Annotated in this window: 105 protein-coding genes, 2 tRNA genes and 3 pseudogenes (1 of these 110 only partly in view); 64 read left to right on the forward strand and 46 right to left on the reverse strand. The window is 61.2% G+C overall.

The window, feature by feature from the left end; translation table 11 throughout:
- Positions 1–313 precede the first annotated feature (313 nt).
- Positions 314–592: pseudogene (locus M5C56_RS21380) on the forward strand (recombinase family protein); the annotation flags it as partial.
- Positions 593–675: 83 nt separating this feature from the next.
- Here the strand turns inward: M5C56_RS21380 and M5C56_RS21385 are convergent.
- Entirely contained in the window at positions 676–1,590 is a 915-nt protein-coding gene (locus tag M5C56_RS21385; protein ID WP_103498451.1) for a hypothetical protein, read from the reverse strand.
- The gene (locus M5C56_RS21390; protein WP_247263310.1) at positions 1,562–3,670 is read right to left on the reverse strand and encodes a pentapeptide repeat-containing protein; all 2,109 of its coding nucleotides are present in this window, start codon (positions 3,668–3,670) and stop codon (positions 1,562–1,564) included. Before M5C56_RS21390 ends, M5C56_RS21385 begins: the two co-directional genes overlap by 29 nt.
- A 993-nt stretch (positions 3,671–4,663) precedes the next feature.
- Here M5C56_RS21390 and M5C56_RS21395 point away from each other — a divergent pair.
- Positions 4,664–4,888 (forward strand): annotated as a pseudogene (locus M5C56_RS21395) (EI24 domain-containing protein); the annotation flags it as partial.
- Between the two features lie 80 nt (positions 4,889–4,968).
- Complete coding sequence (locus tag M5C56_RS21400) at positions 4,969–6,192, forward strand: glycosyltransferase family 1 protein (RefSeq protein WP_103498236.1); 1,224 nt, start codon at positions 4,969–4,971, stop codon at positions 6,190–6,192.
- Between the two features lie 6 nt (positions 6,193–6,198).
- On the opposite strand, the gene M5C56_RS21405 is transcribed toward M5C56_RS21400, so the two are convergent.
- From M5C56_RS21405 to M5C56_RS21415, 3 genes are all read right to left on the reverse strand, one after another.
- Positions 6,199–7,302: an NADH:flavin oxidoreductase gene (locus tag M5C56_RS21405; protein WP_103498237.1), complete on the reverse strand. Its 1,104-nt coding sequence runs from the start codon at positions 7,300–7,302 to the stop codon at positions 6,199–6,201.
- 157 nt (positions 7,303–7,459) lie between these two features.
- Positions 7,460–7,942: a glutathione peroxidase gene (locus M5C56_RS21410; protein ID WP_103498238.1), complete on the reverse strand. Its 483-nt coding sequence runs from the start codon at positions 7,940–7,942 to the stop codon at positions 7,460–7,462.
- 137 nt (positions 7,943–8,079) lie between these two features.
- On the reverse strand, positions 8,080–8,565 hold the full coding sequence (locus M5C56_RS21415; protein WP_103498239.1) for a peptidylprolyl isomerase: 486 nt from the start codon (positions 8,563–8,565) through the stop codon (positions 8,080–8,082).
- Between the two features lie 5 nt (positions 8,566–8,570).
- Here M5C56_RS21415 and M5C56_RS21420 point away from each other — a divergent pair.
- The 3 genes and pseudogenes from M5C56_RS21420 to M5C56_RS21430 form a co-directional block, all read left to right on the forward strand.
- A pseudogene (locus M5C56_RS21420) lies at positions 8,571–8,873 on the forward strand (DUF3565 domain-containing protein); the annotation flags it as partial.
- 57 nt (positions 8,874–8,930) lie between these two features.
- Positions 8,931–11,030: a phosphate acetyltransferase gene (gene pta, locus M5C56_RS21425; protein WP_103498240.1), complete on the forward strand. Its 2,100-nt coding sequence runs from the start codon at positions 8,931–8,933 to the stop codon at positions 11,028–11,030.
- A complete protein-coding gene (locus M5C56_RS21430) occupies positions 11,031–11,936 on the forward strand; it encodes an acyltransferase (RefSeq protein ID WP_103498241.1) in 906 nt (301 codons plus the stop codon).
- A 177-nt stretch (positions 11,937–12,113) separates the two neighbouring features.
- Here M5C56_RS21430 and cysN read toward each other — a convergent pair whose 3' ends face one another.
- From cysN to M5C56_RS21445, 3 genes are all read right to left on the reverse strand, one after another.
- The gene (gene cysN / locus M5C56_RS21435; protein ID WP_103498058.1) at positions 12,114–14,012 is read right to left on the reverse strand and encodes a sulfate adenylyltransferase subunit CysN; all 1,899 of its coding nucleotides are present in this window, start codon (positions 14,010–14,012) and stop codon (positions 12,114–12,116) included.
- A gap of 13 nt (positions 14,013–14,025) precedes the next feature.
- On the reverse strand, positions 14,026–14,943 hold the full coding sequence (gene cysD / locus M5C56_RS21440) for a sulfate adenylyltransferase subunit CysD (RefSeq protein ID WP_100942227.1): 918 nt from the start codon (positions 14,941–14,943) through the stop codon (positions 14,026–14,028).
- 136 nt (positions 14,944–15,079) lie between these two features.
- On the reverse strand, positions 15,080–15,838 hold the full coding sequence (locus M5C56_RS21445; RefSeq protein ID WP_103498060.1) for a Nif3-like dinuclear metal center hexameric protein: 759 nt from the start codon (positions 15,836–15,838) through the stop codon (positions 15,080–15,082).
- A 102-nt stretch (positions 15,839–15,940) separates the two neighbouring features.
- Here M5C56_RS21445 and algW point away from each other — a divergent pair, with 102 nt between their 5' ends.
- On the forward strand, positions 15,941–17,098 hold the full coding sequence (algW, locus tag M5C56_RS21450) for a Do family serine endopeptidase AlgW (protein WP_103498061.1): 1,158 nt from the start codon (positions 15,941–15,943) through the stop codon (positions 17,096–17,098).
- A 110-nt stretch (positions 17,099–17,208) separates the two neighbouring features.
- Here the strand turns inward: algW and M5C56_RS21455 are convergent, their stop codons facing one another.
- The 11 genes from M5C56_RS21455 to M5C56_RS21505 form a co-directional block, all read right to left on the reverse strand.
- Positions 17,209–17,934: a hypothetical protein gene (locus M5C56_RS21455; protein ID WP_247263309.1), complete on the reverse strand. Its 726-nt coding sequence runs from the start codon at positions 17,932–17,934 to the stop codon at positions 17,209–17,211.
- A 395-nt stretch (positions 17,935–18,329) separates the two neighbouring features.
- Positions 18,330–19,382, reverse strand: coding sequence for a histidinol-phosphate transaminase (gene hisC, locus M5C56_RS21460; protein WP_103498062.1), 1,053 nt, complete (start codon positions 19,380–19,382; stop codon positions 18,330–18,332).
- Complete coding sequence (hisD, locus tag M5C56_RS21465; RefSeq protein WP_103498063.1) at positions 19,379–20,713, reverse strand: histidinol dehydrogenase; 1,335 nt, start codon at positions 20,711–20,713, stop codon at positions 19,379–19,381. The genes hisC and hisD overlap by 4 nt, the downstream gene beginning before the upstream one ends.
- 141 nt (positions 20,714–20,854) lie before the next feature.
- Positions 20,855–21,490 (reverse strand): ATP phosphoribosyltransferase, encoded by a 636-nt coding sequence (gene hisG, locus M5C56_RS21470; RefSeq protein ID WP_103498064.1) that lies wholly within the window; start codon positions 21,488–21,490, stop codon positions 20,855–20,857.
- A gap of 88 nt (positions 21,491–21,578) precedes the next feature.
- Positions 21,579–22,844, reverse strand: coding sequence for a UDP-N-acetylglucosamine 1-carboxyvinyltransferase (gene murA / locus M5C56_RS21475; RefSeq protein ID WP_100942234.1), 1,266 nt, complete (start codon positions 22,842–22,844; stop codon positions 21,579–21,581).
- A gap of 24 nt (positions 22,845–22,868) precedes the next feature.
- Positions 22,869–23,108: a BolA family protein gene (locus M5C56_RS21480; protein ID WP_103498065.1), complete on the reverse strand. Its 240-nt coding sequence runs from the start codon at positions 23,106–23,108 to the stop codon at positions 22,869–22,871.
- 116 nt (positions 23,109–23,224) lie between these two features.
- Positions 23,225–23,530 carry an STAS domain-containing protein gene (locus tag M5C56_RS21485; protein ID WP_100942236.1) on the reverse strand — a complete coding sequence of 102 codons (306 nt, stop codon included), beginning with the start codon at positions 23,528–23,530 and terminating at the stop codon, positions 23,225–23,227.
- A complete protein-coding gene (locus M5C56_RS21490; RefSeq protein WP_103498066.1) occupies positions 23,523–24,182 on the reverse strand; it encodes an ABC transporter substrate-binding protein in 660 nt (219 codons plus the stop codon). Before M5C56_RS21490 ends, M5C56_RS21485 begins: the two co-directional genes overlap by 8 nt.
- 11 nt (positions 24,183–24,193) lie before the next feature.
- Positions 24,194–24,661: an outer membrane lipid asymmetry maintenance protein MlaD gene (gene mlaD, locus M5C56_RS21495; RefSeq protein ID WP_103498067.1), complete on the reverse strand. Its 468-nt coding sequence runs from the start codon at positions 24,659–24,661 to the stop codon at positions 24,194–24,196.
- The gene (mlaE, locus tag M5C56_RS21500) at positions 24,661–25,458 is read right to left on the reverse strand and encodes a lipid asymmetry maintenance ABC transporter permease subunit MlaE (protein ID WP_103498068.1); all 798 of its coding nucleotides are present in this window, start codon (positions 25,456–25,458) and stop codon (positions 24,661–24,663) included. Before mlaE ends, mlaD begins: the two co-directional genes overlap by 1 nt.
- 2 nt (positions 25,459–25,460) lie before the next feature.
- The gene (locus M5C56_RS21505) at positions 25,461–26,270 is read right to left on the reverse strand and encodes an ATP-binding cassette domain-containing protein (RefSeq protein WP_103498069.1); all 810 of its coding nucleotides are present in this window, start codon (positions 26,268–26,270) and stop codon (positions 25,461–25,463) included.
- Between the two features lie 276 nt (positions 26,271–26,546).
- On the opposite strand from M5C56_RS21505, the gene M5C56_RS21510 reads away from it, so the two are divergent.
- The 10 genes from M5C56_RS21510 to M5C56_RS21555 all read left to right on the forward strand — a co-directional run bounded on the left by M5C56_RS21510 (position 26,547) and on the right by M5C56_RS21555 (position 33,575).
- Positions 26,547–27,521 carry a KpsF/GutQ family sugar-phosphate isomerase gene (locus M5C56_RS21510; protein WP_103498070.1) on the forward strand — a complete coding sequence of 325 codons (975 nt, stop codon included), beginning with the start codon at positions 26,547–26,549 and terminating at the stop codon, positions 27,519–27,521.
- Complete coding sequence (locus M5C56_RS21515; protein ID WP_103498071.1) at positions 27,522–28,046, forward strand: HAD family hydrolase; 525 nt, start codon at positions 27,522–27,524, stop codon at positions 28,044–28,046.
- 8 nt (positions 28,047–28,054) lie between these two features.
- Entirely contained in the window at positions 28,055–28,627 is a 573-nt protein-coding gene (gene lptC / locus M5C56_RS21520) for an LPS export ABC transporter periplasmic protein LptC (protein ID WP_103498072.1), read from the forward strand.
- Positions 28,614–29,159, forward strand: a complete 546-nt coding sequence (gene lptA, locus M5C56_RS21525; protein ID WP_103498073.1) for a lipopolysaccharide transport periplasmic protein LptA — start codon at positions 28,614–28,616, stop codon at positions 29,157–29,159. Before lptC ends, lptA begins: the two co-directional genes overlap by 14 nt.
- Positions 29,159–29,884, forward strand: a complete 726-nt coding sequence (gene lptB / locus M5C56_RS21530; RefSeq protein ID WP_103498074.1) for an LPS export ABC transporter ATP-binding protein — start codon at positions 29,159–29,161, stop codon at positions 29,882–29,884. The genes lptA and lptB overlap by 1 nt, the downstream gene beginning before the upstream one ends.
- Before the next feature lie 187 nt (positions 29,885–30,071).
- Positions 30,072–31,568, forward strand: a complete 1,497-nt coding sequence (locus M5C56_RS21535) for an RNA polymerase factor sigma-54 (RefSeq protein ID WP_103498075.1) — start codon at positions 30,072–30,074, stop codon at positions 31,566–31,568.
- Positions 31,569–31,646: 78 nt separating this feature from the next.
- Positions 31,647–31,952: a ribosome-associated translation inhibitor RaiA gene (gene raiA, locus M5C56_RS21540; RefSeq protein WP_017126531.1), complete on the forward strand. Its 306-nt coding sequence runs from the start codon at positions 31,647–31,649 to the stop codon at positions 31,950–31,952.
- 9 nt (positions 31,953–31,961) lie between these two features.
- A complete protein-coding gene (gene ptsN, locus M5C56_RS21545; RefSeq protein ID WP_103498076.1) occupies positions 31,962–32,426 on the forward strand; it encodes a PTS IIA-like nitrogen regulatory protein PtsN in 465 nt (154 codons plus the stop codon).
- Positions 32,427–32,428: 2 nt separating this feature from the next.
- Positions 32,429–33,286 carry an RNase adapter RapZ gene (gene rapZ / locus M5C56_RS21550; RefSeq protein WP_103498077.1) on the forward strand — a complete coding sequence of 286 codons (858 nt, stop codon included), beginning with the start codon at positions 32,429–32,431 and terminating at the stop codon, positions 33,284–33,286.
- A gap of 16 nt (positions 33,287–33,302) precedes the next feature.
- Positions 33,303–33,575 (forward strand): HPr family phosphocarrier protein, encoded by a 273-nt coding sequence (locus M5C56_RS21555; RefSeq protein WP_103498078.1) that lies wholly within the window; start codon positions 33,303–33,305, stop codon positions 33,573–33,575.
- A 209-nt stretch (positions 33,576–33,784) separates the two neighbouring features.
- On the opposite strand, the gene pmbA is transcribed toward M5C56_RS21555, so the two are convergent.
- Complete coding sequence (gene pmbA, locus M5C56_RS21560; protein WP_103496430.1) at positions 33,785–35,131, reverse strand: metalloprotease PmbA; 1,347 nt, start codon at positions 35,129–35,131, stop codon at positions 33,785–33,787.
- 108 nt (positions 35,132–35,239) lie between these two features.
- Here pmbA and yjgA point away from each other — a divergent pair, with 108 nt between their 5' ends.
- Positions 35,240–35,761, forward strand: coding sequence for a ribosome biogenesis factor YjgA (gene yjgA, locus M5C56_RS21565; RefSeq protein WP_103496431.1), 522 nt, complete (start codon positions 35,240–35,242; stop codon positions 35,759–35,761).
- A gap of 51 nt (positions 35,762–35,812) precedes the next feature.
- Here the strand turns inward: yjgA and tldD are convergent, their stop codons facing one another.
- The 8 genes from tldD to mreB form a co-directional block, all read right to left on the reverse strand.
- Positions 35,813–37,255 carry a metalloprotease TldD gene (gene tldD, locus M5C56_RS21570; RefSeq protein ID WP_100942256.1) on the reverse strand — a complete coding sequence of 481 codons (1,443 nt, stop codon included), beginning with the start codon at positions 37,253–37,255 and terminating at the stop codon, positions 35,813–35,815.
- 19 nt (positions 37,256–37,274) lie between these two features.
- Positions 37,275–38,120, reverse strand: coding sequence for a carbon-nitrogen hydrolase family protein (locus M5C56_RS21575; protein WP_103496432.1), 846 nt, complete (start codon positions 38,118–38,120; stop codon positions 37,275–37,277).
- 92 nt (positions 38,121–38,212) lie between these two features.
- Entirely contained in the window at positions 38,213–42,028 is a 3,816-nt protein-coding gene (locus tag M5C56_RS21580) for a YhdP family protein (RefSeq protein ID WP_103496433.1), read from the reverse strand.
- 76 nt (positions 42,029–42,104) lie between these two features.
- A complete protein-coding gene (gene rng, locus M5C56_RS21585; RefSeq protein WP_103496434.1) occupies positions 42,105–43,562 on the reverse strand; it encodes a ribonuclease G in 1,458 nt (485 codons plus the stop codon).
- Between the two features lie 59 nt (positions 43,563–43,621).
- Positions 43,622–44,227, reverse strand: a complete 606-nt coding sequence (locus M5C56_RS21590) for a nucleoside triphosphate pyrophosphatase (protein ID WP_103496435.1) — start codon at positions 44,225–44,227, stop codon at positions 43,622–43,624.
- Between the two features lie 84 nt (positions 44,228–44,311).
- Entirely contained in the window at positions 44,312–44,800 is a 489-nt protein-coding gene (gene mreD / locus M5C56_RS21595) for a rod shape-determining protein MreD (protein WP_100942261.1), read from the reverse strand.
- Positions 44,800–45,879: a rod shape-determining protein MreC gene (gene mreC, locus M5C56_RS21600; RefSeq protein WP_103496436.1), complete on the reverse strand. Its 1,080-nt coding sequence runs from the start codon at positions 45,877–45,879 to the stop codon at positions 44,800–44,802. Before mreC ends, mreD begins: the two co-directional genes overlap by 1 nt.
- A 147-nt stretch (positions 45,880–46,026) precedes the next feature.
- Positions 46,027–47,064: a rod shape-determining protein MreB gene (gene mreB / locus M5C56_RS21605; protein WP_002555108.1), complete on the reverse strand. Its 1,038-nt coding sequence runs from the start codon at positions 47,062–47,064 to the stop codon at positions 46,027–46,029.
- A gap of 256 nt (positions 47,065–47,320) precedes the next feature.
- Here mreB and gatC point away from each other — a divergent pair, with 256 nt between their 5' ends.
- From gatC to M5C56_RS21635, 6 genes are all read left to right on the forward strand, one after another.
- Positions 47,321–47,608, forward strand: coding sequence for an Asp-tRNA(Asn)/Glu-tRNA(Gln) amidotransferase subunit GatC (gene gatC, locus M5C56_RS21610; RefSeq protein ID WP_103496437.1), 288 nt, complete (start codon positions 47,321–47,323; stop codon positions 47,606–47,608).
- A 16-nt stretch (positions 47,609–47,624) separates the two neighbouring features.
- Entirely contained in the window at positions 47,625–49,076 is a 1,452-nt protein-coding gene (gatA, locus tag M5C56_RS21615; RefSeq protein WP_103496438.1) for an Asp-tRNA(Asn)/Glu-tRNA(Gln) amidotransferase subunit GatA, read from the forward strand.
- Between the two features lie 10 nt (positions 49,077–49,086).
- On the forward strand, positions 49,087–50,532 hold the full coding sequence (gatB, locus tag M5C56_RS21620; protein WP_103496439.1) for an Asp-tRNA(Asn)/Glu-tRNA(Gln) amidotransferase subunit GatB: 1,446 nt from the start codon (positions 49,087–49,089) through the stop codon (positions 50,530–50,532).
- Positions 50,533–50,711: 179 nt separating this feature from the next.
- Positions 50,712–51,083 (forward strand): septal ring lytic transglycosylase RlpA family protein, encoded by a 372-nt coding sequence (locus tag M5C56_RS21625; protein WP_103496440.1) that lies wholly within the window; start codon positions 50,712–50,714, stop codon positions 51,081–51,083.
- 50 nt (positions 51,084–51,133) lie between these two features.
- Positions 51,134–52,177: a calcium/sodium antiporter gene (locus M5C56_RS21630; protein ID WP_247263318.1), complete on the forward strand. Its 1,044-nt coding sequence runs from the start codon at positions 51,134–51,136 to the stop codon at positions 52,175–52,177.
- A gap of 11 nt (positions 52,178–52,188) precedes the next feature.
- Positions 52,189–52,569, forward strand: coding sequence for a carboxymuconolactone decarboxylase family protein (locus M5C56_RS21635; protein WP_100942267.1), 381 nt, complete (start codon positions 52,189–52,191; stop codon positions 52,567–52,569).
- A 200-nt stretch (positions 52,570–52,769) separates the two neighbouring features.
- Here M5C56_RS21635 and M5C56_RS21640 read toward each other — a convergent pair whose 3' ends face one another.
- From M5C56_RS21640 to M5C56_RS21650, 3 genes are all read right to left on the reverse strand, one after another.
- Positions 52,770–53,711, reverse strand: a complete 942-nt coding sequence (locus M5C56_RS21640; RefSeq protein ID WP_103496441.1) for an AEC family transporter — start codon at positions 53,709–53,711, stop codon at positions 52,770–52,772.
- 79 nt (positions 53,712–53,790) lie between these two features.
- The gene (locus M5C56_RS21645; RefSeq protein ID WP_103496442.1) at positions 53,791–54,264 is read right to left on the reverse strand and encodes a WbuC family cupin fold metalloprotein; all 474 of its coding nucleotides are present in this window, start codon (positions 54,262–54,264) and stop codon (positions 53,791–53,793) included.
- A 3-nt stretch (positions 54,265–54,267) separates the two neighbouring features.
- A complete protein-coding gene (locus M5C56_RS21650) occupies positions 54,268–54,825 on the reverse strand; it encodes a hypoxanthine-guanine phosphoribosyltransferase (protein ID WP_103496443.1) in 558 nt (185 codons plus the stop codon).
- Positions 54,826–54,988: 163 nt separating this feature from the next.
- Here M5C56_RS21650 and upp point away from each other — a divergent pair, with 163 nt between their 5' ends.
- Both upp and M5C56_RS21660 read left to right on the forward strand, forming a co-directional pair.
- The gene (gene upp, locus M5C56_RS21655; RefSeq protein ID WP_103496444.1) at positions 54,989–55,627 is read left to right on the forward strand and encodes a uracil phosphoribosyltransferase; all 639 of its coding nucleotides are present in this window, start codon (positions 54,989–54,991) and stop codon (positions 55,625–55,627) included.
- A gap of 1 nt (position 55,628) precedes the next feature.
- Entirely contained in the window at positions 55,629–56,903 is a 1,275-nt protein-coding gene (locus M5C56_RS21660) for a uracil-xanthine permease family protein (protein ID WP_103496445.1), read from the forward strand.
- A gap of 177 nt (positions 56,904–57,080) precedes the next feature.
- On the opposite strand, the gene hemH is transcribed toward M5C56_RS21660, so the two are convergent.
- Both hemH and M5C56_RS21670 read right to left on the reverse strand, forming a co-directional pair.
- A complete protein-coding gene (gene hemH / locus M5C56_RS21665) occupies positions 57,081–58,106 on the reverse strand; it encodes a ferrochelatase (RefSeq protein ID WP_103499266.1) in 1,026 nt (341 codons plus the stop codon).
- Between the two features lie 13 nt (positions 58,107–58,119).
- The gene (locus M5C56_RS21670; RefSeq protein ID WP_103499267.1) at positions 58,120–59,022 is read right to left on the reverse strand and encodes a TIGR01777 family oxidoreductase; all 903 of its coding nucleotides are present in this window, start codon (positions 59,020–59,022) and stop codon (positions 58,120–58,122) included.
- Between the two features lie 195 nt (positions 59,023–59,217).
- Between M5C56_RS21670 and M5C56_RS21675 the strand changes: the two genes are divergently transcribed.
- From M5C56_RS21675 to M5C56_RS21720, 10 genes are all read left to right on the forward strand, one after another.
- Positions 59,218–60,204, forward strand: coding sequence for an FAD-dependent oxidoreductase (locus M5C56_RS21675; RefSeq protein ID WP_103499268.1), 987 nt, complete (start codon positions 59,218–59,220; stop codon positions 60,202–60,204).
- Positions 60,201–60,416: a TIGR02450 family Trp-rich protein gene (locus tag M5C56_RS21680; RefSeq protein WP_103499269.1), complete on the forward strand. Its 216-nt coding sequence runs from the start codon at positions 60,201–60,203 to the stop codon at positions 60,414–60,416. Before M5C56_RS21675 ends, M5C56_RS21680 begins: the two co-directional genes overlap by 4 nt.
- A gap of 112 nt (positions 60,417–60,528) precedes the next feature.
- Positions 60,529–61,494 carry a DUF523 and DUF1722 domain-containing protein gene (locus M5C56_RS21685; protein WP_103499270.1) on the forward strand — a complete coding sequence of 322 codons (966 nt, stop codon included), beginning with the start codon at positions 60,529–60,531 and terminating at the stop codon, positions 61,492–61,494.
- A 1-nt stretch (position 61,495) separates the two neighbouring features.
- On the forward strand, positions 61,496–62,419 hold the full coding sequence (locus M5C56_RS21690) for a MerR family transcriptional regulator (RefSeq protein ID WP_177101149.1): 924 nt from the start codon (positions 61,496–61,498) through the stop codon (positions 62,417–62,419).
- 29 nt (positions 62,420–62,448) lie between these two features.
- Positions 62,449–63,894, forward strand: coding sequence for a deoxyribodipyrimidine photo-lyase (phrB, locus tag M5C56_RS21695; protein WP_103499272.1), 1,446 nt, complete (start codon positions 62,449–62,451; stop codon positions 63,892–63,894).
- Entirely contained in the window at positions 63,887–64,309 is a 423-nt protein-coding gene (locus M5C56_RS21700) for a nuclear transport factor 2 family protein (RefSeq protein WP_103499273.1), read from the forward strand. Before phrB ends, M5C56_RS21700 begins: the two co-directional genes overlap by 8 nt.
- Positions 64,306–65,088: an SDR family NAD(P)-dependent oxidoreductase gene (locus tag M5C56_RS21705; RefSeq protein WP_103499274.1), complete on the forward strand. Its 783-nt coding sequence runs from the start codon at positions 64,306–64,308 to the stop codon at positions 65,086–65,088. The genes M5C56_RS21700 and M5C56_RS21705 overlap by 4 nt, the downstream gene beginning before the upstream one ends.
- The gene (locus M5C56_RS21710) at positions 65,085–66,332 is read left to right on the forward strand and encodes an FAD-dependent oxidoreductase (protein WP_103499275.1); all 1,248 of its coding nucleotides are present in this window, start codon (positions 65,085–65,087) and stop codon (positions 66,330–66,332) included. The genes M5C56_RS21705 and M5C56_RS21710 overlap by 4 nt, the downstream gene beginning before the upstream one ends.
- The gene (locus tag M5C56_RS21715) at positions 66,329–67,141 is read left to right on the forward strand and encodes a DUF1365 domain-containing protein (protein ID WP_103499276.1); all 813 of its coding nucleotides are present in this window, start codon (positions 66,329–66,331) and stop codon (positions 67,139–67,141) included. The genes M5C56_RS21710 and M5C56_RS21715 overlap by 4 nt, the downstream gene beginning before the upstream one ends.
- Complete coding sequence (locus M5C56_RS21720) at positions 67,128–68,399, forward strand: cyclopropane-fatty-acyl-phospholipid synthase family protein (RefSeq protein WP_103499277.1); 1,272 nt, start codon at positions 67,128–67,130, stop codon at positions 68,397–68,399. The genes M5C56_RS21715 and M5C56_RS21720 overlap by 14 nt, the downstream gene beginning before the upstream one ends.
- Positions 68,400–68,440: 41 nt before the next feature.
- Here the strand turns inward: M5C56_RS21720 and M5C56_RS21725 are convergent, their stop codons facing one another.
- On the reverse strand, positions 68,441–73,315 hold the full coding sequence (locus M5C56_RS21725) for a DUF6543 domain-containing protein (protein ID WP_247263308.1): 4,875 nt from the start codon (positions 73,313–73,315) through the stop codon (positions 68,441–68,443).
- A gap of 195 nt (positions 73,316–73,510) precedes the next feature.
- The gene (locus M5C56_RS21730; RefSeq protein ID WP_103497626.1) at positions 73,511–78,172 is read right to left on the reverse strand and encodes a hypothetical protein; all 4,662 of its coding nucleotides are present in this window, start codon (positions 78,170–78,172) and stop codon (positions 73,511–73,513) included.
- Positions 78,173–78,370: 198 nt separating this feature from the next.
- On the opposite strand from M5C56_RS21730, the gene M5C56_RS21735 reads away from it, so the two are divergent.
- The gene (locus M5C56_RS21735; RefSeq protein WP_103497627.1) at positions 78,371–78,676 is read left to right on the forward strand and encodes a YkgJ family cysteine cluster protein; all 306 of its coding nucleotides are present in this window, start codon (positions 78,371–78,373) and stop codon (positions 78,674–78,676) included.
- Between the two features lie 147 nt (positions 78,677–78,823).
- On the forward strand, positions 78,824–85,456 hold the full coding sequence (locus M5C56_RS21740) for a TcdA/TcdB pore-forming domain-containing protein (protein WP_103497628.1): 6,633 nt from the start codon (positions 78,824–78,826) through the stop codon (positions 85,454–85,456).
- Positions 85,457–85,473: 17 nt separating this feature from the next.
- Here M5C56_RS21740 and M5C56_RS21745 read toward each other — a convergent pair whose 3' ends face one another.
- The 6 genes from M5C56_RS21745 to hemA form a co-directional block, all read right to left on the reverse strand.
- Positions 85,474–85,989, reverse strand: coding sequence for an acyloxyacyl hydrolase (locus tag M5C56_RS21745; RefSeq protein ID WP_103497629.1), 516 nt, complete (start codon positions 85,987–85,989; stop codon positions 85,474–85,476).
- A gap of 109 nt (positions 85,990–86,098) precedes the next feature.
- Complete coding sequence (gene murI, locus M5C56_RS21750) at positions 86,099–86,890, reverse strand: glutamate racemase (RefSeq protein ID WP_103497637.1); 792 nt, start codon at positions 86,888–86,890, stop codon at positions 86,099–86,101.
- Positions 86,883–87,638 carry a molybdopterin-synthase adenylyltransferase MoeB gene (locus M5C56_RS21755; RefSeq protein WP_103497630.1) on the reverse strand — a complete coding sequence of 252 codons (756 nt, stop codon included), beginning with the start codon at positions 87,636–87,638 and terminating at the stop codon, positions 86,883–86,885. The genes murI and M5C56_RS21755 overlap by 8 nt, the downstream gene beginning before the upstream one ends.
- Entirely contained in the window at positions 87,632–88,462 is an 831-nt protein-coding gene (prmC, locus tag M5C56_RS21760) for a peptide chain release factor N(5)-glutamine methyltransferase (RefSeq protein WP_103497631.1), read from the reverse strand. Before prmC ends, M5C56_RS21755 begins: the two co-directional genes overlap by 7 nt.
- On the reverse strand, positions 88,463–89,545 hold the full coding sequence (prfA, locus tag M5C56_RS21765) for a peptide chain release factor 1 (RefSeq protein WP_103497632.1): 1,083 nt from the start codon (positions 89,543–89,545) through the stop codon (positions 88,463–88,465).
- Entirely contained in the window at positions 89,542–90,831 is a 1,290-nt protein-coding gene (hemA, locus tag M5C56_RS21770; RefSeq protein ID WP_103497633.1) for a glutamyl-tRNA reductase, read from the reverse strand. Before hemA ends, prfA begins: the two co-directional genes overlap by 4 nt.
- A 184-nt stretch (positions 90,832–91,015) precedes the next feature.
- Between hemA and M5C56_RS21775 the strand changes: the two genes are divergently transcribed.
- The 8 genes from M5C56_RS21775 to ychF all read left to right on the forward strand — a co-directional run bounded on the left by M5C56_RS21775 (position 91,016) and on the right by ychF (position 97,922).
- Positions 91,016–92,740, forward strand: coding sequence for a tetratricopeptide repeat protein (locus M5C56_RS21775; RefSeq protein ID WP_103497634.1), 1,725 nt, complete (start codon positions 91,016–91,018; stop codon positions 92,738–92,740).
- Between the two features lie 4 nt (positions 92,741–92,744).
- The gene (gene lolB / locus M5C56_RS21780) at positions 92,745–93,362 is read left to right on the forward strand and encodes a lipoprotein insertase outer membrane protein LolB (protein ID WP_103497635.1); all 618 of its coding nucleotides are present in this window, start codon (positions 92,745–92,747) and stop codon (positions 93,360–93,362) included.
- Position 93,363: 1 nt separating this feature from the next.
- The gene (gene ispE / locus M5C56_RS21785) at positions 93,364–94,215 is read left to right on the forward strand and encodes a 4-(cytidine 5'-diphospho)-2-C-methyl-D-erythritol kinase (RefSeq protein WP_103497636.1); all 852 of its coding nucleotides are present in this window, start codon (positions 93,364–93,366) and stop codon (positions 94,213–94,215) included.
- Between the two features lie 34 nt (positions 94,216–94,249).
- A tRNA-Gln gene (locus M5C56_RS21790) sits at positions 94,250–94,324 on the forward strand.
- Between the two features lie 46 nt (positions 94,325–94,370).
- Positions 94,371–95,312, forward strand: a complete 942-nt coding sequence (locus M5C56_RS21795; protein ID WP_003171603.1) for a ribose-phosphate pyrophosphokinase — start codon at positions 94,371–94,373, stop codon at positions 95,310–95,312.
- Between the two features lie 138 nt (positions 95,313–95,450).
- Positions 95,451–96,044, forward strand: a complete 594-nt coding sequence (locus tag M5C56_RS21800; protein ID WP_103496900.1) for a 50S ribosomal protein L25/general stress protein Ctc — start codon at positions 95,451–95,453, stop codon at positions 96,042–96,044.
- A 170-nt stretch (positions 96,045–96,214) separates the two neighbouring features.
- Positions 96,215–96,799 (forward strand): aminoacyl-tRNA hydrolase, encoded by a 585-nt coding sequence (gene pth, locus M5C56_RS21805; RefSeq protein ID WP_100942297.1) that lies wholly within the window; start codon positions 96,215–96,217, stop codon positions 96,797–96,799.
- A 22-nt stretch (positions 96,800–96,821) separates the two neighbouring features.
- Positions 96,822–97,922, forward strand: a complete 1,101-nt coding sequence (gene ychF / locus M5C56_RS21810; protein WP_103496901.1) for a redox-regulated ATPase YchF — start codon at positions 96,822–96,824, stop codon at positions 97,920–97,922.
- Positions 97,923–97,996: 74 nt separating this feature from the next.
- Here ychF and M5C56_RS21815 read toward each other — a convergent pair whose 3' ends face one another.
- From M5C56_RS21815 to M5C56_RS21830, 4 genes are all read right to left on the reverse strand, one after another.
- Positions 97,997–98,584, reverse strand: coding sequence for a hypothetical protein (locus M5C56_RS21815; RefSeq protein ID WP_103496902.1), 588 nt, complete (start codon positions 98,582–98,584; stop codon positions 97,997–97,999).
- A 4-nt stretch (positions 98,585–98,588) separates the two neighbouring features.
- Positions 98,589–99,032: a DUF3592 domain-containing protein gene (locus tag M5C56_RS21820; RefSeq protein ID WP_103496903.1), complete on the reverse strand. Its 444-nt coding sequence runs from the start codon at positions 99,030–99,032 to the stop codon at positions 98,589–98,591.
- 189 nt (positions 99,033–99,221) lie between these two features.
- Positions 99,222–100,274: a GGDEF domain-containing protein gene (locus M5C56_RS21825; protein ID WP_103496904.1), complete on the reverse strand. Its 1,053-nt coding sequence runs from the start codon at positions 100,272–100,274 to the stop codon at positions 99,222–99,224.
- Between the two features lie 137 nt (positions 100,275–100,411).
- Complete coding sequence (locus tag M5C56_RS21830) at positions 100,412–102,271, reverse strand: methyl-accepting chemotaxis protein (RefSeq protein WP_247263317.1); 1,860 nt, start codon at positions 102,269–102,271, stop codon at positions 100,412–100,414.
- Between M5C56_RS21830 and M5C56_RS21835 the strand changes: the two genes are divergently transcribed.
- Positions 102,155–102,502 (forward strand): hypothetical protein, encoded by a 348-nt coding sequence (locus M5C56_RS21835; RefSeq protein WP_247263320.1) that lies wholly within the window; start codon positions 102,155–102,157, stop codon positions 102,500–102,502. The two genes, M5C56_RS21830 and M5C56_RS21835, sit on opposite strands and share 117 nt — an antisense overlap.
- Before the next feature lie 61 nt (positions 102,503–102,563).
- Here the strand turns inward: M5C56_RS21835 and M5C56_RS21840 are convergent, their stop codons facing one another.
- Positions 102,564–103,781 carry an MFS transporter gene (locus M5C56_RS21840; protein ID WP_103496906.1) on the reverse strand — a complete coding sequence of 406 codons (1,218 nt, stop codon included), beginning with the start codon at positions 103,779–103,781 and terminating at the stop codon, positions 102,564–102,566.
- A 321-nt stretch (positions 103,782–104,102) separates the two neighbouring features.
- Here M5C56_RS21840 and M5C56_RS21845 point away from each other — a divergent pair, with 321 nt between their 5' ends.
- From M5C56_RS21845 to M5C56_RS21925, 17 genes are all read left to right on the forward strand, one after another.
- On the forward strand, positions 104,103–106,160 hold the full coding sequence (locus M5C56_RS21845; RefSeq protein ID WP_103496907.1) for a methyl-accepting chemotaxis protein: 2,058 nt from the start codon (positions 104,103–104,105) through the stop codon (positions 106,158–106,160).
- Between the two features lie 115 nt (positions 106,161–106,275).
- Positions 106,276–106,352: transfer RNA gene (locus tag M5C56_RS21850), tRNA-Met, on the forward strand.
- Between the two features lie 168 nt (positions 106,353–106,520).
- The gene (locus M5C56_RS21855) at positions 106,521–107,762 is read left to right on the forward strand and encodes a tyrosine-type recombinase/integrase (protein ID WP_103496908.1); all 1,242 of its coding nucleotides are present in this window, start codon (positions 106,521–106,523) and stop codon (positions 107,760–107,762) included.
- 180 nt (positions 107,763–107,942) lie between these two features.
- Complete coding sequence (locus M5C56_RS21860; RefSeq protein ID WP_247263307.1) at positions 107,943–108,797, forward strand: DUF6387 family protein; 855 nt, start codon at positions 107,943–107,945, stop codon at positions 108,795–108,797.
- A gap of 102 nt (positions 108,798–108,899) precedes the next feature.
- The gene (locus M5C56_RS21865; RefSeq protein WP_247263306.1) at positions 108,900–109,169 is read left to right on the forward strand and encodes an AlpA family phage regulatory protein; all 270 of its coding nucleotides are present in this window, start codon (positions 108,900–108,902) and stop codon (positions 109,167–109,169) included.
- Position 109,170: 1 nt separating this feature from the next.
- Positions 109,171–109,473 (forward strand): helix-turn-helix domain-containing protein, encoded by a 303-nt coding sequence (locus tag M5C56_RS21870; protein WP_103496909.1) that lies wholly within the window; start codon positions 109,171–109,173, stop codon positions 109,471–109,473.
- Positions 109,474–109,790: 317 nt separating this feature from the next.
- Entirely contained in the window at positions 109,791–110,117 is a 327-nt protein-coding gene (locus M5C56_RS21875; protein WP_103496911.1) for a hypothetical protein, read from the forward strand.
- Complete coding sequence (locus M5C56_RS21880) at positions 110,114–110,380, forward strand: hypothetical protein (RefSeq protein WP_247263305.1); 267 nt, start codon at positions 110,114–110,116, stop codon at positions 110,378–110,380. Before M5C56_RS21875 ends, M5C56_RS21880 begins: the two co-directional genes overlap by 4 nt.
- Positions 110,377–110,799 (forward strand): hypothetical protein, encoded by a 423-nt coding sequence (locus tag M5C56_RS21885; RefSeq protein ID WP_103496912.1) that lies wholly within the window; start codon positions 110,377–110,379, stop codon positions 110,797–110,799. The genes M5C56_RS21880 and M5C56_RS21885 overlap by 4 nt, the downstream gene beginning before the upstream one ends.
- On the forward strand, positions 110,796–111,014 hold the full coding sequence (locus tag M5C56_RS21890) for a hypothetical protein (RefSeq protein ID WP_103496913.1): 219 nt from the start codon (positions 110,796–110,798) through the stop codon (positions 111,012–111,014). The genes M5C56_RS21885 and M5C56_RS21890 overlap by 4 nt, the downstream gene beginning before the upstream one ends.
- Positions 111,011–111,259 (forward strand): hypothetical protein, encoded by a 249-nt coding sequence (locus tag M5C56_RS21895; RefSeq protein WP_103496914.1) that lies wholly within the window; start codon positions 111,011–111,013, stop codon positions 111,257–111,259. Before M5C56_RS21890 ends, M5C56_RS21895 begins: the two co-directional genes overlap by 4 nt.
- Complete coding sequence (locus tag M5C56_RS21900) at positions 111,256–111,570, forward strand: hypothetical protein (protein ID WP_103496915.1); 315 nt, start codon at positions 111,256–111,258, stop codon at positions 111,568–111,570. Before M5C56_RS21895 ends, M5C56_RS21900 begins: the two co-directional genes overlap by 4 nt.
- Before the next feature lie 48 nt (positions 111,571–111,618).
- The gene (locus M5C56_RS21905; RefSeq protein ID WP_103496916.1) at positions 111,619–111,906 is read left to right on the forward strand and encodes a hypothetical protein; all 288 of its coding nucleotides are present in this window, start codon (positions 111,619–111,621) and stop codon (positions 111,904–111,906) included.
- Positions 111,899–112,123: a hypothetical protein gene (locus M5C56_RS21910; RefSeq protein ID WP_103496917.1), complete on the forward strand. Its 225-nt coding sequence runs from the start codon at positions 111,899–111,901 to the stop codon at positions 112,121–112,123. Before M5C56_RS21905 ends, M5C56_RS21910 begins: the two co-directional genes overlap by 8 nt.
- A complete protein-coding gene (locus M5C56_RS21915) occupies positions 112,120–113,001 on the forward strand; it encodes a toprim domain-containing protein (RefSeq protein WP_103496918.1) in 882 nt (293 codons plus the stop codon). The genes M5C56_RS21910 and M5C56_RS21915 overlap by 4 nt, the downstream gene beginning before the upstream one ends.
- Positions 112,988–114,790, forward strand: a complete 1,803-nt coding sequence (locus tag M5C56_RS21920) for a DUF927 domain-containing protein (RefSeq protein ID WP_103496919.1) — start codon at positions 112,988–112,990, stop codon at positions 114,788–114,790. The genes M5C56_RS21915 and M5C56_RS21920 overlap by 14 nt, the downstream gene beginning before the upstream one ends.
- A 340-nt stretch (positions 114,791–115,130) precedes the next feature.
- Positions 115,131–115,343 carry the 5' portion of a hypothetical protein gene (locus M5C56_RS21925; protein WP_103496921.1) on the forward strand. Its footprint extends 93 nt past the window's final position, so only the first 213 of its 306 coding nucleotides appear in the window; its start codon is at positions 115,131–115,133; its stop codon lies beyond the right edge, outside the window.

Consider the following 115,343-nt stretch of genomic DNA (forward strand, 5'->3'; position numbering starts at 1 on the left):
GAAGGGGTACCACCGGGGACTGACTACGGGCTCTCAGAACGGTCTAAAGGGGCTAAATGGGTCCACTTTATTGGTATGGTCAAATCAAAAAATCGCCGCTATATTTTTTACACTATAGAGTTTTTCGGCTGCGAAATTTAAGCACAAGACCTACGTAGAATGCAGAAACAAAAGTGCCCACATATCTATGCAAGTAGAGCATCATTAAATGGATGTTTAATGACACCTAAAAACTATGAACCTGACGGCATCATTAAAATAGGATTGCACATATTATGACACCGCATTATGGTAAACGATACGTGCCCCCATTATGTCCCGCACCTTCCTATATTGCCGCGCCTCCACGTCTAGTCAGTTCACCACAAACCAAGTGCAAGAGGTGAAAAGCGCAGGATTTGATATACAGATGGGTTGAGTGAGCGAGGAGGTTATATCGGGCAGCATCGCTGCCAGCGAACGCCCGGTATTTCAAAAACTATTAGATCGCATGGAAACGGGGGATGTCCTAATCGCAACCAAACTGGACCGACTGGACCGACTGGATCGAAATGCGATGGATGTGCGTCAGGCTGTTGACCATAGAGGAATATCGAGGTTTACCACTCATTTAACACCTACAATATCGGCACAGCCCAACTCACTTCAAAAATATTTAATTGACGACCGATAAAATTAGCTAGCCAATCTCAAAACCCTAGCTGGCGTTATGCTAGTAATTTTAACTGATATTTCGCTTATGGCGTTCATCACATAAACCACATTACTAAGCGTCAACGGAACAGCCATAAATCGTTCAGCATAAGCAATCAAAAATGACGCTCTATCTATACGGAGCATTTTTTTCGCCACATCATTATCAGAATCAAATACAACTTTAATACTGGGATCAAGTTCTCCTACAACCCTCATCCTCATTTTAAGAGTGAGCATCGCATCCCAGTTACCACCTTTATATTGACGATACGCTAAGTCATCAAATATTTTGCGCATGCCCCACTCGCTTGTTTCCAAGGCAGCCACTATTCCATTTAATGCCCTAGACAGATCTTCATTACCCACCCAATGTTGCTTCTGTTTATACCTTAAATCATGCTCGACTTCATGCCACCCCTCGGAGAGTACGCTCCTTACTTGCGTTTCAAATGTCGAATCTATTGGGCGACCGGCTATCGACCTAAGCACATCCGTTTTATATAAGTCGGGAACATCGAAAATCAAATTATATCGTGTAACCGCAAATTCTGCATTATTCGGCCTATCAATAGCTGAGGAACCCTCATGAAAAACATATGATGCACAAAGTATTTCTCGAGCAATATCAATATCATCTGAGAAATATAATACCACCCGAATTCCAATTGCATCTTGAACCATCTTATCCCCCAAAGAATACTTTGGAGTTTCGCCATCGTCATCCAATGCGGCTAGCTTACTACTTAAAGAAGCCACATCTTTACCTCGACCAAAAACCCTGCATAATATTCCACAAGATGTCAGCCTCCGTTCTATGTCTGAACGAATAGCTTCAGCTGCATGACGAAAATCACTGCCTCCCATATTAGCGCCCCAGCATCCTTCTGATTTCATTGATAGCGGCTATGTTGATCTCCACAAATAGAGAAGACCTAGCCTCCGATAAAACTCCCTTCTTTTTGAGTGAGCTTATTGCGTCATACATTTCTTGTGGAGAAATTGCACCTGAATCAGCAAAATTGCAGATGCCTCGGATTGGGCGATGTTTGTGAGTCATCGACTCCCTTCCAACCGGCCAAAACTTCTCTAGAACTGCGGCTTCTGCCCTCATCATTTTATCTTCAGTAGGCACAACTTTCCGATCCTCTCGTGACAGCAAAAACTCAGAAAGCAAAGAGTTATCTGCGACACAGCCAGGAACATGAATCAACCCGCCAAATACTTGACCAGAAACCAACTCACAATTGAAAAATTTACATTCAAAAAAGCTTACATCTGAGATATTACTCGCATAAAAAGTGCAGTTATCAAACTGACAACCATTAAACTGAGCATTGGCAATTTTGAAATCAGAGCCGAGTTTTAACCCGCGAAAAATTACTGAATTAATCTCCCCATCAATAATATCAAAGTCAATATATTGCAACAAACTCAACGCAGCGCTAACCCTATTGGTTAAGGTTACAAAATCTAAAGAGCTTTGCAATTTATCCCAGAGTTTAACCCTAGTTTCCCGAGACCGAGTCTTATAGGAAAAAATAGCTGGCTCTAGGTAGCGCCAGTCGTCATTTATCCAACCAGTCGTTTGGTTAACGTCGCGAGCAACGTAGTGCCCAAAAACAAACTCGTTTATGAATTCAATTTTCGTCGGATTTCGCGAGCTTCTATCTAGAAATGCATGACTAGCTAGCTTATTTGCTATTCCTTCTGGCGTCGGTTTATTTTCAGAAGGATACTTATCAACTGCCCTTTCTATTAGATCCAACCCCTCAGAAAGAATCAAATCCATTATGTAACTTCTATCTTCTGACTTATAGCCGCCGCTCACCATATCGTGCGCCACTATATCAAGTATCGAATTCTGCTCATCGGCAGTCATAATAAGATCTTGACGAATTCGCTCCCTTTCAAGAATAAAGTTAAAATAACTATCTACCAAACTTTCAGGATACCTACAAATCCCCTGCAACTCCTCTTTCGATATATACCGAAGAAAAGACAAAAGAACAGGGTTAGCAATAGATTGAATTTCAATGCCGGCAACTTCCAGCATCTCTCGCCTAGACGCATCAAGCCAATCAGTTACTTTCGGCTCATTTATTTGAATTTTAACAAGCGTAAATTCAGATTTGTTATTCTCAACCCAAGTATGAAATCCATCACCATCAAAAAGCATCGTCTTTCGAGTAGTCAAGATTATTTTTGCATTATCTTTTAAATACTCACCAATTGTCTCCAGCATTGGTTCTTTACTGTCAAAATCTTTTTCGGACTCCTCGTTATCCCTAAGAAGCTCGTCAAATCCGTCTAATATCGTAACTATTCGACCACTTCCAGTTTCGTCCTTAACAAGTTTCGACGATAAGCTTGGAAACGAGCGGTCAATCTCATCAAGCAGAACATGCTTAAATATTCGTGCCTGCCGATTTTTTGAAAGTTCGGCTAGCAGAGGTATACGTCCAGACATATTATTCACTTTAGACGCAAGCTCATAAGCCGCACAAGTTTTACCGTACCCCGCAGCGGCCTCCACAACAAACAAAATAGGAAATGGCTCTTCAATTCGAGCAAGGATTTCGTCTGAAATTTCCTTCAACCCGACATGGCCGTTAATTAAGTACGGAGCACTTAAGTAATTATACTCCGACGAATCGCTATACTTCCTACTAATAGCTTTTGTGAAAGACTTATAATCCTGATCTATTTTACTTCTATAAAATTCGACAGAGAAAAAGCTATCAAACAGGCGATCTTCAATAGACTCAACCGATTCTAAAACCTTGCAAGAATACCCAAAATCACTGAGCTCTTTTACTAGATCAGAAGCGTCCGCATCTGCGCGAGTTTTAACTATTTCGACATTTCGAAACGGCCCCGTAACCAACAAAAACGCCAGCAACCCCTCCTCTGGCCGGTCTTCCTCGATGGAAAATCCGTATCGAAGGTAAGCTGACTTGATTTTTAGTGTATTCATATGTCGCGTGAGCTCCTTTCTCTTGCGCATCGATCATTCCCCTCTCATTGGCGTTTACTGACCAATCCGGGATACTCGCCATATTTCGGGCGTTACGTATCACTATAACGTCATCATTGGATTTTTGGCAGAGTCCATAGGGCAACGCCCACTTTTTTAACGAACTCAACCAGCAGCCTAGGGCTGCGAGACAGAAGTCTTAGACATTCTCGGCTTGGGGGAGTTGCGGGAAACGTCGAATGACCTTGCAAGCTTGCCGATGACTGAGTGACAAGTAATTACCAATCGGGTACGAGTCCCCCGATCATTACTGCCGATTCTACGTTGCTCACCTATCAAAGCTGGACATGCTGGAGGCGGATGATGCGAGATTGGTTGTAAGCGTCTACCAATACGCCGGCAGCGTTGTTACTGATCCTTCCAAGGGAGGTGTGCTGCATAGCTGCACTGATGAGGCATAAGCATTCGAGGAAAATGCACGGATTCTTAAGATGGCGATAGAGGCCACAAATGAGCTTGAGCGTCGCAACCTGCTGATCTGGGATCACCGCCAACTGAGTACGACTCGAGCACTACCAAGCATCCTCATTGGCGAGAAAAAACTAACGAAGTAGATTACCAGCATAATGCACCGCGTGGGTGTACCTGAACACTGCCGCATTTTGAGTTTCACCTAATATAAATTATTTTAAAATCAATAACTTAGAGATCCACCCCTGCCCCCCCGGCACACAATGTCGCCACTGTTGCGGCGCCCTTTGACTTCACCTTAGCAATACGAAGGCTTCGATCCGATGGGGTCTGCGTATCCATGGACTTACCAGTCACACGCAATTCATTACCAAAAGCTCCGAACAGTGACCCATCTCGGTCTGCGTAAAGCTCTATGACGACAGCTTTTCAAGACATCCATATCACTGATACATTTCCCACTCACTCCCTTGGGAAAGGGCTGTGAACGACGTGGCTTTCGGACGATGTATGCCCATTTTCCAGTACATCGACTACCCGGCGGACAACCACAAGCTGAGCTGGCAGGGCATGCTCGCCTGGCTGCGGCAGAAACGCTGGCAGTGCATGAGTTTTGGCGGGATCGTCTACCTGGTGCTGCTGGTACCGGTGGTCAACCTGCTGATGATGCCGGCGGCGGTGGCCGGGGCGACCTTGTTCTGGGTCCGTGAGCGCGGTGAAGAGGCCGTGGCCGGCGAGAAGCGCTGAGGCGCCCGCAACGCGGCCTCGTCACAAATCCATCATCAAACAGCCACAGTGTCGCAACCGCCCGGGGCGACACTGTAAACATGACGACAGCTCTGCATATCACCCTGATCACCGAAACCTTCCCACCGGAAATCAATGGGGTGGCCAATACCCTTGGCCGCTTGTGCGACGGACTGCGCGCCCGCGGACACCAGATCGAGCTGGTGCGCCCGCGCCAGAGCTGCGACCAGTCCCGCCCCAGCGATACCGAACTGCTGCTCTGCCGTGGCTGGCCGCTGCCCGGTTACCCCGGCCTGCAATGGGGGCAGTCGTCGATGCACAAGTTGCTGCGACGCTGGAAGAACCAGCGCCCGGATGTGCTGTATATCGCCACCGAAGGTCCGCTCGGCTTGTCGGCCCTGCGTGCGGCCAGGCGTTTGGGGATTTCGGTGGTCAGCGGTTTCCACACCAACTTCCAGCAGTATTCCCATCAATACGGCATGGGCTTGCTGACGCGGGTACTGACCCACTATCTGCGCTGGTTCCACAATCGCTCCAAGCTGACCCTGGTGCCCAGCGTCAGCCAACGCATGGAGCTGGAGCGGCGGCATTTCGAGCGCCTGGAACTGCTCTCCCGCGGCGTCGACAGCCAGTTGTTCCATCCGGCCAAGCGCTTGAGCGCCCTGCGCGACAGCTGGGGGCTGGCGGACGACGATATCGCCTTGCTGTATGTCGGGCGACTGGCGACCGAGAAGAACCTCGGCTTGCTCAAGCGCACCTACGAGCGTCTGCGGGAAACTTATCCACAGCGGCGGATGAAGCTGATGGTGGTCGGCGATGGTCCGCAACGTGGCGTGCTGGAAAAGGAAATGCCCGAGGCGTTGTTCTGCGGCACACAGCGGGGCGAGGCCCTGGCCTGTCACTATGCGTCGGCGGATATGTTCCTGTTCCCGAGCCTGACCGAAACCTTCGGCAATGTGGTGCTCGAGGCGCTGGCATCCGGGTTGGGGGTGGTGGCTTACGATGAGGCCGCGGCGGCCCAGCACATCCGCCATGGTTACAACGGCGTGCTGGCCATGCCCGGCGACGAGGACGCATTTTGCGATGCCGCCTGCTGGTTGCTGGAAGGTCGGGAGACCTTGCGCAATGTCCGCCTCAATGCCCGCCAGCATGCCAGCCGGCAAGGTTGGGGAGCGATAGTCGAGCAGTTCGAGAAGCAGTTGCGTGGGGCCTGTGACGCGCCGCTCGTGGAGCGACGCGCTCCGGCCCTGCCGGTGGATGCCGTTGTGACCAATGGCATCCTGAAAACACCGCGCAACCTGTAACCCGGCTTACGCCAGGCTCATCAACGCCTCACGGCTGAACGGCAGGATGTCCTGCTCGCGGCCGTCGCGCACTTTCACCGCCCAATCCGGGTCCACCAGCAGCGCGCGGCCCACGGCAACCAGGTCGAACTCATCGTTGCCCAGGCGCTCCAGCAGGTTCTCCAGGCTTGCCGGCTGGGCGACCTTGTCGGTGTTGACCATGAACTGCAGGAACTCGCCGTCCAGGCCGACGCTGCCCACGGTGATGGTCGGCTTGCCGGTCAGCTTGCGAGTCCAGCCCGCCAGGTTCAGCTCGGAACCGTCGAACTCCGGCTCCCAGAAACGCCGCGTGGAACAGTGGAAAATATCCACCCCGGCGTCAGACAACGGCTTGAGGAACTCGCCCAGGGCCTCCGGCGTCTGCACCAGGCGGGCGCTGTAGTCCTGCTGCTTCCATTGGGAAAAGCGGAAGATGATCGGGAAGCCCGGTCCCACCGCCGCGCGCACGGCCTGGATCAGCTCGATGGCAAAACGCGAACGGTTGGCCAGGCTGCCACCGTATTCGTCGGTCCGCAGGTTGGTACCTTCCCAGAAGAACTGGTCGATCAGGTAACCGTGGGCACCATGGATCTCGACACCGTCCATGCCGATGCTTTGGGCATCACGAGCCGCCTGGGCGAACGCCGCGATCACCTCGTCGATGTCCTGTTTCGTCATGCCGTGCACCACGACCTGACCGTCCTTGAGCTTCTCGCTCGGGCCATAGCCCGGCACGCTGGCATCCGGCTCGGTGCCCAGGCGCCGTACATTACCCACATGCCAGAGCTGCGGAGCGATCTTGCCTCCTTCGGCGTGCACCGCATCGACGACTTTTTTCCAGCCGGCCAGGGCCGCTTCGCCGTAGAAATGCGGCACGTTCGGGTAACCGTTGGACGCCTGGTGACCGACCGTGGTGCCTTCGGTGACGATCAGGCCGACACCGGCCGCCGCGCGCTTGCGGTAGTACTCGATGACTTTCGAGTTGGGCACGCCACCCGGGGAAAACGAACGGGTCATCGGCGCCATGACCACACGGGTCGGCAACTCCAGCGCGCCAAGATGGAAAGGTCGGAACAGGGCTTTAACGGGCATGGGAGCACTCCACGGCGCAAGGGGAATTTATGATCAGGATAATATTCCGCCGTGAACGCGCCGCCCAGCACTATTGATCTGAGTGATTAAGCTTTAGAAGTCGTTGCAGGAGCAGCCGGTCGACATGCTCCTGCGTGCAGCCCGAACCGGGCGAGAATCAAGCCAGGGCTTTTTCGATCGCATGGATCACTGCCGGATCATCCGGAGCGGTGCGCGGCGAGAAACGCGCCAATACGCGGCCATCCTTGCCCATGAGGAACTTCTCGAAATTCCAGGTGATGTCCCCCGGAAACTCCGCGCCCTCGCCCGCCAGCAGACGGTACAACTGGTGACGGTCATGACCGTTGACCTCCAGCTTGCTGCTCAACGGAAAGCTAACGCCATAGTTCAGGCTGCAGAACGCCTGGATCTCCTCCTCGGAGTCCGGTTCCTGCCCGGCAAACTGGTTGCACGGCAGACCGAGCACGCTGAAGCCCTGGGCCTTGTATTGCTGATAGAGGTGCTCAAGGGCGGCATATTGGGGTGTCAAGCCGCACTTGGAAGCCACGTTGACCACCAGCACTACATGCCCTTTGAAAGGCGCCAGCGGCAGTTCCTGACCATCCAGCGCTTTTAGTGTCAGATCGTGAAAAGCACTCATGACGAACTCCCGTTTTTCCCGGACTTATACGCGAACATTGTTGCCTGACAGCCTGACCGGTTTCCAGTTAAAAACCGCGGCTGACTAAAAAAGGCGCCCATGGGCGCCTTCCAACTACCAGAGCTTAGCAGCAGAAATCAGTGGTGATGGCCACCTTCGCCATGGACGTGACCATGGGCGACTTCTTCCTGGCTGGCATCACGGATTTCGATGATCTTGACCTGGAAAGTCAGGCGCTGGCCAGCCAGGGGGTGGTTGCCATCAACGGTGACATCGTCGCCGTCCAGGTCGCGAATGGTGACGATCTGCATCTGGCCGTCCGGAGCGGAAGCGTGGAACTGCATACCGACCTCCAGCTCGTCGACACCTTCGAACATGCTGCGGCTCAGGGTGCTGACCAGTTCAGCGGAGTATTCACCGTAGGCATCTTCCGGCTCGACGGAAACTTTCAGCTCGTCGCCGACGTTCTTGCCTTCCAGGGCCTTTTCCAGACCTGGGATAATATTGCCGGCACCGTGCAGGTACACCAGCGGGGCGCCGCCGGCAGAGCTGTCGATGACCTCACCAGCATCGTTGGTAAGGGTATAGTCGATGGAGACAGCCTTGTTGGCAGCGATCGTCATATGAGCGAGACCTTTTGCATAGGAATAAAGAGCGGACAAGTCTAAACAAGGATTCGTCCGAAAGCGAACTGAACCCGGACAGACGGGCCAAGACCATGCCTGTAACCATTATCGGCTTTCATCAGGACGAGGACGGGCACTGGGTGGCCGAGCTGTCCTGCGGCCATACCCAGCACCTGCGCCATCAACCACCCTGGCAGTCGCGCGCCTGGGTACTCGATCCTGTGCAACGCGCGGAAAAAATCGCTCAGGGCTTTGAATGTGGTTGGTGCGCTCGAGGCTCGGTTAACGATAACCTTGGCGACTGAACTTCGCAGACAGCCAGACATAGGCCGTCGCACTTGCGCTTCCTCAAGAGAATACGCATGCAAACTTTTTTTATCGCGCCCACCGATTTTGGTGTGGGTCTGACCTCGATCAGCCTCGGGCTGGTCCGTACGCTGGAACGCGCCGGGTTGAAAGTCGGCTTTTTCAAACCCATCGCCCAGCCCCATCCCGGCGACCTGGGCCCGGAGCGCTCCACCGAACTGGTGGCCCGTACCCATGGCCTGAAACCGCCCCAGCCCCTGGGTCTGGCCCATGTCGAGCGGATGCTCGGCGACGGCCAGCTCGATGAGCTGCTGGAAGAAATCATCACCCTCTACCAACAGGCCGCCGTCGGCAAGGATGTGCTGGTGGTCGAGGGCATGGTTCCGACCCGTAGCGCCAGCTATGCGGCCCGGGTCAACCAGCACCTGGCCAAGAGCCTGGATGCCGAGGTGATCCTGGTCTCGGCGGCGGAAAACGAAGTGCTCAGCGAGCTCTCCGGCCGGGTCGAATTGCAGGCGCAACTGTTCGGAGGTCCCAAGGACCCGAAAGTGCTCGGGGTGATCCTCAACAAGGTCCGCACCGACGAGAGCATGGCCGACTTCTCTGCCCGTCTGAAGGAGCATTCGCCGTTGCTGCGCAGTGGCGATTTCCGCCTGCTGGGCTGCATTCCGTTCCAGCCTGACCTGAATGCGCCGCGCACCCGCGATGTCGCCGAACTGCTCGGCGCCCAGGTGCTCAACGCCGGGGACTACGAGCAGCGGCGCATGAACAAGATCATCATCTGCGCCCGTACGGTGCGCAATACCATCGACCTGCTCAAGCCCGGCGTGCTGGTGGTGACCCCGGGCGACCGCGACGACATCATCCTCGCCGTGAGCATTGCCTCGATGAACGGCGTGCCCCTGGCCGGCCTGTTGCTGACCAGCGACACCCTGCCCGATCCGCGCATCATGGAACTCTGTCGTGGCGCCATGGCCGCGGGCCTGCCGGTATTGTCGGTGAGCACCGGCTCCTACGACACCGCCAACCAGCTCAATGGCCTGAACAAGGAAATCCCCATCGATGACCGCGAGCGCGCGGAGATCATCACCGATTTCGTCGCCGGGCACCTCGACGCCCACTGGCTGCACCAGCGCTGCGGCACCCCACGGGAAATGCGCCTGACCCCGGCGGTGTTCCGCTACCAGTTGATCCAGCGCGCCCAGGAAGCCAACAAACGTATCGTCCTGCCCGAAGGCAGCGAACCATTGACCGTGCAGGCGGCGGCCATCTGCCAGGCCCGGGGCATCGCCCGCTGCGTGTTGCTGGCCAAGCCGGCGGAAGTCGAGGCGGTGGCCCGGGCCCATGGTTTCGAACTGCCGCCGGGGCTGGAGATTCTCGACCCGGACCTGATTCGCGGGCGCTACGCCGAGCCCATGGTGGCCCTGCGCAAGAGCAAGAGCCTGAACACGCCGATGGCCGAGCAGCAACTGGAAGACACCGTGGTGATCGGCACCATGATGCTGGCGCTGGACGAGGTCGACGGTCTGGTTTCCGGGGTGATCCACTCCACCGCCAACACCATTCGCCCGGCCCTGCAACTGATCAAGACCGCGCCGGGTTGCACCCTGGTGTCATCGGTGTTCTTCATGCTGTTCCCGGACCAGGTGCTGGTCTATGGCGACTGCGTGATGAACCCCCATCCGTCAGCGGCGGAGCTGGCGGAAATCGCCCTGCAAAGCGCCGACTCGGCCCAGGCCTTCGGGATCACGCCACGGGTGGCGATGATCAGCTACTCCAGCGGCGAATCGGCCAGTGGCGAGGAAGTGGAGAAAGTCCGCGAAGCCACCCTGCTGGCCCATGAGTCCCAGAGCACGTTGCTGATCGACGGTCCGTTGCAGTACGACGCCGCCGCCAACGAAGCCGTGGCCCGGCAACTGGCGCCCAACAGCCAGGTGGCGGGACGCGCCACGGTGTTCGTGTTCCCCGACCTGAACACCGGCAACACCACCCACAAGGCGGTGCAGCGCAGCGCCGACTGCGTCAGCCTGGGGCCGATGCTGCAAGGCCTGCGCAAGCCGGTCAACGACCTGCCGCGCGGCGCCCAGGTGGACGACATCGTCTACACCATCGCCCTCACCGCGATCCAAGCCGCCAACCGACCTGTGGATATCTGAATGTTAGACTTTCTCCCGGCCCCGCTGCGGGGTGTGATCGCCTCGCTGCTGTTGACGTTGAATACCTTGCTGCTGTGTTCCTTCCTGTTCTGCGTGGCGCTGCTCAAGGTGCTGCCTTTTGCCCTGACCCAGCGTTTCACCCACTGGCTGATGAACCATACCCATGAGGCCTGGGTCAGCAACAACAAGGCCTGGATGCAACTGGTCCGCCGCACCCGCTGGCACCTCAGCGGCCTGGAGGGCCTGGACTACCAGCATTCCTACCTGGTCACCAGCAACCACCAGAGCTGGGTCGACATCATGGTCTTGCAGTACGTGCTCAACCGGAAGATCCAGCCACTGAAGTTCTTTCTCAAGCAGGAGCTGATCTGGGTCCCGGTGATCGGCCTGGCCTGGTGGGCCCTGGGTTTTCCGTTTATGAAGCGCTACTCCAAGGCGTACCTGGAGAAGCACCCGGAAAAGAAAGGCAAGGACCTGGAAACCACCCGCAAGACCTGCGCGAAGTTTCGCGACAACCCTGTGGGTATCTTCAATTTTGCTGAGGGCACACGCTTTACCAAGGGCAAGCACGCGCAGCAGCAGTCACCGTTCCGTTATCTGCTGAAACCCAAGGCAGGCGGTATCGCCTTTGTGCTGGATGCCATGGGCGAGCAACTGGAGTCCATCGTCAACGTGACCATCCACTATCCGGGCGGCAAGCCGGGGTATTGGGATCTGCTGTGTGGCAATGTACGCGACGTGGTGGTGCACTTTGAAGAACTGAAGGTTCCGCCGCAGTTTGTCGGCAGGAACTACGACCAGGACGGCGAATACCGCCTGGCGTTCCAGGGCTGGATCAACCAGTTGTGGGAAGAGAAGGACGCGTTGTTGGCGCAGATGCATCGCGAATATCCCGCCAAACCTTGAGCCGTCTGTAAGGGCCTCTTCGCGGGCAAGCCCTGCTCCTACAGTCCTGAGTCGATCACGGATTTTGCGTACGACACAAACCTGTAGGAGCAGGGCTTGCCCGCGAAGACAATCTCCAGAGCGCAAAAAAACCCGCAGCCGATCACTCGACTGCGGGCTTTCTGATGCGACCGGTCCTTAGATCGCGCCGCGCTGGCGCAACAGCTCCAGGACTTGCTTCACGCTGTCTTCCAACGACAGTGCTTGCGTATCCACTACCAGATCGGCATCCAGCGGCACGTCGTAGGGGAACGACTCGCCCGGAATGTTATCGCCACCGGCCGCGTACAGGCCCTGGGGATCACGTTCCTGGCACGCCTGCGGCGAAGCCTGGACATAGACCGTCAACACACGTTCGCTACCGATCAGCGCCTTGGCCTGTTCGCGGCCCTCGGCATCCGGCGCGACGAACGCGGCCAATGTCAGCAAACCCGCCTCGTTGAACTGACGCGCCACATGCGCCGCACGCCGCCAGTTCTCGGTACGCCCGGCACGATCCTGCGGCAAGCCCTTGTTCAGGTCATGACGCAGGTTCTGGCCGTCCAGCACAAACACCGCACGACCCAGGTCGAACAGCTTGCGCTCCACGGCGTAAGCCAGGGTGCTCTTGCCCGCGCCCGACAGACCGGTGAACAGCACCGTCGCCGGTTGCTGGCCGAAACGCTGGGCACGTTCCTCGGTGGCCACATGGGCCAGCTTGCCGTGATGGGTGGCGCTGCCATGGGCCAGCGGCTGGGCGACGATCATGCCGGCGCCGACGGTGCCATTGGTCAGACGATCAATGATGATGAACGAGCCGGTGGTGCGGTTGCTGTCGTAACCGTCCAGGGCAATCGGCGCGTCCAGGGCGATCTTGACCTTGCCGATCTCGTTCAACTGCAAGGCGCTGGCCGGGCCTTCTTCCAGGGTGTTCACATCGACCTTGTTGACGATGCTGGCAATTGAACCCGGCACGTAGCTGGTGGCGCGCTTGATGTCGTATTTCTTGCCCGGCAGCATCGGCTCCTCGGCCATCCAGACCAGCATGGCCTCGAAGCTGTCGGTCACCGGCGGCACATTGTCGGCATGCACCAGCAGGTCGCCACGGGAGATGTCGATCTCGTCTTCCATGGTCAAGGTCACGGCCTGGCCGGGACCGGCGCTTTCCAGCTCGCCTTCGAAGGTAACAATGGACTTCACCCGGCTGCTCTTGCCCGAAGGCAGCACCACCACGTCGTCGCCCTTCTTCACGATGCCGCTCGCCAGGGTGCCGGCAAAGCCACGGAAGTTCAGGTTCGGCCGGTTGACGTACTGCACCGGGAAACGCAGGTCGGTGAAGTTACGGTCGCCCGCCACTTCCACGGTTTCGAGGATCTCCATCAGCGACTGGCCGGTGTACCAGGGCGAGCGCTCGCTCTTGTTCACCACGTTGTCGCCCTTCAAGGCCGACATCGGCACGAAGTGCATGCTGGTCGGCTTCAGCTTCAAGCCCTCGGCGAACTTCAGGTAGTCGGCCTTGATCGACTCGAACACGCCCTGGTCGAAGTCCTTGAGGTCCATCTTGTTGATGGCGACGACTATGTGCTTGATCCCCAGCAACGAGGCGATAAAGCTGTGGCGACGGGTCTGGGTCTGCACGCCGTAGCGGGCGTCCACCAGGATGATCGCCAGGTCACAGGTGGACGCACCGGTGGCCATGTTGCGGGTGTACTGCTCATGGCCGGGGGTGTCGGCGATGATGAATTTGCGCTTGGCGGTGGAGAAATAGCGGTAGGCGACATCGATGGTGATGCCCTGCTCGCGCTCGGCCTGCAGGCCGTCGACCAGCAAGGCCAGGTCGATGTCGTCACCGGTGGTGCCGACTTTCTTCGAATCGCGGGTGATGGCTTCCAGATGGTCTTCGTAGATCATCTTGGAGTCGTGCAGCAGGCGCCCGATCAGGGTGCTCTTGCCGTCGTCGACGTTACCGCAGGTCAGGAAACGCAGCAGTTCTTTACGCTCGTGCTGGCCCAGGTAGGCGAGGATGTCCTCGCTGATCAAATCAGATTGATGCGACATGCTTAGACCCTGTTTAGAAATAGCCCTGACGTTTTTTATCTTCCATTGAGCCTGCGCCATCGTGATCGATGACCCGGCCCTGGCGCTCGGAAGTACGCGTCAGGAGCATTTCCTGAATGATGTCCGTGAGGGTTTCAGCCTCGGACTCCACCGCGCCCGTCAACGGGTAGCAGCCAAGGGTACGGAAACGCACCTTCTTCTTGACGATTCGCGCCTTGTCCTCGTCGGACAGGTGCTCGAGGATCCGCTCGTCGTCGATCATGATCAGGGTGCCGTTCTTCTCGATAACATCGCGCTCGGCAGCGAAATACAGCGGCACGATCGGGATGCCTTCGAGGTAGATGTATTGCCAGATGTCCAGTTCGGTCCAGTTCGACAATGGGAAAACGCGGATCGACTCGCCCTTGTTGACCTTGCCGTTGTAGACGTTCCACAACTCCGGACGCTGGTTTTTCGGGTCCCAGCGGTGCTTGCTGTCACGGAAGGAGTAGACGCGTTCCTTGGCCCGCGACTTCTCTTCGTCACGCCGGGCGCCGCCGAAGGCCGCATCGAAACCGTACTTGTCCAGGGCCTGCTTGAGGCCCTCGGTCTTCATGATGTCGGTGTGCTTGGCGCTGCCGTGGGTGAAGGGGTTGATGCCCTGCGCCACGCCGTCCGGGTTCACATGGGTGATCAGGTCCAGGCCCAGCTCGGCAACCATCTTGTCGCGGAAGCTGTACATCTCCTGGAATTTCCAGCGGGTGTCGACATGCATCACCGGAAACGGCAGCTTGCCCGGGAAAAACGCCTTGCGCGCCAGGTGCAGCATCACGGCGGAGTCTTTACCGATGGAGTACAGCATCACCGGGTTATCGAACTCGGCGGCCACCTCGCGGATGATATGGATGCTTTCCGCCTCCAGCTGTTTCAGATGCGTCAGTTTGTCGACCATGGCTACTCACGAAAAGCGTTCTTATGGACGGCCAGCGGGCCGTGTTCGAGCGAGGCATGCTAGCACAGCACCCTATTCTATTGAGGGGGCCGACTAGATCGAAACGGTATAAGAATATACCGGGGCGTTTGACCGCTCAGATCGGGTTCGGACAATCGATAAACAGATGCTCCACCGCGAAACGCCGCGCCAGGTACTCGCCCAGCGCCTGCACGCCATAACGCTCGGTAGCGTGATGACCGGCGGCGATAAAGCTGATGCCATTCTCCCGCGCGCTATGGAAAGTCTGCTCGGAGGCCTCGCCACTCAGGTACAGGTCGACACCGGCCAACACCGCCTGGTCGATATAGCCCTGGCCGCCGCCGGTGCACCAGCCGACCCGGCGGATCATGTCGTCGCCCTCGATCAGCAACGGCTCGCGCCCCAGCACTTCCTGGACCTTGCGCGCGAAGTCACGGGCGGTCATCGGCTCGGTCAGGGAGCCCACCAGTCCGACAATCTTCGGGTTGTCCGGGTCCAGCGGGCCTTCCACGGTAATATCCAGCTGCTTTGCAAGCTGCACGTTGTTACCGACCTCCGGATGCAGGTCCAACGGCAGGTGATAGGCCAGCAGGCTGATGTCGTGCTTGAGCAGGGTCTTCAACCGGCGCTGCTTCATGCCGGTGACACAAGGGTCCTCGCCCTTCCAGAAATAACCGTGGTGCACCAGAATCAGGTCGGCCTGGGCTTCGACGGCCGCATCCAGCAGCGCCTGGCTGGCGGTGACGCCGCTGACGATGCACATCACCTGTGGCCGGCCCTCGACCTGCAAGCCATTGGGGCAATAGTCGGCAATCCGCGCGCTGTTCAGAAAGCGATCCGCTTCCTCGACCAGCGTATTCAATGAAACCGCCATAAAAACTCCTGAATATCCCATTCAGAGGCGCCCGCGGCCTCGTATAATGCGCCACATTATGGGCCGTCCGACATGGCCTGCAACCTTCCAGGACTTTGCTCAATGCTCAAGGCTCTGCGTTTCTTTGGCTGGCCGCTGCTGGCCGGTGTGCTGGTCGCTTTGCTGATCATCCAGCGCTACCCGCAATGGGTCGGCCTGCCCAACCTCGATGTGAACCTGCAACAGGCGCCGCAGACCACCCTCCACCAGCAGGGTCCGTACTCCTATGCCGACGCGGTGGACCTGGCCGCTCCGGCGGTGGCCAACCTGTACACCACCAAGATGGTCAACAAGAACACTCATCCGCTGTTCGAGGACCCACAGTTCCGGCGCTTCTTCGGCGACAACCTGCCCAAGCAGAAGCGCATGGAGTCGAGCCTGGGTTCAGCGGTGATCATGAGTTCCACCGGCTACCTGCTGACCAACAACCACGTGACCGCCGGGGCCGACCAGATAGTGGTGGCCCTCAAGGACGGCCGCGAAACCCTGGCCAAGGTGGTCGGCAGCGACCCGGAAACCGACCTGGCGGTGCTCAAGATCGATCTGCCGAACCTGCCGTCGATCACCATCGGCCGTTCCGACCAGATCCGCATCGGCGATATCGCCCTGGCCATCGGCAACCCGTTCGGGGTCGGCCAGACCACCACCATGGGCATTATCAGCGCCACCGGCCGCAACCAGCTGGGCCTGAACAACTATGAAGACTTCATCCAGACCGACGCGGCGATCAATCCGGGCAACTCCGGCGGCGCGCTGGTGGATGCCAGCGGTAACCTGACCGGCATCAATACGGCGATCTTCTCCAAGTCCGGCGGTTCCCAGGGCATCGGCTTTGCGATTCCGATCAATCTGGCGGTGGAAGTGATGAAGGCGATCATCGAGCACGGCCAGGTGATTCGCGGCTGGCTGGGGATCGAGGTGCAGCCCCTGACCCAGGACCTGGCGGAGTCGTTCGGCCTCAGCGGGCGTCCGGGCATCGTGGTGGCGGGCGTGTTCCGTGACGGTCCGGCGCAGAAAGCCGGTTTGCAACTGGGGGATGTGATTCTCAGCATCGACGGCGAGCCGGCCACGGACGGTCGTCGTTCGATGAACCAGGTGGCGCGGATCAAGCCGACCGACAAGGTGGCCATCCAGGTGCTGCGCAACGGCAAGGAGCTCAAGCTGATGGCGGAAATCGGCCTGCGACCACCGCAGCAGACGCCGCCGCAGGAAGAGGAATAAGGCAATCGTGCCGACGCTGGACTTGACTCCAAGTCCAGCGTCGCCTATCAGGCCGCTATCGCCAGCAAGCCGGCTCCTGCAAGTCGCTGTCCCAGCGCAATAACACAGTATCAGCCAGCCATCTTGGACGACTTCAGTTCCTCACTGAAGCGCTGCGAACGCACGCCCTTGTTGTCGTAATACTCTTCGACCGACTTTACAAAGCGCTTTTGCGCGGGCACATACCAGAACGCCTTGTACAAGCGACCACTGGCAGGGCGCGCCGCAACACGTTGAGCATTGGAGATCGTTGTCACCTGACCGGGTGTCACGACAGCTTGCGCACCGCCTACCGCCACGGGTGCCAGCATCGCCGACCACTGGCCTTCGGATTCGATCTTCAGTGCCCTGAACTTGCCTGCAGGCACCTCGACATCCTCCCAACCGGTGACGACGTAGTCGTTATGAATGGTCTCGCTGGAGTGCTGGCGATTAGGGTTCAGCTCGGTGTATTCGACCGTCCATGTCTTGCCTTCGCTCAAGGGAAACGCCAACGGGCGATTGACCACTTGCTGCTTGCCGTTGATATCACGGGAGCGACTCCAGTCCAGGCCCGCCAGGCTTTCAACCGTTGGCTGGTTGGACCCGTCCTGCTTGCTGCTGATCAGCATGCTCTGGCTGCTGACGCGTTCGACCGTCATCAATGTGTTCTTGCTCGAGAAACCCTGTGGGCCGGTTTCCACTGTTTCGGCATAGACCCAGCTATCCCCGGCCTTCAAGGACGGCGCATCGACCGATTGGGCATACGCCGAACCGCACATCAAACCAAGCACAGCGGCAGATAGTGTTTTAAGCATCACATATTCCCTGAATGTCTGACTTGGCAAGTCCACTGAGGCTCACCAAACGTGTGACGCGAGTGACCCTTGCCGATGGCGGCACGAGCATCCTGAACAACTGCAACCCCAACTGCCTGGATATGTAAGCTCACCTCAAACGGCGTAACCAAGCCCATGAGCGGCCATTCGAAACACAACAGGCAATCATTCGAAGGCTCATATCATTGTGCCATTTGAAAATGAGCTCACGTGAGCTGATGATTTCGTCGACGTCATGAATATGAGGACCGTTCAGCAAAGCGACAGCATCCGCCCCGGCCCAAGCACGTCGTTCAAATCAATAAGGGGGTTTGTTGCGCTGCATCACAGAGACCCACCCCGCAACCGATGCGTTACGGGGTGGGGCTACAGGCTTAGAGTTCGCCCAAGGCGTCGATCAGCGCCTGGTTCTGAGCCGGCAAACCGATGGTGATCCGCAGGAACTGGGCAATGCGCTCCTGCTTGAAGTGCCGCACGATCACGCCCTGCTCCCGGACCTTGGCCGCCAGCGCCGCCGCATCGTGTTGCGGGTGACGGGCGAAGATGAAGTTCGCCGCCGACGGCAGCACCTCGAAACCCTTGGCCTGCAACTGCGCCACCAGCCACTCGCGACTGTCGATCACCTTGCGGCAGGTCTCTTCGAAGTACGCCTTGTCCTCGAACGCCGCCGCCGCACCGGCAATCGCCATGCGGTCCAACGGGTAGGAGTTGAAGCTGTTCTTGATCCGCTCCAGGGCCTCGATCAGGTCCGGGTGCCCGACCGCCAGGCCGACCCGCAATCCCGCCAGGGAACGCGACTTGGACAGGGTCTGGGTCACCAGCAGGTTCGGATAACGGTCCACCAGGCCGATGGCCGTTTCGCCGCCGAAGTCGATATAGGCCTCGTCGACCACCACCACCGAATCCGGGCTGGCCTTGAGTATCTGCTCCACCGCGTCCAGTGCCAGCAGGCAACCGGTCGGCGCGTTAGGGTTGGGGAAAATGATCCCGCCGTTGGGCCGCGCGTAGTCCACCACGCGAATCTGGAACTGTTCGTCCAGCGGCAAGGCGTCGAAGGTGATCCCGTACAGGCCGCAGTACACCGGGTAGAAGCTGTAGCTGATATCCGGGAACAGCAAGGGTCGATCCTGCTGGAACAGACCGTAGAAGATGTGGGCCAGGACCTCGTCGGAACCGTTGCCGAGAAACACCTGGTTGGTGTTCACGCCGTAGTACTCGGCCACGGCGTGCTTGAGCAGGTCGCCGTTGGGGTCCGGGTACAGACGCAGATTGTCGTTCACTTCCGCCTGCATCGCGGCCAGGGCCTTGGGCGAAGGACCGTAGGGGTTCTCATTGGTGTTGAGCTTGACCAGCTTGGTCAGCTTCGGTTGCTCACCCGGCACATAGGGCACCAGGTCCTTGACGAATTTGCTCCAGAACTTGCTCATGCTGGTTTCCCCTGTTCCTTATCAGCGACAATCCGATATTCCGCACTACGGGCGTGGGCGCTCAGCGACTCACCACGGGCCAGTACCGAAGCGGTCTTGCCCAGCTCGGACGCGCCCTGCTCCGAGCAGAAAATGATCGACGAACGTTTCTGGAAGTCATACACCCCCAGCGGTGACGAGAAGCGTGCGGTGCCGGAAGTCGGCAACACGTGGTTGGGACCGGCGCAGTAGTCGCCCAGGGCCTCGGAGGTGTGACGCCCCATGAAGATCGCCCCGGCGTGACGGATCTGCGGCAGCCAGGCCTGCGGGTCGGCGACCGACAGCTCAAGGTGCTCCGGGGCGATGCGGTTGGCCACATCAATCGCCTGCTGCATATCTCGCACCTGGATCAAGGCGCCACGGCCGTTGATCGAGGTCTCGATAATCGCCGCACGCTCCATGGTCGGCAGCAGCTTGGCGATGCTCGCGGCGACCTGGTCGAGGAACGCGGCGTCCGGGCTGACCAGGATGGCCTGGGCATCTTCGTCATGCTCGGCCTGGGAAAACAGGTCCATGGCGATCCAGTCCGGGTCGGTCTGGCCGTCGCAGACCACAAGGATCTCCGACGGGCCGGCGATCATGTCGATACCGACCTGGCCGAACACGTGGCGCTTGGCCGTGGCCACATAGATATTGCCGGGGCCGACCACCTTGTCGACCTTGGGCACGCTCTCGGTGCCATAGGCCAAAGCCGCCACCGCCTGGGCGCCGCCGATGGTGAACACCCGGTCGACCCCGGCGATGCACGCCGCCGCCAGCACCAGCTCGTTGATTTCGCCACGGGGCGTCGGCACCACCATCACCACTTCGGCAACCCCCGCCACCTTGGCCGGAATCGCGTTCATCAGCACCGAAGACGGATAGGACGCCTTGCCACCCGGCACGTACAGGCCGGCACGATCCAGCGGCGTGACCTTCTGGCCCAGCACCGTGCCATCGGCCTCGGTGTAGCTCCAGGAGTCCTGCTTCTGTTTTTCGTGGTAGCTGCGCACACGCTCGGCGGCCTTTTCCAGGGCTTCGCGCTGTGGCGCGGTGATCCGCGTCAGGGCCAGTTCGAGGCGCTCACGGGGCAGGATCAGATCAGCCATGGAAGCGACTTCCAGGCCGTCGAAACGCTGGGTGAACTCCACCAGCGCTGCATCGCCGCGCTCGCGCACGGCCTTGATGATATCGAGCACCCGCTGGTTGACCGAGTCGTCGGACACACTTTCCCAGCTCAGCAGATGATCCAGATGATGAGCGAAGTCGGGATCGGCAGCGTTGAGTCGGCGAATTGCGTTGGACGTGGTCATAGCGTGGGCCTCAATAATTGGCGAATGCTTGGGAACAGCAGATCTCAGGCGCCGCAAGACTACCAAGCCATCCGCGTGGGCACCTGAGAATTCTGGCTATGACACGGATAGATGGGCGCGGCTCAAGGCCGCGCAATTGAATCAGCTGCGATGTCGCGATTCCACTGCCTTGCGCAGGGTATCGATCAGGGACTGGATGCGGGCGTGCTGCATTTTCATCGAGGCCTTGTTCACCACCAGGCGCGAACTGATGGTCGCGATCAGCTCCTGGGGTTCCAGACCGTTGGCCCGCAGGGTATTGCCGGTGTCGACAACGTCGATGATCTTGTCGGCCAGGCCGATCAGCGGTGCCAGCTCCATCGAGCCGTAGAGCTTGATGATATCGACCTGACGCCCCTGTTCGGCATAGTAGCGCTTGGCGACGTTGACGAACTTGGTCGCCACCCGCAGGCGGCCCTTGGGCTCGACGGCACCGATAGCACCGGCGGTCATCAGCCGGCATTGGGCGATCTGCAGGTCCAGGGGTTCATACAGACCCTGGCCGCCGTATTCCATCAGCACATCTTTACCGGCCACACCGAGGTCGGCCGCACCATGCTCGACATAGGTCGGCACGTCGGTGGCCCGGACGATCAGCAGGCGTACATCGGCCTGGGTCGTGGGAATGATCAGCTTGCGGCTCTTGTCCGGATTCTCGGTCGGCACGATGCCCGCTTCTGCAAGCAGCGGCAGGGTGTCGTCGAGAATGCGGCCCTTGGACAGTGCAATGGTCAGCATGGGGAAACTAAGTCCTTCAACCTGTATCAGTAAGGCTCATTCTCCCTTGTCGGCGCGAGCAGGCTCGCACCGGCAAAGGGGGACAACACTAGCCCGGAACGCGGCGGATCTTGGCACCGAGCATCTGCAACTTCTCTTCGATGCACTCATAACCACGGTCGATGTGGTAGATGCGGTCGATCAGCGTGTCGCCTTCAGCGGTCAGGGCCGAAATCACCAGGCTGGCCGAAGCCCGCAGGTCGGTGGCCATGACCGGCGCGCCTTTCAGGCGTTCGGTACCGGTCACGATGGCGGTGTTGCCTTCGACCTGGATCTTGGCGCCCATGCGATGCAGCTCGTACACGTGCATGAAACGGTTTTCGAAAATCGTCTCGATCACCGCGCCGGTGCCTTCGGCAATGGCGTTGAGCGAAATGAACTGGGCCTGCATGTCGGTCGGGAATGCCGGATACGGCGCGGTGCGCACGTTGACGGCCTTCGGACGCTTGCCATGCATGTTCAGCTCGATCCAGTCTTCACCGGTGGTGATTTCAGCACCGGACTCCTTCAGCTTCTCGAGCACGGCTTCGAGAATGGTCGGATCGGTGTCCTTGACCTTGACCCGGCCACCAGTGGCAGCCGCGGCCACCAGGTAGGTACCGGTTTCGATACGGTCCGGCATCACCTTGTAGGTGGCCGAATGCAGGCGCTCCACACCGTCGATGGTGATGGTGTCGGTGCCGGCACCGCTGACCTTGGCGCCCATGGCGTTGAGGAAGTTCGCCAGGTCGACCACTTCCGGCTCGCGCGCGGCGTTCTGCAGCACGCTGCGGCCACGGGCCAGGGAAGCGGCCATCATGATGTTCTCGGTACCGGTCACGGAGACGGTATCGAAGAAGAAGTTTGCCCCGCGCAGGCCGCCTTCCGGCGCCTTGGCCTTGATGTAGCCGCCTTCGACGTCGATCACCGCACCCATGGCTTCCAGGCCACGAATGTGCAGGTCCACCGGACGCGAGCCGATGGCGCAACCGCCAGGCAGGGCGACTTCGGCTTCACCGAAACGGGCGACCATCGGGCCCAGCACCAGGATCGAGGCGCGCATGGTTTTCACCAGCTCGTAAGGCGCGATCAGGGTCTTGATGGTGCGCGGATCGATTTCCACGCTGAGCTTCTCGTCGATCACCGGCTCAATGCCCATGCGCCCGAACAGCTCGATCATGGTGGTGATGTCGTGCAGGTGCGGCAGGTTGGCCACGGTCACCGGGCCATCGCACAACAACGTGGCGGCCAGGATCGGCAGGGCGGAGTTCTTCGCCCCGGAAATGCGGATTTCGCCATCAAGACGAACGCCGCCAGTAATAATCAGTTTGTCCATAAGGGTCTCGACGCCAATTCAGGCTCAGGTGCGCTCGGCCCAGGCCGCGCGGCTGAAAAATTTCATAGTGACCGCATGGATGCTGCCATCGGCGATCCACGGGTTCAAATGGGCATAGATGCTCTGCTGACGCTTCACCGGGCTCAGGGCCACCAGTTCGTCGCTAATCACATTCAGCTGGAAGTTGCAGCCTTCGCCTTCAACTTCAACACGGCTTCCCGGCAGCTTTCCCTCAAGGAAGCTCTTCACTTCTATGGCCTGCATGCTCAACCTCAATCGGCGCCCAACGCGCGCGGGTCGGCCATCATACAAAAAAGCCCCGCGCCTGCGAACCCCGCATTGCAGGACTCTGACGGGGGGCTTCTTTATTCATGGCACTGTCAATGAACGCCGAGGATCTCCGTCAACTCGGAAACCTCGGCGATTTCACGCATGTCTTGCGGCATGGCGCGAATACTCAGGGATTTGCCGCCCTCGGCGGCGTCACGCATGAATGCCAGCAGCAAGGCCAGGCCGACACTGCTGGATTTCTCCACCGCGGAACAGTCGACCACCAGGGCCGGCGCGGTGCTGGCCTTGATCAGCGCCTGCCCGTCCTTGCGCAAGGCCGGGCCGGTGCTGTAGTCGATCACGCCGGCCAGCAGCACTTCACCTGCCTCACCGGCGCGAACGCTGGCTTCACTCACTCTGCGCCCCCTTCTGCGGGTTCTTCTCGGATTCGGCCTTGGCCTTCTCCACTTCACCGGCCCAGTTGTTGATGGTCTGGTCCAGGTTGTTACCGTTGCGCTGCATCGCGTCGGCGAACTGATCGCGGAACAGCTTGCCGATATTGATGCCGTTGATGATCACGTTGCGCAGTTTCCACTCGCCATTGATTTTCTCAAGGGTGTAGGAAACCGGATAGACGGCGCCATTGTTGCCTTTGACGGTCATGCCGACGCTGGTGCGATCGCCCGACTCATCCTTCGGCGCGTCGACGGTGATGCCCTGGTTGTTGTACTCCAGCAAGGCGTTGCCGTAGAACTGGAACAGACCCTTCTTGAAGTTCTCCTCGAAGGTTTTCATCTGCTCGGGCGTGGCCTTGCGCGAGTACTTGACCGTCATGATGCTTTTGGAAATACCTTCGGCGTCCACCACCGGGCCGACGATGCTGTTAAGCGCATCGTAGAAGGCCTGGGGGTTCTGCTTGTACTGGGCCTTGTTCGCGGTCAGGTCGGCCAGCATCCGGTCAGTGGTGCTCTTGACCAGGTCATGGGCCGACGTGTCCGCCATGGCGTTGCCCATAAGAGGCAAGGTCGCCAGCAGCACCAACAGACTACGTCGCAACATCGAGATCATGGAAAAACTCCTCATTTGGCGTCTTTGTTCACGGTATTGAGCAGGAATTTACCGATCAGATCTTCCAGTACCAGCGACGACTGGGTGTCGTGGATGGTCCCACCATCCTTGAGCACGGCACTTTCCCCGCCCACGCTGAGACCGATGTACTTCTCGCCGAGCAAGCCCGCCGTGAGGATAGACGCAGTGGAATCAGTCGGCAGGTTGTTCACGCGTTTTTCAACTTGCATGGTCACCCGGCCGGTGAAACTGTCATGGTCCAGATCGATCGCCGTCACCTTGCCGATGGTGACACCGGCCATGGTGACCTTGGCTCTGACAGTCAAACCGGCGATATTGTCGAAGTACGCATATAATTTATACGTTTCAGTGTTTGTCGTAGGGGACAGTCCACTGACCCGCAACGCAAGCAGCAGCAAAGCCAGGATGCCAGCCAGCAGAAAAAGGCCGACACCGATTTCCAGGGTGCGGTTTTGCATCAGAAATCTCCAAACATCAAGGCGGTCAGAATAAAGTCAAGGCCCAGCACTGCCAGGGAGGCATAAACCACGGTCTTGGTCGTGGCGCGGCTGATCCCCTCGGAAGTGGGTTCACAATCGTAGCCTTGAAACACGGCAATCCAGGTCACCACGAAGGCGAACACGATACTTTTGATAATGCCATTCAGCACGTCGCTGCTGAAGGTCACGCTGTTCTGCATGTTGGCCCAGTAGGAGCCGTCGTAGACCCCCAGCCAGTCCACCGCCACCCAAGAACCGCCCCAGATCCCGACCACACTGAAGATCATCGCCAGCAGCGGCAGGGAGATAAAGCCGGCCCAGAGCCGCGGCGCAACGATGTACTTGAGCGGATCGACACCGATCATTTCCAGGCTGGACAGTTGCTCGGTGGATTTCATGTTGCCGATTTCGGCGGTCAACGCCGAACCGGCCCGTCCGGCGAACAGCAGCGCGGTGACCACCGGCCCGAGTTCACGCAGCAGCGTCAGGGCGACCATCTGCCCCACCGCCTGCTCGGAACCGTAGCTGGAAAGAATGTTGAAGCCCTGCAAGGCCAGGACCATGCCGATGAACACGCCGGAGACGACGATGATCACCAGGCTCATCACACCCACGGAATGCAATTGCTTGATCAACAGCCCGAAACCGCCGCCAATGCCGCCGCGGCCGAACAGCACATGGAACAGGAACAACGTCGAACGGCCGAGCACGGCGAGCACGTCCAGGCCCGAACGGCCGAACAGACGCACTCTCTCGATAAGTGATTTCTTGCGCATTGTCAGCGCTTCCCCAACAGGTCGGCGCGGTAGTCCGTCGCCGGAAAGTGGAACGGCACGGGACCGTCGGGATCGCCCTTCATGAACTGGCGGATACGCGGGTTATCGGCGTTCATCAGTTCTTCCGGGGTGCCTTGCCCGAGCACCTGGCCGTCACCGACCACATACAGGTAGTCGGCGATGCTTGCGGTTTCGGCCAGATCGTGGGAAACCACGATGCTGGTGATGCCCAGGGCGTCATTGAGCAGTCGGATCAGGCGCACGAGGACGCCCATGGCGATCGGGTCCTGGCCGACGAACGGTTCGTCATACATGAGGATCTGCGGGTCCAGGGCAATCGCCCGGGCCAGGGCCACACGCCGTTTCATACCACCGGACAGCTCGTCGGGCATCAGGTCGACCGCCCCGCGCAGTCCCACCGCCTGCAATTTCAGCAGAACAATGTCACGAATCATTTCTTCCGGCAGTTCGGTATGAACCCGTAGCGGAAAGGCGACGTTCTCGAAAACATCCAGGTCGGTGAACAGCGCACCGCTCTGGAACAGCACGCCCATATGCTTGCGCGCGTCGAACAGATCGCCGCGCGACAAGGTGGGAAGATTCTGACCATTGACCCAGACTTCGCCGCCGCTGGGGCGCAGTTGCGCGCCCATCAGCCGCAACAGGGTGGTCTTGCCGCACCCGGAAGGTCCCATGATGCCGGTGACCTTGCCTCGCGGGATACGAATGTCGACATTATTGAAGATGCTGCGCGCACCGCGCTTGAAGGTCACACCCTTCAGCTCGACCGCGTAGGCGTTATCGGCGCTCATCTAAACTCCTTGCGATACAGCCTCGGACTCGGACACCAGGCCTCTCTAGAAGAGGCGCATACTTCCTGAGCGGGCCGAACTAGCCGCGAACTATATCACCGCTGATACGACCCGCCCAAGGCCGAAGCCACCCTTGTTCGGTATAAATACAGCCGGGCTTGACGGCTTGCGAGGCAAAGTCCTATAGGCACCACGCAAAACGCAATGATCTAGTGGGAGTGGAGAAGGCATTACCGCTATAATCGCGCCTTTTCATCAGGCTAACCGATTTCTGACATGAGCCAATCCAGCGACCTGATTCAATCAGCACAACGCACCATCCGCCTCGAACGCGAAGCCGTAGAAGGCTTGCTCGCCCATATCGACGCAGATTTCGTACGCGCTTGCGAAATGATTCTGGCCAGCAAGGGCCGTGTGGTCGTGGTCGGCATGGGCAAGTCCGGGCACATCGGCAACAAGATCGCCGCGACCCTGGCCAGCACCGGCACCACAGCGTTTTTCGTCCACCCCGCCGAAGCCAGCCACGGCGACATGGGCATGATCACCCGCGATGACATCATCCTGGCCCTGTCCAACTCCGGCTCGACCGCGGAAATCGTCACCCTGCTGCCCTTGATCAAACGCCTGGGCATCCAGTTGATCAGCCTGACCGGCAATCCCGACTCACCGTTGGCCAAGGCCGCCGAAGTCAACCTCAACGTGCATGTCGAGCACGAGGCCTGCCCGCTGAACCTGGCGCCGACCTCCTCCACCACCGCGGCCCTGGTGATGGGCGACGCCCTGGCGGTGGCCCTGCTCGAGGCCCGCGGCTTCACCGCCGAGGACTTCGCCTTTTCCCACCCGGGTGGTGCCCTGGGCCGGCGCCTGCTGCTGAAAGTTGAAAATGTCATGCACGCCGGCGATGAGCTGCCGCAGGTCCTGCGCGGCACCCTGTTAAAAAATGCGCTGATGGAAATGACTCGCAAAGGCCTTGGCATGACCGTGATCGCCGAAGCCGACGGGCGCCTCGCCGGGATCTTCACCGACGGTGACCTGCGCCGGACCCTGGACCGCACCATCGACATCCATACGGCCCTGATCGAAGACGTCATGACCCCTCACGGCAAGACCGCCCGGGCCGACATGCTCGCCGCCGAAGCCCTGAAAATCATGGAAGACCACAAGATCAGCGCGCTGGTGGTGGTCGACAGCGACGACCGCCCGGTGGGCGCCCTGAACATGCACGATCTGCTGCGCGCGGGAGTGATGTAAATGAACGACGATCTGTTGCAACGCGGCAAGGCCATCAAGCTGGCGGTCTTCGACGTCGATGGCGTACTGACCGACGGTCGCCTGTACTTCCTCGAGGACGGCAGCGAATTCAAGTCGTTCAGCACCCTCGACGGCCAGGGCATCAAGATGCTGATGGCCGCCGGCGTGCAAACCGCTATTATCAGCGGTCGCAAAACCGCACTGGTCGAACGACGGGCGCAGAACCTCGGCATTCCCCACGTCTACCAGGGCCGCGAGGACAAGCTGGTGGTGCTCGACACCCTGCTCGCCCAGCTCAATCTGAGCTATGAACAGGTCGCCTACCTGGGTGACGACCTGCCGGACCTGCCGGTGATCCGCCGCGTCGGCCTGGGCATGGCCGTGGCCAACGCCGCCAGCTTTGTCCGCGAACACGCCCACGGCATCACCCGGGCCCGGGGCGGCGACGGCGCCGCCCGCGAATTCTGCGAGCTGATCCTGCAAGCCCAGGGCAGTCTTGAAGCGGCTCACGCCGCCTACCTGTAGAGCTATTTATGCTGAGCAAGAAAATTCGCAATATTCTGCTGTTCGCAGTCATCGCCGCCATTTTCGCGGCCGTTGGCTACTGGAACATCAGCCCGGAACGTTTCCTCGAGCGCCCGGTGGCGCAGGTCGATGAAACCCAGATCGACTACTACGCTATTAACGCCCACAGCATTCAGTACATGCCCGACGGTCGAGTACAGTACGACCTGACCGGCGACAAGGTCGAACACCTCAAGGCGTCCGACGTGACCCTGGTGACCAAGCCAGACATGCACATCTACCGTGGCACGGTCTATCCCTGGCATGTCCAGAGCGAGCACGCCGAGGTCAACCCGGACGGCACCGAAATCGAACTGATCGACTCGGTACGGGTGGCGCGGACTGATGAACTACAGCGGGAAGTCATCATTACCAGCAGTCGTATGACAGTATTCCCACAGAAGCAATATGCGCAGACCGAGCAAGCCGTTAGAATCGACGGCGCCGACGGCGTGACCACTGGCAAGGGAATGAAAGCGTATTTAAACGACAGCCGGATACACCTGCTGTCCAATGTAAGAGGACAGTATGAGTCTCGTTAAAACCCTCCCTATTTTGCTTGGCCTCGGTGCGGCACTGGGAAGCGTGAGCGCCTGGGCTCTGCCGACCGACAGCCAGCAGCCCATCCGCATCCAGGCCGACGACGCTCAGCTGGACGACAAGCAAGGCATCGCCACCTACAAAGGTGACGTGGTCATTACCCAAGGCTCGATGATCGTCAAGGGCAACACCGTGACGCTGACCCGGACCAAGGACGGCGCCATCGACGTGGTGACCTCCGTGGGTAACCTGGCCTACTTCGAGCAACTGCAGAAAGTCGGCGATCCGAAGCCGGTGCAGGGCTATGGCGTGACCATCCAGTACCACGCCCAGCAGAACCGCATCATCCTGATCGACAAGGCCAAGGTGATCAACGACGGCAACACCACCGAAGGCGAGAAAATCGTCTACGACACGGTGAAGCAGATCGCCCAGGCCGGCCGCGCCAACGGCAGCACGATCACCGCCCCGCGCCCACGCATCGACATGGTCATCCAGCCGAAGCAGAAAACCGAACAGCAGAAGGCGCAGTAATGGCAACCCTGAAAGCCCAGCATCTGGCCAAGGCCTACAAAAGTCGCCAGGTGGTGCGTGATGTCAGCCTGTCGATCGACAGCGGGCAGATCGTCGGCTTGCTCGGCCCCAACGGTGCCGGCAAGACCACCTGCTTCTACATGATCGTCGGCCTGGTCCAGGCCGATCAGGGTCGCGTGCTGATCGACGACCAGGATATCAGCCACCAGCCGATGCACGGTCGCGCGCGCGCCGGGATCGGCTATCTGCCCCAGGAAGCATCGATCTTCCGCAAGCTGTCGGTGGCGGACAACATCATGGCGATCCTCGAGACCCGCAAGGAGCTCGACAAGAACAGCCGCCGCAAGGAGCTGGAAAGCCTGTTGCAGGAATTCCACATCAGCCACATTCGCGACAACCTCGGCATGAGCCTGTCCGGTGGTGAACGGCGCCGGGTGGAAATCGCCCGCGCCCTGGCCACCGCGCCGAAATTCATCCTGCTCGACGAGCCCTTCGCCGGGGTCGACCCGATTTCCGTTGGCGATATCAAACAGATCATCCATCACCTCAAGGCCAAGGGCATCGGCGTACTGATCACCGACCACAACGTCCGCGAGACCCTGGACATCTGCGAAACCGCCTATATCGTCAATGATGGACAGCTGATCGCCGAAGGCGATTCAGCCACTATCCTGGCCAACGAACTGGTCAAGGAAGTCTACCTGGGCCATGAGTTCCGCCTGTAAACATCGAGGTAACGGATCAACCGCCAGAGCGCTCCCTGTTCAATAAAAACCACAAGATTTTTATTGTTACAGCGCTCTAGGCAAAGGCTCGGGTTTCAGGCATATAATTTGCTTATGTTTGGCGCCCCGGCGCCCTGTAGAGTGGATGGCGCATGCGCGCCGGCGAATAAGGTGTTAAGCCCCTGCCATGAAACCATCGCTAGTCCTGAGAATGGGCCAGCAGCTGACGATGACACCGCAGCTGCAACAGGCCATCCGCCTGCTCCAATTGTCGACCCTGGACCTTCAGCAGGAAATCCAGGAGGCCCTGGAGTCCAATCCGATGCTCGAACGCCAGGAAGAAGGCGACGACTTCGACAATACCGACCCGTTGGCCGACAACGCCGAGCACAAACCCAACACTGAAATCCAGGAACCCTCCTTCCAGCAGGAAACCGCCCCGACGGTGGACAACCTCGAGGAAGGCGACTGGAACGAGCGCATTCCCAACGAACTGCCCGTCGACACCGCCTGGGAAGATGTCTACCAGACCAGCGCCAGCAGCCTGCCGAGCAACGATGACGACGAGTGGGACTTCACCACCCGTACCTCGGCCGGCGAGAGCCTGCAGAGCCATCTGCTCTGGCAACTGAACCTGGCGCCGATGTCAGACACCGATCGGCTGATCGCCGTGACCCTGATCGACTGCATCAACAATCAGGGCTACCTGGACGAAACCCTCGAGGAAATCCTCGACGCCTTCGACCCGGAGCTGGATATCGAGCTGGACGAGATCGAAGCGGTACTGCATCGCATCCAGCAATTCGAACCGGCCGGCATCGGCGCGCGCAACCTCGGCGAATGCCTGCTGCTGCAATTGCGTCAGCTGCCAGCGCGCACGCCCTGGCTGGCCGAAGCCCAGCGCCTGGTCAGCGACTACATCGACCTGCTCGGCAGCCGCGACTACAGCCAACTGATGCGGCGCATGAAGCTCAAGGAAGACGAGCTGCGCCAGGTCATCGAGCTGGTCCAGAGCCTCAATCCGCGCCCGGGCTCGCAAATCGAGTCCAGCGAAGCCGAATACGTCGTCCCCGACGTGATCGTGCGCAAGGACAACGAGCGCTGGCTGGTGGAACTGAACCAGGAATCGGTGCCGCGCCTGCGGGTCAATCCGCAGTACGCCGGTTTTGTCCGCCGCGCCGACACCAGTGCCGACAACACCTTCATGCGCAACCAGTTGCAGGAAGCCCGCTGGTTCATCAAGAGCCTGCAGAGCCGCAACGAAACCCTGATGAAGGTCGCCACCCAGATCGTCGAGCACCAGCGTGGCTTCCTGGAATACGGTGACGAGGCGATGAAGCCGCTGGTCCTGCATGACATTGCCGAAGCAGTGGGCATGCACGAGTCGACGATTTCCCGGGTGACCACGCAAAAATTCATGCATACCCCCCGCGGTATCTATGAACTGAAATACTTTTTCTCCAGCCACGTCAGCACCTCCGAAGGCGGCGAATGCTCGTCCACGGCGATCCGCGCGATCATCAAGAAACTGGTTGCAGCGGAAAATCAGAAAAAGCCGTTGAGTGACAGCAAGATCGCTGGTTTACTGGAGGCACAAGGCATTCAGGTGGCCCGTCGTACTGTCGCCAAATACCGTGAGTCCCTGGGGATAGCCCCCTCCAGCGAACGGAAGCGACTGATGTAGTGGACGGGCCCCGTTACAGCGTTCCAGTGGTAGGCACAAGCCTGCCGCTTTATGCACTGGCAACGAAGGAGAAGCTGTATGCAAGTCAATATCAGTGGACACCAGCTGGAAGTGACCGAACCCCTGCGTGCTTACATCGGCGAAAAACTCGACCGACTGGAGCGTCATTTCGACAAGATCACCAACGTACAGGTGACCATGGCCGTCGAAAAACTGAAGCAGAAAATCGAAGCCACCTTGCATATCCACGGCGGTGAAGTGGTCGCCAACGCCGAGCATGACGACATGTATGCGGCGATCGACCTGCTCACCGACAAGTTGGACCGACAACTGAAAAAGCATAAGGAAAAGAACCTGCACCTGCTCCAAGGTACAGGTCGCTGATACCCATCCATGATCCGACTTGAAAGCATCCTGACCCCCGGCCGTTCTTTGGTGAACGTGCCGGGCGGCAGTAAAAAGAAAGCCCTCGAGCAAATTGCCAACCTGATCAGCCACGAAGTTCCTTACCTGGCCATGCAGGATGTCTTCGACAGCCTGATCGCCCGGGAGAAACTCGGCTCGACCGGTTTCGGCAATGGCATTGCCATCCCGCACTGCCGCCTGAAGGGTTGCGTGGCGCCCATCAGCGCCCTGATGCACCTGGACGCCCCTATCGATTTCGACGCCATCGACGGCGCGCCGGTTGACCTGCTGTTCGTCCTGCTGGTCCCGGAAGCCGCCACCGATGCCCACCTGGAACTGCTTCGGCAGATTGCCAGCATGCTCGACCGCAAGGACGTACGCGACAAACTGCGTGCGGCAACCTCCAACCAGGCCCTGTACCAGGTAGTCCTGGACGAGCAGAGCGGTCACTGACCATGCGCTTGATCATCGTCAGCGGCCGCTCCGGCTCGGGTAAAAGTACCGCCCTCGATGTCCTCGAGGACAACGGTTACTACTGCATCGACAACCTGCCGGCCGGCCTGCTGCCGGAGCTGGCCGAACGTGCGCTGATCCATACCGAGCTGGCGCAACCGCTGGTCGCCGTTTCCATCGACGCACGCAACCTGCCCAGCCACCTGTCACGCTTCCCGGAACTGCTCGATGAAGTGCGCAGCCGGCATATCCAGTGCGATGTACTGTACCTGGACGCCGACGAGGAAACCCTGCTCAAGCGTTTTTCCGAAACCCGTCGACGCCACCCGCTGAGCAATGCCAATCGCTCACTGGCCGAGGCCATCCGCGACGAAAGCAACCTGCTGGGGCCGATCTCGGACCTGGCCGACCTCAAGGTCAACACCACCAGCCTGAACCTCTATCAACTGCGCGACACCATCAAGCTGCGCCTGCTAAACCAGCCGGAACCGGGTACCGCCTTCCTGGTCGAGTCGTTCGGTTTCAAGCGCGGGATGCCGGTGGATGCCGACCTGGTGTTCGACGTACGCTGCCTGCCCAATCCCTACTGGAAACCGGAACTGCGCGAGCAGTCCGGGCTCGACCAACCGGTGGTCGAATACCTGGCCGCACAAGCCGACGTCGAGGAAATGTACCAGGATATTTCCAGTTATTTGCTTAAATGGTTGCCACGTTTTGCCGCCAGCAACCGGGCTTATGTCACTATTGCCATCGGCTGCACGGGCGGGCATCACCGCTCCGTCTACCTCACCGAACGCTTGGGCAAGGCCCTGCAACAATCCCTGAAGAACGTCCAGGTCCGCCACCGCGACCTTAGCTGAAAGGACCACCACCGCGATGCCCGCTCTGGAAATTGAAATCATCAACAAACTGGGTCTGCACGCCCGTGCTTCGGCGAAATTCGTCGGCGTGGCCGGCCAGTTCCCCTGCCAGATCCGCGCCGGGCGTACACCGGAAAGCATGGTCGACGGCAAGAGCATCATGGCCATGATGATGCTGGCCGCTGGCAAGGGCACGAAGATTCACCTGAAGACCGAAGGCGAACAGGAAGACGCGGCCATGGCGGCACTGGTCAAGCTGATCAACAACTATTTCGACGAAGGCGAATGAAGCCCGATAAGACATTCGGATCCTGCAGCGCCTATTCAGACGCCATCGCCGGCAAGCCGACTCCCATAGGGACCGTGTTTGGCCTTAACTGAACGGCATCAGGGCAAGCCCGCTCGCCACGGGTCCAGTACAACCAAAGGTCCCCGTGAGGCCAAAAAAAGGGTGTCATCCATTGGATGACACCCTTTTTTTACAACCGATACGCCGAATCAGCTACCGGCGACCATCATCCGCTCGATCAACACCGAACCGGTACGGATATGGCTGCGCAGCTCAAGATCGCTGCCAACGGCGACGATCTGCTTGAACATGTCACGCATATTGCCGGCAATGGTCACTTCCTGGACCGGGAACTGGATCTCGCCATTCTCGACCCAGAAGCCCGCCGCCCCACGCGAGTAATCGCCGGTGACCATGTTCAGCCCATGGCCCATCAACTCGGTCACCAGCAGGCCGCGGCCCATGCGCCGGATCAGCGCGTCCTGGTCCTCGACCCCATGGGTGACGAACAGGTTGTGCACGCCACCGGCGTTGGCCGTGCTTGGCAGGCCCAGCTTGCGCCCCGAGTAGGTACCCAGCACATAGGAGACCAGGGTGCCATTTTCGACGAACGGCTTGGCATAGGTCGCCAGGCCATCACCGTCAAACGCCGAACTGCCCATGGCCTGCATCAGGTGTGGACGCTCGTCGAGGGTCAGCCACTCCGGGAACAGGCGCTGGCCCATCGCCCCTTCGAGGAACGAAGATTTGCGGTACAGGTTGCCGCCGGAGATCGCCGAAAGGAAGCTGCCGAACAAACCACCGGCCAACTCCGCCGAGAACAGCACCGGCACTTCGCAGGTCGGCACCGGACGCGCGCCCAGGCGGCTGGCCGCCCGTTGCGCGGCCTTGCGGCCAATGCTCGAGGCATCCGCGAGCAGTTCGCCCTGGCGATTGACGTCATACCAGTAATCGCGCTGCATCTGGCCGTCGCCTTCGGCGATCATCACACAGCTGAGGCTGTGCCGGGTCGAAGCCGAACCGCCGATAAACCCGTGGCTGTTGCCATACACGCGGCAACCCTGGGAGGTGCTCAAGGTGGTGCCGTCGGCATTCTTGATCCGGCTGTCGGCGTCAAACGCCGCCGCCTCGCAGATCAATGCGCGCTCGATGGCCTGCTCAGGGGTGATGTCCCAGGCATGGAACAGATCGAAGTCCTTGAGCTCCTTGGCCATCAGGGCCGCATCAGCCAGGCCCGAGTGCTCGTCTTCCGAGGTGTGCTTGGCGATGGCCAGGGCCGCCGCCACGGTTTCGCGAATCGCTTCAGGACCACTGGCCGAGGTGCTGGCCGAGCCTTTGCGCTGCCCCACGTACAAGGTGATGCCGAAACCCTGGTCGCGGTTGAACTCGACGGTTTCCACTTCCCGCTGGCGCACCGAAGTCGACAGCCCCTGCTCCAGGGATACCGCCACTTCACAGGCACTGGCGCCCTGGCGTTTGGCTTCGGCGAGAATCTGCTCGACCTGCTCCTGCAGGACCGGCAACGCCTGCGGGCCGACGCTTTGTGCTGAACTCATGGCTTTCTCCACTCAAATTCTGCTTTCGGTCAAGGTCTTCGAGCGACCGGGCCGGACAAGCGGCCCCCGACTGGTTATCATGGCGGCGTTTCTTTGCGGACTGCCACCATGGTTGATTCTTACGACGACTCCCTCGATGGGGAGAAAAGCAAAACCCAGGTCAAACGCGAGCTGCATGCTCTGGTTGATCTCGGCGAGCGCCTGACAACACTCAAGCCCGACTTGGTGGCAAAACTGCCACTGACCGACGGCTTGCGCCGTGCCCTGGCCGAAGCGCCGAAGCACACCGCGAATATCGCGCGTAAACGGCATATCCAGTTCATCGGCAGGCTGATGCGCGATCAGGACACTGACGCCATTCTGGTTCTGCTCGATCAACTCGACGCCTCCACCCGGCAATACAACGAACGTTTCCACAATCTCGAACGCTGGCGTGATCGCTTGATCGCAGGCGCCGACGATGTGCTGGAAAAGTTCGTCGCCGACTACCCGGACGCTGATCGCCAGCAACTGCGTTCCCTGATCCGCCAGGCTCAACACGAGCTTGCGCAGAACAAGGCGCCGGCCTCCAGCCGTAAAATCTTCAAGTACATCCGTGAGCTGGACGACGCTCAACGCGGCCTGCGTTGATCTTCGCCCCGGGTGAGTCGCCTTGGCGCTCACCCGACGCTCCACCTCTTCCTACGACCCCGTGCCACCCACGGTGATCGCATCGATTTTCAAGGTTGGCTGACCGACACCCACCGGTACCGACTGCCCATCCTTGCCGCACGTGCCCACGCCGCTGTCCAGCGCCAGGTCGTTGCCGACCATCGACACCCGACTCATGGCTTCCGGGCCGTTGCCGATCAGGGTCGCGCCCTTGACCGGTGCGGTGATCTTGCCGTCTTCGATCAGGTAGGCCTCGCTGGTGGAGAACACGAACTTGCCGCTGGTGATATCGACCTGGCCGCCGCCGAGGTTGGCGCAGTAGATCCCGCGTTTCACCGAGGCGATGATTTCCGCTGGATCGCTTTCGCCACCGAGCATGTAGGTGTTGGTCATGCGCGGCATCGGCAGATGCGCATAGGATTCGCGACGACCGTTGCCGGTGCGCGCCACACCCATCAGCCGGGCATTGAGCTTGTCCTGCATATAACCTTTGAGCACGCCGTTTTCGATCAGCGTGGTGCACTCGGTCGGTGTGCCTTCGTCGTCGACGCTCAGGGAACCACGACGACCAGCCAGGGTGCCGTCATCGACGATGGTGCAGAGTTTCGAGGCAACCATCTCGCCCATCCGCCCGCTGTAGGCCGAGCTGCCCTTGCGGTTGAAGTCGCCTTCCAGGCCGTGGCCGACCGCTTCGTGCAGCAGCACCCCGGACCAGCCGGAACCGAGCACCACCGGCAAGGTGCCGGCCGGCGCGGGAATCGCTTCAAGGTTGACCAGCGCCTGGCGCAGGGCCTCGCGGGCATAACCCATGGCCCGGTCTTCCGTGAGGAAATAACGATAGTCGGTACGCCCGCCACCGCCATGGCCGCCGCGTTCACGCCGGCCGTTCTGCTCGACGATCACACTGACATTGAAGCGCACCAGCGGCCGCACATCCGCCGCCAGGCCGCCGTCGGTGGAGGCCACGAGAATCCGCTCCCAGACCCCGGCCATGCTCACCGAAACCTGCTGGATACGCGGATCAAGGGCGCGAGTGGCAACATCGACACGCTTGAGCAACTCGACCTTCTCGGCACGGCTCATCACATCCAGCGGGTTGTCCGGCGCATACAACTGCGTCACTTCCTGGCTGCTGAACACCTGGACCTTGCCATGCTGCCCGGCCCGGGAAATCGAACGGGCGGCACGCGCCGCCGAGCCCAGGGCTTCGAGGGTAATGGCGTTGCTGTAGGCAAAACCGGTTTTTTCACCGGACTGGGCGCGTACGCCGACACCCTGGTCAAGGTTGAAACTGCCTTCCTTGACGATGCCGTCTTCCAGGGCCCAGGACTCGGAGATCTGCCCCTGGAAATACAGGTCGGCGGCGTCGATGCCCGGCCCGGCCAGGTCGCCCAGAACCGCTTGCAGACTTTCGATGGTCACGCCACCCGGCGCCAACAGGTGTTCGCTGACTGAGGACAACAACTCGCTCATGGTTTTGCGCCTTATTTCGTCATTCCGATGCAGGTCGCTGCGCGCCCTGCGAGAAAAAGCGCCGATGGCTCGCCACCGGCATCCGCGCCCGGATGGACGCTTGTTCATTACTGTCGCGTTCGGCCAGCAACACCGCTTCGCCTTGATCCTGTTCGGCGACTATGCGCCCCCATGGGTCGACAATCGCCGCATGCCCGAAGGTTTCCCGCGGCCCCGGATGCACCCCACCCTGGGCCGCCGCCAGCAGGTAGCACTGGGTCTCGATGGCCCGGGCGCGAATCAGCACCTCCCAGTGCGCGGCACCGGTCACGGCGGTAAAGGCCGAGGGCGCGGTGATCAATTCGGCACCGGCCTTGCGCAATTCACTGTAGAGCTCGGGAAAGCGCAGGTCGTAACACACGCTCAGGCCCAGCCGACCTACCGGGGTATCGGCCACCACCACCTGGCTGCCATAAGCATAGTCATCGGATTCGCGATAACGTCCGCGCGTGTCCGCCACGTCCACATCGAACAAATGCAGCTTGTCGTAACGTGCCACCGTCTCGCCCTGCTCATCGATCAACAGCGAGCAGGCATTGGCCTTGGCATGCGGTTGGTCAACGGGCGGTAACGGCAAGGTGCCCGCCACTATCCATAACTTGAGGTCGCGGGCGGCCTGTTTCAACCAGGGCAGGACAGGTCCTTCACCCATGGCCTCGGCGCGGCCGATCTCGGCGACGTCGCGACGGCCCATGGCGGCGAAGTTTTCCGGCAGTACGGCCAGTCGCGCCCCGCCTTCGGCCGCCCGCTCCAGCAGCGCGCGGGCCTGGGCCAGGTTGGCCAGCACATCGCTCTGGCTGACCATCTGGATGACGGAAAAGGTCATGGCGCACTCCTTCAAAGACATAGCGTCATGCTACTCCATGCAGCTGCACGCCCAGTACGAAAAATGTCGGCGCAACAGAGTCGCGCCGGGCCTTACTTCGACTTGTCAAACGGCTTGTCGAAGGTGATCTTCGGTTCTTTCCAGGGGCCGGTGACGCTGTATTTGACGCTGGCGAAGCGCGCCACGCGGTCGCCGATCAGCTTGTCGATCAGGAACAGTGCGCCGCCGATGGCCGGCGCACCGACGATCAACGCGGCAATCGGCAGGTTGTTGGTCACCGGCAAGGTCACCAGCAGCTTGGCATCGACCCGGTCGGCGACCATATCGAGGGTGCCGTTGAGTTCCAGGTTGCTCGAAGGCCCGGTCAGGGTGATCGGCTTGCGCGTGACATAGACGCCATCGCTGGCCACCAGCAGGCCCTTGACCCGATCGTAGCTCAGGCCTTTGCCCAGCAAGTCGGAAAAGTCCAGGCGCAGGCGGCGGCCGATGGAGTTGAAGTTCAGCAGGCCGAACACCCGTAGCGCCTGGGCACCGCCGTCAGCCTCGACGAACTGCCCCTTGTTCAGGGTCGCATCAAGACTGCCCGAGAAGCGCTTGAGACCGACCCAGGCCGGCGAACCGGGCCAGCGACCGTCAACGTCGAGCTGGAAATCCTCACTGGTGACGGTCGGGGCAAAGCTCCAGGCCTTGAGCACGTCCGCCAGGTTCTTGCCTTCCAGGCGCCCGTTGAACCAGCTGCCGCTGGCGCCGGGTAGGCCTTCCCAGCCACCGGAGCCCCGCAGTTGCAGACCCTTGAGGCCGAGATCGAGGTCATTGAGCTTGATCCCCTTGGGGGTCGGGCGCGCCTTGAGCGACCAGGCACCGAGCAGGTCGTTGCCCTGGAACAGTTGCTCGATGCTCACGTCCACCGCTGGAATCTGCCGGGGGTCGACCGACGCCAACGGGTCCGGGGCATTCTCATCGGCGACCACGCTCGGGTCCGGTGCTGGCAAACGCACATAGGCCAGCTTGACGCCAATCGGCACACCCTTGGCATCCGGCAAGGTCACGCTGCCCTTGGCCTGCCGGCTGTCGATCTGCAGGCCCCAGGCATTGGCACTGCGAGCCATCAGCAAACTCACCTGGTCGAACTGGCTACCGAAAGCGCTGAGCGTGCCGACCTTGAAATCCGCGCTGCTGAGCAATTGCTTGGCACTGCCGCCCGGATCCTGGCCGGCATAACGGTCAGCAACGGCTTTCCACGGCGCCAGGTCCAGCTCCGACAACACCCCACGGATCCGCAAGCCCTGGGTCGTCGGCAGTTGTGCATCGCCTTCGCCAAGGAACAACTCACCACGGCCATCGCCGAACTTGCCGCTCGGCGCGGCAAAGGTGAAATTGGCCAGGGTGCCGTAATCGAACCAGTAACGCCGCTCGGCGCCTTGCAGGGTCATGCGGAACACGCTGTCGCGGCCCAGTCCGGCGGGCATGCCGAACGGAGCCGGCAGGTCGACGGCAACGCCCTTGAGGTTGGAGTTGATCATCAACTGGCTGTCGGGACCGTCCAGGGTCAGTTGCAACTGGTAAGGCAGGTCGCCGGAAATCGGCAACGGCTGGCTGACATTCAGCCAATCGGTGAGTTTCTTGATCGCCACCTGCCCCTTGGCCACCACCCGGGTATTGAGGCTGCCCGGTTTGCCATCGGCGAAAATCTGCGCGGTAATCGGTCGCTCGAATGCCTGGGCACTGATGTTGCCGGCGCTGAGGCCCTTGGCGCTGTCGAAGCGGAAGTCGCCCTTGAGCTGGCTCAGTTCGAGGACCGGATCAGGCAGCTTGAGCGTGGCCTTGTCGGTCTTGAATTCCACCAGGATCTTCGGTTCCTCGGCCTTGACCAGCGGCACATCGAGGCTCACCTTGCCCGACAGATCACCCGTGGCCTGCCAGCCGGCAAAGGTCGCGGCGGTGCCGATCGGCGCCTCCTGGAGAATCTTCAGGCCGTCGCCCAGGCCGCCGGCAAAGTTGCCGTCGAGGAACATACGGCTGTGCTGGCCGCTGGGCACATGGGGAATATTGACCATGATGTCGCTGACCTGGGTGTTGAGCAACTGGCCTTCGCTGGCCTTGATCCGCACCCCGCTGTCCTCGATAAAGACGTCGCCCTTGACCTTGCTGACATGGGGCCAGCCCGGCTGGAACGCCAGTTCGGCATCATGGACCTTGAAAAACAGGCTGATATTGCGTGCCGCCGCCGAGGCATCGTGGTTCAGCGACCCCTGGTACTGGAAGAAGCCCTGCTCCACCGCGCCATGCAGGACCGAGCTGCGCAGCCATTCGTCCAGCGCCGGGCTCAACACCGCCGGCAGGTACTTGGGGGTGAAACGACCCTCGCCATCCACCAGGCCGACCCGCAGGTCCATATAGTCTTCGGTGCCCTGGGCGAAGTGCAGGCGAATCAGGAAGTCGGCGGCGATCTTGCCTTCTTCCCCGAGCACCTTGATGTAGGGCGCGATCAGGGTGAAACCTTCCTGGTCCAGGCGCCAGGTCAGCCGGGCATTGGCTTGCAGGTACTGCCAGGGGTTGTTGAAGATCGGGTACAGGTGCAGGGAGAAATCCTTGCTGTCCATGCGCAGTTCGCCCTGGCCGAGGTCGCCGCTGATGCTGCCGCTGACGTTACGCGCCGCCGGGGCGCCATGGTAGGCGTCAAAGCCGACCCGCTCCAGGTTCGCGGCGAAACTCAGCTTTTGATCGCCGGTTTCCTGGGGCCGGTAATCCAGCAGCACGTTGCGCAGGGTACCGATGACCTTCAGGTGATCGATGGCCGTGGCCAGGCCTTCAGGCAAGGGTGCGAGGGCGTCGAGCAAGGGGGTGATGGGTGTCAGGTCAAGGCGGTCGGCCTGCAGGTGCCAACGTTCCGAATCCTTGTCGGTGGCCGCGAGTTGCTGCAACTGCAGATGGCTTTCCCAGCGCGTCTTCCCCAGGTTCATGGCCAGGGAATTGAGCTGCACGTCAAAACCCTGCCCGGTGTGCTGGACATAGGCGTTGAGGGCCAGGTTGTCGATGCTGATCGCCTTGCGCTGGGCATAGGCGCCCTGGAATTGCGGGGCATTGAGGCGGACCACGGCGTTCTGCACCGTGCCATTGCCCCAGTTCAACCAGAATTCGCCACCGGCCTTGAGTTCGGTGATTTTCATTTGCCCGGTCAGGCGCGCCGGCAGCCAGCGCGCCCAGTCGCTTTGCGGCAGGCTCAGGTAGGCTTGCGCGGTGCCGTTGCGCCAGTCACTGGCGCGCAGGCGGGTCTTCAGGTTCAGGGCCAGGGGCTGGCCGTCAGGCAAATTCAGGCGCAGATCGAGGCGCTGGCGGGAAATACCGCTTTCCAGGTTGAGACCGACATAAGTCAGGGTCAGCGGCGACTCGCCGAACGGCTGCAAGGTCACCTGGCTGTCGAGCACCGACAGTTGCTTGACCATCTGCATGCGGGTCAGCAACTGCGCGGGGTCCAGCGGCTGATCGTCCTGTACCGGCAAGCCCTGGAGGGCCCAGTGGCCGTCCTGGTCTTCTTTCAGGCTCAGTTGCAGGCCGCCCAGTTCCAGATGGGCGATCCGCACTTCGCGGGCGCGCAGGCTGGCCCAGAGATCGGGCACCACCTGGACCTTGTCCAGCAACAGCGCCGAAGCGCCCTCGCCGACTTTCACGTCATGGGCCAACAGCACCGGGGCCAGGCCATGCCAGCGCCCTTCCAGGCTGCCGATGGACAGCGGCAAACCTACGGCGGCCTGGGCCTTGCTTTCGATCTCGGCGCGATACTCGGCCACCAGCGGCACCAGTTGCCGGCCCAGGCTGGCATACAACGCCACCAGCACCAGCAAGAACGCACAGAGGCCCATGGTCCAACGGGTCAAGCCGGCAACAAAGCGTGTCAGACGCTCCATGTCAGTGCCCCCTTGAGGCATGGTTCAATGAACAGGTCGACACCGGGCCGGGCTTGCAGGTTCTCAGTACGGGAAATCAGAGCAGCACCACGTCATATTGTTCTTGGGAATACATGGTCTCGACCTGGAAACGAATGGTGCGGCCGATAAAGCCTTCCAGCTCCGCGACATTGCCGGACTCCTCGTCCAGCAAGCGATCGACCACCTTCTGGTTGGCCAACACTCTATAACCTTCAGCCTGGTAGGCGCGGGCTTCACGCAAAATTTCACGGAAAATCTCGTAGCAAACCGTTTCCGGGGTCTTCAGCTTGCCGCGCCCCTGGCAGCTGCTGCAGGGCTCACAGAGCACCTGTTCGAGGCTTTCGCGGGTGCGCTTGCGGGTCATCTGCACCAGGCCCAGCTCGGTGATGCCGATGATATTGGTCTTGGCGTGATCGCGCTCCAGCTGCTTTTCCAGGGTCCGCAGGACCTGGCGCTGGTGCTCCTCGTCTTCCATGTCGATGAAGTCGATGATGATGATCCCGCCGAGGTTGCGCAGACGCAGTTGCCGGGCAATCGCGGTGGCCGCTTCGAGGTTGGTCTTGAAGATGGTTTCTTCGAGGTTGCGATGGCCGACAAAGGCCCCGGTATTGACGTCGATGGTGCTCATGGCTTCGGCCGGGTCGACCACCAGGTAGCCGCCGGACTTGAGCGGGACCTTGCGTTCCAGGGCCTTCTGGATCTCATCCTCGACGCCATAGAGGTCGAAGATCGGCCGCTCGCCGGGGTAATGCTCCAGGCGGTCGGCGATTTCCGGCATCAGTTCGGCGACGAACTGCGTGGTCTTCTGGAAGGTTTCCCGAGAGTCGATGCGAATTTTCTCGATCTTCGGGCTGACCAGGTCGCGCAGGGTGCGCAGGGCCAGGCCAAGGTCTTCGTAGATCACGCTGGGGGCGCCGATGGTCTTGATCTGCGCGCCGATCTGGTCCCAGAGGCGCCGCAGGTAGCGGATGTCCATCATGATCTCGTCGGCCCCGGCGCCCTCGGCCGCCGTGCGCAGGATAAAGCCGCCGGCTTCGGTGATGCCTTCACGGGCCACGCAGTCGCTGACCACCTGCTTGAGGCGCTCGCGCTCGGCTTCGTCCTCGATCTTCAGGGAAATGCCGACGTGGGCCGTACGTGGCATGTACACCAGGTAACGCGAGGGAATCGACAGTTGTGTGGTCAGGCGCGCCCCCTTGGTGCCGATGGGGTCCTTGGTGACTTGCACCACCAGGCTCTGCCCTTCGTGTACCAGGGCGCTGATGCTCTCCACCGCCGGCCCTTCGCGCATGGAGATTTCCGAGGCGTGGATAAACGCCGCGCGGTCCAGGCCGATATCGACGAATGCCGCCTGCATGCCCGGCAACACCCGCACCACCTTGCCCTTGTAGATATTGCCGACGATCCCGCGTTTCTGCGTACGCTCGACATGAACCTCTTGCAACACGCCGTTCTCTACCACCGCCACGCGCGATTCCATCGGCGTGATGTTGATCAGGATCTCTTCACTCATGGCTGGGTCTCGTTCAGGCGTATTCACAATAAAGTTGCCGTATCGCGGGCGTGCGGCAATCAGCGCACGACAAGGTTTTGCCAACAGGGTATGCCGAAATGGCCAAGCAGTTCTGCGGTTTCGCACAAGGGCAGGCCGACGACGGCGGAATAACTGCCATTCAAGCCCACAACGAAAACCGCCGCCAGGCCTTGAATAGCATAGGCGCCCGCCTTGTCCCGGGGTTCCCCGCCGGACCAGTAGAGATGAGCTTCTTCCGGGTGTATTGCACGAAATTTCACCAGGCTGCGCACCACCCGTGACTCGCAGCGCTCACCGTCAAGCACGGCAATGGCGGTCAGCACTTCGTGTTCGCGGTCGGACAGGGCCAGCAACATGGTCAGCGCATCGGCTTCATCCACGGGTTTGCCGAGAATCCGACCGTCCAGCACCACGGCGGTGTCGGCCCCCAGCACACAGGTCCCGGCCGCCGCCTGACTGGCACCCAGCCGTGCACGGCCGGCCGCGGCCTTGCCCCGCGCCAGGCGCTCGACGTAGACCAGCGGGCTTTCATCGGGCAGCGGGGTTTCGTCGATCTCGGCACTGATGACGCTGAACGGCACGCCGATCTGTGTCAGCAGTTCACGCCGACGCGGTGAGCCGGAAGCCAGGTAGAGCGAGGTCATGGAGACATCTCCGTGTCGGGGCTCTTTATAGGAGCTATGTCAGCAGAATCAGCAGCCCACCTGCAAATAGCAGGTGACATCCCGTCAGTTGATTTTGTAGCGGCGGCGCAGTCCACGCAGGCCGAAGCTGACCCAGGGCCAGAGCAAGGCACTGACCAGGGCCGGCAGCACCAGCGCCAGGGTCGGTTGGCGGTTGCCGGTCAAGGCGCTGAGCCAGAGTTGCACCAACTGCGCCAAGCCGAAGATCACCAGGATCACCAGGCTCTGTTGCCACATAGGGAACATCCGCAGGCGTTGTTGCAGCGACAGCACGAGGAAAGTGATGAGGGTCAGGATCAACGCGTTCTGCCCCAGCAGGGTGCCGTAGAGCACGTCTTCGGCCAGGCCCAGCAGGAACGCGGTGACCATGCCGATCTTGTGCGGCAGGTACAACGCCCAGAACGCCAGCAACAGCGCCAGCCACAGCGGACGCAGGATCTCCATGAACTGCGGCAGCGGCGAGACGCTGAGCAGCAGGCCGATGGCGAAGGTCAGCCAGACGATCCAGCCATTGCGGGAAAAGGTACCAGCCATTATTCCTCCGTCCGGGGCGCAGCCCGTGTCGCCGCCGGCGGTTTGCTGGCAGCAGGTTTGGCAGGGGTTGGCTTGACGGCATGGGCCGCCGGCTTGGCCGGGGTTGCCGGTGCAGCGGCAGGTGCGACGGGTGCGCTCGGCTTGGCCGGTGCGGTCCCGGGCTTGGGCACGGTGGCCGGTACCACGGGCGCGCCGTCCCCACCCTGGCGATCCGCTTCCTGGGCCTGCGCCGCTTCGTTGGCACGCTCTTCCGGGGTACGGCCGTCGCTGAACACCAGCAACAGGTAACGGCTGCGGTTCAACGCGGCGGTCGGCACGGCGCGGACAATAGCGAAAGGCTGGCCCGAGTCGTGAATCACTTCCTTGACCGTCGCCACCGGGTAGCCCGCCGGGAAGCGCTGGCCCAGGCCGGAACTGACCAGCAGGTCGCCTTCCTTGATATCGGCGGTGTCGGCGACATGGCGCAGTTCCAGGCGCTCGGGGTTGCCGGTCCCGCTGGCAATCGCCCGCAGGCCGTTGCGGTTGACCTGCACCGGAATGCTGTGGGTGGTATCGGTGAGCAGCAGCACGCGCGAGGTGTAGGGCATCAACTCGACCACCTGGCCCATCAGGCCACGGGCATCGAGCACCGGTTGGCCGAGGACCACGCCATCACGTTCACCCTTGTTGATGATGATGCGATGGGTAAACGGGTTCGGGTCCATGCCGATCAACTCGGCCACTTCGACCTTCTCGTTGACCAGCGCCGAGGAATTGAGCAACTCGCGCAGGCGTACGTTCTGCTCGGTCAAGGCCGCGAGTTTTTGCAGGCGCCCTTGCAACAGCAGGTTTTCGGTCTGGAGTTTTTCGTTTTCGGCGACCAGCTCGGTACGACTGCCGAACTGACTGGCCACGCCTTGCCACAAGCGTTGCGGCAGGTCGGTGATCCAGTACGACTGCATCAACACCAGCGACATCTGGCTACGCACCGGCTTGAGCAGCGTGAAACGGGCATCGACCACCATCAGCGCGACCGATAGCACGACCAGCACCAGCAAGCGCACGCCCAATGAGGGGCCTTTGGCAAAAAGCGGTTTAATGAGCCGCTCCTCCCAGGCAATGAGTCATTTTATTCATACGGCATCACACCGGCCTGGATGAAGTTGACAGAAGATAAACGCAACAGGCAGCACTGCCTATGCAAAGTGCTGCCTGCGAGCGGAACAGCATAGAGCTTCCCGGCGAACTTACTCGCTGGAAAGCAGATCCATGGTGTGCTTATCCATCATTTCCAGGGCACGACCGCCGCCACGGGCCACGCAGGTCAGCGGATCTTCGGCGACGATCACCGGCAGACCGGTTTCCTGGGCCAGCAGCTTGTCGAGGTCACGCAGCAATGCGCCACCACCGGTCAGCACCAGGCCACGCTCGGCGATGTCCGAAGCCAGTTCCGGAGGCGACTGCTCCAGGGCGCTTTTCACCGCCTGGACGATGGTCGCCAGGGATTCCTGCAAGGCTTCCAGGACTTCATTGGAGTTCAGGGTGAAGGCACGTGGCACGCCTTCGGCCAGGTTACGGCCGCGTACGTCGACTTCACGCACTTCGCCGCCCGGGTAGGCGGTGCCGATTTCCTGCTTGATGCGCTCGGCGGTGGATTCACCGATCAGGCTGCCGTAGTTGCGGCGCACGTAGGTGATGATCGCTTCGTCGAAGCGGTCGCCGCCAACCCGTACGGATTCGGCATAGACCACGCCGTTCAGGGAGATCAGCGCGATTTCAGTGGTACCACCACCGATATCCACGACCATCGAACCGCGGGCTTCTTCCACCGGCAGACCGGCACCGATAGCAGCAGCCATCGGCTCTTCGATCAGGAACACTTCACGGGCACCGGCACCAAGGGCCGATTCACGGATGGCACGGCGCTCGACCTGGGTCGACTTGCACGGTACGCAGATCAGCACCCGAGGGCTGGGCTGCAGGAAGCTGTTTTCATGCACCTTGTTGATGAAGTACTGCAGCATCTTCTCGCAGACGCTGAAGTCGGCGATCACGCCGTCTTTCATCGGACGAATGGCCGCGATATTGCCCGGCGTACGGCCGAGCATGCGCTTGGCCTCGGTGCCGACAGCGACGACGCTCTTCTGGTTGCCATGGGTGCGAATCGCAACGACCGATGGCTCATTCAGGACGATACCGCGCTCGCGCACGTAGATAAGGGTGTTGGCTGTGCCCAGGTCGATGGAGAGATCGCTGGAAAACATGCCACGCAGTTTCTTGAACATTGGAAAGGGACCCTGGGCAACGCGTGGGTAAAAAAGTGCGGCAAACTCTAACAACGACGGGGATTTTGGGCAAGGCGCCAATATGTTAAATTAGGCGTTTTTCCGAGCACCATCCCATACAATCGCGGCCATGTGACCGTAGAAATGCGGTAGTGTTCCGACAATCGTAAGTCGCGCCCGCACTTATTGACACTCTTTATTGTGTATTGCCTAACCGAACGGACCCCTTTCGTCCGGTTTTCCACTGGAGATCCCCATGGCGCTTGAACGCTCCGACGTGGAAAAAATCGCTCACCTGGCCCGCCTGGGCCTGGTCGAAGCCGATCTTCCACGCACCACCGAGGCCCTGAACAGCATTCTGGGTCTGGTCGACCTGATGCAGGCCGTCGATACCAGCAGCATCGAACCCCTTGCCCACCCTCTGGAAGCGAATCAGCGCCTGCGCGCCGACGTCGTGACCGAGCGAAATCACCGCGAGGCTTATCAGTCCATCGCGCCAGCGGTCGAAAACGGCCTGTACCTGGTTCCGAAAGTCATCGACTAAAGGGAAAGAGCCTGCAATGCATCAAATGACCCTGGCCGAGATCGCCCGTGGCCTCGCCGACAAGAAATTCTCCTCCGAAGAGCTGACCCGGACCCTGCTGGCGCGTATCGCCCAGCTCGACCCGCAGCTCAACAGCTTCATCAGCCTCACCGAGGACCTGGCCCTGAGCCAGGCCAAGGCCGCCGACGTGCGCCGTGCCGCCGGCGAGAACGGTGCCCTGCTCGGTGCGCCGATCGCCCACAAGGACCTGTTCTGCACCCAGGGCATCCGCACCAGCTGCGGCTCGAAGATGCTCGACAACTTCAAGGCGCCCTACGACGCCACCGTGGTCGCCAAGCTGGCCGCCGCCGGCACCGTGACCCTGGGCAAGACCAACATGGACGAATTCGCCATGGGCTCGGGCAACGAATCGAGCTACTACGGCCCGGCGAAAAACCCGTGGAACCTGGAGCATGTACCGGGCGGTTCGTCCGGCGGTTCGGCGGCCGCGGTTGCCGCGCGCCTGCTGCCGGCGGCCACCGGCACCGACACCGGCGGCTCGATCCGCCAGCCGGCGGCGCTGACCAACCTCACCGGGCTGAAACCGACCTACGGTCGTGTCTCGCGCTGGGGCATGATCGCCTACGCCTCCAGCCTCGACCAGGGCGGCCCGTTGGCGCGCACCGCCGAAGACTGCGCCCTGCTGCTGCAAGGCATGGCCGGCTTCGACCCGCAGGACTCCACCAGCATCGATGAGCCGGTCCCGGATTACTCCGCCAGCCTGGGCACCTCGATCCAGGGCCTGCGCATCGGCGTGCCGAAGGAATACTTCAGCGCCGGCCTCGACCCGCGCATCGCCGAACTGATCCAGGCGAGCATCAAGGAGCTTGAGAAACTGGGCGCGATCGTCAAGGAAATCAGCCTGCCGAACATGCAGCACGCGATTCCCGCGTACTACGTGATCGCCCCGGCGGAAGCCTCGTCGAACCTGTCGCGCTTCGATGGCGTGCGTTTCGGCTATCGCTGCGAAGACCCGAAAGACCTCACCGACCTGTACAAGCGCTCCCGTGGCGAAGGCTTCGGCGCGGAAGTCCAGCGCCGCATCCTGGTCGGCGCCTACGCGCTGTCGGCCGGCTACTACGACGCCTACTACCTGCAGGCGCAGAAGATCCGTCGCCTGATCAAGAACGACTTCATGGCCGCCTTCAACGAGGTCGACATCATCCTTGGCCCGACCACGCCGAACCCGGCGTGGAAGATCGGCGCGAAGAACAGCGACCCGGTCGCCGCGTACCTGGAAGACGTCTACACCATCACCGCCAACCTCGCGGGCCTGCCGGGCCTGTCCATGCCGGCCGGTTTCGTCGACGGCCTGCCGGTGGGCGTGCAACTGCTGGCGCCGTATTTCCAGGAAGGCCGTCTGCTCAACGTTGCGCACCAGTATCAGCTCAACACTGACTGGCACACCCGCACACCTGAAGGCTTCTGAGGAGAAACACATGCAATGGGAAGTCGTGATCGGGCTGGAGATTCATACCCAGCTCGCCACCCAATCGAAGATTTTCTCCGGTAGTGCCACCACCTTCGGTTCCGAGCCGAACACCCAGGCGAGCCTGGTAGACCTGGGCATGCCCGGCGTCCTGCCGGTGCTGAACCAGGAAGCGGTGCGCATGGCGGTGAAATTCGGTCTGGCGATCGACGCCGAGATCGGCCAGCACAACGTGTTCGCGCGCAAGAACTACTTCTATCCGGACCTGCCCAAGGGCTACCAGATCAGCCAGATGGAACTGCCGATCGTCGGCAAGGGCCACCTGGATATCACCCTGGAAGACGGCACGGTCAAGCGCGTCGGGATTACCCGTGCGCACCTGGAAGAAGATGCCGGCAAGAGCCTGCACGAGGATTTCAGCGGCGCCACCGGCATCGACCTGAACCGTGCCGGCACGCCGCTGCTGGAAATCGTTTCCGAACCGGATATGCGCAACGCCAAGGAAGCCGTGGCTTACGTCAAGGCGATCCATGCACTGGTGCGCTACCTGGGCATCTGTGACGGCAACATGGCCGAAGGCTCGCTGCGTTGCGACTGCAACGTTTCGGTCCGGCCAAAAGGCCAGGTCGAGTTCGGCACCCGCTGCGAGATCAAGAACGTCAACTCGTTCCGCTTTATCGAGAAGGCGATCAACACCGAAGTGCAGCGCCAGATCGAACTGATCGAGGACGGCGGCCGGGTGATCCAGCAGACCCGCCTGTACGACCCGAACAAGGACGAGACCCGCGCCATGCGCAGCAAGGAGGAAGCCAACGACTACCGTTACTTCCCCGATCCGGACCTGTTGCCGGTGGTGATCGAGGACACGTTCCTCGATGAAGTCCGCGCACAGTTGCCGGAGCTGCCACCGCAGAAGCGCGAGCGCTTCCAGGCCCAGTTCGGCCTGTCGGTCTACGACGCCAGCGTGCTGGCTTCCAGCCGCGAGCAGGCGGACTACTTCGAAAAAGTCGTGAGCATCGGTGGCGACGCCAAGCTGGCGGCCAACTGGGTCATGGTCGAGCTGGGCAGCCTGCTGAACAAGCTGGGCGTGGACATCGACCAGGCGCCGGTCACGGCCGAGCAGTTGGGCGGCATGCTGCTGCGGATCAGCGACAACACCATCTCCGGCAAGATCGCCAAGATGGTCTTCGAAGCCATGGCCAATGGTGAAGGCAGCGCGGACGAGGTGATCGAGGCCCGTGGACTGAAGCAGGTCACGGACAGCGGCGCCATCGAGAAGGTGCTGGACGAAGTGCTGGCGGCCAACGCCGAGCAGGTCGAACAGTATCGGGCGGCGGATGAAGCCAAGCGCGGCAAGATGTTCGGCTTCTTTGTCGGCCAGGCGATGAAAGCCTCCAAGGGCAAGGCCAACCCGCAGCAAGTCAACGAACTGCTGAAAAGCAAGCTCGAAGGCTGACAGCGACTAGGCTCTCAAGAGCGCTAAAAGCTTCGCGGGCAAGCCCTGCTCCTACAAAATCTCGCCGTACACAAAATTTGTGTTCGACGATGAACTGTAGGAGCCTGGCTTGCCAGCGAAGAGGCCTTCAAGATCACCAAAAGGCCCTCAGGCAAACACACCTGTGTAGAGGACATCCGATGAAGCGCCTGCTCGCCGCCCTTGCCCTCCTCAGCCTGCTGGCCGGCTGCGCCAGCCACGACATCAATCCCCGCGGCTATGACGAAACCGGCATGGCTTCGTATTACGGCGCCCAACACCAGGGCAAACGCACCGCCAGCGGCGAACCCTTCAACCAGCACGGCCTGACCGCCGCCCACCGCCAACTGCCCTTCGGCACCCGGGTGAAAGTCACCAACCTGGCCAACGACAAATCGGTCATAGTGCGCATCAACGATCGCGGCCCCCATACCCGTGGACGCCTGATCGATCTTTCGCGCGAAGCGGCCGCCCAATTGGGTATGCTGCAAGGCGGCACTGCCCGCGTACGCATCCAAAGCCTCGACGACTGACCGCTGGAGCCCCCGCCATTTTCGGATTGACCACCCTTCCCTGGCTAAGCCTGATTCAACTGGGCGGTGGCCTGCTGTTGCTGATCGTCGGCGCTGAACTGCTGGTGCGCGCAGCCGTGCGCCTGGCCGCAAGCCTGGGCGTGCGCCCGTTGCTGATCGGCCTGACCGTCGTCGCCTTCGGCAGCAGCGCGCCGCAACTGGCGGTCAGCGTGCAGGCGGCCGCGGCAGAGAATGCCGATATCGCGGTGGGCAGCGTGATCGGCGGCAATATCTTCAATACCCTGGTCACCCTGGGCTTCTCTGCGTTGATCATCCCACTGCGGGTCTCACGCCAACTGATCCGCCTGGACATCCCACTGATGATCCTCGCCAGCCTGCTGGTGTTCGGCCTCGCATTCAACGAGGAGCTGGGGCGTCTCGACGGCCTGGTGATGCTGGGCGCCTTCGCGCTGTACCTCGGCCTGCTGCTGCGCCAGTCCCGCCATCACCACGCCGCACCGCCGACCACCTCGCATAAATCCACACCCTGGCTGAGCAGCCTGGCGTGGATGGGCCTGGGCCTGGCGCTGCTGGTGGCGGCCGGGCACCTGTTGCTGGACGCCGCCATAGACGTGGCCACCGAACTGGGCCTGTCCGAACGCATCATCGGCCTGACCGTGGTGGCGGTCGGCACCTCCCTGCCGCAACTGGCTACCTCGCTCATCGCCGCGGTTCGCGGGCAACGGGATATCGCCGTGGGCAATGTGATCGGCGGCAACCTGTTCAACCTGCTGGGGGTGCTTGGCCTTACCGCGCTGCTCGCCCCCACGCCGCTGTCGGTGTCACCCAATGCCCTGGCCTTCGACCTGCCGGTGATGCTCGGGGTGGCCATGCTGTGCTGGCCGGTTTTCTACTCCGGCTACCGCATCACCCGCGCCGAGGGACTGCTGTTTCTCGGTTTGTACCTGGCCTACGGCCTGCATGTGGTGTGGTTCACCACCGGCATGCCGATGGCGGACAAGCTGGAGCGCCTGATGCTGTTTTTCATCCTGCCGGTGCTCTGTGCGTTCCTGCTCTTCAGTACGTTCAGGGCCTGGCGTCGCCAACACTCATAGGAGCTGCTGCAATGACCGATCAGAAGAAACCCGGTGTCGAGATGCGTCGTCAGGTCATGGGTGATGCGTTCGTCGACCGTGCCCTGGGCAATGCCACCGAATTCAGCCAGCCGCTGCAGGACTTCGTCAACGAACATGCCTGGGGCAGTGTCTGGAACCGCGAAGGATTGTCACTGAAGACCCGCAGCCTGATCACCCTCGCCGCGCTCACCGCGCTCAAGTGCCCGCAGGAACTCAAGGGCCACGTACGCGGCGCCTTGAACAATGGTTGCACGGTGGAAGAGATTCGTGAGGCGCTGCTGCATTGCGCGGTGTATGCCGGGGTGCCGGCGGCTATCGACGCGTTCCGCGCGGCCCAGGAAGTGATCGACGCCTACCAGAAGGCAGACTGACAACCTGTTACTGGCGGCGTCCGTATTGGCAGTGCATGGCTCGCGGGCCTCTTCGCGGGCAAGCCCTGCTCCTACAATTTTGTGTCGATCACCGGTTTTGTGTACGACTCAGAACTGTAGGAGCAGGGCTTGCCCGCGAAGACGTCAGCTCAAGCGATGCAAGACTCAAGGATCACAGCGTCCCTTGCAGACGCCAAACCTCAGATCCAACCGCCCCACTGCAGCACAAAAATCCCGATATTGGTGGTGATCGCCGCCATCAGGGTGGTGATCACGATAATCGCCGCCGCCAGTTCGTGATTGCCGTTGGCCGCCCGGGCCATGACAAAACTGGCCGCGGCCGTCGGGCTGCCGAAGTACAGGAACAGAATCCCCAGTTCCGCCCCACGAAAGCCGCAGAGCCAGGCCCCCAGCGTCGACAGCAGGGGCATGCCGACCATTTTCACCAGGCTCGCACTCAACGCCAGGTCGCCACTCTTGCGCAATGCCGCCAGGGACAGGGTCCCGCCAATACAGATCAGCGCCAGCGGCAAAGTCATCTGCGCCAGGTAATTACCCGAGGTTTCCAGCCAGCCGGGCAAGCCGATCTTGAAATAGGCAAAAGGCGCCGCCGCGATCACGCTGATGATCAGCGGATTGCTCAGCACACTCTTGAAGATGCTCCAGGGATCGGACTTGATCACCGGGCTGTAGACCGCCAGGACAATGGTCGACAGGGTGTTGTAGAACAGGATCACCAGGGCCGCGAGAATCGCCCCGAGGGAAATCCCGTAGGCGCCGTACATGCTCGCCGCCAGGGCCAGGCCGATCACCCCGTTATTGCCGCGAAAGGCACCCTGGGTATAGATCCCGCGATCAATCTCGGGGCAACGCCAGATCGCCCAGCACCAGGCACCGGCAAAACCCAGCAGGGTCGCGACGGAGAAGTACGCCAGCACCTTGGGCTGCAACGCCGCATGCAGGTCGGCATGGAGGATGCCGAGAAACAGCAGCGCCGGCATGCAGACGTTGAACACCAGCGCCGAAGCCGTGTGGATAAAGCTGTCGTTGATCCAGCCCACGCGCTTGAGCAACACGCCCAGGAACAACATGGCGAAAACCGGCGCGGTGATGGTCAAGATACCGAGAAAGATGGCCAGCATGCCCTGGGAACCCGTTGCCTGTCGTCAGACAGCTAATGATAGGGCAAAGTTACCCTTACACCCGTCCATGGGTCCTCGTTCAATCGAACTGCGCGCGCATCCAGGCCTGGTACACGGCCACCTCGGCATCCCCTTCACGCGGCGCCCAGTCGGCCAGCTCGCCTTCGCCCACCGGCCGATAAGGGCCGGCCTTGCATTCGAACATCACGCTGTCGGCTTCCAGCACCACCAGGCCATGGAAGACCCCGGCCGGCAGGTCGACACCCGGGCATTCACCGCCCGCCTGCAACACGCGCTTGGCCAGCAGTTGCCCCGCCTCATCGAATACCAGCAAACCCAGGCTGCCCTTGAGCACCAGCAAGGTTTCCGCCTTGTCGGCACTCAGGTGCCGATGGGGGGCTATATAGGTATTGGGCTGTAGCCCGACCGCCAGGCGATGGCAGGGTTCGTCCATCTGGTGAAAATTGTGATGAACCCGGCCACGGGGACTCGCCGCGGCTTTCCCGGCCAGTTCGGCGAACAAGGTTGCATCGAGAAAGCTGGGCTTGCTCATCCCTTACATCCCCTTGACGGCATAGATGCCGGCGGCGTTGCGCCAGTAGCCCTTGTAGTCCATGCCGTAGCCGAAGATGTAGCGGTCGATGCACGGCAGGCCGACGTAGTCCGCCTTGAGGTCCGGACGGGCCTTGCGGTCGTGGTCCTTGTCGATCAGTACGGCTGTGTGCACCCGACGTGCGCCGGCGTGTTTGCAGAAATCGATGATCGCGCCCAGGGTGTGCCCTTCGTCGAGGATGTCGTCGATGATCAGCACATCGCGGTCGATGAACGAGACTTCCGGCTTGGCCTTCCAGAACAGCTCGCCGCCGCTGGTTTCGTTGCGGTAGCGGGTCGCGTGCAGGTACGAGGCCTCCAGCGGGAAGTCCAGGTGGGTCATCAGCTTGCCGCAGAAGATCAGGCCGCCGTTCATCACGCAGAACACCACCGGGTTGCTCTCGGCCAGTTCGGCGTTGATCTGCGCGCCGACACGGGCGATGGCCGCTTCGACTTCGGCGTTGCTGTACAGGCAGTCGGCTTCGCGCATGACTTGACGGATATGCTCGAGATCAGCGGACATGGCGCTCTCCAAAAGGGGGCTTATGTAAGAAAAGCGGGCAAAGGTACGCACCCCGCGCGACCAGATCAAGGGTTTCTGGACTAACGTACGGCTGATCTATAGGACAACACCTGCGGATAGATTAATCTAAGCCGTTTTTTGCCCGCCGTCGGAGCCTATTCCCATGCCCATCCGTGAGATCCGCCACCCGCTGATCCGCCACAAGCTCGGCCTGATGCGCCGCGCTGACATTAGCACGAAGAACTTCCGTGAGCTCGCTCAGGAAGTCGGAGCGTTGCTGACCTACGAGGCGACCAAGGACCTGCCCCTGGAAACCTACGATATCGAAGGCTGGTGCGGCACCGTCCAGGTCGAGAAGATCGCCGGCAAGAAGATTACCGTGGTGCCAATCCTGCGCGCCGGTATCGGCATGCTCGAAGGCGTGCTCAGCCTGATCCCGGGCGCCAAGGTCAGCGCGGTCGGCGTGGCCCGCAACGAGGAAACCCTCGAAGCCCACACCTACCTGGAAAAGCTGGTCCCGGAAATCGACGAACGCCTGGCGATGATCATCGACCCGATGCTCGCCACCGGCGGCTCGATGGTCGCGACCATCGACCTGCTGAAGAAAGCCGGCTGCAAGGACATCCGCGCGATGGTCCTGGTGGCGGCGCCGGAAGGGATTGCCGCGGTCGAGAAAGCGCACCCGGACGTGACCATCTACACCGCTTCCATCGACGAAAAACTCAACGAACACGGCTACATCATTCCGGGCCTGGGCGATGCCGGCGACAAGATCTTCGGCACCAAACAGAAGGACGGCTGATATGCAGGATGAGTTCAACGACCCGCTCTGGCGCACGGTGCTGTCGGGCGCGCAAATGCTGTTCGTGGCCTTTGGCGCCCTGGTGTTGATGCCGCTGATTACCGGTCTCGACCCGAACGTCGCGCTGTTCACGGCGGGCCTGGGGACTCTCTTGTTCCAGGTGGTCACCGGGCGTCAGGTGCCGGTGTTCCTCGCTTCGAGCTTTGCCTTTATCACCCCGATCATCCTCGCCAAGGGCCAGTTCGGCCTGGCGGCGACCATGGGTGGGGTGATGGCGGCCGGCTTCGTCTACACCTTCCTGGGTCTGGCGGTGAAGATCAAGGGCACCGGCTTTATCGACCGGCTGCTGCCGCCGGTGGTGATCGGTCCGGTGATCATCTCCATCGGCCTGGCCATGGCGCCGATTGCCGCGAACATGGCGATGGGCAAGGCCGGTGACGGTTCCGAGCTGATTCACTACCAGACCGCCATGCTGATCTCGATGCCGGCGCTGCTGACCACCCTGATCGTGGCCGTGTTCGGCAAGGGCATTTTCCGCCTGGTGCCGATCATCTCCGGGGTATTCGTGGGGTTTGCCATGTCGTTCTATTTCGGCGTGGTCGACACGGCGAAGATCGCCGCCGCGCCCTGGTTCGCCCTGCCGCACTTCACGGCACCGGAATTCAACTGGCAGGCGATCCTGTTTATTGTCCCGGTGGCGCTGGCGCCGGCCATCGAGCATATCGGTGGGGTGATCGCAGTGGGCAGCGTGACCGGTCGCGATTATCTGAAGAAGCCGGGCCTGCATCGCACTTTGCTGGGTGACGGTATCGCGACCACGGCGGCCGGCCTGTTTGGCGGTCCGCCCAACACCACCTATGCCGAAGTGACCGGCGCGGTGATGCTGACCAAGAACTACAACCCGAAAATCATGACCTGGGCGGCAATCTTTGCTATCAGCCTGGCGTTTATCGGCAAGTTCGGCGCCTTGTTGCAGAGCATTCCGGTGCCGGTGATGGGCGGGATTCTGTGTCTGCTGTTCGGTTCGATTGCCGCGGTGGGGATGAATACCCTGATCCGTCACAAGATCGATCTGGGCGAGGCGCGCAACCTGGTGATTGTTTCGGTGACGCTGGTGTTCGGTATTGGTGGCGTGCTGGTGGGAACGGGCACCGGGCCGGATGACTTCGGCCTCAAGGGCATTGCGCTGTGCGCCGTGGTGGCGATTGCGCTGAACCTGCTGTTGCCGGGTAATGACGGTTGGAAAAACAAGAAGGCGGATGAGCCGTTGTTGTAAGGCTCCCCCTCGCTCTTACAGTTCTGTGTTGTATGCAAATCGGCTATTCAACACAGAACTGTAGGAGCAGGGCTTGCCCGCGAAGCTTTTGGCGGCTTCAAGGGCCCCTTCGCGGCGGTGCGGCGATCCGACAAGCCCTGCTCCTACAAGGTTCTGCGGCGTTTTCGAGATTTGCGTTTAAAGAGCCAACGGCGCCCGCTCGCACAGGGTATTCAACGCCACCGCCCATTGCGGCTCGTCGTTCAGACACGGCACCAGCACCAACTCCCCGCCCCCCGCCGCGACAAACTGCTCGCGTCCGCGATCACCGATCTCCTCCAGCGTCTCGATGCAATCGGCGACAAACGCCGGGCACATCACCAGCAGCTTCTTCACCCCGGCCTTGGCCAACTCATCCAACCGCGCCTCGGTGTAGGGCTCGATCCACTTCGCCCGACCCAACCGCGACTGGAATGATACCGACCATTGCCCGTCCGCCAAGCCCATGCGCTCGGCAAACGCCGACGCCGTGCGCAGGCACTGGGCGCGGTAGCAAGTGGCAAGTACCGCCGGCGAGGCGTTCCTGCAGCAATCGGCGTCCTTGAAACAATGACTGCCGGTGGGATCGAGCTTGGTCAGATGCCGCTCCGGCAAACCGTGGAAACTCAGCAACAAGTGATCGAAACCCTGGGCCAGATGCGGCCTGGCACTGGCCACCAGGGCCTCCAGATATTCCGGTTGATCGTAGAAGGGTTGCAGGATGGAGAACTGCACATCGAGCTTGCGCTCGCGCACCACTCGCCGGGCTTCCTCGATCACCGTGGTCACGGTGCTGTCGGCGAACTGCGGATACAGCGGCGCCAAGGTCACCTTGCGGATGCCCTGCTTGGCCAGGCGGGTCAGCACCGTCTCGACCGACGGCTCGCCGTAACGCATCGCCAGCTCCACCGGCCCCTGGGTCCACTGGGTGGTCATCTGCTGCTGCAAACGACGACTGAGCACCACCAGCGGCGAACCCTCCTCCCACCAGATCGAGGCGTAGGCATGGGCCGACTGCTCCGGGCGCTTGATCAGGATCAGCGACACCAGCAAGCGGCGGACCGGCCAGGGCAGGTCGATCACGTAGGGATCCATCAGGAATTGATTGAGGTAGCTGCGCACGTCCGCCACCGAAGTGGAAGCCGGAGAACCCAGGTTGACCAGAAGCAAGGCGTGATCGGTCATGCAACGTCCTATTTCAGAGGCGGCTCGAGAGATCGTCGAGGGCCGCGGGCAGATCGTTAAACTGAAAAACAAATCCTGCCGCCAGCAACCGGGCCGGCGTCACGCGCTGGCCGCCGAGCAACAGTAACGCCAGCTCACCCAGGCCAAGGCGCAGGACAAAGGCCGGCAACGGCACCAGCGCCGGGCGATGCAGGACCTTGCCCAACGCCTTGGCGAATGACTTGTTGCGAACCGGCTTGGGCGCGCAGGCATTATAGGGACCACGGGCATCCCTGCGATGCAGAAGAAAATCAATCGCGGCGATTTGATCGCGCACATGTATCCACGGCATCCACTGCCGACCGTTGCCGATCGGGCCGCCCAGCCCCAGTTTGAACGGCAGCAGCAGGCGCGACAAAAAGCCGCCCTCGGCCGCCAGTACCAGGCCGGTGCGCACCAGCACCACACGAATCCCCAGGGCCTCGGCGCGCTGCGCGGTTTCCTCCCAGGCAATCGACAGGCGACTGGCGAAATCCTCGCTCACCGGCGGCGAATCCTCGGTCAGCTCACGCTCGCCGCCATCGCCGTACCAGCCCACCGCCGAGCCGGAAATCAGGACTGCTGGACGCTGCTCACGCCCCTCCAGCCAGGCCAGCAGGGTTTCGGTCAGCTGGATCCGGCTGCTCCAGAGCAGGGCCTTGCGCTTGTGGGTCCAGAGTCGGTCGGCAATCGGCGCGCCGGCCAGGTTGATCACCGCATCCAGCGGCTCACCGGACAGTTCCTCGAGATGCCGCACACCACGCACCTGGGCACCGCATAAACGCGCCACCTGCTCGGGGCGACGGCTCCACACCGTCAGCCGATGTCCCTGCGTCGACCAGTACGCGCACAGTTGGCGCCCGATCAAACCAGTACCGCCGGTCAGCAATATGTGCATGAGTGCGTCCTCGCGTAACGTTTTGTCGAAAGCGTTAGTCTATTTTTAAAACAGGGCTCTTTTCTCTCGACCGAAATATGTTTTAACAATAGGACAGTGTGAACCGACAGGCAGGTCGCAAGTTATACCAAAAAACAAGATTGTACAGGTTTTGCTGACGGCGTAGTCTGTGCTTACAGGTAACGAGGCCCACCCATGACTGTACCTATCGCAATAATCGGTGCCGGCATCGCCGGACTTTCGGCTGCCCGGGCGTTGCACGATGCCGGGTATTCCATCGAAATCTTCGACAAGAGTCGCGGCAGCGGCGGGCGCATGTCCAGCAAACGCAGCGATGCCGGTGCGCTGGACCTGGGCGCGCAGTACTTCACCGCCCGCGATCGCCGCTTCGTCAAGGAAGTCCAGCGCTGGCAGGGTGAAGGCTGGGTCGCCGAATGGGATCCGCAGCTCTACAACTTCCAGAACGGCCAACTGAGCCTGTCGCCGGACGAACAGACCCGCTGGGTCGGCACGCCGCGCATGAGCGCCATTACCCGCGGTTTGCTCGGCCGTCTCCAGGCGCATTTCAGTTGCCGGATCACCGAGGTATTCCGCGGTGAACAGCATTGGCACCTGCAGGATGCCGAAGGCTACACCCACGGCCCGTTCAGCCAGGTCATCATCGCCACGCCCGCACCCCAGGCCACCGCCCTGCTGGCGGCCGCGCCGAAACTCGCCGGGGCCGCCGCCGGCGTGCAGATGGAGCCGACCTGGGCCATCGCCCTGGCCTTTGACACGCCGCTGGACACACCGATGGAAGGCTGCTTCGTACAGGACAGCCCCCTCGACTGGCTGGCCCGCAACCGCAGCAAGCCGGCGCGCGACAGCCAGCTCGACACCTGGGTCCTGCACGCCACCAGCACCTGGAGCAAGCAGCATCTGGACCTGTCCAAGGAGGCCGTGATCGAGCAGTTGCACGGCGCCTTTGCCGAGTTGCTCCACGCCAGCATGCCGGCCCCGGTCTTCACCCTCGCCCACCGCTGGCTCTATGCTCGCCCGGCCGGCGCACGGGAATGGGGGGCGCTGGCCGATGCCGACCTGGGCCTGTACGTGTGTGGCGACTGGTGCCTGTCGGGACGTGTCGAAGGCGCCTGGCTCAGCGGCCAGGAAGCCGCCCGGCGACTGATGGAACACCTGGGTTGAACCGCATCAACCCGCGCAAGCTGCTGCTGTCGAAATGGACGGCAGCCCGCCCTCTGAATCGGGAAAAACATTTCCTGGTCACCGAACTGTTTTGCGATAACCAAGGCGCCGTGCTCGAAGTCGAGCTGCAAGCGGTGATGAGCCAACGCAACCAGCGCATCAGTTGGACCCATCTGCAAGATGCCGAGACCTGGCGAATGGGCTGGCAGTAAACGCCCCAGAAAAACCTGTACAAATAATTTGACTTGTACAACACAGAACCTATGATGAGCTTTAGTTGTACAAGCATTCTTGCCTGTACAAGTATTTCTCTCGAGGTTCTCCATGCCCGCCACCACCGAGTTGCCGCGCAAACCCAAAATCGCTGTCAGCGCCTGCTTGATGGGCATTGAGGTGCGCTACAACGGTGGGCACAAGGAATCGCGACTGTGCAGCCGCACCCTCAGCGAATATTTCGATTTCATCCCGCTGTGCCCGGAAGCGGCCATCGGCCTGGGCATCCCCCGCGAGCCGATTCGCCTGGTGGGTGACCCGCAGCAACCACGGGCCGTGGGCAGCGTGCACGCCGAGACGGATGTGACCCGGGCACTGGTCGACTATGGCAATCAGATGGCCGCCGAACTCACGGATATCAGCGGCTACATCTTCATGCAGAAGTCGCCGTCCTGCGGACTGGAGCGGGTCAAGGTCTACCAGGAGGGCGGGCGGCCCGCCGAAGACGGACGCGGCATCTACGCCCAGGCGTTTTGCGCGCAACATCCCGACTTGCCAGTGGAAGAGGACGGCCGGCTGAACGATGCGGTGCTGCGGGAAAACTTCCTGACCCGGGTCTTCGCCTACGCGGCCTGGCAGGACCTGCGCCAGGCCGGCCTCACGCGACGCAGCCTGACCGAGTTCCACGCCGGCTACAAATACCTGCTGATGGCTCACAACCCATTGCAGTACAAGGTGCTCGGCAAACTGCTGGGCAGCATGGGCAACACGGATGCCGAAACCATCGGGCCACGCTATTTCAGCCAGTTGATGGCCGCCCTGAAAAAATGCGCGACCCGCCGCACCCACACCAATGTCCTGCAACACCTCACCGGCTACCTGAAGCAATCCATCAGCGCCGAAGACAAACAGGAAGTGCTGCAGGTCATCGGCCAATACCACCAGGGTATCGTGCCCTTGGTGGTGCCGTTGACCCTGCTCAAACACCATTTCCGCCAGCACCCCGATCCCTATATCGCCCGCCAGGTGTACCTGCAACCGCATCCGGAAAACCTCAGCCTGCGAAATGCCATCTGATATGACCGACTCCCTTGAAGCGCCCGTCGATTACGCCAGCGCACTGGAACAGGGCTGGTTGCCCATTCGCGAAGTGGCCCGGCAGACCGGCGTCAACGCCGTGACCCTGCGGGCCTGGGAACGCCGCTATGGCCTGGTGGTGCCGCACCGCACCCCCAAGGGCCATCGGTTGTTTTCCGCCGAGCACGTGCAACGTATCCAGGCCATCGTCACCTGGCTCAATCGCGGCGTCGCGGTCAGCCAGATCAAGCAACTGCTCGATGCCGGCCCGACCCTCGCCGAGCCTGCCACCAACGATTGGCAGGCCTTGCGCCAGGACTTGGCGCGGGCCATCAGCCAGTTGGCCGAACGCCAGGTCGATGACCGTTTCAACCAGGCCATGTCGCTGTACCCGCCGCGCACCTTGTGCGAACAGTTACTGATGCCCCTGCTGGCGGAACTCGAGCAACGCTGGCAAGGCCAGTTCGGCGGGCAGATGGAGCGGGCGTTCTTCTACACCTGGCTGCGCAGCAAGCTGGGCGCGCGGATCTATCACAACAATAGGCAACTCAAGGGCGCACCGGTCTTGCTGGTCAACCATTCGGACCTGCCCATGGAGCCACACCTGTGGCTGACCGCCTGGCTGGTGAGCAGCGCCGACTGCCCGGTGGAAGTATTCGACTGGCCCTTGCCGGCCAACGAATTGGCCCTGGCCAGCGAGCACCTGAAGAGTCGCGCCGTGCTGCTGTATTCGAGCAAGGCCATGAACCTGGCGGCGCTACCCAGGCTGCTGGTGGGTATCAACTGCCCGATCCTGATTGCCGGACCAACGGTATGCATCCATTTCGCCGAGTTATCCGTAAGTACCCGGGAGAGCGCTGAGATGACCCTGGCCGAAGACCCGTTGTCCGCTTACCAGAGCCTGACCCGGCTCGGCCTGATCTAGCGCCCTCGCCCACGAATCAAGGAATGACTATGCAACTGCTCTGGCTGCGCACCGATCTGCGCCTGCATGACAACACCGCCCTGGCCGCAGCCGCCGGGCAAGGGCCGACGGTCGCTGTTTACCTGGTGACGCCCGGGCAATGGCAATTGCACGACGATGCCCCGTGCAAGGTGGATTTCTGGCTGCGTAACCTGCAGGTACTGAGCAAGGCCCTGGCCGCGCTGAATATCCCGCTGCTGATTCGTCATGCCCAGACCTGGGAGCAGGTGCCCGAGGTGCTGGGCACCCTGTGCCAGACACTGAAGATCGCTGCCGTGCACGTCAACGAAGAATATGGCGTTCACGAAAGCCGCCGTGATCAAGCCGTGGCGCACACCCTTGAAGCACAAGGTGTGAGCTTCCATAGCCACCTGGATCAACTGTTCTTCAAGCCCGGCAGCGTATTGACCCGCACCGGCACCTACTTCCAGGTCTTCAGCCAGTTCCGCAAGGTCTGCTACAGCCGTCTGCACGGTGCCTTGCCGCGCCTGGTCACAATACCCAAAGCCCAGGCAGAGTTGGCGTTCAAGGCCGATCCGGTGCCTGGCGAAGTCGACGGGTTCGCGCGCCCCAGCCAGGCCCTGCGCGACCTCTGGCCTGCCGGCGAGGATGAAGCCCGGCGGCGCCTGAGCACCTTCGCCGAGCAGCAGATCGACTATTACCAGAGCGAACGGGATTTCCCGGCCAAACCAGGCACCAGCCAACTCTCCGCCTACCTCGCCGCCGGTGTGATCTCGCCTCGCCAGTGCCTGCACGCGGCGCTGCAAAGCAACCAGGGCGAGTTCGAAAGCGGCAGTATCGGCGCCGTCACCTGGATCAACGAACTGCTCTGGCGCGAGTTCTACAAACACATTCTGGTGGGCTATCCACGGGTCTCGAAGCAGCGCGCCTTCCGCGTGGAAACCGAAGCCCTGGCCTGGCGTCAGGTGCCGGAGGAACTGGCGGCCTGGCAAGAAGCCCGCACTGGCCTGCCGATCATCGACGCGGCCATGCGCCAACTGCTCGAAACCGGCTGGATGCACAACCGCCTGCGGATGGTGGTGGCGATGTTCCTGACCAAGAACCTGCTGATCGACTGGCGCGAAGGCGAACGTTTTTTCATGCGTCACCTGATTGACGGCGACCTGGCGGCCAACAACGGCGGCTGGCAATGGAGCGCGTCCACCGGCACCGACGCGGCGCCCTACTTCCGGATTTTCAACCCGCTGAGCCAATCGGAAAAATTCGATCGCGAAGGGCTGTTTATCAAGCACTGGCTACCGGAACTGGCCGGCCTGGACAAAAAGGCCGTGCATAACCCGGCGGCACTCGGCGGCCTGTTCGGCCTGGCAAGTTATCCACAGCCCATGGTCGATCTGGGCCGCAGTCGCGAGCGTGCCCTCGCCGCCTTCAGGAACCTGCCACAACGGCTGGAGGCCGGAGGTGCCCATGAGTGAGTTCCTGCACCATTTCGCCCAGCAATTCGTCCTGCTCGACAAGGACAACCTGTCACGCCTCGGCGAACTCTACAGCGACGAGGTGCTGTTCACCGACCCGCTGCACGAAATCACGGGCCTCGCGGACCTGCAGCACTATTTTGCGCGGATGTACGCCTCGATCAGCGAGCTGCAATACAACATCCACGGCCTCGATCACGTCGGTGAAGGCGAAGGTTATCTGCGCTGGCACATGAGCTATCGTCATCCGAGATTGGCCAGAGGAAGGCCTATTCACGTCGATGGGTGTTCGCATCTGTTGTGGTTCGACAAGGTCTATCGGCATCGCGATTACTTCGATGCCGGGGCCTTGTTATATGACCATGTGCCGCTACTGGGCCACGCAACGGCCTGGTTGAAAAGGAGATTGGGATGAGCATTACACCTCCACGACGTATCTGGCTGACGGGCGCCAGCAGCGGTATCGGCGCGGCCATCGCCGAAGTCCTGCTCAAGGCCGGCGTACACCTGGCCGTCAGCGCCCGCAGCCTCGAACCGCTGCAAGCCCTGGATAAGCGTTATCCCGACCAGGTCCTGCTGGTGCCCGGTGACCTGACCGACAGCCAGCAGGTCCGCGAAATCGGCGAGCGCATCACCCAGGCCTGGGGTGCCCTGGACACGGTGATCCTCAATGCCGGCACCTGTGAATATGTCGATGCCCAGGCCTTCGATGCCTCGATCATCGAGCGGGTGGTACGCACCAACCTGCTGGCCAGCAGTTACTGCATCGAAGCCGCCTTGCCGCTGCTGCGCGCCGGCATCCAGCCGCATCTGGTGGGCATCGCCAGTTCGGTCACCTTCCTGCCGCTGCCCCGGGCCGAAGCCTATGGTGCCTCAAAAGCCGGCATGCGTTACCTGTTCGAATCCCTGCGCATCGACCTGGCCCATGAAGGCATCACCGTCACCGTGGTCAGTCCCGGATTCGTCGACACCCCGCTGACCCGGAAAAACGACTTCCCGATGCCACTCAGTTGGTCAGCCGAAAAAGCCGCCGCCTACATCTGCGAAAAGCTCAAGCAGCGTCCCCTGGAGATTGCCTTTCCGGCGCTGTTCATGGCCGCGCTCTGGCCCCTGTCGTGCCTGCCCAGACGGCTGCAACTGGCCATCGGCAAACACATGGCCCGCAACTCCGCTACCGATCAGGGCAAGCCATGAAGATTGCCCTGATCGGTAGCGGTATCTCGGGGCTGACCTGCGGCTATCTATTAAGCCGCCAGCACGAAATCACCCTGTTCGAAGCCGCCAACTGGATCGGCGGCCACACCCATACCGTGGATGTGACGGTCAACGGCCGAGAGTATGCCGTGGACACCGGTTTCATCGTCTTCAACGACTGGACCTACCCGAACTTCATCCGCCTGCTGGGCAGCCTGGGGGTGAGCTACAAAGCCACCGAAATGAGTTTTTCGGTGCGCGACCCGGCCGCCAACCTGGAATACAACGGCAACAACCTCGACAGCCTCTTCGCCCAGCGGCGCAACCTCTGGTCGCCAGGGTTCTGGGGCATGCTGCGCGATATCCTGCGCTTCAACCGCCAGGCACTGGAAGACCTCGAACAGCAGCGCATCGCCAGCGACACCACCCTCGGCGACTACCTGAACAACGGCGGCTATGGCCAGCGCTTTATCCAGCACTACATCGTGCCCATGGGCGCGGCGATCTGGTCGATGTCCCTGGCCGACATGCTCGGTTTCCCGCTGCAACTGTTCGTGCGTTTCTTCAAGAACCACGGACTGCTGTCGGTGAGCAACCGCCCGCAATGGCGGGTGATCGAAGGCGGTTCGCGCCAGTACATCGAGCCGTTGGTCGCCGGATTTCGCCAGCATATCCGCCTCAACTGCCCGGTGAGCCGGGTCGAGCGCGATACACAGGGCGTAACGGTCCACAGCAGCGCCGGCAGCGAGCGCTTCGACAAGGTGATCTTCGCTTGTCACAGTGACCAGGCGCTACGCCTGCTCGCCAAACCGAGCAAGGCCGAACGGCAGATCCTCGGCGCCCTGCCCTACGCGGACAACGAGGTGGTGCTGCATACCGATACCCGCCTGCTGCCGGATCGCCCGCTGGCCTGGGCCAGTTGGAACTATCGCCTGGGCGGTGAAGGCCAGCGCCTGGCCGCCGTCACCTACAACATGAACATCCTGCAGGGCATCGAGAGCGACATCACCTTCTGTGTCAGCCTCAACCAGCGTGCAGAGATCAATCCGCTGAAGATCCTCGCCCGCTACACCTATGCCCATCCGCAGTACAGCCTGAACGCTGTCGCCGCGCAGAATCGGTGGGAAGAATTGTATGGCGATCAACATACCTACTATTGCGGCGCCTACTGGGCCAACGGCTTCCACGAAGACGGCGTGACCAGCGCCCTGCGGGTCTGCGCCGCCTTTGGTGAGTCACTGTGAACAGCGCCCTGTACAGCGGCTGGATCAGCCACCGACGCTTTTCACCGCGGGCCCATGCATTCCGCTACCGGATCGGCCTGCTGTACCTGGATCTCGACGAACAGGATACGGTGCTCGGGCTGTCGCCCCTGGCCGGCAGCCAGCGCCTGGCGCCCTTTGCCTTTCGCGAAACCGACTACCTGCGCAGCTTCACGCGCCAGGGCATGCGCCTGATCGATGCGGTTCGCCTGCAAGTCGGTGAAGCCCTCGGGCAAACCCCACAAGGCCCGATCCGCCTGCTGACCCAGGCCCGCAGTTGGGGCCTGGCGTTCAACCCGGTGAGCTTCTTCTACTGCCATGACCTCGACGGCAAGCTGCTGGCGATTCTCTGCGAAGTCACCAACACACCCTGGGGCGAGCACTACCACTACGTGCTGCCCGCCGAGGGCGACGGCCACCAGCACGTCAGTGTGGCCAAGGCCTTCCACGTCTCGCCGTTCCTGCCCCGGGATCTGGAATACCGCATGAGCTTCAGCCCGCCCGCCGAACGACTCGGCGTGCACATGGCCGACTGGCAGGGCGACCTCAAGGTCTTCGACGCGACCCTCAGCCTGCACCGCGAAGTCCTTGATCGCGCCAGTCTGCACCGCTACCTGCGGCGCTTCCCCTGGATGACCGCCAAGACCTGCCTGGCGATCTACTGGCAAGCCCTGCGCCTGTTTCTCAAACGCACACCGATCTTCTCCCACAAGGCCGCCGACGGCACCTTCAGCCTGGCCGCCACGCAAACCGAGGAGCGACACCATGAGCAACGCCATGAAAAGTTCTAGCCTGGTGACCCGGGCCAATCGGTTCAGCGCCAACAGCCTCTCCAGCGCCGTCTTGCGCCGGGGTGTGATACGCCAATTGAACCAGCTGCGCCATGGCCAGTTGCTGGTGGTCGAAGACGGCGAGCAACAACTGTTCGGCCAGGCCGGCGCCAGCCTGCTGGGCGAGATCCATATCCAGGACCCGGCGGTCTGGGGCATGGTCGCCGGCAACGGTTCCATCGGTGCCGGAGAGGCCTTTATCCATGGCTACTGGAGCAGCCCGGACCTGACCGCGGTGGTGCGGGTATTTGTCAGCAACCTGGACGTGCTCGATGCCATGGAGAGTGGCCTGGCCCGCCTCGGACGGCCGTTCATCCAGATCCTGCACTGGCTCAATCGCAACACCCGCAAGGGCTCGCGGAAAAATATCGAAGCGCATTACGACCTCGGCAACGAGCTGTTCGAAGAGTTTCTCGATCCGACCATGATGTATTCCGCCGCGCAGTTCCTCAGTCCCGACGACAGCCTCGAACAGGCCCAGTTGAACAAGCTGGAGCGCATCTGCCAGAAGCTCGACCTGCAATCGAGTGACCATTTGCTGGAGATCGGCACCGGCTGGGGCAGCATGGCGATTTATGCCGCGCAGCACCATGGTTGCAAGGTCACCACCACCACACTGTCCCGGGAACAGTTCGCCTACACCCGGCAACGCATCGACAGCCTGGGCCTGCAAGAACAGATCACCCTGCTGCTCGAAGACTATCGCGACCTCAGCGGCCAGTACGACAAACTGGTGTCCATCGAAATGATCGAAGCCGTCGGCCATCAGTTCCTCGATAACTACTTCAAGCAATGCGCGCACCTGCTCAAGAGCGATGGGCTGATGCTGCTGCAGGCCATCACCATCCGCGAACAACGTTATGAGCAGGCCAGGAGCACGGTCGACTTTATCCAGCGTTATATCTTCCCCGGTGGCGCCCTGCCCAGCGTGCAGAAGATGCTCGAGGTGGTCAGCCGCGAAACCGACATGAACCTGCTGCACATGGAGGACTTCGGCCTGCACTACGCGCGCACCCTGCGCCTGTGGCACGAGAACTTCCGCCGTGCCCACGGGCGCCTGAGCGAACTGGGCTACGACGATTATTTCCTGCGTTTGTGGGAGTTCTACCTGTGCTACTGCGAAGGCGGTTTCCTCGAACGCAGCATCGGCACCGCGCAGCTGCTGCTGGCCAGGCCGACAGCCCGAACGCAGCCGCTGCTCGGGCGCTTCGATAGTTAGGTTTCCCGAATGGCGGTTGGCCGCGCCCCGGTCCGGATCAGCTAAAGCTGGCGCAGTTGTTCACGCACCACGGCTTCGCGTTCCGCGGCATTGAAAAACAGCTGGCGCGCCATGTTCAGGCTGATCTCGCTGCGCCAGATCCGGAACACCTCCAGGGCCCGCCCGGGTTGACCTTGGCGGATACGGTCAAAGCGCTCCTGCTCGGCCCGGGCCTGGGCCTTGACCCCGAGAAAACGCTCGTCCCAGCGCTTCAGATGAGCGCCATGGGCTTGTGGCTTGCCGTCCTTGCCCAGGGCGCCGCGCATCACGAACAACTCCTCCGGGGTGTTTTTTTCGGGATAGTGGAAATGCGCCACCCAGATATTCTTGCCGGCCGCCTTGTCGCGAACCACATACTCCTGGAGAAAGTCATCTTTCCCGAGTCTTGTGCGCGGCCCGTTGCGAAAGATCTCGACCTCGTTGTGTTCCTTGAGAAACAGCAGCCGTTCGGTGTCCGGCGCACTCGACTTGGTCACTGCGATTCGCGCCAGCAATCCCTCATGCCTGAGCGTCCCGGCCTGGAGACGCAGTTCCGAGGCCTGAACCTTGGCGGCGGAGATTTCGCTTTGGCTCACCGAACCGTTCGACTCAACCAGCGCCCGGTCGATTTGCCCGGCCAGCGCCTCCAGCGCCCGCGCTTGCACTTCGAGCACATCCTGCAGATAGACCGGGTCCTTGGCGACCGGGATCTGCCGCTTGGCCATCTCGACCTCCCGACCGGCCTGGCGGATCTGGCTCTCGGCCATCTGTACCAGGCGCTTGAGGCCCGGCTGCGGCAGGGGCCTGGGCAAGGGGGCCGCCGCCGGCTTGGGCAACGGCTGCCAGTAGCCGTCCTCTTCTTCAACAAAGGAATCGATCGGTTGACCGGTCTGGGGATCCATCAACTCGACGACCTCATGGCCATCCTGGCGCGTGTCCCGAACATAACCGAGGTAGTTTTTCTTGCGGCGGGTACGGATGACTTTCCGGGTCTTGCCGGGTTGCCGCGACGGTACCTCAGGTTCGTCTTGCTCCGGAGCCTGCGCCTCGATGCGCTCGACCAGGCTGCGCTCGGCCTCCTGCTGCAACTCGACCAGGCGCCGGACAAACAGATCGCCCCAGACCAGACGGCTACCTTGCGGCAAGAAGCCGGCCTTGTACTCGACCATGGCCAGCACTTCGTTATATTGGCTCACGCAGGTGTTGAGCACCGCCATGTCCGCCTCGGCGGACAGCGGCGAAGCGGCTCGCTCATCGAGAATGGACTGGGAGGCCAAGGCACTGCGCAGATCCTCGAACTTCATCCAGATATCGCTATCAAGCTGCTGCGGATCCAGCTCCCGGAAGCAATACAGCCCGAGCCGACAGGTTCTGATGGCTTTCAATCCAGCCACATCACTCCCTTGCCCCCTGACCTCGCGGATGCCCTGGTATTCCGTCAAATCCCGGTTGCGATGACGGCCCAGTTCGGAAAACGCCTGTTTCTCCCGCTCCGCCCAGTCGATATACAGGTCTGCGGCACGGTTTTCTCGTTGCTCTATCTGCTGCCTTTCCAGCGATACCCGGCCCGCGGCGTCCTGATAGGGCAAGCGCTCAATGATCAGCAGGCAACGACGTTCGACGATCCTTATCGAGTCCAGGGCAAACTGCATCCCCACGACGAACCGATGCAAGCAGGCAAAGAGTGTCCCCTTGTAGCCCCGCAGGAATACCGTCTCGTTCATCCGCAGCTTGTTGATCTGTTGCTCGTAACCGTCGAGAAAGGCTTTTACCCGGTCGCCGAGGCGGTCCATTCGAGCGAACCACTGCTGGTTGGTATAACGCTCGGGATTGCCTTCCATCGTCCTCAAGGCTTGCGCCTCGGGTAGTAGCGCTTCTGCCCGCGTCCCCTGCGCCTGGACCCCCTCATTCCACTCGTCCATGAAGCGCGAACTGACCTGGTCCCTCTGTTCCTGCTCCCGGCGTTTTTCCTCCAGCAGGGCGGCTCTTCTTTTCCCGACATTTCCCGAACGCCCCGAGCCGCCGCGCAGGCGTAGCTTCAAGTCCGGCGTCCAGCTTCCCGCGCCATCGTTTTTCAGATAGAACCCTTCACTACGACCGTCCGGCGCGACCACCCGGACATTGCCCTCGGTATCCACCTTTACCGCAAACAGCCAGCCACCGAAGTAGGCTGCCAGCCGGCTCGCCTCTTTCAATCGGATCAGTCCCTGCAAATCGCCAGAGGCGATGACTTCCCCCAGGGTCTCAGGCTCGGGCCAGGGATACGGGTAAATCTTCAAGGTGAACGAACTGACCGTCGGGCGCGAGGAGAGCGTGCCGGGCGCCACCGGGTTGTCCAGTTTCATCGGCAGTGGCCGGTCCGGCCCCTCGCTGATCGTTGCCCGGATCGGCGAGCGCTGGCCCTCCTCCATCGGGATCTGCTGCGGTGTCTCGGCGTGCGCCTGCTGACGGGTCAAGCGATGCCCGAGAATAAAGGCAATATTCACCAGTACATCGGCCCAGGCACTGGCCTTGGCCCCAGGGTCCTTTTCCTGCAAGCGTCGAAAGTCGGTATCGACACTGGCGACCACGGCGAAAATCCAGCCGGCCACCGCCGCCGGACCGCGGATAAACATCAGCGCCACGTTGAACAGTTGCCAGCCGCCCTCCTTCAAGGTGTTCCAGCGCAACTCGGCATTGGACACCGATTGCCGGTCCGCCAGGGCGATCAGGGTCCTGGCCATCGAACCGAACAGGTGATGCAGGTAGTCGCCCTGGACCACCGCGTCATCGAGGGTGGCCGGGGCCACCGGCAACAGCGCGGCAAAGTCGTCCTCGAACGAGCGCCGCAGATGGGGCTCGACAAAGCCGCCATTGGCATAGGTGCGCCGGGCCTCATCGCTCAACCAGGCCAGGATGCTGTCCTGCACGGCCCCGGGTTGCTTGAGCGCCGCGAACAGGGCCGCCAACGTCGGGTATTGCAGGAGCGGCTCGACGGGAGGCGTGGGGCGGGCGTCATTGTCGTGGGGACAAAAGGCCTTGCCCGGCGCCGACTGGAACTGCTGGAAGACCGACGCCTGTGGGTCGGCCTTGGCGAGCAGGGGCCGATAGAGAATGAACGGGCCGTGGCGAGTGTCCCTCGGGCCGATAATGAACATGGACGCCACCACATCCGCGGCCGCATCGGCTTCGGCCTTGAAGGCCAGGGGACGCAGGACAATCTCCTGGCCGTTCACCTGGCGCTTTGCTGCGTCGGGCTGCACTAGCGCTTCGACATAGCGGTATCCCGATTCGTCGAAGTTCGCTTCGCCGCGAATCTTCAGCTCCAGGGCCGCCATGGGCAATTGCACCCGCAGTTGCTCGCTGAACAGTTGTTCCCGGCGCCGGGCCTCGTCGGCGTCGTCGATAAGCTTGGCCCGCAGTGCATCCAGGTAGGTTTTGCCGATGTCCACGGCAGTGACCAGCCCCTTGACGTAGTCCGGGGTCAGCCATTCGGGCACCGGCTTTTCCACGCCACAGTGGCGGATGCCGATCTTCATCTTCGCATGCCGAAAACCGCCGAGATTCTCCAGGGCAAACTCCGTCAGGCTCATCCGCACCTTGACCACCGTCCCCAGCGCCCCACCCGCGCCCCCGGCAACGGCCACTGCAATGACCTTGTCGAGCTCCAGGCGAATATCGTCGGGGTTGGCGATATCGACGGTTTGCGGATGATCCTCGCCCATCTGCTTGAGCAGCGCCTTGGCGGCGAAGCCCGGCAGATCGCCCACGTCATCAAGATAGGCCTTGCCGCCCGACGCGCGCTGCACATCGGCGAGTTTTTCCAGCAGGGCGCGGTAGGCCCCGAGGTCTTCGCTCGGCGCCCCCAGCAACCAATGTGGCAAGCCGTCACTGAGCGCCGCCAGCGCTTCGGGCAACTCGACCACCGTATGGGGCTCTGCCCGCACCGGCGTGAAAAACCAGTTATCGGGACGGGTGATCGCGTCGAGCCGGCGCTGGTAGTCCTCGAGCGTCCACTCGCTATCGGGCCCGATCAGCGAAATCGCCTGGAGCTGGTTTTCCAGCAGGCTTTCGGCGAGGCTGGCGAGCGCTTGCTCCAACTGCATATCCGGGTCGCCCTTCTGCCAGAGCAGATGTTCGCGGTACTCGATATTGCGACCATTGGCCCGGGCACTCATGAACAAGGGCACCAGTTCTCCGAGATCCGTGGTGCTGGCCCTGAAAAGGCCTTTGGCCAGACTGAGCACCAGCGGGTTCTGCTCGATCCCCCGTTCCTTGCGGCGGGCCACCAGCACGGGCAAGGCTTCCGGATAAGCGCCGCCCCAGGTGTCCTTGCTCACTGCCTGTACGCCATAGAGAGAAAATTGCTCCTCGGGCCGTTCCAGATTGATCGACATAAAGGCACGATGCTGTTCACGATCGGCGGACAGGATCCGCCCCAGTATCCTGCCAAGCCGATAAAAGCGGCTGTAGCCGTCCTCATCCTCGGCGTTCCAATAGTCGACCAAGGCCTGCTGATAGAGTTTCAGCAGGATATCGCCCCAGGACCCGAGCACAGCCTGGATGGCCGGCGCATCCACCACAAGCCGGTCACCGGGCAAACTGTCGAGCTTGATCTCCAGCACATGCTCGGCGGTAAAGACCGGCGCCACGCCGGTCATGAAATGCTCGAGCACCAGGTCGATCACGGCGCGATATTGATAGCCGCCCGAGAACCTTTTTCCGTCGCGCTCAAGCCATTGGAGTTTGCCGACATACAGATGCGAGGCATTGCGCTGCGGATTCCAGCGGCTGAAAAAATACCCCTGGATGGCCGACAAGGCCACTTCCCGCAAAGTCGGCGGCTGGGCAAAAAGCGCCTTGGCCGCCTCGATCTCGTGCTCAAGCGACAGGCCCGGCAGTGTGACTGTGTCATTCATACAGACTATTCCCTTCAAGCAGATCCGACAGGTCTGGGTTCAAGCGCCATGCCCGGCACCGAACACCGGTACAGGGCCAGTAGACGCCTGACACACCAGGCCCATGCGGTATCCGCTTATCGTGGAAATGTTCCATACCGCTATCCGCCAGCCAAAACAGCGGCACCACTTGCTCGGAGGGTTCAATGGGTGAAACTAGTCCACCTCGGGTACCCAGGAAGCTATCTTCAGTCGCATGGAAAAATGCCTGAGATCGCGTAGCGCGTCGGCGGTTGAAGTGCCCAGGGCCAGACGCATAGTCTCGTCGCTGTATTCAGGGGAGATCAGCAGGCCCCACAGTGGCTGCGCCACCGTTCGAGGATGCCGGGACAAGGTCGTGAACAGATCGGGGGTGTCCAGCAACAAGGCCACCCGACTGTTGGACAACCTGCCTGAGGCGGGTGTGAACGCGGCCGTGACATAAGACATGGCGAACGAGTCGTTGAGTGTCTGTTCACTCACATACGCGACAAACTCAAGCAGTGTGTCGGCAAAGGCCCGGTCGCCAGGATGCCGGCGCCGGTTGAGGGCGCGCTCGACGATATTGCGCAGATTGTGATCGTCGAACGGGCGCATCCACTCCGTATCGACGATCTCGTGTTCCTGCATCTCGCCCGCACGGGTTTCCAGGTAATCGGAGATAATCCTCAAGCGGGCATTTGACAGGCGCGGGTCCCGTATCAAGTACGCCAACTCTTCCAGCCCGACACTCCAGCCCAGATGAAAGCTGAAGACGTCCGAGCGCAGGACAATATCCGCCCTCGCCGATAAATCGGCAAAGCGCCCCAGAGCCACTCTCAGCGAGGCAACGCTCCTTTGCCCTTCATCGTAGGCCCTCCAGTTGCTCAGCAGCGCCTCCCGGTCAACGAACAGATCGTCCCTGTTGTTACGCTCGGGGTTCCTCTCGAAAAAAGCCAGGTAGTCATCCAGAAACCTGTCGATTTCGGCCGGATCCGGTTCAAGGCGATTGCCGGCATCATCGAAGCCGATTGCCCGATAATGATCAGTCAGTTCCTGAACCGTCAGGCCGTACTCCAGCAGGATGTACATGACCTCATTGCTCGGCCAGATATAACGACGGGCGAACCGTTGCAGCAGCCTGTCCAGCCCTTGGCTCAGTTGCGGCCCGGGAAGCAGGGTATGGTTCAGAAACGCCCGGATATCACGATCACGCTGGAACAACCCCTGCATGGGATTTCTGAACGGCAGATAAGCCGCGATGATCTGCAGTAATTCAGCAGGCAGGTGCGCCTCTCCCGTGCGGGTCGTCCATAGCAGTTGCCGGTTCTGCCGGTCGTTTGGCCAATTCGCAATGTTGTTCAGATAACGGATAGCCGGCCTGAAAAGACCGAGCACCGCCAGGTGCTCCTCGATCCTCGACAGGAGATCGACCGGCAAGACACCGTTGTTTTCGGCGCGCAGCGCTATCAGTTGGCGTGCGCTGTCTGGCCAGTCGTCGATAAGCTCCGGGTTATTCGCCATGGCCGATGCCAGCTGTGACTCGTAGGATTGTCCATTGACGATCCGGGTCAGCACCGCGAACGCATGGTTGCCCAGAATGCCCTCCAGCGGGTAGGCCACGTCAAACAATGCCTGCTGCACGGGAGTGCGTCGCGAGACCACATAGTCAGCCACTTGCGGGTGTTGATCGATATGATCCGCGACCCTGGCCCGCAGGTTCTGCCCTGAGTGCCCTGAGTGCCCCCTGCCCGCCAGGGCACCGGCCAGCGCATTGAAGAAACAATCGCCATCGGCGGGAACGTCCTCCCAGCGCCGGTTTCTCCACATCTGGTAGTGATTGCTTTCGATCCTGCGCAATACGACATCACTCACGGTTCGCTCGGGGTGGCGAACCGTGGGGTGCGTCACCTGGTGACGTCCCGGGCTATAGCGAACCGACCAACCCTGTCCCGCACTGATCTCGTCGAGAATCAGCAAAGCCCTGTGCCGTGGCCAGTCCGCAAGCTCGGTCATCAGCGAGGGGACCAGATCCATGATAGGGGTGTTCCAGTTTCCGGGCCTGCGTATGGCGTCGGAAATGCGCCCGGCAGTGGTTTGCACGACAGGCACGTTCGGGGTCGGCGTTTCCAGCCTTGGTCTTGACGGGCCGGGTTGGGGGGTCAGGGGAGAAGCGGCGGGCCGTTTACCGCCCAACTCATAGCCCAAGCGCCCCTCGGGCTGACGCCGGGGCGCATTGAAGAACGGCCTCTTCGGTACCCGCGCCGTTGCCACGGCCCTGGGCGCGGGGGCCAGCACCTTTCGGCCACCCTCGGTGGCGCGGTACACCAGGGCGAAGACGCCCTTGTCTTGCGGTAAAAGCCCCGTGGCCCTTAGCGTATTGAAGGTGATCAAGGTTCCCCTGGCCGCCCGCAAGCCCACCGCCCCGAGCGTGCTCACGGTGGGAAGTACTTCAGCCGCGGTCAGCACCAGGTTGAGACGGGTCCGGAGCTCGACCTCCGCGTTGCTCCTGGCGCGATGATCCGCATGCCGGATCTGAAAGCGCACGCTCGCCTGCGCCAGTTCCCTGATGAAATGCCCGCGCAATGGCAGGCAGCTCACCAACGCTCCCGAGCCCGTCAGCCCCAGCAAATGCTTGATCTCGCTTTTGTTCGCGGTGGCGATGCGCTGGGTGAAGTAGCCTTGCCACTCTTCGCTGTTCAGCAGTTCCCGGACACCCGTCTTCAAATCGGCAAACTCGCAGATATCGTTGCCATCCGGGCTGTCCGGAAAATAAACCCCCACCGTTCCCACGGTTTGTCCGCCTTGGAGGTGATCGGAAAACACCAGCACGCCATCGATACTGGCGGGGTCAGGTACCCAGTAGCCGGCAGGTGGACGCGCCATGAAACTGTTACCCAGGAACAGACGACACACCTGCACATCCCGGCCATTGACCTGCAGGCGCGAGGCCGGCTCGGGTGACAACAGGACTGTCTCCAGCCAGCGTGGAACCTGTTTCTCCGTGAGCGTGATGCCATTGACCTCGGTACACACCTGCGCCCTGAACACCTCGCCATTGTCCTTCAGGGCCGCCTCCAGGCTTTTCAATTTCAGCGTGAGGAGGGTCAGCGCTTGCGTGGCACTGGCAATGGCGCGACTGGTTGGCGTGTCGTCCTGCAAGGTCTTGTGGAGCAGCGCCCGATAGTTTTTATCGACATCGCAGGTTTTCACCAAGGTCTCGATGTAATCGGGGCCCAGGACGATGTGATAACCATTGGCCGGATTGACCAGTTCATCGCCCTTGCTGTCGCGCAGCTTCGTCGGCATCAGCACCACGATGTCCTTGCTGGCCTCAGCCTTCCAGGCCGGCAAGTTATTGATCACCAGTTCAGTCAACGACATGGCGTGGGACTGATCACCGAATATCGCGCGGTCGATCACGGTCATCCAATGGTGCCACTTGACTTCGGGCACATCGAAACGAATCACCATCTGGTCCGGGTCGGGATCCAGTCCCGGGTAGCTTTTGTGCAGGTACTCCCTGGCCTGCTGTCGGGCAAACTGATTCAGCGTCGGGATATCCCGGGTCAACTCGCTCAATACCCGTTGCGCGGCAACGATCTTTTTCTCCAGCGCCCGATACTGCTTCTGCCGTGCTCGCGTGGCGGTTTTATAAAAAGCCGGACGCATGGATTCGAGCACATCCCGGTTATGCGCGGCCACCAGGCCTTCGACGCCCGCCATGGGCATCGACGAAGCGTCTTCGAGTTTTTTGGCGAGCGACTCTATCGTCAAGGTTGCGCGACTGGCCTCATGCAGCACATTGACCAGCGTGGCGTACTGCTGATCGAACAGGTCGCGGGCGGCCTGTTCAAAAACCTGCTCGAGGGGTTCATCGTCAATCCCCTGGATCGTCCAGGCGGTCCCGGCATGGTGGAGTTGAACCTCTTCTTTCAATACCTCTGGCGAAGAGAATCTCTGGAAGCCGCCCTCCCGGGAGTAAAGAAAAAGACGCGTCTGCCCCGGCAGCTTCAAGACCATGGCAGCGGGCCATTTGCGTACCTTTCCGTCACCCGCCATCAACCTGACAGCATGGGCCTGGGCAACGGGGCTTGTGCCCAGGCGATTGCGCGCGTCTCGGGAAGGGTGGGCCGCCAGGTCATCCAGGAGGTTATCGTCCCGCTGTTGCTGAGTGCGTTCCGTGGAGGTGAGCTGGCTCTGCGGGGGGCGATCGGTTTTATAGAGTTGCAGCGCGTATTGGTATTGCCCTTGAAACTCATGGGCGAGGAAGGCTTCTGCCGTAAGCCCTTGCGGATTATCAAGCGCCTCGCCCCAACGGCAAGTCCTCCATTGCCGGTAATCCCCGGTCAATTGCTCGTGCAATGCTCGGTTGCTGCCGGGTTCGGCAATATAGAGCGCGGTCGCCAGCGTACGCAGTATTTCCGCACTCGCCGGACAACCCAAAAGGCTGTCCGCCTCCTCGATCGCCTCCGGGTGATCGGACAACACCACGGCACCGGGAGAATAGGTCGCCGCCGTATCGGTGATCAGCCCCTCCTTCATCGCCGCCATGAATGTTTGGGAGGCCATCTGTTTTCGCGTGCCGTCCGCGCCCACGGAAAATGTGTTGATGTACAAGGCATCCGGATCAAGCACCCGTTGGTGGAGGCCGGGAAAGTCTTCTTCGGTAAATCTCAAGCGGATCTGCGCAATCAAATAATGGCCGAGCACAGTGTCGAAAGTCGGCTGGCTGGCCAGCAGCGCAGCCACTCTCTGGTCCGACTGATCCAGAAGGTCCAGTTGCGTTATCTGTTGTTCTTCTTGTGAGCCGACCAAGGGTGATGTCGCATTTGCAGCAGGCGTGGCTTCAGTGTTCATGATGGATTCCCTTCGGGAGCAGAAAAGTGCCGGTACAAACGCAAACCGGCACGGCTTTGCAGCCAGTACACAGGGGAAACTCGTCTGAAGGCGGTAGCCCGATAGGACCGCGCCTGGCCTGGCGCCTTGCATGCCCGGCTATCGCGAGACCCGCTCCCCGGGCATACAGCACCGTGGCACTGGCATACACTGGCGCCCATGACCACTATCCCCCTGACCGACCTCACCACACCGGCAATCAGTTGCTCTTCCTGCGCGGCCTGCTGCTGCCGGCTGGAGGTGCTGCTGATCACCGATACCGGTGTGCCCGAGCGCTATATCGATATCGACGATTGGGGCGGCGAAGTGATGTTGCGCCTGGACGACGGCTGGTGCGCGGCGCTGGATCGCGACACCATGCGCTGCACCATCTACGCGAAACGCCCGTTGATCTGCCGGGAGTTCGAAACCGGCTCGGAGGAGTGCATGGAGGAACGCCAAGGAATCACCACGGCCTATCGCTGAATCGAAGGACCGAATCAGGGCGATTTCATCCCTGAGTCAAAGACACGTCTCATATATCCAGTGAACCCGCTCAATCCACACTTGGGACCACACGTCACAAGCAGCGGGCAACTCAATGTTGCCCCCGGACCCTGAGATCACTGGCTCATGAAAACCCTCGACCCTCCCCGTATTTCGCCCCCCGGCGCCGCCGATAGCCCCCCGGCGCCGATCGACACCGCGCAGCTCCAGTCGCAGTTGCTGCTGTCGCTCAATAGCGCCAATGCGCAAGTGGCCGCCCTGCTCGATGAGCTGCCGCGCCCGGCCATGCCCGAAGTGAATCCGGCGACTGACAAGACCGAGCAGATACGCCAACTCCAGCAGGCTTATCTGGCGCAGTTGCAACAGTTCTGGACACAACCCAATAGCGCCACCGACGGTTTGCCCGCCGATCAATGGCTCGCACTGACCCTGGAGACGCAACTGCGGACCGAGGCGCAACTGCGCGGCGTCGATGGGACGCTGGACGCCGATGACCGGCAACTGATCGATCAGGTACTGGACCTGCCCACACGGGAACAACGGGAAAGTGCACTGCCTGTCCTGCCCGTCGTCTATCGACCCGGGGTCTACTGCATCGCCTTCCTGGAAGAAAATACCTCGGCCCCGACCCCATGGCCTGGCGCATTCGTAATCACCAGCCGAGACGGTGCGGTGCTGCAGGGCAGCGATCCCGACCCGAAGCAGTTCAAGGGCAAGAAAGCGGTCGAGATCCACAGTGATCTCGGGCCGGTCGTGCTCTACACCCTGGAATATGGCCTCGAAACCTTTGCCTCCCTCAGGATCCTGCACACGACACTGCTGGTGCGAACCGGGCAAAAAATCGCTGACCGTTTCAGCGCCAGCGATGACAAGCACGAAAACCTGTTCGCCTGGCAGGTCCGGTCACTGCGCAATGCCCAGCAACGGCAGGTGAACGATGTGTTTGCCGCCTCCCCGGCGGACGCGTCGCAGGCCATGCTGGAACGCCTCGAAGCCGCCGCGGACCTACGTGACGTCCTGGATATCGGCACGCGAGTGAATCGACGCGCGCAAGCCTTGCAATACAGCATCTGGAGGCAAGTCTTCAAGGCGGCCGACAGGCAAGACTGGCAACGCTACAGCACCGCCGCCGGCCGAGTGCAGGCCGGCCGCCTGGCGCTGGCCCTGGCCTTGATCAATGTACTGCCGCCAACCTCGCCCAACGACAGCTACGACGGGCCGATCATCCCGGATCAGGCGGCACTGGAGGCCATCGTCCAGGCCCTGAGCGAGCAGCCGTCGGCCTCGGCCACCGCGCAGCGGGCGCAGGCGATACGCGATACCTGGCAATACGCCAATGCCGCGTGCCTGCAACTGGCGCTCCTGGACGCCACGCTCCACGGCCGAATCGCTACGCGCCAGCGACAGTGGGTCCAGGTGGTGCTCGACTATCCGACCCCGGCCACTCGCCCCACGATCGGTACACACGTCATCAGCGCCAACGCGCTGGGCTTGTGGGTACATCACAAGAATGCCCAGAGCACGCTCCATATCATTGGCGGCGGCGTACTCGCGATCACCAGCGCGGACCCGGACGACCCGAGTGTGGTGCTGCATACCCCGGATTCAGCCGATGACAACGACCTCAAGGTACTGAGCCAACGCGGTGACCTGGACCGGTATTTCCAGGAACCGCCATGGCGGGACTATGTTGCCGCGCGACTGAGAAAATCCAGTACGCCAACCCTGCAGTCTCCGCCCCCGGCAAACGCCGCTCACGTCCAACTGATCCCGATGCCGGGCAACGTGCATCAGTGCCTCTACGAAATACAGCGTGACGCGCTGATCGAGCAGGCCCGCCACCGTATCCCCGACGGGACCGCGAGTAACCGGCAAGCACTCATCGATCAGTGGGCGTTTGGCAATGTCGTCGCTCAGAAGAACGCCGGCTTGATCAGCACCTTCCTGCCCGCAAAGGTTTGGCTGCCACGAATAAGGGCGACCGGGCAAACAGACATTGCAGTGCAGCCGGGCAGCCGGGCAACAGATCGCCAGGGCACAACCAGTACCGACACCCTGCCACCTGCGAGCACGGACATTGCGACCCTGGTCAGCCGGACGGGTGCCGACGGCAAGACCTTGCTGACTGCCGGCCCGGTCCTGCAAGCGATGCCCCAGCCACGCCAAACCCTCGGCACCGTGCGGCTGAGGTTGCGAGGCGGTGCGCCGACGGGGCCATCCCTCGGCGGGCGATTGCCTCCTGCCGTATCAGCGCGACTTTCAACCCTGGCCGGCCTGATTCGCCTGGGGTCCTGGAACTCACAGGTCATGGACATCATTGCGCCCCTCATGCCCAGCCTGGCGGAGTGGCCGCAAGACAGCAACCTGGTGATTATCGACGCCCGCGATCCGGGATTTGGCTGGTCAGTACGCTACCGGCAGGGACTGCGCGAAGACACCTATGGATACCGGGTGAACCCGGAGTTGTTCGGTGCCCTCCATGATGTGGTGCTGTACCGATACAGTCCGAATCATTATCGCGTCTGGCTCGACGGCAACCCGGTGGACGTCCCCGCCGGAGAGGACAGCTTCTTTCATGCCGTGGCCCTGTCACTGAACCAGGGCCATGAGCCCGACACATTCACGGTCGAGAGACTGCGCAATGCCGCCGCCGATCATATCGAACACAATCCGGATATCGCGCCCTTCGTGACCGCCGAGCATTTGCCTCTCTATGCCCAGGCACTGGAGCATTGCCTGGAACTGAATATCTGGCTGGGCGATAGCAGCTATCGAGAGTTGACCGCCATCCTCAAGGGGGCCGCCAATCCATACGGTCTCTTTCAGCCGGCCATCCGCTACCTGGAGACGACTTTGCCGGCCCGCTCACAAAGGATCCGCGCCGCCGTCGATGATGCGTTCAACTCCGTTCGCGAGCGCCATGACCTGCGCCCGCTGCCCGCCGAAATACGTCAGATCGTTGATCGCTACATTGACAGCGACCCTCGTCCGGAACTGTCCTTGTGGGTCGACGAGCCGAGGCGCAGGCGGTTGCTGGAAACACTGTTGAACGGCCCCTCACAAGCGGCAGACATCGACTTCCTGACTCACCACACCTTCATTTTCAATGACAGCGTCCGGCATATTCTGCTGGAGTATGGGGTGACGGCCACCCAGCTACGCCTGTATGCCGCCCAGCACGTGGGCAATCAGATCAGCGCACGACGTGACCTGATCAGGGCCGTGCTCGGTCGTGTCCCGGCGCTGCTTGAGCGGGTCGATATCATTTTCAGTTCAGCGAACCTGACCCCGCCCCTGGAAGAGGGGCTCAATACCAATCAAATCGCCCATTTGCTCCACGATCCGCAAATTTCAACGGACAGGCTACGATTGATCGCCCGCTGCGCGGATGCCGGCATCATCCGTATCAACCTGCTGGAGAACGCCGACGGGATAAAGTCGTTGACCGACGACGTGTTGAGCCGGCTCCTCGGACATCAGCAGGAACTGCTGGCGGTGGCCCGGCAAATGGGCTTCCAGGAAATCGCGCCGCTGCTTTTGCCCTTCAAGACCAATGCTACTGCATGGAGCCGACATTGCTTCCGATCGGCCTATCTCGCCAATGCCAGGCTCCAGCTTCTGCTCGATACACCCGAGTTGTTTACCTTGCTCAGGAAGAAGTCGGGCCGGGTCGTCGACAAGATGTGGACCCAACTGACCAGCAACACCCATGACAATGCCAGGATTCGATATGCACTGGCCAACCCGTTCCACACGCTCAGCAGCCTGGCCCAACTGAACAGAGTTCTGAACGCAGCTCTTCCGAACACAGGAGAAGCCGGACCTTCGACGCAGTCGCAGCCGGCCTGGCTGAGGGGATATGAGATGCGCAGCCGATCGGCGCTGGATCCGACCGGACCGGATGCGCGAGGCCTGTATCTCACGCCGGACGGCAGGACGTACATCCTCTACGAGGGCCTGCGCTACGAAGTCCGGGCCTTCCGCGACAGGTTCCGGATCATCCATGCCACCGAAGGTTTCAGGCGCTCGACCTATGAGGTGCAACGCCGTACCGACGGCTCGTGGCAGATCATGGACACTCCCGGTCTGGGCGGCGATGTACGCAGGCCCTATCCCGCCATAAGCGAGCAATCGCGGATGCAACGCAACGCGTTCGCCGAGCTGGGCCAGGCCGCACAACAGGAGTGGCAAAGGCTCGGAGCCGACTCGGCAGTGTCCGGCCGGGTCCCCGACCTGAACGCCATCGAATCCAGCGCCGCTGGCGACACGATGGAACTGATCGGCCCGGCTGGTGCACCACGCCAGCACCTGGAACTGGAGAAAGGCAGCGCACTGGCCAGGCTCTCGGCACGTATCCGCGGCACCGTCGATACGCTCCACCACGACTTCGAGTTCCAGGACGGTCAGATGTTGCCGCGCCCTGGCGTCACCCATCACGAGGTGGTCCATGGCCTGGCGCAACTCGATGGCCTGAACAGCCTGAATACCGGCTTCGCCCTGTTGCTGCTCAATAGCGGCAGGCGCCATGTCTTGTCGACGGAACTGGCCAGCGCGGTCCAGGTGCAGTTCTACACGCAACTGGCCCAGGTGGTGGCCGGCGTAGCCTGCGATGGAAAAATACTCGCCCAGGCGATTTACCTCGGCCTGAAGGAGGCCGGGCACCTGGGTACAGAAAGCATCAGCCTGCTGGACAAGGCCGGCCGAGTTATCAGCCTGGGCGGCAAGACACTGACCCTGGGTGGACTGTTGGCCGCCGGCAATGCCTTGCTGCTCCTCGCGAGCCTGGGGGTGGACAGCTATCTGCTGGCCCATGCCGAGAGCGCCGAGGAAAAAGCCACCTACGGCACCAACGTCGGGCTCGACACCCTCGCGCTGGGCACGGTACTGGCCGGGTTTGCCGAGGGCGCCGAATTTCTCGGGCCACTGTCGATACCCCTGGCCGGCCTGGGCCTGGGCGCCAGCAGCCTGGTGTCGGTGTTCTTTGCCAAGGCCCATAAGGTCCTGGCCACGGGTGAGCAATTCACCCGGGAGATCCAGGCCTATCGCAGCGGTTATATCGAGGATCCTGAAAGCCATGCGCTGCGGATGGCCGGTCCCGTGGTGGTGACCCATCTGGATCAGCGCAACGGCCAGGTCTACCTGGGCAGCCCGAAGATCTACGCCGTCGACAATTCGCATTCGGGCGATCCACGGGTGATCCTGGACGAACAGCAGGCGATCGATGTCGGCCAGGTCTTGGAGCTTCCCGGGCAGAGGCCGTTACCCGTTTCGGAAAGCCTCCGTACCCTGCATCTGCCGGGTACGCCCGAGCACACCTATCTGCCGCAATACGGCTGGCTAGTGGGCGCCACCCAGCGCAATGACGCGGAATTGCAGCTGTTCAAGGCGCTCGAGCAAAAGACCCAAGGCAAATTCATCGAAACCGAATGGGTCGCGGCCTTCCAGAAGGTCGTGGAAAAGCTCGAGCCCCGCTACCACGCCACGCGTATCCGGGTCAGCCTGGGACAGGTCGCGCCGCCGCTGGTCATGGACGATCTGGCGGAAGGCGGTCGGTACCTGCGCTACGACATCGAAGGCCAGGGCAGCCAATATGACCTCTACCTGAGTGACGGCGCGACGATCAATCTGTCCAGTTGTGCCACGTCACGGCCCTCCACCTGGGTGCTGCACACCGATCACCTGAGCCGCCCTGACGACATCCGGCTTGAGCCCGGTCGGCTGACGGTGGGCGGTGTCGTGGTGCAGGTTCAGGACAAGGAGGTCCTGTATACGGTCAACAAGCTTGATGAGGCCTTCCGGTTGGATCTTGCCGGCGGGCGCTGCACGCTGGCAACACTGAGTGCCCGGGACCACGAGAATATCGATACGCTGGTGCAACGCCTGCAAGCACTGCAAGGCCGCCAGCAATTGGGCGCGCCGGTGCCTATCGAAGACCTGTCGGTGCCCGAGTGTCCGGGTCGGGGGATTTATTATCGGCCCACCAATGGCGGCTTCGCGGCCATTCCCGTGGACGGGGAGGATCACGGCGACGAGCTGTACCAGATCCCGGTGTCGCCCGACATGCTGGTGATCGCCCCCAGCCCGCAGCGCGAGAAAGTCTTGGAGGCCGCCGCGACACTGGCCGAACTGACGACCTATCTGAACGCCGAGTATCGGAAATTCGGCGGGCGTTCGGCGGGATTCTGGAGTGCCCACCCCGCCGACGGCGTGTTCGGCAACGAGCAGTGCTATGGCGATTATCTGCGGGCGCAATACCGGCTGGAGGTCCAGCGCGCGCGCCTGCAAGGCGGCTACTCGGACACCGCCTACCCAATGATGCTGCAACTGCTGCCCCGGCACGAACGCGAGCACCCGGCTCCGGGGCCGCGCCAAGTGCAGGTGCACCGCTTGAGCATCAACGGCTATCCCTCCGATGACATCCTGGTACTCGGCGATCCCCAGCAGGGCACGCTGCTGTTGTGGGTGCCGGCGTCAACCCCGGCATTGAGCGAGTTCAGTGGCGTCAGCGGGCTCAAGGCCTGTGTGCAAAGGTTGGCCGCCGCAGACGCGACGCGCCAGGAGCTACAGGAACACTTTCCGCGCAGCTGTCGCGCCAGTAATCACAGTGCCCTCTGGGGCTACACCGGAACGGACGAGGCGCTGGAAAAACTCGGGGACAACGGCGACTGGACGATGATCCAGATCGACCGCTACCCCATCGATGACGATGATGTGTTTGCCGCGCTGGCCAGCCTCAAACGCCAGAGCGAAGGAGGCTGACGCCGAACGAACGGCCGTTACAAAGGCATCGTGTAGTGCAAGGCGTAGCTTTCGATGCCCTCGTTCGGCGTGCGGATGCCGGCATTGGAATAGTGGGTCGCGCGGATCCCCACTTCATGCCCGCCGGCGAAGCGCAGGCCGAAACCCAAGCGGTCCTCGAAGAGGAAGGCCGAGCCCAGCTTGTTGCCTTCCACTTCGGTGTGGGCAAACAGGGCGACACCTATCCCCGCCTCGATATAGGGTTTGATCGATGCCCCGGAAAATTCGTAGACGAATACGGGGGAGAACGACAGGCTGTGATTGCCGGGACTCTTGTCGCCTTCCCAGTAGGTGTAGGCACCGCTCCAGTAGCCGGTCAGGCGGCCTGCATCGCTTTGCAGCCAGCCTTTGTCCCAGTCCGATTGCAGGCCCAGGCGATAGGACCGGGTCGAATCGCTGGTCTGGCCAACGGAGAACTCGACACCGGCCGCCTGTGCCATGGTGCCATACCCCAGGGCGGCCGCAAGCGCAGCCAAGCAGAACAATTGCTTCATGAGAATATCCTATTTCCAACGCATTTCAGGTGCGACCAACAAGCTCCTCGCAATGAAAGCTTGGCGTTAAGCCTGGGTTCACGAGGGATTCGCCGCTCTACGCCGACGTTTACCCTGTGAAGCTTTGCACAACCCCGGACTTCTGCCAGAGCAGCGGCAGAATTTTCCTGAAGTGATCCGGATCGGCGCTGGTCCAGAATTGCGCTTCGCGCGCCGGCCCTTGGGACAGTAGATGACGCGCTTCCAACAGACGCTGAAGTTGCCGGGCCACGGCGGCGCCGGTGTCGATCAGGCTGATGGACGCCGGAATCATCTCCAGCAGCAGCGGCTTGAGGAAGGGATAGTGGGTGCAGCCGAGGATGATGGTGTCGCAGCCTGCCGCCAGCAAAGGGTCGACATAGCTGCGCAGCAACTGGCGCAAGGCCTCGCTGTGCAAATCGCCGTCTTCGATCATTTCCACCAGGCCGGGACAAGGCTGGGTGATCACCCGTACATCGTTGGCAAAGCGGTCGAGCAAGGCGGCGAACTTGGCGCTTTGCAAGGTCCCGGTGGTTGCCAGCACGCCGACCACACCACTGCGAGTGGCCGCCGCCGCGGGTTTGACCGCCGGTTCCATGGCCACCAGCGGCCAGTCCGGGTAACGCTGGCGCAAATCGGCGGCAGCCGCCACGGTGGCGGTATTGCAGGCAATTACCAGCGCCTTGGCGCCTTGCTCGCGACAGAAACCGGAGATCACCGCGCAGCGCTGGCGAATGTACTCCGGGCTTTTTTCGCCGTAGGGGATATGCCCGCAGTCGGCGACATAGAACAGCGACTCATTGGGCAGCAGGGCCTGGATTTCCTTGAGCACCGACAGGCCGCCGACGCCAGAGTCGATTACCGCGATCGGTGCGTCACGCATCGCCGCCACCACAGACGCTGCATTGCGGATCGCGCTTGACCCGCAGTTCACGGAATTTCGTGCCCAGGGCATCGATCAGCAGCAGGCGGCCGACCAGCGGCTCGCCGAAACCGGCGAGCAATTTCAAGGCTTCCAGGGCTTGCAGGCTGCCGACCAGGCCGACCAGCGGGCCGATGACGCCGGCTTCACTGCAGGTCAGTTCGGCTTCGCTGCCGTGCCCGTACAAGCAGTGGTAGCAGGGGCTTTCCGGACGCCGCGGATCGAACACCGAGAGTTGCCCCTCAAGGCGAATCGCCGCGCCGCTCACCAGCGGTTTGCTGGCGGCGACACAGGCGGCGTTGACCGCCTCGCGGGTGGCGAAGTTGTCACAGCAGTCGAGCACCAGGTCCACCGCTGCCACCGCGACACCGAGGGAATCCGCGTCAAGGGCCTGGCGATGGGCGACCAGGGTCACTTCAGGATTGATCGCCGCCAACCGGCGTAGCGCCGAATCGACCTTGGTCGAACCGATGCTGGCGGTGTCATGGATGATCTGGCGTTGCAGGTTGGTCAGCTCGACCGTGTCGAAATCCGCCAGATGCAGTTCGCCGACCCCGGCGGCCGCCAGGTAAAGCGCCACCGGGGCGCCAAGACCGCCAAGACCGACGATCAGCACCCGGCTGTTTTTCAGACGCAACTGGCCGTCGATATCGACCTGTTGCAACAGGATCTGCCGGCTATAGCGCAACAGCTCCTGGTCACTCAGCACGATAGGCGCCCCAGACTGACGCGTTGATGGCCGCCCAGGTCAGTGCGGCTGTGGACGTCGCTGAAACCTTGCGCCGAGAGCAACTCACGCACGGCTTCAGCCTGATCGTAACCATGTTCGAGCATCAACCAGCCATCGGCCTCCAGGTGCGCGGGCGCCTGGGCGATGATCAGGCGCAGGTCGTCCAGGCCATCGGCACCGGCCACCAGGGCACTGGCCGGCTCGAAACGCACATCGCCCTGGGCCAGGTGCGGGTCGCTCGAAGCGATGTACGGCGGGTTGCTGATGATCAGTTGAAAACGCTGGCCATCCAGGGCGCTGAACCAATGGCTGCTCAGCACCGTGGCGTTGTTCAGCCCCAGGCGCTGGCGATTGCGTTCGGCCAGGGCCACGGCTTCCGGCACGCGGTCCACCGCCGTCACCTGCCAGGCCGGACGCTCATTGGCCAGGGCCAGGGCAATCGCGCCGCTGCCGGTGCCGAGATCGAGCACCCGGGCCGGAGTTGCCGGCAACAGCTCAAGGGCGGCTTCCACCAGCAGTTCGGTGTCCGGGCGCGGAATCAGGGTATGCGGCGCCACTTCCAGGTCCAGCTTCCAGAAGCCCTGCTGGCCGAGGATATAGGCCACCGGCTCGCCACCGCGACGGCGCAGCAGGAAGTCGGAAAAGGCCAGCGCGGCTTCGCTGCTGACGATTTTTTCCGGCCAGGTGTGCAGGTAACTGCGGGATTTGCCCAGGGCCGCCGCCAACAGCAGTTCGGCGTCCAGGCGCGCGGTCGGCGAATCAGGCAGGTCGGCGGCGCGTAGCAGACTGGCAATAATGGTCATTCAATCACCCAAGGCGGCCAGTTGATCGGCCTGGTATTCGGCCAACAGCGGTTCGATAACGGCTTCCACCCCCCCGGCCAGGACTTCATCCAGGGAGTACAGGGTCAGGTTGACACGGTGGTCGGTGACCCGGCCCTGTGGAAAGTTGTAGGTACGGATACGTTCGGAGCGGTCGCCCGACCCCACCAGCAGCTTGCGCTCACTGGCGATGGCATTGGCCGCGGCGCTGGTCTGCTGGTCGTTGAGCTTGGCCGATAGCCAGGACATGGCGCGCGCGCGGTTCTTGTGCTGGGAACGCTCTTCCTGGCATTCGACCACGATCCCCGAAGGCAAGTGGGTGATGCGGATCGCCGAGTCGGTCTTGTTGACGTGCTGGCCACCGGCGCCGGAGGAGCGATAGGTGTCGACGCGCAGGTCCGCCGGGTTGATCTCGATGGCTTCCTGTTCGTCGGGCTCGGGCAATACCGCGACCGTGCAGGCCGAGGTGTGGATGCGGCCCTGGGATTCGGTGGCCGGTACGCGCTGGACGCGGTGGGCACCGGATTCGAATTTCAGCTTGCCGTAGACATTGTCGCCTTCGACCCGGGCAATGACTTCTTTATAGCCGCCGTGCTCACCCTCGTTTTCCGAGAGGATTTCCACCCGCCAACCACGCCGCTCGGCATACCGCGAGTACATGCGGAACAGATCGCCGGAGAAGATCGCCGCCTCGTCGCCGCCGGTGCCGGCGCGGATTTCGAGAAACACGTTGCGACCGTCGTTGGGATCCTTGGGCAGCAACATGCGTTGCAGGCTGCCTTCCAGTTCAACCAGCTGTTCCTTGGCCTCGCGGACTTCCTCGACGGCCATTTCGCGCATGTCCGGGTCGTTGTCCTTGAGCAGCGCCTGGGCGCCTTCGAGGTCGGACTGGACCTTCAACACCTGCTTGTAGGCCGTGACAATCGGCTCGACTTCGGCGTACTCCTTGGAATAGGCGCGGAACTTGTTCTGATCGGAAATGACTTCGCCATCGCCGAGCAAGGCGGTCAGTTCCTCGAAACGGTCCTGGAGGATGTCCAGCTTATTGAGCAGTGACGCTTTCATTGCGGTTTCTTATCCGAAAAGCTATCCGATGAGCCCTCACCGAGGGCAAAGAGTTCCTGGGCCATGGCCAGCGCATCGAGGCGGCCTTCGGCGGACAACTTTTTCAGTTGCACGCTGGGCGCATGCATCAACTTGTTGGTCAGGCCACGGGCCAGTTGCATCAGCACCTCTTCGGCGCTGCTGCCGTTGGCCAGCAGGCGCTGGGCCTTTTGCAGTTCTTCGTCGCGCAGGCGCTCGCTCTGCTGGCGGTAGGCACGCAACACATCCACCGCAGCCAGCTCGCGCAGGCGTGCCATGAAGTCGTCGACGCCGCTGCTCACCAGTTCTTCGGCGGCTTGGGCGGCGCCCTGGCGGCTCTTGAGGTTTTCGGCGACCACTTCGTGGAGATCGTCGACGCTATAGAGGTAAACGTCGTCCAACTCGCCGACTTCCGGCTCGATATCCCGGGGTACGGCGATATCCACCATGAAGATCGGCTTGTGCTTGCGCAGCTTCAAGGCACTTTCCACCGCGCCCTTGCCGAGGATCGGCAACTGGCTGGCGGTGGAACTGATGACGATGTCGCTGTGCACCAGTTCCTGGGGGATGTCGGACAGCAACACCGCATGGGCACCGAACTCTTCGGCGAGGATCTTGGCCCGCTCCAGGGTCCGGTTGGCCACCACGATACGCTTGACGCCCTGCTCGTGCAGGTGGCGGGCGACCAGGGTGATGGTTTCGCCGGCGCCGATCAGCAACGCACTGCTGCGCTGCAGATCGCTGAAAATCTGTTTCGCCAGGCTGACGGCGGCAAACGCCACGGACACCGGGTTCTCGCCGATGGCGGTGTCGGTGCGCACCTGCTTGGCGGCGCTGAAGGTGGCCTGGAACAGGCGCCCGAGCAACGGCCCGATGGTGCCCGCCTCCCGTGCCACGGCATAGGCCGACTTCATCTGGCCGAGAATCTGCGGTTCGCCCAATACCAGCGAATCCAGGCCCGAGGCCACGCGCATCATATGACGAACGGCGGCATCGTCTTCGTGCACATAGGCGCAGGCCCGCAGGTCTTCGAGGCTCAGGTGGTGATAGTCGGCCAGCCAGCGCAGGACCGTATCCGACGTAATGTGCTCCTGCTCGATATACAGTTCACTGCGGTTGCAGGTCGAGAGGATCGCGGCTTCACGGCTGTCGGTGAGGCGACACAGCTGCTGCAGGGCCTCCACCAATTGCTCGGGGGTAAAAGCCACGCGCTCGCGTACGTCTACGGACGCCGTCTTGTGGTTGATGCCGAGTGCGAGGAAGGCCATTCAGGGTCGCTGATGATGTCGAGAAGCCGACAATTGTCCACCTTCGAATGATTCAGAACAACCATTGCCGACTATTGTCCTAATGTAACGTTGCTATAAGTGTCTGGTGAGCGTCTCGGGTATGGTTCTGCCCGCCGCTTGTGTCATGATGCCCCGACCCGCAGGTAAGTCGTCCTTCTCCTATATGAATAGATCCTCCGCGTTGCTCCTCGCTTTTGTCTTCCTCAGCGGCTGCCAGGCCTTGGCACCCGTGTCGCCGGGGCGTACGCCGCCGGCTGAAGACACCACTCCGGCCCCGGAAAAGCCCAAGGTCTACAGCTCGTTCACCGAAGATACGGTGTTCAGCCTGTTGAGCGCGGAGCTGGCCGGACAGCGAAATCGTTTCGATATCGCGCTGGATAACTACGTGACCCAGGCGATCAACACCCAGGATCCGGGGGTTTCCGAGCGCGCTTTCCGGATTGCCGAGTACCTGGGCGCCGACCAGGCGGCCCTCGACACCTCGCTGATCTGGGCGAAAAACGCCCCGAATGATCTCGAGGCACAACGCGCGGCCGCCATCCAGCTGGCCCGCAGCGGGCGTTATGACGACTCCATGGTCTATATGGAGAAGGTCCTGCAAGGCAAGGGCGACACCCATTTCGACTTTCTTGCCCTGTCGGCCGCCGACACCGACCAGGACACCCGCAACGGCCTGAAGAAAAGTTTCGACCGTCTGCTGGTCAAGCACCCGAAGAACAGCCAGCTGATTTTCGGCAAGGCCCTGTTGCTGCAACAGGACGGCGACACCCAGGCCGCCTTGGCGCTGCTGGAGAAAAACCCGCCGGAAGACGGCGAAATCGCCCCGATCCTGCTGCGCGCACGCTTGCTGCAAGCGCTGAACCGCGGCAAGGAAGCCTTGCCGATCCTGGAAAAAAGCATCAAGCAATACCCGGACGACAAGCGCCTGCGCCTGACTTACGCGCGCATGCTGGTGGAACAGGATCGCATGGCCGACGCCAAGACCCAGTTCTCCAGCCTGGTGCAGCAATACCCGGAAGATGACGAACTGCGTTTCTCCCTGGCGCTCGTCTGCCTCGAGGCCAAGGCCTGGGATGAAGCCAAGGGTTACCTGGACGAACTGATCGCCCGCGACAGCCATGTCGACTCGGCGCACCTGAACCTGGGCCGCATCGCCGAAGAGCACAACGACCTGCAGACCGCCCTGGATGAATACGCCCAGGTCGGGCCGGGCAACGACTACCTGCCGGCACAACTGCGCCAGACCGATATCCTGGTCACCACCGGGCGCGGCGCCGAGGCCTCGAGCAAACTCAAGACGGCCCGCGACGAGCAGCCGGACTACGCGATCCAGCTTTACCTGATCGAGGCCGAGATCCTCTCCGCCAACCATCAGGGCGATCGTGCCTGGAGCGTTCTGCAGCAAGCCCTGTTGCAGTACCCCGACGACCTGAACCTGCTTTACACCCGTGCGATGCAGGCGGAAAAGCGTGACGACCTGGCGCAGATGGAGAAAGACCTGCGCGCCATCCTCAAGCGCGAACCGGACAATGCCATGGCGTTGAACGCCCTCGGCTACACCCTGTCGGACCGCACCACCCGCTATGCCGAGGCCAAGGAACTGATCGAGAAGGCCCACCAGCTGAATCCGGAAGATCCGGCCGTGCTCGACAGCCTTGGCTGGGTGAACTTCCGCCTGGGCAACCTCGACGAGGCCGAACGCCTGCTGCGCCAAGCCCTGGAGCGGTTCCCCGACCAGGAAGTCGCCGCACACCTGGGCGAAGTCCTCTGGGCCAACGGCAAGCAACGCGAAGCCAAGCAAATCTGGGGCAAGTTCCTCAAGGATCAGCCCGACAGCCCACTTCTGCGCAGCACCATCAAGCGCCTGACCGGTTCCGAGACTCTTTAAGCTTATGTTTTTGCGCCACCTCGTTGTTTTCAGCCTGATCGCCCTGCTCGCCGGTTGCGCGGGCTTCGGTGCCCGTGAGTCCGTTGAAGGGCACGGCGACCCGGCCCTCTGGGCCAAGCACAAACAGCAATTGAGCAGCCTCGACGGCTGGCAGATCAATGGCAAGGTCGGTATCCGCGCACCGAAGGATTCCGGTAGCGGCACCGTGTTCTGGCTGCAACGCCAGGATTACTACGACATTCGCCTGTCCGGCCCGTTGGGGCGCGGCGCCGCCCGCCTGACCGGGCGTCCCGGCCAGGTGAGCCTGGAGGTCGCCAACCAGGGCCGCTATGCCGCCACCAGCCCCGAGGCCCTGCTCCAGGAGCAATTGGGTTGGGAGCTGCCGGTGTCCCATCTGGTCTGGTGGGTCCGTGGCCTGCCCGCTCCGGACAGCAAGAGCCGCCTGAGCCTGGACAACGACAGCCGCCTGGCCTCCCTCGAACAGGATGGCTGGCAGGTCGAGTACCTGAGCTACAGCGAGCAGAACGGCTACTGGTTGCCCGAGCGCATCAAGCTGCACGGCCGCGACCTCGACGTGACCCTGGTGATCAAGGACTGGCAGCCGCGCCAGCTGGGCCAGTGACATGAGCGCCGCCCGCCTGACGCTGCCGTCGCCGGCCAAGCTCAACCTGATGCTGCATATCCTTGGTCGCCGTGCGGACGGTTATCACGAGTTGCAGACGTTGTTTCAGTTTCTCGACTACGGCGACGAACTGAGCTTCGCCGCGCGTGACGACGGCGTGATCCAGTTGCACACCGAATTCGAAGGCGTGCCCCACGACAGCAACCTGATCGTGCGCGCCGCGAAAAAACTCCAGGAACAATCGGGCAGCCCCCTGGGCGTGGATATCTGGATCGAAAAAATCCTGCCCATGGGCGGCGGCATCGGCGGCGGCAGCTCGAATGCCGCGACGACTTTGCTCGGCCTCAATCACCTCTGGCAACTGGGCTGGGACGAAGATCGCCTGGCCGCGCTGGGCCTGACACTGGGCGCCGACGTGCCGGTTTTCGTCCGTGGCCACGCGGCTTTCGCCGAGGGCGTGGGGGAAAAACTCACCCCGGTAGACCCCGAAGAACCCTGGTATGTCGTGCTCGTTCCGCAAGTCTCTGTAAGTACAGCAGAAATTTTTTCCGATCCGCTGTTGACACGTGACTCCGCGCCCATTAAAGTGCGCCCCGTTCCCAAGGGAAACAGTCGTAATGACTGCTTGCCGGTTGTCGCAAGGCGTTATCCAGAGGTACGTAACGCTTTGAATTTGTTAGGTAAATTTACCGAAGCAAAGTTAACCGGAACTGGAAGTTGTGTGTTTGGGGCCTTCCCAAACAAAGCTGAAGCTGATAAAGTCTCGGCCCTTCTTACAGAGACCCAAACAGGGTTTGTGGCAAAGGGAAGCAATGTTTCGATGTTGCATCGCAAGCTGCAGAGTCTGCTCTAGGAATCGAGTACTGGGTACTCGTTGCAACAGATACAGGGGCGTCGCCAAGCGGTAAGGCAGCAGGTTTTGATCCTGCCATGCGTTGGTTCGAATCCAGCCGCCCCTGCCATTTTCCTATACTCATCCAGGTTACCCTCAGCCTTCAGGTACTGCGCGTGTCCAAGATGATGGTCTTTACGGGGAACGCTAACCCCGATCTGGCTCGGCGTGTTGTACGTCAGCTGCATATCCCACTCGGTGACATCTCTGTCGGCAAGTTTTCCGACGGCGAAATTACCGCTGAGATCAATGAAAACGTCCGCGGTAAAGACGTCTTCATCATTCAGCCGACTTGCGCTCCGACCAACGATAACCTGATGGAACTCGTCGTGATGGCTGATGCCTTCCGCCGTTCCTCAGCCACTCGAATCACTGCGGTGATCCCTTACTTTGGTTATGCCCGTCAGGATCGCCGTCCGCGTTCCGCGCGTGTGGCTATCAGCGCGAAAGTCGTTGCTGACATGCTCACCGTCGTCGGCATCGACCGTGTTCTCACGGTTGACCTGCACGCAGACCAGATCCAGGGCTTCTTCGATATTCCGGTAGATAACATCTACGGCTCCCCCGTTCTGGTGGATGACATCGAAGACCAACGCTTCGAAAATCTGATGATCGTGTCTCCGGACATTGGTGGCGTCGTGCGTGCACGGGCCGTTGCCAAGTCGCTGGGCGTGGATCTGGGCATCATCGACAAACGTCGTGAGAAGGCCAACCACTCCGAAGTGATGCACATCATCGGTGACGTCGAAGGCCGCACCTGTATTCTCGTCGATGACATGGTCGACACCGCCGGCACCCTGTGCCACGCGGCGAAAGCCCTCAAGGAACATGGCGCTGCCAAGGTCTTTGCCTACTGCACACACCCTGTGCTGTCGGGTCGCGCGATCGAGAACATTGAAAATTCCGTGCTGGACGAGCTGGTGGTGACCAACACCATCCCGCTGTCCGCTGCAGCACAAGCCTGTGCGCGTATCCGTCAACTGGATATCGCACCGGTAGTCGCCGAAGCGGTTCGCCGCATCAGCAACGAAGAATCGATCAGCGCGATGTTCCGCTGAGGGCCCAGCCCTTTCGGATGTCTCGTTGACGAAAAGCGCCCCGCCCCAACACCTGTTGGGGCGGGGCTTTTTTGCCCATACCGCCTTTAGCGCTGGTCGCAAACGCTAGGGTGGATGTGGTTAATTTGGAGAGTCAACATGAACGAATTTACCCTGAATGCTGAAGTGCGTTCCGACCTGGGGAAAGGTGCGAGCCGCCGCCTGCGTCGTCTCGCAAGCCTGGTTCCAGCTGTAGTCTACGGCGGCGAAAAAGCCCCTGAGTCCATCAGCATGCTGGCCAAAGAAGTTGCCAAACTGCTCGAAAACGAAGCGGCTTACAGCCACATCATCGAGCTGAACATCGGCGGCGCCAAGCAGAACGTCATCATCAAGGCACTGCAACGTCACCCGGCCAAAGGCCACGTGCTGCACGCTGACTTCGTCCGCGTTGTTGCCGGTCAGAAACTGTCCGCTCACGTTCCTGTGCACTTCGTCAACGAAGCCGCAGCGATCAAGAAAGGCGGCGAGATTTCCCACGTTGTGGCTGAAGTCGAAGTGACCTGCCTGCCGAAAGATCTGCCTGAGTTCATCGAAGTCGACCTGGCTGATGCCGAAGTCGGTTCGATCGTTCACCTGTCGGACCTCAAAGCTCCGAAAGGCGTTGAGTTCGTTGCACTGGCCCACGGTAACGACCTGGCTGTTGCCAACGTTCACGCGCCACGTGTTGCACCGGAAGCTGACGCTGCCGAGTAATATTTACTCCGTAACGTTGGAGTCATGGAAACATCGCGAGCTGGCAAGTAGCGAGTAAAGCGGGCGGGATCGCGAAGTTTGCATCATGTAAATGAGCATGTTTCGTCCACGTTCGCCGCTACGCTGATTAGCCGCGATGTTATCCACAACTCCTAGGAAGGGCCCCTGTCGTGACTGCCATCAAACTGATCGTTGGCCTGGGAAATCCAGGCACCGAATACGAACAGACCCGGCATAACGCGGGGGCCCTTTTTGTTGAGCGCATCGCCCACGCCCAAGGTGTCAACCTGGTGGCCGATCGCAAATATTTCGGCCTGACCGGGCGTTTCAGTCACCAGGGTCAGGATGTTCGCCTGTTGATCCCCACCACCTACATGAACCGTAGCGGCCAGGCCGTCTCGGCATTGGCTGGATTCTTCCGTATCACGCCTGAAGAAATCCTGGTGGCCCACGACGAACTGGACTTGCCTCCCGGCGTCGCCAAGCTCAAACAGGGCGGCGGACACGGCGGGCACAACGGCCTGCGCGACATCATCGCGCAGCTCGGCAACCAGAATACCTTTCACCGCCTGCGGCTTGGCATTGGCCACCCGGGCGTTGCCAGTATGGTTTCAAATTTTGTCCTGGGTCGTGCGCCACGCGCCGAACAGGAAAAACTCGATGCCAGCATCGATTTTGCCCTCGGCGTGCTGCCGGATATCCTCGCCGGGGAATGGAACCGCGCGATGAAAAACCTGCACAGCCAGAAGGCCTGACTCTTATCCGAGGGGAAACACCATGGGATTCAATTGCGGCATAGTCGGCCTGCCCAACGTCGGCAAATCCACCCTGTTCAACGCCCTGACCAAATCCGGTATCGCGGCGGAGAACTTCCCCTTCTGCACCATCGAGCCGAACAGCGGCATCGTGCCGATGCCCGACCCGCGCCTGCAGGCCCTGGCCGAGATCGTCAAGCCCAAGCGCATCCTGCCGACCACCATGGAATTCGTCGACATCGCCGGCCTGGTGGCCGGCGCCTCGAAGGGTGAAGGCCTGGGCAACAAGTTCCTCGCCAACATCCGCGAGACCGATGCCATCGCCCACGTGGTCCGCTGCTTCGAAGACGAGAACGTGATTCACGTCTCCAACAGCGTCGACCCCAAGCGCGACATCGAGATCATCGACCTGGAACTGATCTTCGCCGACCTCGACAGCTGCGAGAAGCAACTGCAGAAAGTCACGCGCAACGCCAAGGGCGGTGACAAGGACGCCGTGGTGCAAAAGGGCCTGCTGGAGCAGTTGATCGCCCACTTCACCGAAGGCAAGCCGGCGCGCAGCCTGATGAAGAGCATGAGCGACGACGAGAAAGCGGTGATCCGTGGTTTCCACCTGCTGACCACCAAGCCGGTGATGTACATCGCCAACGTCGCTGAAGACGGCTTCGAGAACAACCCGTTGCTGGATGTGGTCCGGGCCATTGCCGAGGAAGAAGGCGCGGTCGTGGTGCCGGTGTGCAACAAGATCGAAGCGGAAATCGCCGAGCTGGAAGACGGCGAGGAGAAGGACATGTTCCTCGAGGCCCTGGGCCTTGAAGAGCCTGGCCTGAACCGCGTGATCCGTGCCGGTTACGAAATGCTTCACCTGCAGACCTACTTCACTGCCGGTGTCGAAGAGGTCCGCGCCTGGACCGTGCGTGTCGGTGCGACCGCGCCACAGGCCGCTGGTGTGATCCACACCGACTTCGAGAAAGGCTTTATCCGCGCCGAAGTGATCGCCTACAACGACTTCATCCAGTACAAGGGCGAAGCCGGGACCAAGGAAGCCGGTAAATGGCGTCTGGAAGGCAAGGAATACATCGTTAAAGACGGTGATGTGATGCACTTCCGTTTTAACGTGTAAGCGTTGCTGGAATCGAAGAAGCCGCGTTGATACGCGGCTTTTTTGTGGGCGTGATATCGACCCGCTATGCGCGACTAGAACAGATAGCCCATGTAGATCGCGGCGCTACCACCGGCCTGCACGCCAGCGTTCATGCCGGCCATGACTACCGCGCCCTTGGCCGACTGCAGCAACTGCCGGTTGACCGTGGCAGAGGCAATGAGCGAGGTCGCCGGGTTGGAACTCACCGCCGCCGCCAACGCCAGCAGCTTGGGATCAAGCCCGAACAACAGGGCCGTGGCCGAACCGCCGACCACCAGACCCGCCGCCACCTCGGTATACAGGCAAGGCCCGGTGATATCGTCATCGGTCAGGTCACGACTGAGCAAAGTGTCGCTGACAAACACCTTGCCGGTACTGGGAAAAGCCTCCGCCGCACCGGCTGCCCCCACGCTCTTGCCCTTGAGCTGGATATTGATCTTGCCGATACGCGGCAGGCGCGCGCCAAATCCGACACCCACCCCGACGCCACCGTAGCGGTAGCTGACGTCCTTGCCCTGGGGCGAACGCAGGATGATCGAACCGCCACTGCCGGCCAACAGGGCCACGCTCAGACCACCGCCACTGGCGGTCTGATACAGCCAGCGACTTTCATTGACCGGGATCGGGATGCTGTAGCTCATACGTTCAAAGTCCTTTTAGTGAATGGACCGCACCGCGACCGCGCTGACGGATGCCCCTTGTCAGGCCGGCAATGATGAACACCAGACCGATACAACCCAGAACCCCCGGAGTGCCCCACAGTGCGGCCGGGTCATCGATAATGGCGCTACTGGCCGGCTGCTCGGGCAGGTAATACACCCGTACCGGCTGATCCTTCTGGTACCCGAAGATAAAGCCGCCTTGGGGGTAGGAGATCTTTTCACCACCGCTGGCGGTGAAGGCAATTTCAGGATGCGAACCGCCAGCATTCAAGTGGCTGACGATGCCATCGGCGGTCTGTGCGCGGGTGAGGAATTCACGTCGATCAAGCGTGAGATTGACGGCAATGCCCAACAAGACGATACCGATCAGGGCAAAAAGCAGTCCCTGCAGTATCTTCCCGAGGCGTGACGGGGTGGAGTTAGCCATGGCTTCTCTCGGTACTCGTCCATGAAAGAGGATGGTCAGGATAACAAGAAACCTTCGGTAAGTGCTTTGTACGGATATGAGTTCATTCACATATCAGCTCAAATCAGCTCACAAAATGAGCTGATTTGAGCCGTTACGCCCTTTAGTGATGGACGAACTCAGGATGGGTATCTTCAACTGCGCGCACCATCAAGCCAGCGCCACTTCCACCCTGTTGCGCCCAGCTGACTTGCCCTCGTAGAGCGCGCGATCGGCCCGCGCAATAGCGTTACTCAGCGCCTCCTGGGCCCGATATTGGGTAATGCCGATGGACAGGGTCACGCTGACTTTATGACCGTCACTGTCAATCACCAACGCCTGGATCGCCTTGCGTATGCGCTCCGCGCTTACAGCCGCCTGATCAAGATCGGTTTCCGGCAATACCGCCAGAAACTCTTCGCCACCCCAGCGCCCGATAAAATCCTGTTCGCGCATTGAGTGCTTGAGTACCAGGCTCACCGCATCAAGCACCCGGTCGCCGATATCGTGGCCGTACTGATCATTGACGTGCTTGAAGTGGTCGATATCCATCAACATCAAGGTCAGGTTGCTGGGGCATCGATGGTGCCGCGCCAGTTCCTTCTCGGTCAGCGCAATCATGTGCCGGCGGTTGAACAGGCCGGTCAAGGAATCTGTCGTTGCCATCCGCGCCAGGCTCCTGTGGGCACGGGTCACCGTGACCACATAGAACAGCGCCAGATAGCTGAACATGCAGAACACCACGGTCAGGTTGAAAATGTGCACACCCAATAGGGCATTGGAGGAGATGGGTTGCAGGGGCTGGATGTACCACATGAGCACATCCAGCCCCACATAGTAGGCCCACAGGCAAGCCGCGAGGATCCAGGCGCTACGGGCACGCATGGTCACGAACAGGGGCGGAATGAACATCAGCAGGAAATAATGGAAGCCGCTTTCCCAGCCAATCAGTACCGTTCCCAACCCTGCGTGCACCAGCACTTCAGTGCGGATCAGCAGGATCGCCAGCCGATTGCGTCGCTGGCTGAACGCGCGATAAGCGTAGACATACATGGCCACGCTGATCACGTTGACCCAGGCCAGGATGGGTGAACCCAGCATGAGAAAAATGAAGAGAAAAGCGACGTCCACGGCACCAGCCAGCTGGCAGCAACGCATGGAAAGCTGCCAGAACTCGGGACGCGCATAACTCTTGTGCTGGTTTTCCGGGGAAGTCCCTGACATCAAACCTGTCACCTCAGGTTCCGGTTATGATTCCCGGTCCCTATGTAGGTTGACTACCTGATAGCCGACAGCTAAGTAGAGCCTGAAGTGTAGTGAATCGCCCGGGGATCGGCCAGCCCAAAAATGGCACATTGCCTCTATGATTTGAAGCGCCCCACCAAGCCGTTCAATTCATTCGAGAGGTGCGAAAGCCGGCCCGAGTCTTCCTGTGCGGAACTGGCCAGGCTTTCGACCAATCGCGCCTCGTCGTAGATCTGCTGGATATGCCGATTGATCTCCTCGGCCACGCTGTGCTGCTCCTCCGCCGCTGCCGATATCTGCAGGTTCTGATCGCGGATTTCATTCACCGACTGCTGGATGCCTTCAAAGCTGTCACGGGCACTCTCGATCGAGGACACACTGGCGCGCGACAGGTCCAGGCAGCTTTCCATCTTCTGCGACACCTCCTGGGTCTTGCTGCCGAGCGTACCGAGCAATTGGTCGATTTCCCCAGTGGAGTCGGACGTGCGCTTGGCCAGGGCCCTGACCTCATCCGCGACCACGGCAAAACCCCGACCCTGGTCACCTGCCCTGGCCGCCTCGATCGCCGCGTTCAGCGCCAACAGATTGGTCTGCTCGGCGATGGCGCGGATGGTGCCGAGAATCTGGTTGATATTGCGGCTGCCCTCCTCCAGCTCAACCATGGCCTGGGAAGACTCGGTCAAGCGCCGGCCCAGGCGGCCGACGTTCTGGGTGGTCAATTCGATCTGCTGTTTGCCCTCGGCCACACGCTGGTGTCCGCTCTCGGCGGAGTCGGCGGCCGTGCTACATGAACGGGCCACTTCGTTGGCGGTGGCGACCATTTCGTTGAAAGCCGTGGACACCAACTCCACCGCTTCACGCTGGCGACCGGCCGCCTGGTTCATGTTGTCGGCCACTTCGCTGTTGACCCGCGAGGCGTCCTGCAAATTGGTCGAAGCGGCGCCGATACGCTGGATCAACTGGCGTATCGCGGCGAGAAACTTGTTGAACCAGCCGGCCAGCTCCGCGGTTTCGTCCTTGCCCTGCACCTCGAGATCACGGCGCAGATCGCCCTCGCCCTCGGCAATCGACTGCAACCCCGTGCTGACCTGGCCGATCGGCTTGACGATGACCCTGGCGAACGCCGCCGCGAGCAGCGCAAAGAGCAACACCAGCACGACCACGATCACCGCCGTCACATAGGTCATGCGCGTAGCCGCGCCCATGACTTCGTTGTACTCGATCAAACCGACATAGCGCCAACCCAGGCCGGGGGATGTCCAGACATTGGCCATGTACCTGACCCCATTGATTTCCACCTCGGTGGAACCTTGCGCGGTGGCGGCCAGTTTGGCGTAGGGCTCGCCCAGGTCCTTGAGCTGCTTGAAGCTGTGCGCGGCGTCACGGGGGTCGACCAGCACGGTGCCGTCTTCGATCAGCATCACGTAGCCGCTTTCGCCGAGCTTGATGCTTTTGACCAGCTCGGTGAGGTTTTTCAGCGAAACGCTGACGACAAACACACCCTTGGCCTTGCCGGCGTCATCGAGCATTGCCCGGGCAGTGCCGACCAGCGCCACCGCGTCCTTGTCATAGTAGTAAGCGGGGGTTCGCACCGTTTTGCCGGGGCTGGCCATGGCGGCCTTGTACCAGGGGCGCGAACGCGGGTCGTAGTTCGATAGCTGCGGGTCGTCCGGCCATTTGGCGTAGCTGCCATCTTCCAGGCCGATGGACAGGATGGCGGCGGCCGGGTGGGTCGCGCCATAACGGGCGAACGCATCGATCACCTGGCGAGCGGCCGCTGGCAGAGGATGGCTGGCGGCATCCGCGGTTTCATAGTGTTTCAGGCTGTCGACCGATGTGTATACAGGATCAACCGCCATTTGATCGACGTTCTGCTGAGATCCATCGAAAAACTGCCGGATATTGCCGTCGATCTGGCGTATTTCACGGGTGCTGCCGTCGATAAACTGATCGACGGCCTGAGCCCGTATATTCAGCACCGATATCACTGCCACAAGGCTCACCGGGATAAAGGCGACCAATACAAAGGCAAGGACAAGCTTGTTTTTTATTTTCATTACGACAATCACCATCCGCGCAAGTGGGGTGCGAATGGCCAGACTACACGGGCAAATAGCGATTTGCCACCCAACCTGGATCAGATGACCAGATACAATATCCGCCGATTTTTCGTATACAAAAATATAAAATATTGTACCAATCGTTAGCGAAGACCTACCGTTTGACCAAGACCGGCCGCCCCTTTTCGAGCGATCCGGCCCTTCAGGCTCAAACTTTTCTGGTCTTCGGCAACAACACCGCCAACACCCCGAACAATGGCAGGAACGAGCACATCGTGTACACGTACTCGATGCCGTGAATATCCGCCAGATGCCCCAGCAACGCCGCGCCGATCCCGCCAAAGCCGAACATCAAACCGAAGAACACCCCGGCGATCATCCCGACATTGCCCGGCACCAGTTCCTGGGCGAACACCACAATGGCCGAGAAGGCCGACGCCAGGATAAAGCCGATAACCACACTCAGCACCGTGGTCCAGAACAGGTCCACATAGGGCAGCATCAAGGTGAACGGCGCCACGCCCAGGATCGAGAACCAGATCACCGCCTTGCGCCCGATCTTGTCGCCAATCGGCCCGCCGGCAAAGGTCCCCGCCGCCACCGCGCCGAGAAACAGGAACAGGTGCAGTTGCGAGCTGGCCACTGACAGCTGGAATTTCTCAATCAGGTAAAAGGTGAAGTAGCTGGTGAAGCTGGCCATGTAGAAATACTTGGAGAACACCAGCAAGCCGAGCACCACCAGCGCCCCGATCACCCGATGCTTCGACAACCCGTGAGTGGCCTTCTGGCCCTGCTTGAGCTTGAAAAGATTCAGGTGCGCGCGGTACCAGCGACTGATCCCGTAGAGCACGCCCAGGGCAAACAGCGCGAACAGGCCGAACCAGGCGATATGGCCCTGGCCGAACGGAATGATGATCGCCGCCGCCAGCAACGGGCCAAAGGCGGAACCGGCATTACCGCCGACCTGGAAACTCGACTGCGCCAGCCCATAACGCCCACCCGAGGCCAGGCGGGCGACCCGCGAAGCTTCCGGGTGGAAGGTCGAGGAGCCAACACCGATCAAGGCCGACGCCAGCAGGATCAACGGGAAACTGCCGACCTGGGACAGCATCAGAATCCCGATCAGCGTGCTGATCATCCCCATCGGCAACAGCAAGGGCTTGGGATGACGGTCGGTATAAAAGCCGACCCAGGGCTGCAACAAGGAAGCCGTCACCTGGAAGGTCAGGGTAATCAGCCCGACCTGGGTAAAGGTCAGGCCATAGTTGGCCTTGAGCATTGGATAGATCGACGGCAAGACCGACTGGATCAGATCGTTGATCAGGTGCGCCAGTGCCACGGCACCGATCACGCGCATCACCAACGGGCTGGTTTGCGGCGCTGTCGCCGTCGAGATCGAAGCGCTGGACGTTTCAGAAAGGGCCATGAAGTGATTCCGTAACACGGATGGATGCACAGTTGCAGGTGCAGCAATGTGCCATTTTTCGGTGCACTCACGCCAGATACTTGCAGAGCTAACAATCGGTTTTTTCCCGATGAAATGGCTGATAGCGTAACGCCATTGGTCTGAATCTTGCGTGCTCTGAGTGCTTACAGCACGCCCCCTTACAAAGGGAGCCGAGAATGGGAAGTTTCGCTACAACGGCTAACCTACACCGCCTCACAGCCGGACTTCCGAAGTATCTAATGACGGCACCCGTTACGATCGCACCAAAATCGTGCGCGGCGCCCTGAGGAGTAGTCGACCATGCACGCTTTTTTATCACCGGGGATTCGACTGCTGGGCCACTTCGGGTTCGCCCGCAAGTTTCAGGTACTGTTCCTGTTGTTCATCGTCCCACTGATGGGCAGCCTGTACCTGATCGGCCAGGATTATCGCAGCAAGCTGGCACTGATCACTGAAGAGCGCGCCGGCGTCCATCAACTGCTCTCCCTCGATTCACTGGACAACCTGCTGGAGGCCCAGCGTGATCGTGCCGCTCGTTGGCGCGCCACGGAAACCAACCGGCAGCCGACACCCGCCACCCTGGCGGCCATGGCAACACTGGACAAGGCCCAACCGGAGATCGACCAGGCCGTCGAGGCACTGGGCAAAACCCTGCAAAGCGAAGGTGCCGATGCCGACACCCTGAAGCGCTACCAGATCCTCCAAGCCGCCCTGAGCGGCCTCGACTCCGCCAGCCTGAGCAAGGTCGGCTGGTGGCCGGACGGCTACGATCGTTTCACCAGCGCCTTGAGTGCACTGCAAGCGCTGCGCGAACAAATCGCCATGGACAGTCGCCTGATCCTCGCCCCCTGGATGGAAACCTACCTGCTCACGCAAATCGCCACCCAGCATGCGCCGGACCTGATCGAACGGGTCGGCCGGCTGGCCAGTGTCGGCCAGGCCTCTGTGGTCTCGGGCCAGTTCAGCCTGCAAAGCCGCCTGCAATTGAAGGACCTGCGTAGTCGTATCGGCGATGCCCGGGACCAGTTGACCAAGACCGGCAACCTGCTGGAAAGCCGTCTGCCGGCGGAGCTGAAAAGCTGGGCCGAGCGTTACCATGCCAGCCTGACGCACCTGGACGAGGGCCTCAAGGTGCTCGACGACGGCATGTTCGGCGGCAGCATCACCCTCAAGCCCGATGGCTTCGAACAGGCCCTGGACAAAATGCTGGGTGAGCTCGCCAGCTTGCGTCAGGACAGCCTCACCTCCCTCGATAGTCGCCTGGACTATTACCACGGCGCGGCCATCCGCCAGTTCAGCCTGTTGGCGGCGATCTTCGGTTGCCTGCTGCTGGCGGCGCTGTACCTGTTCGTCTGCCTGCAAGCCTCGATCCGCCGTAGTGCCAGCGGTATCACCCTGCTGGCCGAATCCCTGCGCGACGGCAACCTCTGCTTGCAAGTGCCGGTGGAGGGGCGTGACGAACTCGCGGCCATCAGCACCGCGTTGAACGTCGCCGTGGTGCAACTGCGTACCAGCCTGCAGGGGGTCGACCATGAAACCCTGCAACTGAGCGCGGCCGTGCGCACCCTCAACACCCACTCCAGCGGTGCCCTCAGCGAGGTCGAGACGCAACAGGCGCAGATCAGCCAGATCGCCGCGGCGGCCACCCAACTGGCGGCCACCTCCCAGGGCGTGGCGCAGAGTTGCGAACAGGCTTCCGGCAGTGCCCAGAACACCCAGCGCATTGCCTCGGAAAGCAGCCGTGACAGCCAACGCACCACCGCCAGCATCCAACAGTTGAATCAACGCCTCAACGAAACGGCAGCCGCACTGGGCCGGGTCAGCGAGCAGGGCCAGCAGATCCAGCTGGTGGTCGACACCATTCGTGGGGTGGCCGAACAGACCAACCTGCTGGCCCTGAACGCCGCTATCGAAGCGGCGCGGGCCGGCGAGCAAGGACGGGGCTTTGCGGTGGTGGCGGATGAGGTGCGCAGCCTGTCGCAGCGCACGCAATCGTCCACCGCGCAGATCGCCAGCACCGTCGACAGCCTGCGCTCCACGGTCAGCCAGGCGGTGACCTTGATGGAAGCGGCCTGTATCCAGGCCGAGACCGACGCCCAATCGGTGACCGGACTGGGTCAGCGCCTGGTGGAAATCGCCGGCGCGGTGCAGACCGTCACCGACACCCTGGCGCAGATCGCCACGGCGGTGGACGAGCAGGCGAGCACGGCGGATGAGGTCAGCGGCAATATCCAGCAAATCGACCAGGCCGCCGTACGGCTGCTGGAAGGGGCTCGCGCCGTTAACCGCGCGGCGGACAGCCTGAGCGAAGGCAGCAAGGCCCTGAGCGACAATACCGGGCGTTTCCGCCTGAGTTGAGACGGCGTTGGCCCGCGGTTTTCACCGTCGGGCCTTAACCGGTTGATAGCGCAGAGAAAATTTTCAGATATTTGCTTGACACAATTGCGTTACCGGCGAATAATGCGCGCCACTTGGCTACATAGCTCAGTTGGTTAGAGCATAGCATTCATAATGCTGGGGTCCGGGGTTCAAGTCCCTGTGTAGCCACCAAGTACCTGTTTCGTGATGTCTCTGGATGTCTACGAAGCTAACAAGAAGCCCGCCTAGTGCGGGCTTTCTTGTTTCTGGCTGTTCCTCCTTGTATCCCCCTATACCTTCCCTCCGTGTATCCCGCTGTGTATCCTCGGCCAATAATTGAACCGAAGGGATACAAGCCAGATGAAGCGATCCGAGATAAAGCGCCGCCCCCTCTCCGACACCGCACTGGCCGGGCTAGAGCCTGACGCCAAGGAATACCGCGAGCTCGACGGGAACAGCCTTTATTTCCGCGTGAAGACCGATGGCCAAAAGTCCTGGCAGCTCCGCTACAAGAAGCCCGACGGGAAATGGTCTTGGTTGGGCCTGGGCGGCTATCCCGATGTGAGTGGATCGGTGGCCAGGCAGAAAGCTGCCGAGTTGCGCGCCGACGCCGCCGACGGGAAAAACCCGATCATCACAAAACAGGCCCGCAAGAAAGCGGATAGGGACACCGCCGGCGAGACATTCGAGCCATTGGCTCGGGAGTGGTACGCCTCACGCCTCACCAACTGGGACGCAGGCACCGCAAAGCGAATCATCGGCGCCCTGGAGCGTCACGTCTTCCCGGTGTTCGGTAAGCGCCCCTATGCGGAGATCACCCCGCTTGAATGGATGGAGTTTCTAAGGGGCATGGAACAGCAAGGCATCCTGGAGCAGATGAGTCGAGTTCGGGCTTACTGCAGAGACGCCTACGACCTGGCCCGGGTGACCGGCCGCGCAACACACAATCCACTCGACGGCCTGCAGAAGTATCTCCAGTCCGGCAAGGCCGAGAACTACGCCCACGTCTCACCTGACGAACTGCCGGGCCTGATTCGCGCCATAGCCGCTTACCCCCACGCCCACGACGTGCGCCTCGGCTTACGCCTGCTGAGCCTCTTCGCTGTGCGCCCCAGTGAGCTGCGCGAGGCGCGGTGGTCAGAGTTCGACCTTGCCAAGAAGATTTGGACGATTCCCGTCGAGCGTAAAGGCCGCAAGAAAGGGCTTGAACACCTGGTGCCACTTTCGTCTCAGGCGGTGGAGGCGCTGGAAGAGTTACGCCAGTACACCGGCAGCTACCCCCTTCTGTTCCCGGGCCGCAGCGACCACACCAAGCCGCGGAGCGACACCGTGTTTCTGATGGCTCTGCGCCGGATTGGATACGAAGGCCGGCAGACCGGTCACGGCTTCCGACATATCGCGTCGACGGTTCTGAATGAAAACGGCTTCGACGAGAACCATGTCGAAGCCCAGCTTTCGCACAAGAAGCCAGGCGTTGCTGGCGTCTACAACAAAGCCCAGTACCTGCCGCAGCGCACGGCAATGATGCAGTGGTATGCGAACTACCTGGATGGCTTGGCGGGTGGAGTGGTTGTGCAAGGCGACTTCGGCAAGAGGGCCTGACTGAGTGCTTCCCTCTCCCTCGCAGACAGATATAGACTGAAATCCATTACTGTTCGGATACCCAGTATCCGCATAGACAAAGGTTTTTGGCTGGCCTAGCTCGAAGGAGCGAAAAGCGGACTTCCCATCCGCCTGACCAGCCGATCTACTCAATGCGGGATCGCCTGGGAGGGCGTGAGGATGGCAAAGATTGATCGAGTAGAAGATTTACCTGATTGGTTTCATCTAGAAAAGTACCTCGGATGCGAGTTGTTTGGGGCCCCCGAGTGGCACCACCAAATTTCTCGTAGGCGGGCAATACTCGACGCGCATCCAGACCACACAAACCCTCCTAGGTTAGCCGAGCAAGGTTTATGGTTTGATTTATGGCGAGCCTTGTCCGGAGTTCCTGCGGCCGAAATTCGGGAGAACCCTGTCAACGCTGATGGCCAAAGTGATTACTCCAGATCGGGTATTCAGCCTGTGCGTAACGTCTACACCTTCGACTTAGCAATGCAGGCTTATCGAGATGAAATGGCAGAACGTGAAGGAATATGCGGCCCCGAAATTCCAAATCGGTGGGCTGCCATCGGTGACAAGAACTATCCATTGATGTCATCAGTCCTGGTCTCAAATCTCCCTATAGAGATAAATGTTCATGATCCGCGCGTTCCGACATCTGCGGTTGTGCAAGTTGATTTAGGTGCTCCTGACTCAGTTTTAAAAGAAGCGTTTGCTACATGGCTCAAGGAAACCAGATCTCAGAAGAAAACTGAGAACCTCAGACCCGGCAAACCCCTCTACGATCGATGGTCTCGCTACGGGATACTGCCCTATCTTGACCTTTGGATATGGTCGATTGAAACAAGCTCACACATACCTGATCGTGTCATGTCAGCCGCAATCAGTAGCTACGATGCTGGAGAAGCAAACCTGAGAAAAACAATTGCCCCACTAGCAGAGAGTCTCATGCGCGATCTTTCAGGTCTCAGGGCATTGGCCGCAGTGGAGGCCTCGCTCCGAACACCAGCAAACCAGGAAACTTCTGAGGACTAAAACCTTCCGGAAACTTTCGACCATCGGAACTTGGATCGAAAGCAGCCGCCCACATCCATAACCTGTATCTCGTCATCTACAGCAATCACGGGATACAGAATCATGCATATCGCCCAAGCTCACATGCAGCCAGCCGCTGCGACCATCAACCAGTTCGACCCCGCCAATACGCTGATCCGTATGCCGGATCTTGAAGCCATCACCGGCCTCGCCCGTCCCACCGTATACAAGCGGCTCAAGGACGACCCGACGTTCCCCCGCCCTGTGCCGCTGAGCAACAGCAAATCACGCGGCTCGCCAGTAGGGTTCGTCTTGGCAGAGGTCCAGGCATGGGTGCGCCAGCGCATCGCTCTGCGTGGGGAGGCGGCATAACATGAGCCCAAAAAAAATGGCCGACCAACAGGCCAGCCACGAAATTTCTCACCTCGATAATACCAGCGGAACAGCCCAGCGCGCTCGTCTTTTGGCGCGCCTGCAAGCCGGCCCGGTTGATACCTTCACCGCCATCCGGGAGCTGAACATTGTCCGCCCGGGTGCTCGCATCAACGAGCTGCGCGGCCTGGGCCACAAGATCCTGACGCACCGCCTCACTCTAACGGATGACCAGGGCCGCACACACAGCGGCATGGCTCTGTATTACCTCAGCACCAACCCGCCAGCAGGGGTGTCCGCGTGAAGGCCGCCCTCATGATCGCCGATGAGCGGTCGATAACTTTTCTTGCCAGCGGTCGTAGTCGTCGGTATGGTTTCCGGGTCGCTGCAAAATCAGCGACCGGGCTTGGCGGCCTGAACTGTACAAGGCGCAACAGCGCCCCCATTACGATTGCAGGCGCTTTTTTTGTGCCCGCACTCTCGTGTTATGGCGAGTTGCGCAGGAGCACCCTCGGGTGCGCCGGTCTCCTTGTACGCCGGTCCGCCAATCCTGTGCAACCCGCCACCCCAATCTGCTTGGCGGCAGATCGTGGCGGTTCCTCAGTACAAGGAGCCTCACTCATGAAACACGCCCTCAATCCGTCTAGTGCAGACACCCAGGCCCGCATCCAGCTGTCATCCCTGGATGTAAGAACCACGCCGGCTTCGCATCGAGCTTGTCCGACTCAAACCTCTGAAAAATCAAAACAGCCTTTTCAGACCGCTCAGCCCCCTGTCCGAATGAACCTGCTTGCTGGGGCCTTTAAGCTTTTCATGCGAGCTAAAGCCCACCGGGCAATGGCGTTGGCCGCGCTCCATGCTGACCACAGTCTGGCAGTGCGGCTGTATCGCTATAACCACCACATGCACATCGCTCGCAGCCTAAAAACTGAAGGAGATGCCGTATGAGCGCCAAGACCACACAGAGCCGCCTCCCCCTGACCATGATCGCCAAAGAGGCTCTGGATTTCGTCCGCTACGGGAAAGATCAAGCACGCTGGCTGGCCGCACTGATGAAATCCATCCAGCTTTATCTTGAACACAGCAACGGGACGGGCGTAAAGGATCTAGCCGACCTTGGGCGGTACCTGGGCGAAGACTGCGCGAACTACCTGGACTGCCACGCGGAGGAGCTGGGCAGCCAGCTTGATGCAGCGGAGGGCACCGTATGAAGACGCCAGCCAAAGCCCACACCTTTTTCATCATCCAAGTCGCTGATGGTCGCGGCGTTTTCGGCTTTCAAATTTGCCTCACAGACAGCGACCTCGCACGGGAGCTGTTCGAGACTTTTGGTCGTGACCTGCTTGGTCGGGTGACGACACTCCACAGCCTGGAACGCCCGCCGGAAACAGTACGCGACGTGACGGTGTTTGAATCTATGACGCAGCGCATGAAACATCTGATGAAACGCTGCCTTGCCGAACCTTCACCGGGTCGCGCCTTCCTTGTCGCCTACGTGGAGTGCTGGCGCCAGCAGATGCCGTTGAGTGTCATCGCCTCGTTCCTCGAGCACGCGAAGTACGAACCAGATCACGATGAATTCACCTACATCCCGATCCATCAACCCGCTATTGGGAGGGCGTACCCATGAGCCTCGTTATCGCAGCGCCCACCGATAGCAGCCCCGACGACCTGCGCGACGTGCAAGACATCCTTGTGCTGCTGAGCCTGGCACTTGCTGTTATCGCATCGCCTTGCACACCGATCATCGTCGCCCGAGTTACAGCGGTAGTAGCCCAACACACAGCCATGGCCTGGGCCGATCTGATGGAAGGGATGATCGACACTGTAGGGGGTGCGCAATGAACAATCTCGACGCTATCGCCGGTATCGCGAAAGCCACCCAGGAAGATCTCTCCGCAACCAATCAGCAGGTTCGCTGGTTGGGCTACGTGATGCGGGCCATAACCTTGGCTGTGGACCACGGGGAGTACGGAGTTGTGGCTGGACTGTCTGAGGTGGGCACTCACCTCAGTGATGAGTGGGCCGTCTACCTAGAGGGTCAAATCGGAATGTTCGAGCGCTGCCTTGATGAGGAGAAATCCAAATGAGCACCCTCAACGACATGCTGATCACCACCGAGAAATTCAGTTCACTGCCTGACGAAAAGCTCCGCGACATAGTATTGGCCGGGGAATGCGTTGGCATGATCCTGAGCCATGGAATCGCCGCAATTGGCAATATCCTGGCCGTTGCAGCATCGAATGAAGACGTAGGCCTCAGCAACAAGATCGTGATTGATATCGGATGGCTGATCGAGACCCTGGGCCAAATGAGCGGCCGTGTTCGCGACATTGAGCAGTCGGCGGACTGGCACCTCGGCGAGAGGGCAAAAGCGCAACCCCGCGGGCGCAAGCCGTAAGCACGCACCTTACCGTTGTAACCAGCTCAAAAAGCTGAGGACCTAACCATGAAGATTCAAAACAGCGCACCAGCGTTGACGGGATCGGCTTGCCCGAAGAAAGCCACAGAGCTTTGGTATGTCACCCACCCGAAGGTGGCCAAGGCGTTGCTAGGGCCGTTCTTGAGCCAGGCCGACGCAGAGTGCGGCCGCATCGTGATGCGCAGCACCGAGGCCGTAGTAACGGCCTGCCTGGTCGACTCAATCGACGACATCACCCATTGGCACGGCATGAACAACGGCCAGGTCTGTCGGGCCTTTGCTGACGCTGATCGCCGGGAGGCGAATCATGAGTAACGTGATTCCGTTCGACCCACCCAGCATCATCGCGCGTGATGATGAGCCACCGCATATCGACCCGTACAGCTTTACCTTGCTGATCGGCGTCTTTAACGACATGACAGCATTCCGTGACGGTGAGCCAGACCGCGAGCGCGCCGCACTGATGCGCAAGGCGACCACCAAGCTCAACGCCGTGCTGGCGCGGTTTGAGCCGCCGAAGGGGGTCGCATGACTGACGCCACGCTCCTATTCCGTGACGCGCTCCAGTCGGTCTATGGGCAGCTTGACTGGCTGCCCGTGCCAGATGGTGCCATTCACCGGTTCCGCGTCCCGGACGACAAGCCCGGCTCGCTCAATGGTTGGTATGTCCTGCATCTGGACGGTATCGCCTCCGGTGCGTTCGGCAGTTGGAAAGCCGGCGGCACCAGCACTTGGTGTAGTCGTGAGCCAATGGACGCCCGCGAAGCCGCGCAGATCCGCGAGCGAGTCGATCAGGCCCGGCGCCAGCGCGAGGCCGAGCAACACCAGCGCCAGCAGCAAGCCGCCGAGAAGGCCAACCGCTGGTGGCGGAATGCGCGCCGGGCCGCTCCGGATCACCCGTACCTGGTCGCCAAAGTCGTGCGCCCCCACGGACTGCGCCAGCGTGGTGCCGACCTACTGATCCCGCTGTACCTAGATGGGCGCTTGGTCAACCTGCAAAGAATCGCCCCGGACGGTGCCAAGCGCTTCTTGCCCGGTGGACGTGTGAAGGGCACCTATTCGCCGCTGGGCATCATTGAGCCGGGTTCTCGGCTCTGCATCTGTGAGGGCTGGGCGACGGCCGCCAGTCTCCATCAGCACGGCGGTTACGTCGTGGCCGCAGCCATGAACGCGGGCAACTTGACCCCGGTGGCGATGGGCCTTCGCGCCCGTTATCCAGACCAGGCGATCGTTATCGCCGGCGACGACGACCGACTCACCGACGGCAACCCCGGGCGCAAAGCAGCAAACGCCGCGGCGGTGGCCGTGGGTGGCCAAGTGGCTTTTCCTGAGTGGCCAGAGGGCGCCCCCGATGACCTCACCGACTTCAACGATCTCGCCAACTGGAAGCTCGCCAATGTCCAAGCCTGACACCAATGTGATCAACCTTCGACCAGATGTCGCGGCCATTGCGCCTGATCGTCCCTGCTGGGCGGTGTATGAGCATTGGGTGACCAATGAAAAGGGCCGCAAGCTGCGCCCGGGCGTTTACTGGCACAGCTTCAAGCGTACCGCCGCTGACCAGGATGACGCCGAGGGCGATACCGGCGACCGGCCTATCACCGATGAATGGATCTCCAGCCCCGTCACGGTCGTGGCCCGCACCACCAACAGCGACGACGGTAGCGAGGGCCGCTTGCTGCGCCTGGTGACCGAGGGCGGCATCAAGGAATGGATCATCGCTATGGAGGTGTTCGGCGGCAGCGGCGAGGACGCTAGGCGCGCTCTGTTCGGCATGGGCGTCATCATCGCCCTCAAGAAGCGCGGCACCTTCATGGAGTACCTGCTCGATCAGCATCCTGTCGAAGTGTTCGCCACCACCTGCCGGCCGGGCTGGCATGAGTCGGGGGCGTTCGTGCTGCCCGGGCGGACGATTGGCAGTGACAAAGTTCGGTACCAGGCCAGCAACAAGGCCCAGGTGCTGTTCAGCCGCCGCGGCGAACTGGTGCTGTGGCAGTCGGAGGTCGCCGCCAAGTGCGCTGGTAACCCAGTACTCACACTGGCAATTGGCTGCTCACTGGCCGGCCCACTGCTGAGCCTGGTCGGCGTGCTGGGCGGTGGTGTTCACCTGGTGGGCGACAGCTCGAGCGGCAAGTCGCTAGCGCAGTTGATCGGCTCGTCGGTGTGGGGTGACCCGGGCGTATTCGCCGCCAGTTGGGACATGACCAAGGGCGGCCTGGAGATCGAGGCGTCGAGTCGTAACGACACCATCCTGCCACTGGACGAGATCAAGCGCGCCGACCCCAAGCGCGTACAGGAAATGGCCTACTCTCTCGCCAACGGCCAGGGCAAAGGCACCATGACCCGCGAGCGTGAAGCCCGGGGCAAACTGAGCTGGCGCCTGCTGACGCTCTCCAGCGGCGAGCGCTCCCTCTCAGAGCACGCGGCCATATCCGGCAATGCCGCGCACGCTGGCGCCGAGCTGCGCATGGTCGACGTGAACGCCGGTACCCGCACGCATAGGGCCTTTGACGAGCTGCATGGCCTTGAGGGCGCAGACTTTCACCGGCAGCTCACCGTGGCCGTTGGCGCCCACCATGGCCACCTCGGGCCAGCGTTCGTGGAAAAGCTGCTGGCCAGTGATGATCGCCCCGGCCTGCTGGAAGACTTCGCCGGTATCCGCGCCCAGTTCATTGAGGATAACGCCCAGGCCGGCCGGGTGGCCGATCGCTTCGCCGTGATCGCGCTGGCGGGAGAGATGGCCATTGCCTACGGCCTGCTGCCGTGGGTACCAGGCAGCGCCCTGGCTGACTGCAGGCTGCTCTATTGCGAGTGGCTGGCCCGGGTCGGCAGTGGCAACGCCGAAGACCGCCAGATCCTGGCCGGCATCCTCGACTTTATCGATCGCCACGGCAGCAGTCGGTTCTCCGATATTGATGAACAGACACCCGACGCCAAGGTATTCAACCGGGCAGGCTATTGGGAGCTGGACGGTACCCGCCGCCTGCACCTATTCAACAAGCCAGCACTGGTTGAGGCCGCCAACGGGTACGGTCTGAGTCGGGTCATCAAGGCCCTGGACCTTGCGGGCGCCATCGCCAAGCGCGACACCGACCGGAGCAGCCGCAAGTCCAAGAAGTACCGTCTGCCTGGTGGCGGCACCGCTCGCCTGTATGTGGTCGACGCCGAATTGATGGACCGGGAAGGGGGTGAGCAATGAGCAATCACCCGTCGCTCCCCCTGCCCTGCCCAAATACACAGGAACCTAGTTTTGTGGGGAACGCGGGGAACAGCGGGAACAGCCAGAATTTCCGGGGCTTCCAGGCGTTCCCCCTTATGGAAGTGTTGGGGAACAGGGGGAACACACACCGGTTTTTCAATATAAGAGCGCGCACTTTCCATGCGATCCAGTTATTTCCGTTCCCCCCAAAAAACAAAGGGGAACAGGTACCCCGTCTGGAGGCCCCGTATTCCGTAGCTGTTACCACTGTTCCCCCGTTCCCCAGGTTTTTGAAATCACAGGAACATTGGATTACGAGCAATCCTGACAAGGTGGCGCAATGAGCCTCCTTTCCGGTCTCCTCGATCACATGCCGCCGACCGCCGCTGGCACGGACAAGCCGACCATGGTGAATCGCCATCCGGACCGTGCACGCCTGATGCTGGTCGAGCGCCCTGCCCCGGTCGCCACCAGCCCCCACGCCAACGCCGCTACGGCCACACCCGAGTGGCGGCAGGCCCGCGACCAATATCTCAGCCACATTATGGTTTGC

The organism is Pseudomonas sp. MWU13-2862 (genome assembly GCF_023242495.1).
GTDB lineage: Bacteria > Pseudomonadota > Gammaproteobacteria > Pseudomonadales > Pseudomonadaceae > Aquipseudomonas > Aquipseudomonas gingeri_D.

Bases quoted from the DNA above. Each gene is read 5' to 3' on its own strand.
- M5C56_RS21385 (WP_103498451.1), bottom strand. From the start codon at position 1,590: ATGAAATCAGAAGGATGCTGGGGCGCTAATATGGGAGGCAGTGATTTT.
- M5C56_RS21390 (WP_247263310.1), bottom strand. From the start codon at position 3,670: ATGAATACACTAAAAATCAAGTCAGCTTACCTTCGATACGGATTTTCC.
- M5C56_RS21400 (WP_103498236.1), top strand. From the start codon at position 4,969: ATGACGACAGCTCTGCATATCACCCTGATCACCGAAACCTTCCCACCG.
- M5C56_RS21405 (WP_103498237.1), bottom strand. From the start codon at position 7,302: ATGCCCGTTAAAGCCCTGTTCCGACCTTTCCATCTTGGCGCGCTGGAG.
- M5C56_RS21410 (WP_103498238.1), bottom strand. From the start codon at position 7,942: ATGAGTGCTTTTCACGATCTGACACTAAAAGCGCTGGATGGTCAGGAA.
- M5C56_RS21415 (WP_103498239.1), bottom strand. From the start codon at position 8,565: ATGACGATCGCTGCCAACAAGGCTGTCTCCATCGACTATACCCTTACC.
- pta (WP_103498240.1), top strand. From the start codon at position 8,931: ATGCAAACTTTTTTTATCGCGCCCACCGATTTTGGTGTGGGTCTGACC.
- M5C56_RS21430 (WP_103498241.1), top strand. From the start codon at position 11,031: ATGTTAGACTTTCTCCCGGCCCCGCTGCGGGGTGTGATCGCCTCGCTG.
- cysN (WP_103498058.1), bottom strand. From the start codon at position 14,012: ATGTCGCATCAATCTGATTTGATCAGCGAGGACATCCTCGCCTACCTG.
- cysD (WP_100942227.1), bottom strand. From the start codon at position 14,943: ATGGTCGACAAACTGACGCATCTGAAACAGCTGGAGGCGGAAAGCATC.
- M5C56_RS21445 (WP_103498060.1), bottom strand. From the start codon at position 15,838: ATGGCGGTTTCATTGAATACGCTGGTCGAGGAAGCGGATCGCTTTCTG.
- algW (WP_103498061.1), top strand. From the start codon at position 15,941: ATGCTCAAGGCTCTGCGTTTCTTTGGCTGGCCGCTGCTGGCCGGTGTG.
- M5C56_RS21455 (WP_247263309.1), bottom strand. From the start codon at position 17,934: ATGCTTAAAACACTATCTGCCGCTGTGCTTGGTTTGATGTGCGGTTCG.
- hisC (WP_103498062.1), bottom strand. From the start codon at position 19,382: ATGAGCAAGTTCTGGAGCAAATTCGTCAAGGACCTGGTGCCCTATGTG.
- hisD (WP_103498063.1), bottom strand. From the start codon at position 20,713: ATGACCACGTCCAACGCAATTCGCCGACTCAACGCTGCCGATCCCGAC.
- hisG (WP_103498064.1), bottom strand. From the start codon at position 21,490: ATGCTGACCATTGCACTGTCCAAGGGCCGCATTCTCGACGACACCCTG.
- murA (WP_100942234.1), bottom strand. From the start codon at position 22,844: ATGGACAAACTGATTATTACTGGCGGCGTTCGTCTTGATGGCGAAATC.
- M5C56_RS21480 (WP_103498065.1), bottom strand. From the start codon at position 23,108: ATGCAGGCCATAGAAGTGAAGAGCTTCCTTGAGGGAAAGCTGCCGGGA.
- M5C56_RS21490 (WP_103498066.1), bottom strand. From the start codon at position 24,182: ATGATCTCGATGTTGCGACGTAGTCTGTTGGTGCTGCTGGCGACCTTG.
- mlaD (WP_103498067.1), bottom strand. From the start codon at position 24,661: ATGCAAAACCGCACCCTGGAAATCGGTGTCGGCCTTTTTCTGCTGGCT.
- mlaE (WP_103498068.1), bottom strand. From the start codon at position 25,458: ATGCGCAAGAAATCACTTATCGAGAGAGTGCGTCTGTTCGGCCGTTCG.
- M5C56_RS21505 (WP_103498069.1), bottom strand. From the start codon at position 26,270: ATGAGCGCCGATAACGCCTACGCGGTCGAGCTGAAGGGTGTGACCTTC.
- M5C56_RS21510 (WP_103498070.1), top strand. From the start codon at position 26,547: ATGAGCCAATCCAGCGACCTGATTCAATCAGCACAACGCACCATCCGC.
- M5C56_RS21515 (WP_103498071.1), top strand. From the start codon at position 27,522: ATGAACGACGATCTGTTGCAACGCGGCAAGGCCATCAAGCTGGCGGTC.
- lptC (WP_103498072.1), top strand. From the start codon at position 28,055: ATGCTGAGCAAGAAAATTCGCAATATTCTGCTGTTCGCAGTCATCGCC.
- lptA (WP_103498073.1), top strand. From the start codon at position 28,614: ATGAGTCTCGTTAAAACCCTCCCTATTTTGCTTGGCCTCGGTGCGGCA.
- lptB (WP_103498074.1), top strand. From the start codon at position 29,159: ATGGCAACCCTGAAAGCCCAGCATCTGGCCAAGGCCTACAAAAGTCGC.
- M5C56_RS21535 (WP_103498075.1), top strand. From the start codon at position 30,072: ATGAAACCATCGCTAGTCCTGAGAATGGGCCAGCAGCTGACGATGACA.
- raiA (WP_017126531.1), top strand. From the start codon at position 31,647: ATGCAAGTCAATATCAGTGGACACCAGCTGGAAGTGACCGAACCCCTG.
- ptsN (WP_103498076.1), top strand. From the start codon at position 31,962: ATGATCCGACTTGAAAGCATCCTGACCCCCGGCCGTTCTTTGGTGAAC.
- rapZ (WP_103498077.1), top strand. From the start codon at position 32,429: ATGCGCTTGATCATCGTCAGCGGCCGCTCCGGCTCGGGTAAAAGTACC.
- M5C56_RS21555 (WP_103498078.1), top strand. From the start codon at position 33,303: ATGCCCGCTCTGGAAATTGAAATCATCAACAAACTGGGTCTGCACGCC.
- pmbA (WP_103496430.1), bottom strand. From the start codon at position 35,131: ATGAGTTCAGCACAAAGCGTCGGCCCGCAGGCGTTGCCGGTCCTGCAG.
- yjgA (WP_103496431.1), top strand. From the start codon at position 35,240: ATGGTTGATTCTTACGACGACTCCCTCGATGGGGAGAAAAGCAAAACC.
- tldD (WP_100942256.1), bottom strand. From the start codon at position 37,255: ATGAGCGAGTTGTTGTCCTCAGTCAGCGAACACCTGTTGGCGCCGGGT.
- M5C56_RS21575 (WP_103496432.1), bottom strand. From the start codon at position 38,120: ATGACCTTTTCCGTCATCCAGATGGTCAGCCAGAGCGATGTGCTGGCC.
- M5C56_RS21580 (WP_103496433.1), bottom strand. From the start codon at position 42,028: ATGGAGCGTCTGACACGCTTTGTTGCCGGCTTGACCCGTTGGACCATG.
- rng (WP_103496434.1), bottom strand. From the start codon at position 43,562: ATGAGTGAAGAGATCCTGATCAACATCACGCCGATGGAATCGCGCGTG.
- M5C56_RS21590 (WP_103496435.1), bottom strand. From the start codon at position 44,227: ATGACCTCGCTCTACCTGGCTTCCGGCTCACCGCGTCGGCGTGAACTG.
- mreD (WP_100942261.1), bottom strand. From the start codon at position 44,800: ATGGCTGGTACCTTTTCCCGCAATGGCTGGATCGTCTGGCTGACCTTC.
- mreB (WP_002555108.1), bottom strand. From the start codon at position 47,064: ATGTTCAAGAAACTGCGTGGCATGTTTTCCAGCGATCTCTCCATCGAC.
- gatC (WP_103496437.1), top strand. From the start codon at position 47,321: ATGGCGCTTGAACGCTCCGACGTGGAAAAAATCGCTCACCTGGCCCGC.
- gatA (WP_103496438.1), top strand. From the start codon at position 47,625: ATGCATCAAATGACCCTGGCCGAGATCGCCCGTGGCCTCGCCGACAAG.
- gatB (WP_103496439.1), top strand. From the start codon at position 49,087: ATGCAATGGGAAGTCGTGATCGGGCTGGAGATTCATACCCAGCTCGCC.
- M5C56_RS21625 (WP_103496440.1), top strand. From the start codon at position 50,712: ATGAAGCGCCTGCTCGCCGCCCTTGCCCTCCTCAGCCTGCTGGCCGGC.
- M5C56_RS21635 (WP_100942267.1), top strand. From the start codon at position 52,189: ATGACCGATCAGAAGAAACCCGGTGTCGAGATGCGTCGTCAGGTCATG.
- M5C56_RS21640 (WP_103496441.1), bottom strand. From the start codon at position 53,711: ATGCTGGCCATCTTTCTCGGTATCTTGACCATCACCGCGCCGGTTTTC.
- M5C56_RS21645 (WP_103496442.1), bottom strand. From the start codon at position 54,264: ATGAGCAAGCCCAGCTTTCTCGATGCAACCTTGTTCGCCGAACTGGCC.
- M5C56_RS21650 (WP_103496443.1), bottom strand. From the start codon at position 54,825: ATGTCCGCTGATCTCGAGCATATCCGTCAAGTCATGCGCGAAGCCGAC.
- upp (WP_103496444.1), top strand. From the start codon at position 54,989: ATGCCCATCCGTGAGATCCGCCACCCGCTGATCCGCCACAAGCTCGGC.
- M5C56_RS21660 (WP_103496445.1), top strand. From the start codon at position 55,629: ATGCAGGATGAGTTCAACGACCCGCTCTGGCGCACGGTGCTGTCGGGC.
- hemH (WP_103499266.1), bottom strand. From the start codon at position 58,106: ATGACCGATCACGCCTTGCTTCTGGTCAACCTGGGTTCTCCGGCTTCC.
- M5C56_RS21670 (WP_103499267.1), bottom strand. From the start codon at position 59,022: ATGCACATATTGCTGACCGGCGGTACTGGTTTGATCGGGCGCCAACTG.
- M5C56_RS21675 (WP_103499268.1), top strand. From the start codon at position 59,218: ATGACTGTACCTATCGCAATAATCGGTGCCGGCATCGCCGGACTTTCG.
- M5C56_RS21685 (WP_103499270.1), top strand. From the start codon at position 60,529: ATGCCCGCCACCACCGAGTTGCCGCGCAAACCCAAAATCGCTGTCAGC.
- M5C56_RS21690 (WP_177101149.1), top strand. From the start codon at position 61,496: ATGACCGACTCCCTTGAAGCGCCCGTCGATTACGCCAGCGCACTGGAA.
- phrB (WP_103499272.1), top strand. From the start codon at position 62,449: ATGCAACTGCTCTGGCTGCGCACCGATCTGCGCCTGCATGACAACACC.
- M5C56_RS21700 (WP_103499273.1), top strand. From the start codon at position 63,887: ATGAGTGAGTTCCTGCACCATTTCGCCCAGCAATTCGTCCTGCTCGAC.
- M5C56_RS21705 (WP_103499274.1), top strand. From the start codon at position 64,306: ATGAGCATTACACCTCCACGACGTATCTGGCTGACGGGCGCCAGCAGC.
- M5C56_RS21710 (WP_103499275.1), top strand. From the start codon at position 65,085: ATGAAGATTGCCCTGATCGGTAGCGGTATCTCGGGGCTGACCTGCGGC.
- M5C56_RS21720 (WP_103499277.1), top strand. From the start codon at position 67,128: ATGAAAAGTTCTAGCCTGGTGACCCGGGCCAATCGGTTCAGCGCCAAC.
- M5C56_RS21725 (WP_247263308.1), bottom strand. From the start codon at position 73,315: ATGAATGACACAGTCACACTGCCGGGCCTGTCGCTTGAGCACGAGATC.
- M5C56_RS21730 (WP_103497626.1), bottom strand. From the start codon at position 78,172: ATGAACACTGAAGCCACGCCTGCTGCAAATGCGACATCACCCTTGGTC.
- M5C56_RS21735 (WP_103497627.1), top strand. From the start codon at position 78,371: ATGACCACTATCCCCCTGACCGACCTCACCACACCGGCAATCAGTTGC.
- M5C56_RS21740 (WP_103497628.1), top strand. From the start codon at position 78,824: ATGAAAACCCTCGACCCTCCCCGTATTTCGCCCCCCGGCGCCGCCGAT.
- M5C56_RS21745 (WP_103497629.1), bottom strand. From the start codon at position 85,989: ATGAAGCAATTGTTCTGCTTGGCTGCGCTTGCGGCCGCCCTGGGGTAT.
- murI (WP_103497637.1), bottom strand. From the start codon at position 86,890: ATGCGTGACGCACCGATCGCGGTAATCGACTCTGGCGTCGGCGGCCTG.
- prmC (WP_103497631.1), bottom strand. From the start codon at position 88,462: ATGACCATTATTGCCAGTCTGCTACGCGCCGCCGACCTGCCTGATTCG.
- prfA (WP_103497632.1), bottom strand. From the start codon at position 89,545: ATGAAAGCGTCACTGCTCAATAAGCTGGACATCCTCCAGGACCGTTTC.
- hemA (WP_103497633.1), bottom strand. From the start codon at position 90,831: ATGGCCTTCCTCGCACTCGGCATCAACCACAAGACGGCGTCCGTAGAC.
- M5C56_RS21775 (WP_103497634.1), top strand. From the start codon at position 91,016: ATGAATAGATCCTCCGCGTTGCTCCTCGCTTTTGTCTTCCTCAGCGGC.
- lolB (WP_103497635.1), top strand. From the start codon at position 92,745: ATGTTTTTGCGCCACCTCGTTGTTTTCAGCCTGATCGCCCTGCTCGCC.
- ispE (WP_103497636.1), top strand. From the start codon at position 93,364: ATGAGCGCCGCCCGCCTGACGCTGCCGTCGCCGGCCAAGCTCAACCTG.
- M5C56_RS21800 (WP_103496900.1), top strand. From the start codon at position 95,451: ATGAACGAATTTACCCTGAATGCTGAAGTGCGTTCCGACCTGGGGAAA.
- ychF (WP_103496901.1), top strand. From the start codon at position 96,822: ATGGGATTCAATTGCGGCATAGTCGGCCTGCCCAACGTCGGCAAATCC.
- M5C56_RS21815 (WP_103496902.1), bottom strand. From the start codon at position 98,584: ATGAGCTACAGCATCCCGATCCCGGTCAATGAAAGTCGCTGGCTGTAT.
- M5C56_RS21820 (WP_103496903.1), bottom strand. From the start codon at position 99,032: ATGGCTAACTCCACCCCGTCACGCCTCGGGAAGATACTGCAGGGACTG.
- M5C56_RS21825 (WP_103496904.1), bottom strand. From the start codon at position 100,274: ATGTCAGGGACTTCCCCGGAAAACCAGCACAAGAGTTATGCGCGTCCC.
- M5C56_RS21840 (WP_103496906.1), bottom strand. From the start codon at position 103,781: ATGGCCCTTTCTGAAACGTCCAGCGCTTCGATCTCGACGGCGACAGCG.
- M5C56_RS21845 (WP_103496907.1), top strand. From the start codon at position 104,103: ATGCACGCTTTTTTATCACCGGGGATTCGACTGCTGGGCCACTTCGGG.
- M5C56_RS21855 (WP_103496908.1), top strand. From the start codon at position 106,521: ATGAAGCGATCCGAGATAAAGCGCCGCCCCCTCTCCGACACCGCACTG.
- M5C56_RS21860 (WP_247263307.1), top strand. From the start codon at position 107,943: ATGGCAAAGATTGATCGAGTAGAAGATTTACCTGATTGGTTTCATCTA.
- M5C56_RS21865 (WP_247263306.1), top strand. From the start codon at position 108,900: ATGCATATCGCCCAAGCTCACATGCAGCCAGCCGCTGCGACCATCAAC.
- M5C56_RS21870 (WP_103496909.1), top strand. From the start codon at position 109,171: ATGAGCCCAAAAAAAATGGCCGACCAACAGGCCAGCCACGAAATTTCT.
- M5C56_RS21875 (WP_103496911.1), top strand. From the start codon at position 109,791: ATGAAACACGCCCTCAATCCGTCTAGTGCAGACACCCAGGCCCGCATC.
- M5C56_RS21880 (WP_247263305.1), top strand. From the start codon at position 110,114: ATGAGCGCCAAGACCACACAGAGCCGCCTCCCCCTGACCATGATCGCC.
- M5C56_RS21885 (WP_103496912.1), top strand. From the start codon at position 110,377: ATGAAGACGCCAGCCAAAGCCCACACCTTTTTCATCATCCAAGTCGCT.
- M5C56_RS21890 (WP_103496913.1), top strand. From the start codon at position 110,796: ATGAGCCTCGTTATCGCAGCGCCCACCGATAGCAGCCCCGACGACCTG.
- M5C56_RS21895 (WP_103496914.1), top strand. From the start codon at position 111,011: ATGAACAATCTCGACGCTATCGCCGGTATCGCGAAAGCCACCCAGGAA.
- M5C56_RS21900 (WP_103496915.1), top strand. From the start codon at position 111,256: ATGAGCACCCTCAACGACATGCTGATCACCACCGAGAAATTCAGTTCA.
- M5C56_RS21905 (WP_103496916.1), top strand. From the start codon at position 111,619: ATGAAGATTCAAAACAGCGCACCAGCGTTGACGGGATCGGCTTGCCCG.
- M5C56_RS21910 (WP_103496917.1), top strand. From the start codon at position 111,899: ATGAGTAACGTGATTCCGTTCGACCCACCCAGCATCATCGCGCGTGAT.
- M5C56_RS21915 (WP_103496918.1), top strand. From the start codon at position 112,120: ATGACTGACGCCACGCTCCTATTCCGTGACGCGCTCCAGTCGGTCTAT.
- M5C56_RS21920 (WP_103496919.1), top strand. From the start codon at position 112,988: ATGTCCAAGCCTGACACCAATGTGATCAACCTTCGACCAGATGTCGCG.